Annotated in this window: 102 protein-coding genes, 1 tRNA gene and 2 pseudogenes; 49 read left to right on the top strand and 56 right to left on the bottom strand. The window is 61.0% G+C overall.

The window, feature by feature from the left end:
• Window positions 1–310 precede the first annotated feature (310 nt).
• Both DWB85_RS14130 and DWB85_RS14125 read right to left on the bottom strand, forming a co-directional pair.
• A complete protein-coding gene (locus tag DWB85_RS14130) occupies window positions 311–736 on the bottom strand; it encodes a type II toxin-antitoxin system VapC family toxin (protein ID WP_117955852.1) in 426 nt (141 codons plus the stop codon).
• Window positions 733–972, bottom strand: coding sequence for a type II toxin-antitoxin system Phd/YefM family antitoxin (locus DWB85_RS14125; RefSeq protein ID WP_117955850.1), 240 nt, complete (start codon window positions 970–972; stop codon window positions 733–735). Before DWB85_RS14125 ends, DWB85_RS14130 begins: the two co-directional genes overlap by 4 nt.
• A 266-nt stretch (window positions 973–1,238) precedes the next feature.
• Here DWB85_RS14125 and DWB85_RS14120 point away from each other — a divergent pair, with 266 nt between their 5' ends.
• Window positions 1,239–1,904, top strand: coding sequence for a cold shock and DUF1294 domain-containing protein (locus DWB85_RS14120; RefSeq protein ID WP_117955848.1), 666 nt, complete (start codon window positions 1,239–1,241; stop codon window positions 1,902–1,904).
• A gap of 296 nt (window positions 1,905–2,200) precedes the next feature.
• The gene (locus tag DWB85_RS19985; RefSeq protein ID WP_205422747.1) at window positions 2,201–2,584 is read left to right on the top strand and encodes a DNA cytosine methyltransferase; all 384 of its coding nucleotides are present in this window, start codon (window positions 2,201–2,203) and stop codon (window positions 2,582–2,584) included.
• Window positions 2,585–2,904: 320 nt separating this feature from the next.
• On the opposite strand, the gene DWB85_RS14110 is transcribed toward DWB85_RS19985, so the two are convergent.
• The 3 genes from DWB85_RS14110 to DWB85_RS14100 form a co-directional block, all read right to left on the bottom strand.
• Window positions 2,905–3,447: a hypothetical protein gene (locus tag DWB85_RS14110; protein ID WP_117955843.1), complete on the bottom strand. Its 543-nt coding sequence runs from the start codon at window positions 3,445–3,447 to the stop codon at window positions 2,905–2,907.
• Between the two features lie 124 nt (window positions 3,448–3,571).
• Window positions 3,572–3,648: transfer RNA gene (locus tag DWB85_RS14105), tRNA-Ile, on the bottom strand.
• A gap of 102 nt (window positions 3,649–3,750) precedes the next feature.
• Complete coding sequence (locus DWB85_RS14100; protein ID WP_117955841.1) at window positions 3,751–4,923, bottom strand: glycerol dehydrogenase; 1,173 nt, start codon at window positions 4,921–4,923, stop codon at window positions 3,751–3,753.
• A gap of 203 nt (window positions 4,924–5,126) precedes the next feature.
• Here DWB85_RS14100 and DWB85_RS14095 point away from each other — a divergent pair, with 203 nt between their 5' ends.
• Complete coding sequence (locus DWB85_RS14095) at window positions 5,127–10,538, top strand: hypothetical protein (protein ID WP_117955838.1); 5,412 nt, start codon at window positions 5,127–5,129, stop codon at window positions 10,536–10,538.
• Between the two features lie 12 nt (window positions 10,539–10,550).
• On the opposite strand, the gene DWB85_RS14090 is transcribed toward DWB85_RS14095, so the two are convergent.
• Together DWB85_RS14090 and DWB85_RS14085 are read right to left on the bottom strand one after the other, a co-directional pair.
• Complete coding sequence (locus tag DWB85_RS14090) at window positions 10,551–13,247, bottom strand: serine/threonine-protein kinase (RefSeq protein ID WP_117955836.1); 2,697 nt, start codon at window positions 13,245–13,247, stop codon at window positions 10,551–10,553.
• Between the two features lie 15 nt (window positions 13,248–13,262).
• Window positions 13,263–13,820: an ECF-type sigma factor gene (locus DWB85_RS14085; RefSeq protein ID WP_117955834.1), complete on the bottom strand. Its 558-nt coding sequence runs from the start codon at window positions 13,818–13,820 to the stop codon at window positions 13,263–13,265.
• A 213-nt stretch (window positions 13,821–14,033) separates the two neighbouring features.
• Here DWB85_RS14085 and DWB85_RS14080 point away from each other — a divergent pair, with 213 nt between their 5' ends.
• Entirely contained in the window at window positions 14,034–14,672 is a 639-nt protein-coding gene (locus DWB85_RS14080; RefSeq protein ID WP_117955832.1) for an alpha-ketoglutarate-dependent dioxygenase AlkB family protein, read from the top strand.
• On the opposite strand, the gene DWB85_RS14075 is transcribed toward DWB85_RS14080, so the two are convergent.
• The 3 genes from DWB85_RS14075 to DWB85_RS14065 form a co-directional block, all read right to left on the bottom strand.
• The gene (locus DWB85_RS14075) at window positions 14,659–15,258 is read right to left on the bottom strand and encodes a hypothetical protein (RefSeq protein ID WP_117955830.1); all 600 of its coding nucleotides are present in this window, start codon (window positions 15,256–15,258) and stop codon (window positions 14,659–14,661) included. The two genes, DWB85_RS14080 and DWB85_RS14075, sit on opposite strands and share 14 nt — an antisense overlap.
• Window positions 15,259–15,261: 3 nt before the next feature.
• Window positions 15,262–16,338 (bottom strand): NAD(P)H-dependent amine dehydrogenase family protein, encoded by a 1,077-nt coding sequence (locus DWB85_RS14070; protein ID WP_117955828.1) that lies wholly within the window; start codon window positions 16,336–16,338, stop codon window positions 15,262–15,264.
• 117 nt (window positions 16,339–16,455) lie between these two features.
• A complete protein-coding gene (locus DWB85_RS14065) occupies window positions 16,456–16,983 on the bottom strand; it encodes a fasciclin domain-containing protein (protein ID WP_133300626.1) in 528 nt (175 codons plus the stop codon).
• Window positions 16,984–17,141: 158 nt separating this feature from the next.
• On the opposite strand from DWB85_RS14065, the pseudogene DWB85_RS20055 reads away from it, so the two are divergent.
• Window positions 17,142–17,285 (top strand): annotated as a pseudogene (locus DWB85_RS20055) (hypothetical protein); the annotation flags it as partial.
• Window positions 17,286–17,357: 72 nt separating this feature from the next.
• Here DWB85_RS20055 and rpoD read toward each other — a convergent pair.
• From rpoD to DWB85_RS14030, 7 genes are all read right to left on the bottom strand, one after another.
• Entirely contained in the window at window positions 17,358–19,160 is a 1,803-nt protein-coding gene (gene rpoD / locus DWB85_RS14060; RefSeq protein WP_117955823.1) for an RNA polymerase sigma factor RpoD, read from the bottom strand.
• Between the two features lie 218 nt (window positions 19,161–19,378).
• Complete coding sequence (gene dnaG, locus DWB85_RS14055) at window positions 19,379–21,328, bottom strand: DNA primase (protein WP_117955820.1); 1,950 nt, start codon at window positions 21,326–21,328, stop codon at window positions 19,379–19,381.
• 333 nt (window positions 21,329–21,661) lie between these two features.
• Window positions 21,662–22,117, bottom strand: a complete 456-nt coding sequence (locus DWB85_RS14050; RefSeq protein WP_117955817.1) for a GatB/YqeY domain-containing protein — start codon at window positions 22,115–22,117, stop codon at window positions 21,662–21,664.
• A gap of 17 nt (window positions 22,118–22,134) precedes the next feature.
• Window positions 22,135–22,350: a 30S ribosomal protein S21 gene (rpsU, locus tag DWB85_RS14045; RefSeq protein ID WP_117955815.1), complete on the bottom strand. Its 216-nt coding sequence runs from the start codon at window positions 22,348–22,350 to the stop codon at window positions 22,135–22,137.
• A 275-nt stretch (window positions 22,351–22,625) separates the two neighbouring features.
• Window positions 22,626–22,829, bottom strand: a complete 204-nt coding sequence (locus DWB85_RS14040; RefSeq protein WP_117955812.1) for a hypothetical protein — start codon at window positions 22,827–22,829, stop codon at window positions 22,626–22,628.
• A gap of 127 nt (window positions 22,830–22,956) precedes the next feature.
• Window positions 22,957–23,352, bottom strand: a complete 396-nt coding sequence (locus DWB85_RS14035) for a type II toxin-antitoxin system VapC family toxin (RefSeq protein WP_117955809.1) — start codon at window positions 23,350–23,352, stop codon at window positions 22,957–22,959.
• Window positions 23,349–23,579: a type II toxin-antitoxin system Phd/YefM family antitoxin gene (locus DWB85_RS14030; protein WP_117955807.1), complete on the bottom strand. Its 231-nt coding sequence runs from the start codon at window positions 23,577–23,579 to the stop codon at window positions 23,349–23,351. The genes DWB85_RS14035 and DWB85_RS14030 overlap by 4 nt, the downstream gene beginning before the upstream one ends.
• Window positions 23,580–23,817: 238 nt before the next feature.
• Between DWB85_RS14030 and tsaD the strand changes: the two genes are divergently transcribed.
• The 4 genes from tsaD (at window position 23,818) to DWB85_RS14010 (ending at window position 26,135) form a co-directional block, all read left to right on the top strand.
• Entirely contained in the window at window positions 23,818–24,855 is a 1,038-nt protein-coding gene (tsaD, locus tag DWB85_RS14025; protein ID WP_117955882.1) for a tRNA (adenosine(37)-N6)-threonylcarbamoyltransferase complex transferase subunit TsaD, read from the top strand.
• Complete coding sequence (folB, locus tag DWB85_RS14020) at window positions 24,855–25,211, top strand: dihydroneopterin aldolase (protein WP_117955804.1); 357 nt, start codon at window positions 24,855–24,857, stop codon at window positions 25,209–25,211. Before tsaD ends, folB begins: the two co-directional genes overlap by 1 nt.
• A complete protein-coding gene (gene folK / locus DWB85_RS14015) occupies window positions 25,211–25,717 on the top strand; it encodes a 2-amino-4-hydroxy-6-hydroxymethyldihydropteridine diphosphokinase (RefSeq protein ID WP_117955801.1) in 507 nt (168 codons plus the stop codon). The genes folB and folK overlap by 1 nt, the downstream gene beginning before the upstream one ends.
• A gap of 115 nt (window positions 25,718–25,832) precedes the next feature.
• Window positions 25,833–26,135, top strand: coding sequence for a CCDC90 family protein (locus DWB85_RS14010; protein WP_117955798.1), 303 nt, complete (start codon window positions 25,833–25,835; stop codon window positions 26,133–26,135).
• A 9-nt stretch (window positions 26,136–26,144) separates the two neighbouring features.
• Here DWB85_RS14010 and DWB85_RS14005 read toward each other — a convergent pair whose 3' ends face one another.
• The 3 genes from DWB85_RS14005 to DWB85_RS13995 all read right to left on the bottom strand — a co-directional run bounded on the left by DWB85_RS14005 (window position 26,145) and on the right by DWB85_RS13995 (window position 30,015).
• Complete coding sequence (locus DWB85_RS14005) at window positions 26,145–27,365, bottom strand: multifunctional CCA addition/repair protein (protein ID WP_117955795.1); 1,221 nt, start codon at window positions 27,363–27,365, stop codon at window positions 26,145–26,147.
• Between the two features lie 121 nt (window positions 27,366–27,486).
• The gene (locus DWB85_RS14000; RefSeq protein ID WP_117955792.1) at window positions 27,487–28,860 is read right to left on the bottom strand and encodes a Wzz/FepE/Etk N-terminal domain-containing protein; all 1,374 of its coding nucleotides are present in this window, start codon (window positions 28,858–28,860) and stop codon (window positions 27,487–27,489) included.
• 33 nt (window positions 28,861–28,893) lie between these two features.
• Window positions 28,894–30,015, bottom strand: coding sequence for a hypothetical protein (locus tag DWB85_RS13995; protein WP_117955790.1), 1,122 nt, complete (start codon window positions 30,013–30,015; stop codon window positions 28,894–28,896).
• Window positions 30,016–30,143: 128 nt separating this feature from the next.
• Between DWB85_RS13995 and nusG the strand changes: the two genes are divergently transcribed.
• From nusG to DWB85_RS13935, 12 genes and pseudogenes are all read left to right on the top strand, one after another.
• Window positions 30,144–30,674 (top strand): transcription termination/antitermination protein NusG, encoded by a 531-nt coding sequence (gene nusG, locus DWB85_RS13990; RefSeq protein ID WP_117955788.1) that lies wholly within the window; start codon window positions 30,144–30,146, stop codon window positions 30,672–30,674.
• Window positions 30,675–30,860: 186 nt separating this feature from the next.
• Complete coding sequence (locus DWB85_RS13985) at window positions 30,861–31,181, top strand: MarR family EPS-associated transcriptional regulator (RefSeq protein ID WP_117955786.1); 321 nt, start codon at window positions 30,861–30,863, stop codon at window positions 31,179–31,181.
• Window positions 31,182–31,374: 193 nt separating this feature from the next.
• Window positions 31,375–32,673 (top strand): oligosaccharide flippase family protein, encoded by a 1,299-nt coding sequence (locus DWB85_RS13980; protein WP_117955784.1) that lies wholly within the window; start codon window positions 31,375–31,377, stop codon window positions 32,671–32,673.
• Window positions 32,673–33,536 (top strand): sulfotransferase family protein, encoded by an 864-nt coding sequence (locus DWB85_RS13975; protein ID WP_117955781.1) that lies wholly within the window; start codon window positions 32,673–32,675, stop codon window positions 33,534–33,536. The genes DWB85_RS13980 and DWB85_RS13975 overlap by 1 nt, the downstream gene beginning before the upstream one ends.
• A 5-nt stretch (window positions 33,537–33,541) precedes the next feature.
• A complete protein-coding gene (locus tag DWB85_RS13970; RefSeq protein WP_117955779.1) occupies window positions 33,542–34,918 on the top strand; it encodes a hypothetical protein in 1,377 nt (458 codons plus the stop codon).
• 15 nt (window positions 34,919–34,933) lie between these two features.
• Window positions 34,934–35,602 carry a PIG-L deacetylase family protein gene (locus tag DWB85_RS13965; RefSeq protein ID WP_117955777.1) on the top strand — a complete coding sequence of 223 codons (669 nt, stop codon included), beginning with the start codon at window positions 34,934–34,936 and terminating at the stop codon, window positions 35,600–35,602.
• Window positions 35,599–36,837 (top strand): glycosyltransferase family 4 protein, encoded by a 1,239-nt coding sequence (locus DWB85_RS13960; RefSeq protein ID WP_117955774.1) that lies wholly within the window; start codon window positions 35,599–35,601, stop codon window positions 36,835–36,837. The genes DWB85_RS13965 and DWB85_RS13960 overlap by 4 nt, the downstream gene beginning before the upstream one ends.
• A pseudogene (locus tag DWB85_RS19980) lies at window positions 36,824–37,090 on the top strand (sulfotransferase); the annotation flags it as partial. The gene DWB85_RS13960 and the pseudogene DWB85_RS19980, both read left to right, overlap by 14 nt.
• A complete protein-coding gene (locus tag DWB85_RS13950; RefSeq protein ID WP_117955880.1) occupies window positions 37,041–37,847 on the top strand; it encodes a sulfotransferase family protein in 807 nt (268 codons plus the stop codon). The pseudogene DWB85_RS19980 and the gene DWB85_RS13950, both read left to right, overlap by 50 nt.
• Before the next feature lie 169 nt (window positions 37,848–38,016).
• Window positions 38,017–38,865: a sulfotransferase family protein gene (locus tag DWB85_RS13945; RefSeq protein WP_205422746.1), complete on the top strand. Its 849-nt coding sequence runs from the start codon at window positions 38,017–38,019 to the stop codon at window positions 38,863–38,865.
• Window positions 38,862–39,962: a DUF1972 domain-containing protein gene (locus DWB85_RS13940; RefSeq protein WP_205422745.1), complete on the top strand. Its 1,101-nt coding sequence runs from the start codon at window positions 38,862–38,864 to the stop codon at window positions 39,960–39,962. Before DWB85_RS13945 ends, DWB85_RS13940 begins: the two co-directional genes overlap by 4 nt.
• A gap of 70 nt (window positions 39,963–40,032) precedes the next feature.
• Window positions 40,033–41,769, top strand: a complete 1,737-nt coding sequence (locus DWB85_RS13935; RefSeq protein ID WP_133300624.1) for a hypothetical protein — start codon at window positions 40,033–40,035, stop codon at window positions 41,767–41,769.
• A 222-nt stretch (window positions 41,770–41,991) separates the two neighbouring features.
• Here the strand turns inward: DWB85_RS13935 and DWB85_RS13930 are convergent, their stop codons facing one another.
• The 4 genes from DWB85_RS13930 to rsmA all read right to left on the bottom strand — a co-directional run bounded on the left by DWB85_RS13930 (window position 41,992) and on the right by rsmA (window position 45,300).
• Complete coding sequence (locus tag DWB85_RS13930; RefSeq protein ID WP_117955764.1) at window positions 41,992–42,990, bottom strand: hypothetical protein; 999 nt, start codon at window positions 42,988–42,990, stop codon at window positions 41,992–41,994.
• Window positions 42,991–43,270: 280 nt separating this feature from the next.
• A complete protein-coding gene (locus DWB85_RS13925) occupies window positions 43,271–44,095 on the bottom strand; it encodes a symmetrical bis(5'-nucleosyl)-tetraphosphatase (protein ID WP_117955761.1) in 825 nt (274 codons plus the stop codon).
• A 4-nt stretch (window positions 44,096–44,099) separates the two neighbouring features.
• Window positions 44,100–44,513, bottom strand: coding sequence for a Co2+/Mg2+ efflux protein ApaG (gene apaG, locus DWB85_RS13920; protein ID WP_162846132.1), 414 nt, complete (start codon window positions 44,511–44,513; stop codon window positions 44,100–44,102).
• Window positions 44,506–45,300 carry a 16S rRNA (adenine(1518)-N(6)/adenine(1519)-N(6))-dimethyltransferase RsmA gene (rsmA, locus tag DWB85_RS13915; protein ID WP_117955758.1) on the bottom strand — a complete coding sequence of 265 codons (795 nt, stop codon included), beginning with the start codon at window positions 45,298–45,300 and terminating at the stop codon, window positions 44,506–44,508. The genes apaG and rsmA overlap by 8 nt, the downstream gene beginning before the upstream one ends.
• A 24-nt stretch (window positions 45,301–45,324) precedes the next feature.
• On the opposite strand from rsmA, the gene DWB85_RS13910 reads away from it, so the two are divergent.
• Both DWB85_RS13910 and DWB85_RS13905 read left to right on the top strand, forming a co-directional pair.
• Window positions 45,325–46,200 carry an ABC transporter permease gene (locus DWB85_RS13910; RefSeq protein WP_239017336.1) on the top strand — a complete coding sequence of 292 codons (876 nt, stop codon included), beginning with the start codon at window positions 45,325–45,327 and terminating at the stop codon, window positions 46,198–46,200.
• Window positions 46,200–46,928, top strand: coding sequence for an ABC transporter ATP-binding protein (locus DWB85_RS13905; RefSeq protein WP_239017335.1), 729 nt, complete (start codon window positions 46,200–46,202; stop codon window positions 46,926–46,928). The genes DWB85_RS13910 and DWB85_RS13905 overlap by 1 nt, the downstream gene beginning before the upstream one ends.
• Before the next feature lie 68 nt (window positions 46,929–46,996).
• On the opposite strand, the gene DWB85_RS13900 is transcribed toward DWB85_RS13905, so the two are convergent.
• The 4 genes from DWB85_RS13900 to DWB85_RS13885 all read right to left on the bottom strand — a co-directional run bounded on the left by DWB85_RS13900 (window position 46,997) and on the right by DWB85_RS13885 (window position 53,737).
• The gene (locus DWB85_RS13900; RefSeq protein WP_117955756.1) at window positions 46,997–48,832 is read right to left on the bottom strand and encodes a hypothetical protein; all 1,836 of its coding nucleotides are present in this window, start codon (window positions 48,830–48,832) and stop codon (window positions 46,997–46,999) included.
• Window positions 48,833–48,924: 92 nt separating this feature from the next.
• Complete coding sequence (pdxA, locus tag DWB85_RS13895; protein ID WP_117955754.1) at window positions 48,925–49,932, bottom strand: 4-hydroxythreonine-4-phosphate dehydrogenase PdxA; 1,008 nt, start codon at window positions 49,930–49,932, stop codon at window positions 48,925–48,927.
• A gap of 144 nt (window positions 49,933–50,076) precedes the next feature.
• The gene (locus tag DWB85_RS13890) at window positions 50,077–51,354 is read right to left on the bottom strand and encodes a peptidylprolyl isomerase (RefSeq protein WP_117955748.1); all 1,278 of its coding nucleotides are present in this window, start codon (window positions 51,352–51,354) and stop codon (window positions 50,077–50,079) included.
• Window positions 51,344–53,737: an LPS-assembly protein LptD gene (locus DWB85_RS13885; protein WP_239017334.1), complete on the bottom strand. Its 2,394-nt coding sequence runs from the start codon at window positions 53,735–53,737 to the stop codon at window positions 51,344–51,346. The genes DWB85_RS13890 and DWB85_RS13885 overlap by 11 nt, the downstream gene beginning before the upstream one ends.
• Before the next feature lie 118 nt (window positions 53,738–53,855).
• Between DWB85_RS13885 and DWB85_RS13880 the strand changes: the two genes are divergently transcribed.
• The 7 genes from DWB85_RS13880 to trpC all read left to right on the top strand — a co-directional run bounded on the left by DWB85_RS13880 (window position 53,856) and on the right by trpC (window position 60,489).
• The gene (locus DWB85_RS13880) at window positions 53,856–54,881 is read left to right on the top strand and encodes an aminoglycoside phosphotransferase family protein (RefSeq protein ID WP_205422744.1); all 1,026 of its coding nucleotides are present in this window, start codon (window positions 53,856–53,858) and stop codon (window positions 54,879–54,881) included.
• Window positions 54,878–55,567: an N-acetylmuramate alpha-1-phosphate uridylyltransferase MurU gene (murU, locus tag DWB85_RS13875; protein ID WP_117955740.1), complete on the top strand. Its 690-nt coding sequence runs from the start codon at window positions 54,878–54,880 to the stop codon at window positions 55,565–55,567. The genes DWB85_RS13880 and murU overlap by 4 nt, the downstream gene beginning before the upstream one ends.
• A gap of 128 nt (window positions 55,568–55,695) precedes the next feature.
• On the top strand, window positions 55,696–56,364 hold the full coding sequence (gene rpe / locus DWB85_RS13870) for a ribulose-phosphate 3-epimerase (protein WP_117955869.1): 669 nt from the start codon (window positions 55,696–55,698) through the stop codon (window positions 56,362–56,364).
• Between the two features lie 200 nt (window positions 56,365–56,564).
• Window positions 56,565–58,067 (top strand): anthranilate synthase component I, encoded by a 1,503-nt coding sequence (gene trpE, locus DWB85_RS13865; RefSeq protein ID WP_117955737.1) that lies wholly within the window; start codon window positions 56,565–56,567, stop codon window positions 58,065–58,067.
• Window positions 58,058–58,636: an anthranilate synthase component II gene (locus DWB85_RS13860; protein ID WP_117955735.1), complete on the top strand. Its 579-nt coding sequence runs from the start codon at window positions 58,058–58,060 to the stop codon at window positions 58,634–58,636. Before trpE ends, DWB85_RS13860 begins: the two co-directional genes overlap by 10 nt.
• Before the next feature lies 1 nt (window position 58,637).
• Complete coding sequence (gene trpD, locus DWB85_RS13855) at window positions 58,638–59,684, top strand: anthranilate phosphoribosyltransferase (protein ID WP_117955733.1); 1,047 nt, start codon at window positions 58,638–58,640, stop codon at window positions 59,682–59,684.
• A 4-nt stretch (window positions 59,685–59,688) separates the two neighbouring features.
• Window positions 59,689–60,489 carry an indole-3-glycerol phosphate synthase TrpC gene (gene trpC / locus DWB85_RS13850; RefSeq protein WP_205422743.1) on the top strand — a complete coding sequence of 267 codons (801 nt, stop codon included), beginning with the start codon at window positions 59,689–59,691 and terminating at the stop codon, window positions 60,487–60,489.
• Here the strand turns inward: trpC and crp are convergent.
• The gene (gene crp, locus DWB85_RS13845) at window positions 60,486–61,130 is read right to left on the bottom strand and encodes a cAMP-activated global transcriptional regulator CRP (RefSeq protein WP_117955731.1); all 645 of its coding nucleotides are present in this window, start codon (window positions 61,128–61,130) and stop codon (window positions 60,486–60,488) included. The two genes, trpC and crp, sit on opposite strands and share 4 nt — an antisense overlap.
• Before the next feature lie 116 nt (window positions 61,131–61,246).
• Between crp and DWB85_RS13840 the strand changes: the two genes are divergently transcribed.
• Entirely contained in the window at window positions 61,247–61,681 is a 435-nt protein-coding gene (locus DWB85_RS13840) for an OsmC family protein (RefSeq protein ID WP_117955729.1), read from the top strand.
• Here DWB85_RS13840 and DWB85_RS13835 read toward each other — a convergent pair.
• The 4 genes from DWB85_RS13835 to DWB85_RS13820 form a co-directional block, all read right to left on the bottom strand.
• Window positions 61,645–62,652, bottom strand: coding sequence for a sulfotransferase (locus tag DWB85_RS13835; protein WP_133300623.1), 1,008 nt, complete (start codon window positions 62,650–62,652; stop codon window positions 61,645–61,647). The genes DWB85_RS13840 and DWB85_RS13835 overlap by 37 nt on opposite strands.
• 8 nt (window positions 62,653–62,660) lie before the next feature.
• Window positions 62,661–63,656, bottom strand: a complete 996-nt coding sequence (locus tag DWB85_RS13830) for a glycosyltransferase family 2 protein (RefSeq protein WP_117955725.1) — start codon at window positions 63,654–63,656, stop codon at window positions 62,661–62,663.
• Window positions 63,653–64,429, bottom strand: coding sequence for a class I SAM-dependent methyltransferase (locus DWB85_RS13825; RefSeq protein ID WP_117955722.1), 777 nt, complete (start codon window positions 64,427–64,429; stop codon window positions 63,653–63,655). Before DWB85_RS13825 ends, DWB85_RS13830 begins: the two co-directional genes overlap by 4 nt.
• A gap of 117 nt (window positions 64,430–64,546) precedes the next feature.
• The gene (locus DWB85_RS13820) at window positions 64,547–64,891 is read right to left on the bottom strand and encodes an SEL1-like repeat protein (protein WP_117955720.1); all 345 of its coding nucleotides are present in this window, start codon (window positions 64,889–64,891) and stop codon (window positions 64,547–64,549) included.
• A gap of 135 nt (window positions 64,892–65,026) precedes the next feature.
• Here DWB85_RS13820 and DWB85_RS13815 point away from each other — a divergent pair, with 135 nt between their 5' ends.
• Window positions 65,027–66,049, top strand: coding sequence for a radical SAM/SPASM domain-containing protein (locus DWB85_RS13815; RefSeq protein WP_117955718.1), 1,023 nt, complete (start codon window positions 65,027–65,029; stop codon window positions 66,047–66,049).
• Complete coding sequence (locus DWB85_RS13810; protein WP_117955716.1) at window positions 66,049–67,824, top strand: sulfatase-like hydrolase/transferase; 1,776 nt, start codon at window positions 66,049–66,051, stop codon at window positions 67,822–67,824. Before DWB85_RS13815 ends, DWB85_RS13810 begins: the two co-directional genes overlap by 1 nt.
• On the opposite strand, the gene DWB85_RS13805 is transcribed toward DWB85_RS13810, so the two are convergent.
• The 11 genes from DWB85_RS13805 to DWB85_RS13755 form a co-directional block, all read right to left on the bottom strand.
• Window positions 67,776–68,645 (bottom strand): sulfotransferase, encoded by an 870-nt coding sequence (locus DWB85_RS13805; RefSeq protein ID WP_117955714.1) that lies wholly within the window; start codon window positions 68,643–68,645, stop codon window positions 67,776–67,778. The two genes, DWB85_RS13810 and DWB85_RS13805, sit on opposite strands and share 49 nt — an antisense overlap.
• A 94-nt stretch (window positions 68,646–68,739) precedes the next feature.
• The gene (coq7, locus tag DWB85_RS13800) at window positions 68,740–69,384 is read right to left on the bottom strand and encodes a 2-polyprenyl-3-methyl-6-methoxy-1,4-benzoquinone monooxygenase (RefSeq protein ID WP_117955711.1); all 645 of its coding nucleotides are present in this window, start codon (window positions 69,382–69,384) and stop codon (window positions 68,740–68,742) included.
• Between the two features lie 19 nt (window positions 69,385–69,403).
• Complete coding sequence (gene purD / locus DWB85_RS13795) at window positions 69,404–70,693, bottom strand: phosphoribosylamine--glycine ligase (protein ID WP_117955708.1); 1,290 nt, start codon at window positions 70,691–70,693, stop codon at window positions 69,404–69,406.
• A gap of 172 nt (window positions 70,694–70,865) precedes the next feature.
• Window positions 70,866–72,446: a bifunctional phosphoribosylaminoimidazolecarboxamide formyltransferase/IMP cyclohydrolase gene (gene purH, locus DWB85_RS13790; protein WP_117955706.1), complete on the bottom strand. Its 1,581-nt coding sequence runs from the start codon at window positions 72,444–72,446 to the stop codon at window positions 70,866–70,868.
• A 4-nt stretch (window positions 72,447–72,450) separates the two neighbouring features.
• Window positions 72,451–72,768: a DNA-binding transcriptional regulator Fis gene (gene fis / locus DWB85_RS13785; protein ID WP_117955703.1), complete on the bottom strand. Its 318-nt coding sequence runs from the start codon at window positions 72,766–72,768 to the stop codon at window positions 72,451–72,453.
• Entirely contained in the window at window positions 72,765–73,748 is a 984-nt protein-coding gene (dusB, locus tag DWB85_RS13780) for a tRNA dihydrouridine synthase DusB (protein ID WP_117955701.1), read from the bottom strand. The genes fis and dusB overlap by 4 nt, the downstream gene beginning before the upstream one ends.
• Window positions 73,749–73,855: 107 nt before the next feature.
• Window positions 73,856–74,749 (bottom strand): 50S ribosomal protein L11 methyltransferase, encoded by an 894-nt coding sequence (prmA, locus tag DWB85_RS13775; RefSeq protein WP_117955699.1) that lies wholly within the window; start codon window positions 74,747–74,749, stop codon window positions 73,856–73,858.
• A gap of 73 nt (window positions 74,750–74,822) precedes the next feature.
• A complete protein-coding gene (gene accC / locus DWB85_RS13770) occupies window positions 74,823–76,163 on the bottom strand; it encodes an acetyl-CoA carboxylase biotin carboxylase subunit (protein WP_117955863.1) in 1,341 nt (446 codons plus the stop codon).
• A gap of 27 nt (window positions 76,164–76,190) precedes the next feature.
• Window positions 76,191–76,658, bottom strand: a complete 468-nt coding sequence (gene accB, locus DWB85_RS13765; RefSeq protein ID WP_117955696.1) for an acetyl-CoA carboxylase biotin carboxyl carrier protein — start codon at window positions 76,656–76,658, stop codon at window positions 76,191–76,193.
• Between the two features lie 24 nt (window positions 76,659–76,682).
• A complete protein-coding gene (aroQ, locus tag DWB85_RS13760) occupies window positions 76,683–77,126 on the bottom strand; it encodes a type II 3-dehydroquinate dehydratase (RefSeq protein WP_117955694.1) in 444 nt (147 codons plus the stop codon).
• Between the two features lie 186 nt (window positions 77,127–77,312).
• Window positions 77,313–79,094: a protein-disulfide reductase DsbD family protein gene (locus tag DWB85_RS13755; protein ID WP_117955861.1), complete on the bottom strand. Its 1,782-nt coding sequence runs from the start codon at window positions 79,092–79,094 to the stop codon at window positions 77,313–77,315.
• A 150-nt stretch (window positions 79,095–79,244) separates the two neighbouring features.
• On the opposite strand from DWB85_RS13755, the gene DWB85_RS13750 reads away from it, so the two are divergent.
• Window positions 79,245–79,700 (top strand): copper chaperone PCu(A)C, encoded by a 456-nt coding sequence (locus tag DWB85_RS13750; RefSeq protein WP_162846131.1) that lies wholly within the window; start codon window positions 79,245–79,247, stop codon window positions 79,698–79,700.
• Between the two features lie 15 nt (window positions 79,701–79,715).
• Window positions 79,716–80,762, top strand: a complete 1,047-nt coding sequence (locus tag DWB85_RS13745) for a DUF2333 family protein (RefSeq protein ID WP_117955688.1) — start codon at window positions 79,716–79,718, stop codon at window positions 80,760–80,762.
• Here DWB85_RS13745 and DWB85_RS13740 read toward each other — a convergent pair.
• A complete protein-coding gene (locus DWB85_RS13740) occupies window positions 80,759–81,103 on the bottom strand; it encodes a pentapeptide repeat-containing protein (protein ID WP_117955685.1) in 345 nt (114 codons plus the stop codon). The genes DWB85_RS13745 and DWB85_RS13740 overlap by 4 nt on opposite strands.
• A gap of 78 nt (window positions 81,104–81,181) precedes the next feature.
• Between DWB85_RS13740 and DWB85_RS13735 the strand changes: the two genes are divergently transcribed.
• The gene (locus DWB85_RS13735; RefSeq protein WP_117955683.1) at window positions 81,182–83,536 is read left to right on the top strand and encodes a DNA polymerase II; all 2,355 of its coding nucleotides are present in this window, start codon (window positions 81,182–81,184) and stop codon (window positions 83,534–83,536) included.
• 1 nt (window position 83,537) lies between these two features.
• On the opposite strand, the gene DWB85_RS13730 is transcribed toward DWB85_RS13735, so the two are convergent.
• The gene (locus DWB85_RS13730; RefSeq protein ID WP_117955680.1) at window positions 83,538–84,539 is read right to left on the bottom strand and encodes an adenosine kinase; all 1,002 of its coding nucleotides are present in this window, start codon (window positions 84,537–84,539) and stop codon (window positions 83,538–83,540) included.
• Window positions 84,540–84,635: 96 nt separating this feature from the next.
• Here DWB85_RS13730 and mrcB point away from each other — a divergent pair, with 96 nt between their 5' ends.
• From mrcB to DWB85_RS13700, 6 genes are all read left to right on the top strand, one after another.
• The gene (mrcB, locus tag DWB85_RS13725) at window positions 84,636–86,885 is read left to right on the top strand and encodes a penicillin-binding protein 1B (protein WP_117955678.1); all 2,250 of its coding nucleotides are present in this window, start codon (window positions 84,636–84,638) and stop codon (window positions 86,883–86,885) included.
• A gap of 57 nt (window positions 86,886–86,942) precedes the next feature.
• Window positions 86,943–87,920, top strand: coding sequence for a limonene-1,2-epoxide hydrolase family protein (locus tag DWB85_RS13720; RefSeq protein ID WP_162846130.1), 978 nt, complete (start codon window positions 86,943–86,945; stop codon window positions 87,918–87,920).
• Window positions 87,921–88,449: 529 nt separating this feature from the next.
• Entirely contained in the window at window positions 88,450–90,621 is a 2,172-nt protein-coding gene (locus DWB85_RS13715; RefSeq protein ID WP_162846129.1) for a TonB-dependent receptor, read from the top strand.
• 94 nt (window positions 90,622–90,715) lie between these two features.
• Window positions 90,716–91,717, top strand: coding sequence for an SDR family NAD(P)-dependent oxidoreductase (locus DWB85_RS13710; RefSeq protein ID WP_162846128.1), 1,002 nt, complete (start codon window positions 90,716–90,718; stop codon window positions 91,715–91,717).
• Between the two features lie 131 nt (window positions 91,718–91,848).
• Window positions 91,849–92,244, top strand: coding sequence for a YybH family protein (locus tag DWB85_RS13705; RefSeq protein WP_117955670.1), 396 nt, complete (start codon window positions 91,849–91,851; stop codon window positions 92,242–92,244).
• A 54-nt stretch (window positions 92,245–92,298) separates the two neighbouring features.
• Window positions 92,299–93,714, top strand: a complete 1,416-nt coding sequence (locus tag DWB85_RS13700; RefSeq protein WP_117955668.1) for a spinster family MFS transporter — start codon at window positions 92,299–92,301, stop codon at window positions 93,712–93,714.
• A 79-nt stretch (window positions 93,715–93,793) separates the two neighbouring features.
• Here the strand turns inward: DWB85_RS13700 and DWB85_RS13695 are convergent, their stop codons facing one another.
• Window positions 93,794–94,765: a winged helix-turn-helix transcriptional regulator gene (locus tag DWB85_RS13695; protein WP_117955666.1), complete on the bottom strand. Its 972-nt coding sequence runs from the start codon at window positions 94,763–94,765 to the stop codon at window positions 93,794–93,796.
• Between the two features lie 426 nt (window positions 94,766–95,191).
• Here DWB85_RS13695 and DWB85_RS13690 point away from each other — a divergent pair, with 426 nt between their 5' ends.
• Window positions 95,192–95,644 (top strand): tetratricopeptide repeat protein, encoded by a 453-nt coding sequence (locus DWB85_RS13690; RefSeq protein ID WP_162846127.1) that lies wholly within the window; start codon window positions 95,192–95,194, stop codon window positions 95,642–95,644.
• Here the strand turns inward: DWB85_RS13690 and DWB85_RS13685 are convergent.
• The gene (locus DWB85_RS13685; RefSeq protein ID WP_117955661.1) at window positions 95,641–97,119 is read right to left on the bottom strand and encodes an ATP-binding cassette domain-containing protein; all 1,479 of its coding nucleotides are present in this window, start codon (window positions 97,117–97,119) and stop codon (window positions 95,641–95,643) included. The two genes, DWB85_RS13690 and DWB85_RS13685, sit on opposite strands and share 4 nt — an antisense overlap.
• Window positions 97,120–97,204: 85 nt before the next feature.
• Between DWB85_RS13685 and DWB85_RS13680 the strand changes: the two genes are divergently transcribed.
• The gene (locus DWB85_RS13680) at window positions 97,205–97,825 is read left to right on the top strand and encodes an NUDIX hydrolase (protein WP_239017333.1); all 621 of its coding nucleotides are present in this window, start codon (window positions 97,205–97,207) and stop codon (window positions 97,823–97,825) included.
• Between the two features lie 8 nt (window positions 97,826–97,833).
• Here DWB85_RS13680 and DWB85_RS13675 read toward each other — a convergent pair whose 3' ends face one another.
• From DWB85_RS13675 to DWB85_RS13650, 6 genes are all read right to left on the bottom strand, one after another.
• Window positions 97,834–98,985, bottom strand: a complete 1,152-nt coding sequence (locus tag DWB85_RS13675; RefSeq protein ID WP_117955657.1) for a GGDEF domain-containing protein — start codon at window positions 98,983–98,985, stop codon at window positions 97,834–97,836.
• Between the two features lie 96 nt (window positions 98,986–99,081).
• On the bottom strand, window positions 99,082–99,690 hold the full coding sequence (locus tag DWB85_RS13670) for a delta-aminolevulinic acid dehydratase (RefSeq protein WP_117955655.1): 609 nt from the start codon (window positions 99,688–99,690) through the stop codon (window positions 99,082–99,084).
• A 4-nt stretch (window positions 99,691–99,694) separates the two neighbouring features.
• Window positions 99,695–100,702 carry a porphobilinogen synthase gene (gene hemB / locus DWB85_RS13665; protein WP_117955653.1) on the bottom strand — a complete coding sequence of 336 codons (1,008 nt, stop codon included), beginning with the start codon at window positions 100,700–100,702 and terminating at the stop codon, window positions 99,695–99,697.
• A gap of 14 nt (window positions 100,703–100,716) precedes the next feature.
• A complete protein-coding gene (gene hemL, locus DWB85_RS13660) occupies window positions 100,717–101,997 on the bottom strand; it encodes a glutamate-1-semialdehyde 2,1-aminomutase (RefSeq protein WP_117955650.1) in 1,281 nt (426 codons plus the stop codon).
• A 76-nt stretch (window positions 101,998–102,073) separates the two neighbouring features.
• Complete coding sequence (locus tag DWB85_RS13655; RefSeq protein WP_117955648.1) at window positions 102,074–102,493, bottom strand: CopD family protein; 420 nt, start codon at window positions 102,491–102,493, stop codon at window positions 102,074–102,076.
• Between the two features lie 17 nt (window positions 102,494–102,510).
• A complete protein-coding gene (locus DWB85_RS13650) occupies window positions 102,511–104,235 on the bottom strand; it encodes a chloride channel protein (RefSeq protein WP_117955646.1) in 1,725 nt (574 codons plus the stop codon).
• 123 nt (window positions 104,236–104,358) lie between these two features.
• Between DWB85_RS13650 and argC the strand changes: the two genes are divergently transcribed.
• The 4 genes from argC to erpA all read left to right on the top strand — a co-directional run bounded on the left by argC (window position 104,359) and on the right by erpA (window position 107,027).
• The gene (gene argC, locus DWB85_RS13645; protein ID WP_117955644.1) at window positions 104,359–105,390 is read left to right on the top strand and encodes an N-acetyl-gamma-glutamyl-phosphate reductase; all 1,032 of its coding nucleotides are present in this window, start codon (window positions 104,359–104,361) and stop codon (window positions 105,388–105,390) included.
• A gap of 8 nt (window positions 105,391–105,398) precedes the next feature.
• Window positions 105,399–106,145 (top strand): DUF6776 family protein, encoded by a 747-nt coding sequence (locus tag DWB85_RS13640; RefSeq protein ID WP_117955642.1) that lies wholly within the window; start codon window positions 105,399–105,401, stop codon window positions 106,143–106,145.
• Window positions 106,132–106,599, top strand: a complete 468-nt coding sequence (locus DWB85_RS13635) for a bactofilin family protein (protein ID WP_117955641.1) — start codon at window positions 106,132–106,134, stop codon at window positions 106,597–106,599. The genes DWB85_RS13640 and DWB85_RS13635 overlap by 14 nt, the downstream gene beginning before the upstream one ends.
• Before the next feature lie 74 nt (window positions 106,600–106,673).
• Complete coding sequence (gene erpA / locus DWB85_RS13630; protein ID WP_117955639.1) at window positions 106,674–107,027, top strand: iron-sulfur cluster insertion protein ErpA; 354 nt, start codon at window positions 106,674–106,676, stop codon at window positions 107,025–107,027.
• A gap of 30 nt (window positions 107,028–107,057) precedes the next feature.
• Here erpA and DWB85_RS13625 read toward each other — a convergent pair whose 3' ends face one another.
• Window positions 107,058–108,185, bottom strand: coding sequence for an anhydro-N-acetylmuramic acid kinase (locus DWB85_RS13625; protein WP_275400503.1), 1,128 nt, complete (start codon window positions 108,183–108,185; stop codon window positions 107,058–107,060).
• Between the two features lie 2 nt (window positions 108,186–108,187).
• On the bottom strand, window positions 108,188–109,597 hold the full coding sequence (locus DWB85_RS13620; protein ID WP_239017332.1) for a peptidoglycan DD-metalloendopeptidase family protein: 1,410 nt from the start codon (window positions 109,595–109,597) through the stop codon (window positions 108,188–108,190).
• A 154-nt stretch (window positions 109,598–109,751) separates the two neighbouring features.
• Between DWB85_RS13620 and tyrS the strand changes: the two genes are divergently transcribed.
• Complete coding sequence (tyrS, locus tag DWB85_RS13615; RefSeq protein WP_117955637.1) at window positions 109,752–111,047, top strand: tyrosine--tRNA ligase; 1,296 nt, start codon at window positions 109,752–109,754, stop codon at window positions 111,045–111,047.
• Window positions 111,048–111,633 lie beyond the last annotated feature (586 nt).

The following is a 111,633-nucleotide window of genomic DNA, read 5'->3' as shown; positions in this document are numbered from 1 at the left end:
GCAAGCGACACATTGACCGAAGTGACCTTCCAGGGCTTCTGGATACCGAGAATCTGACTGTAAAGCTGTGTATCTTTCATGAGGACAAGGCTAATCTACCCACTCGATTTGGTGAAGACCCCACTTTCATTACAAAAGTGACCACAAGCGCTCGCTGACCTTGAAAATGATCTGGAGGTTGAATCAGGAACTGGGTATACCCGCTGAGTCATTGATCAAGCCGCCACAAGGTCAGGTATGAACCTGGCCTTTGGCCTGTCGAATAGGACTCTCAAGTTCGATGAATTGCGGATATTAGACAATAGGCCGATTACATCAAGTAGATATCCACGTTCGACTGCTTTGCGGCCTTGCGCATGGCCTTATCGAGCGTCGCTAGTGGCAATCCTTTGCGGACAGCCAACTCAAGGTATGCCGCGTCGTAGCTACTTAACCGATACGCCTTTGCAAGCGACATTGTATGGCCAAACGCCTGCCTTGCCGTCGAGGTGTCGGTCGTGATCGGCAGGCTCTCAAGCTGTGTGGTAAAACGATCTACATCTGCGACTTCAAGTGTTTTACGACTCAGAGCGCCCAGCAGTACATTGGCTGCCTCCAGGTGCCAAAGATTGGGTACGACGGCCCCTGCCTCTGCCAGCGATTTCAAGACCCGTTCAGCGTAGCGCTGGTCCAGGCTTTTCTCGCTGGCTAACAGCCATCGCATAGACACTGAGTTATCCAGTACAAAGGCCGTCATTTGCGACCCTGGCTTTTTAGCTCAGACAACTCCTCACTGGAAACAACTTGTTTTCTGGCGTTCAGGATGTTGGTGATTGCAGCCTCTGTCTCCCGGCGCTGGCTCGATCGAGTCGGAATGATCTCGGCCACAGGCTTGCCGCGGTTGGTGATCGTGAAGCTTTCGCCTGCCTCTACCCGACGAAGTATCTCGGCGAGCTTCGTTTTCGCATCGTAAGAACCAATTTCTTCATTCATGGTGCGTCCTCTACAACTGTGAAGACTAGTCTACTGGTCTGATTGGTTAGAGGCAAGAATCATAGCAACGTGTAATCTATAGGATTGGGTCCGAGGAGCTGGGTATACCCGCTGAGGCATTGATCAAGCCGCCACAAAGTCAGATCTGAAACTGATCTGCGGCAGGGGTTGGACTGAACTTCCTGGGGGTTTAGTATCTGCCGCTGAAACAGAGGAAAATCCTAAGCTACTGTCCGGGATTAGTTGACTACTACATTATTTGAATTATGCAGCGTAAAGGAAAAATCCGGTCATGGAATGACCAGAAAGGGTTCGGCTTTATCCAGCCAGAGGGAGGGGGGAAGGATGTGTTTTTACATATCTCCGCTTTCAGAAATCGGGACCATCGACCAGAGGATGGCCAGTTGGTTGCTTTTACATTGACCACTGATGAGCGTGGTCGTCCAAGGGCTGACCAGGCGATGCTTCAAGGGAAGGGCATCAACTCGTCCAGGCGGCGTAGTGGGGAGACGGGAGCTTTAGTTTTAGCTGGCCTATTTCTGGCATTGGTTGTATTCCTCGTCGTTATGAATTGGGTGCCGGCATTCATCCTCTGGCTGTATCTGGGTGCTAGTCTGGTGACCTTTATGGCATATGCGCTTGACAAGAATGCGGCGCAACATGGTCATTGGCGCACCAAGGAGGGGACATTACACTGGCTTTCCCTGATTGGAGGCTGGCCTGGGGCCTTGGTAGCGCAGCAGACCCTGCGCCACAAATCCAGGAAGCGATCATTCAGATCGGCCTTCTGGGTCACGGTAGTTCTGAATGTGGCGGTTCTGGGATGGTTACTGTCTGGCCCGGGAATCGACTTTCTGGAAACCTGGGCTGGTGACTATAGCAGCTTCGGCCCTGGGGGCCAGAAAGCAGTGATCGAATGGGCAGAACCGTAGTATAGATCGCGGAGTTGTTTGGGTTTAGCGCTCAACGTATAGCCTGGCGTCGAAATCAGACCGGTTTTGGCGTGAATGCTTGACCAGTCTCCGGTCAAAAATTACTTTTGCTTCAATGGATTAGTTGGTCGATTGGGTGGAACTACTGGCGCCATTAGTGAGCAACTTTCAGTGACTATGACACTTCGATATACAGCAAATCCGTCAAAAGAAACCGTGGATTTGGAAAGGGTAAGTTAGCTCTCCATAACCATCATACAAAGGAAATTGGCGCTCGCCGTAAGCACCTCATCAGTTTGCTGAAGCCGGGAGCAAAAGGTGACAGCCTGCCAAATAATGTATGGAATGGAAAGAGACCTGAAAAGTGGCGTAGATTACATCCCGATAAGCCCGCATATACAATTCTGGCACAGATGCATCGAGACCTTAGCGAATGGGTTCACCCATCTCTCGAGCGCTGGATAACGGTTCGTGAAGCCGCTCGACTTCAATCATTCCACGATGGATTCATTTTCAAATCGAGCGAATGGCAGCAGCTAAAGCAAATAGGAAATGCAGTCCCTCCACTTATGGCCCATGTTCTTGGTGATATGGCGGCCCATCTTCTCCAAGAGCTACGGCCAGCCACCACCAAGAGGGCTAAGCGGCGGGCCTTCCAGTTGGAGTTGGAGCCTGCCTGATGTGGTTGGTGATCAATGCGAGGTGGAACCTGTCTGCTTCCAGTCGACTCTTCATCATAAACGGGGTACACCGGCATTCATTAAACTGATTTTGCGAAGATCGTTTAATGGAGAGAACACCGATGTCCGACGCAGGCATGATTATAGGCATACCTGGCCTGGGAGTCGTAGAGGAGCGGATCATCAAGCGGCTATAAATGCCGGCCTCGGCGGAGCGAGCCGTGCCGGGCAAACCTAGAATTTCCGCGGAGTTGACTAATTGCGCAATAGCAACGCTCCTCCCTCACCCTCAAGTAGCCAGCGTGTCGGCCTGAGACAACCTACGCCGCTTTCTCCTCCGGCTGCAAATCCGCCTTCAGTCCCTCAAGCTCCTGCTCCAGCTCCTGCACCTTCCGCTCGGCTTTCAGCTTCTCGCCCTTAGCTTCCTTCAGTGATTTCTGCAGCAGCTCATTGGCCCGGGTCTTCTCCGCCAGTTTCTTCTTGTTCGCATCCAGGTTCTTCTTCATGCGATTGGGATCGTACCGGCTCAGTTCCTTGAGTTGTTCGCGCTCACTGGCCAGGTCCTTCTGCAGGGCCTTTACCCGCTGCTTCAGGGTAGCAATCTGCTCCTGCTGATTTTCGCTGCGATTGGTCAGCTCACGGTTCTGGTGCTCCACCTTCTGGTTGTCGGTGGCCTTGGCAGTGAGGTCCTGGATGGTCTCCAGTTGCTGGTCGATGGTCGCTTGCAGTTGTGCCTGCTGCTCCGCCTGTGCCTGCTTGACCTGCTCCAGCTCGGCCTGGGCAGCTTCGAGCTTGCCCTCGTATTCGGCGCGGAGGGTGTCTTCCAGTTCAATGACTTTTTCGAGTTTGTTGATGCTCAGCATTCAGTGTGTCCTGTGTTGGTGCTTGCTGCGGTCAGCCTCCGACTTATGGCTGTCCGCTGTTACCTGTCCCTGGGGCATAGTCGGGTGGTGTAAGGGTCTATAACTCGTTGAAAATTAAAGAAAATGGTGGGCCCAGAAGGACTTGAACCTTCGACCTGCCGATTATGAGTCGGATGCTCTGACCAACTGAGCTATGGGCCCCGGGCAGATGGCTGTGGCCATCTGGGGTGAGCGCGGGATTATAAGGGAAAAGCCCGTGGTAGTGAACTTGCATCACGGTGTCTCGGGCAGGCTTTCGCCGGCTTATCCGGGGGCAATTTCAAGTCCCAGCCGGTCTGCGGTGAGGATCGCCTGTTTCAGCTTGGTACTGGTGACTTCCAGGGGCATATTGCCGATGAAGGGAAAGGCCATGGCGGCGTCTACGACGGCATCCAGTTGCTCGTCGTTGCCGGAGTCCATGTCGAGCTGGCCCAGGTGCACGGGTAAACCTGTGGCGGCAAAAAACCGTGCCGCTTTCTCCGCTTCTTCGCTCGAATTTTCCAATGCCAGTTGCGCCAGCACGCCCATGGCGACCATCTCGCCGTGCAGGTAATTTCGGTGCACATGATCGATAACGGTATAGCCCTGGGCAACGGCGTGACAAACGGCCAGGCCGCCGCTCTCGTAGCCGAGGCCGCTGAGCAGGGTGTTTGCCTCCACCACGTTTTCCAGCGCGTCGGTGACCTCGGATTTCTTCACCGCTGCCAGGGCCTGCTCGCCGTAGCGGTAGATGGTCTCTGCGCAGAGCTGGGCCAGTGAGGTGCCCGCCAGCGTTGGGCGGCCGCCGAATACGGTGACGCCGCCGGGGTTGCAGGCGCAGGCGCGGGCTTCGTACCAGGTGGCCAGCGCGTCGCCCATCCCGGCCACCAGGAACCGGGGTTCTGCCTCGGCGATAATGCCGGTATCCACCAGTACCAGTGCCGGGTTTTCGTCGTAGATCTCGGCGTCGGCGGTCACCCCTTCCGGGGTGTAGATAACCGAGACCGCGGCACAGGGGGCATCATTGGAGGCCAGGCTCGGGATCACCGCCACCGGTACGTCCAGTCTTCGCGACAGGGCGCGGCCGGCGTCGACGACCTTGCCCCCACCCACGGCAATAACGCTGTCGACGGGGCTGTCCAGTGCCCGCAGGGTCGCCGCATGGCGGTCGATTTCCTCGAACGAGCATTCACCTGCAAAGATGCATTTCTCGAGGCTGAGGCCGGCGTTTTCAGCGCTGCTGATCAGGTCGTTTCCCTCCGCCTCCAGGCAGCGCCGGGAAAGCAGAACGGCACTGTGGCCAAAGCCCAGCCGGGAGAGATAGTGGCCGGCCTGGGCGATGACCCCGGCTCCCTGCACATAGCGGCCCGGGGAACCGAACACCCGGGGCAGGGTATGGCCCGGAAGTGGGGCTGCAAATGCCTGGCTTGCGGAATATTCGATGCTGTCGGTACTCATGGGAACTCCTGCGGTGGCACCAGTGGAACTCAGTATAGGGTAGCTATTTATGCGCCGGATGCGCCAGTTTCTGCCTCTTTGGGCCTCGGTTTGAAAAATAATTCAAAAACTGTGGGCAAATTTCTGCCCGTTCCTCGCTCCTTATCCTGACATTGCCATAAATACGCGCCGTGCATCCGGAACACGGGGCCAGAGGATAGAACATGCGAACTTGCAATCGACAGTCAGTCAAGGTTCTTGGGGCCTCCCTGCTCATCGCCGTGCTTTCCGCCTGTGGTGGAGGCGGCGGTGGCGGTGGTGGGTCATCCTCGCCCGATCCGGCCCCGCCTGCGCCAGCGCCCGAGCCGCAGTCGGCGCAGATCACCGATGCCCGTGGCCTCAGCCCCCATTACATCGAGGTCAGCTTTGCCGATGACGTGGCGGTGGACGAGCTTGATCCGGCGGAATTCAGCATTGTGGCGGCCAATGGCGACGAACTGGAGGTCATGGAGCTGCTGCCGGCGGATGATACGCGAACCGGCCGCCTGGTGGTTTCCCCGGGCTTGCTGCAGCCCCTGGAGGAGTACGACCTCAAGCACAAGTCACTGACCGGCGAGCCGCTGCGCATCATCGGTGAGCCCGCCGTGGAGCCGCGGCTGGAGTCGGTGGTCACCCTGAGCCAGACCGAGCTCTTGCTGACCTTTGATAACGAGATGTCCCAGCAGTCGGTGCAAAACCAGAGCGCCTACCTGGTGATTCCCTACCTGGATGGCGAGCCCGAGCCCGGTGCGCAGCCACTGCCGGTGCAGTCGGTGGAGTTGCTCGCCGACCAGCGCCGGCTGATCCTCACCACGGCGCCCCAGGACAACCGCGAGTACCGGGTGGAAATCCGCAATATCTCCAACGTCAACAACACCTATATCAACCCGGAATACGCCCAGGGCGGTTTTGTCGGCATCGGCGAGGACGACACCAGCCCGCCGGGGATCATTGATGCAACGATCGAGGACAGTAACCAGCTGTCCATCAGCTTTTCCGAGCCGGTCTGCCGTACCGGCGGCAACCCGGGTAACTATGCGGTGGAGTACTGTCTTCCGGCCATGGGCACAGCAAGCTGCGCGCCCGGTGCCGACAGTTTCCAGGCCTTTGTCAACCAGGTGGAACTCGATGAGTTCTGTACCGCCGCCACCCTGACCACCTCGTTTATCCCCCCGGGCGCGGTAATCAGCGTGGACGTGAACAACGTGATCGACAACACCGGGAACGTGCTCGACGGCGGCACGGTCATCCGTCCCGAAACCCCGGAGGAGGTCGCTTCCGCCCGGCCCCGGCTGTCCAGCGTTATCTCGCTGAGCAGTAGCGAGGTGCTGGCGACCTTCGATACCCGGCTCGACGCCACCAGCGCGGAGGACCGCCGCTTTTACCGCATTATTGCCGCCGACAATGGCCGTCCGCGCATCGAGGAGGGTGAGCTGACGGTCAGCTCCGCCAGCCTGCAGTCAGACGCCAAAACGGTCCTGCTGCGGACCTCGGGGCAGGAGGTGCGGGAGTACCTGTTGCTGGCCTCGAATATCGCCAACGAGCCGGGCCAGGCCGTTATCGACCCGGAGTACAGCAGCGCTGTGTTCTATGGTCGCGGCAGTGTCGAGAGCGACACCACCCGGCCCTCGATTACCGGCGTGAGCCGGGGCGGCGCCGGCCTGGTGTACGCGGAGTTTTCCGAACCACTGTGCACTACCGCGGGCGATGAAACGCTGTATCGCCTGAGTTACTGCCTGCCGGAAGAGGGGGCCGCAACGTGCAACGACTATGCATCCGTCGCCCTGGCGGAGGCGCAGTTAAACGAATATTGCACGCGCGTGGCCCTGAGCAATGAGGATATTCCCTCGAATGCCCTGCTGCGGCTGCAGGTGACCGGCCTCACCGATGCCGCTGGCAACCTGATCCTCAATAATGGCAGCAGTTTCAGCATTCCGGCCTTCAGCAGCCCTGGCGACAACACCGGCACCATGCCCCCGCCGCCGGTCGTGGTCGGTGCCATTTCAACCAGCAATACCAGTATCAAGGTGGTCTTCAGCCAGGCCATGGATGACGCCGCCGAGGTGGCGGCAAACTATGTGGTGGCGCAGAGTAACGTCAATGGCGAGGCGGGCAGCCTGGCCATCACCGGCGCCGCGTTCAGCGGACCGGAGCGCAGTGAGATCGTGCTGACCACCCTGTCGCAGAACGATGTCACCTACCAGCTCACGGTTATCGGCGTGCGCGACAGCTTCGGCCAGCCCTTCCAGGTGCAGGCTACCAATGTCGGTTTTGTCACCGCCAACACGGCGCAGTTCGCCGGTACCCCGCCCAATGGCGGTACCGTTATCGACACCGATGGCGACGGCCTGGCGGATAACGAGGAGCAGCGCGGCTGGGTTACCCGGGTCCAGGACAGCAATGGCCAGTTCCAGGAGCGGGAGGTGACCAGTGACCCCTTCACCGCCGACACCGATGGCGATGGCCTGAGCGACGGGGTCGAACGCCAGCTGGGCACCGATCCACGCAATCGCGACACCGACAGCGACGGTATTGGCGATGCCCATGAATACAACGGCATCTTCAGCCAGCCCACCCGGCAGGATTCCGACGGCGATGGCCTCAGCGACGGCGAGGAGTTGAATTTCTACAAGACCTCGCCGCTGCTGAAGGACACCGACGGCGACCAGATCAGCGACGAGGACGAGGTGATACTGGCCAACCGCAACGCGCGCATCGCGGACCTGCCCCAGCCCACCTTCGAGATCGAGAGCATCGGGCTGGAACTGGACGTGCGCTTTGACGAAACCAGCTCCAGCGGCACCACCACCGGGGAAACCGAGACCGTGGCCGCCACCCTCACCCAGAGCGAGTCGCAAACCCGCTCGCGCACCTCGGAGGTGAACGACCAGATATCCGCCAGCGTCACCGCCAAGGCGCAGTACGAACTGGGCGGCGATGCCACGGTAGGCAAGCTCACCGCGGGCATCGAAGTGAGTGCCGGCTACGAGCACAGCTGGTCGTCTTCCTGGTCGGAGGAATCGGCCCGGGCCAGCCAGGAGGAGTACAACAAGTCCCTGGAGAGCGCCCGTGAGGTCAGCGAGGAAACCAGCATCAACCGGGTGGTCGAGGACGCGCGCATCAGCACGCTGCTGTACCTCTCCGCCGCCGGCGACGTGGCCTTTACCGTGCGCAACCTGCAGATTACCGCGCTGGTGGACGATATTCGCAACCCCGGGCGCTACCTGCCGGTGGCCACGCTCAAGCCCGCTGAAAACACCCCCAACGAATTCAACCTGGGCCCCCTGGTGGGCGACATCGGGCCGCTGATTTTCTCCGCCAGTGGCCAGGATGTATTTCCCGGGCAGGTGGAGCGGCTGATGCAGGACCCGAGCGGGGTGATCTTCCGCCTGTCCAACTACGACATCGAGGATGAGAACGGGCGCAACTTCGCCTTCACCTCGCAGAACATCACCGACCGCACCACCTCCTTCAGCCTCGACTTCGGCGGGCTGCCGGCCACCGAGTACTACCGGGTGGCGACCAGCTTCGGGCGCAGGATAGGCACCGTCGCCGACAGTATCGCGGCCAGCGAGGGCCTGACCACGGACGAAGTGCGCCTGGCCTACGGCCTGGCGCTTGACGACGACGACAGCTTTGTCGCCTTCGACCTGGCGGGCAAAAATCTCGGCGTGGTGTTCCACGATGTGATGCAGGACGTGCTCGGCCTGACCCGCTACGACACCAACACCGATACCACCAGTCCCGCGGCGCAGGCCAGCAGCTACGCCACCAGTTTCGGTGCCGACGGCATCGAGCGCGTCACCCGCATCCGCCAGAAGGTGAATAGCCCCAACGCCAACTGGTCGCTGCTCAGCCCGAGCGGCCTCATTCTGTCCGGCCAGCTGTCCTTCGGTGATGGCGAGGTGGCGCCCGATGACCAGGTGCTGTTCCCGGGCACCGGCATCAGCCTGGCCTTTGTCGAGGACCAGGACCGGGACAGCATCCCGGCCCGGCTGGAGGCCCTGCACGGTTGCGACGATAGCGACCTCGACGGCGACACCGACAATGACGGCCTCGATGACTATTTCGAGGTCTTCGGCGCGCCGCGGGTACCCGGCAATCCGGAGGCGCGGATCAATCCCGGCAGCGAGTGGCTGATCGGGCTGGCGGAAGCGGCGGACTACGAAGGCTTTGCCAGCTGCTCCAGCGCCGACACCGACGCCGACGGCATCGATGATTTTGACGAGTACAGCACCGCCAATGGCTACCGCACCGATGCCAAGAAGCCCGACACCGACGAGGACGGGCTGACCGACGCCGAGGAAATCAACGGCTTCGTGGCCTACCTGGCGGATGCCGACGCGGACATCGGCAGCTGCAGCGATCATGTATTCGGCGCCGGCGAGAGCTCGGCCTATCCGGAGTTCAGGGCGGTGTTCTGCACCACCGACCCGCTGGACCGCGACAGCGATAACGACGGCGTCTGGGATGGCGCAGAGCTGCCCTATTTTGCCAACCCCACGGTGGATGATTTCGACGACATTGGTGACCTCGACGGCGACGGCCTGCGTGGCTTCGAGGAGACCAGCGGCTGGGAGGTCACGGTACTGCAGCTGGGCGACCCGCGAACCTGTTCCGGTGCCGGCGGCCAGGACTGCGCCGCGCCGCCCTTCAATGGGGTATTGCCGGTCTCAGACCCGTCCAACCCGGATACTGACGACGACCAGGTGGGCGATTACCAGGAGTTTCTCGCCGCTACCCACCCGCAGCTGGCGGACACCGATGCCGACGGCCTCAGCGACGACGAGGAACTGTTCGGCGAGGTGCCGGACCCGCTGGCGGGCAACGGCAGTAACGCCACCATTGCGATTTTTACCAGCGCGCTGGATAACGACACCGATGGCGATGGCCTGCTGGACGGCCTGGAGCTTACCCCCTGGACGGTGCGGGTGGGTCCCACCGAGGATCACTACGAGGTCTACTCCGACCCGTCGGATCCGAACTCGGACACCGACGGCCTGGATGACCTGGCGGAGAATATCGCCGGCACCGATCCCAACAAGGCCAATACCGACGAGGACAGCTGGCAGTGGGATGACGGCGAGGAAGTCGGGCTCAACATCGACCCCCTGGATGACAGTGACATGTGTGTGCGCTCACGGGTGACCGACCTGTACTGGGAGGGCCCCTGCACGGCCTGTGACGATGTCCGCGCGGATGTTCGCTTTGGCTACAAGACGGGGGCCGCGAGCACGGTCTATACCAAGGCCTATTTCGATGACGTGATCAAGCGCAGTGTGGGCCGCAACGCGGACGGATACTGGGGTGAATCGGTGTACATGCGTATCAGCGATATCACCGACCTGGTGCTGACGGTCGACGACCCGGAGATCTGGGACAATGGCTGGGTGATCAGCAATACCAGCCGGACAACGTCCATTGGCGTGTCGACATTCGATAGTGCGACCAATACCACGTCGACCTACTACACCTTCAAAATCAGTGGCGGTAACCTGCCCAATACCGCCCTGATATCGTTTACCGTTGAGGTGATGACGCCGCAGGATCTGCAGGCCGACCCCAGCGCCTGCCAGGACAGCGCGCCGGCCCCCTGAGCGGCGCCTGGCTCAGCCGGGGCGCGGCGGATTATCGAGCAGGGCAAGCCGCTGCCGGTAGGCCTGCGCCGCGCTCGCGTCGTTGAGGCCTTCACTGCTCTCGACCAGCAGAGCCAGTATCTGCCGGCGCGTCCGGTGCTGGTAATCCGGGCGGGACTCCCCGAGCTGCAGGGCGCGCTGCAGCCGCTGCTGGGCCACTGCCGGCTCGCCGATGTTGAGATCGGTCCGCGCCAGGCCGACCAGGGTTTTCTGCAGTTCCGGGTGTTCGGTTTCCTGCCTGGCCGTGCGGGCCGCAAGAATACGCAGTAACAGCTCGCGAGCAGCAGTCAGCTGGCCTGAATCCAGTAGCAGGTCGGCCTTTTCCTGGGCGGCGATCAGGGTGGCGGGGTGCTCGAAGCCCTGCTGGCGCACTTCCTCCTCGACCGCGTGGTTGATGAGCGATTCGGCATCGTCGTAGCGGCGGGTCAGGCGGTACACGCGGGCCAGCTTCATTTCCGTTTGCAGGGTTTCTATGTGATCTTGACCCAGCGCGCTCCGGCGCCGGTCCAGCACTTCCAGGAACAGTGCCTCCGCCCGGTCGTACTGGGCGAGGCCGCGGTAGCTGTCGGCCAGGCTGTGCAGCGAGCGCAGGGTGTCGGGGTGGTTCTCGCCCATGACCTTCGCTGAGCGCTGCGCATGTTCCTCCAGCACCGGCGCCGCCCTGGGGTAATCGCCCATGGTCTCCAGTACCAGGCCCCGGTAGCCGAGGCAGCGCAGGGTCTCGCTGTGCAGTGGACCCTGCGCCGCTTCTCCCAGTTCCTGGCAGCGCGTGTAGGCGCTGAGCGCCGCAGCATAGTTGCCCAGCCAGTGCTCGACCACGCCCAGGTTTTTCAGCGCGTTGAGGGTGGATGGGTGCTGCTCTCCCCGCGACTCGCTCCTGCGCTGGTAAATCTCGGCGAACAGCGCCTGGGCCTGTTCCAGCCGGCCGAGCATATGATTGGCGCTGGCAACCGCCTCCAGGGCCTCGAGTGTTCTCTCGTCCCCGGCGCCATAGCGCTGATCACTCAGGGCCAGTGCCTGGGTCGATACGGCAAGCCGGGCGTCCAGTTCGAAGGCCAGGTGATAGGTATTGCTGATGGCCAGCATCGCCCGGATCTTCTCGTCCTCATCCGCAACCAGGCCGGACTGGTGCAGGTCCATGGCCCTGTCCAGGTAGCGCAGGGCCTGGTCGGCCAGCCCCAGCTCGTTATAGGTGTTGCCAATGATGCGATAAATCACGGCCCGTACCGGCGCCGCCTGTTGGTCCTCGACCTCGCTGCGCAGCATGCGCGCACCGGCCTCATCGAGCATGTAGCGCACGGTGATGTCCTCGCCCTGGCTGACGTCAGGGTCCAGCCCGGTAAACATGTCCTCCACCAGCGCCAGTACCGCCGTGGTGCGCGCCAGCTGGTCCCGGGCGATATCCCGCTCCCTGGCGGCGAGATCGGCCTGGAACCAGAGGGCGACACCCAGCCCGGTCACGGTCAGCGTGGAAACCAGCACAAGCGCGCTGGCCAGGCGGTTGCGCTGGATGAAGCGCTGCGCGAGGTAGGGCAGGGACGGCGGCCTGGCACTCACCGGTTTGTGCTGGAGGAAATTGTCGATGTCAGCCGCCAGCGCGGCAACGGAGGAATAGCGCCGGCCGGGGTCGCGCTGCAGGGCCTTGAGTACGATGTTGTCCAGGTCGCGGGAAATTTTCCGCCCCGGTGTCCTGCCGGCTTGCACCGTTGCGGCCGCGTTCCAGGCCCGCTTGCGGTTCTGGCTGAGGGACGGCGGGTCGGTCTCGATAACCTGCTGGGCGTAGGCATAGGCGCCGCCATCTGCCGCGCCAAAGGGGCGTTGACCCGCCAGCAGTTCGTACAGAATGACGCCCAGTGAATACAGGTCCGACAGCGTGCTGACCGCTTCGCCGCTCAGCTGTTCCGGGCTTGCGTACAGCGGGGTCAGGGCCCGTTCCTCCAGCACTGTCTGCGGGTCCGCGCCGTCTGCTTCGGTCCGCATCAGCTTGGCGACGCCGAAGTCCATCAGTTTCGGTTCGCCGTGGCTGTCGATGGCGATGTTGGAGGGCTTGAGGTCGCGATGGATCACCAGATTCTGGTGGGCATTCTGGACGGCATCACAGACCTTGAGGAACAGGGCCAGGATGGCGTCCACACTGAGCCCATGACTGGCGCAGTAGTGGTCGATGCGGTCGCCATCGACGAACTCCATGACCAGGAAGGGCGATCCGTTGTCCAGGGTGCCGCCGTCCAGCAGCCGGGTGATATTCGGGTGTTGCAGGTTGGCCAGTATCTGGCGCTCGGCGTGGAAACGCTGGACGATGGCGTCGTTGCGCCCCGGCTGGTGGTTGATGACCTTGATCGCCACCTGCTGGTGGTACTCGTCGTCGGCGCGTTCGGCCAGGTACACCGTGCCCATGCCGCCCTGGCCGATTTTGCGCAGGATGCGGTAGGGGCCTACCCGGTCGTTACCGCCGAGGTTGATGTGTTCCAGTAAATCGTCGGCGGTGGCGTTAATGACGGCAGCAAAATCGGTGGCGCTGGCGCTGTTTGCCAGTAACTCATTGACCGCCGCCTGCAGTTCCGGGCGACCCTCGCATTCGCGGGCGAGAAAAGCTGCCCGGTCGGCCGGATCGAGATCAATGGCCGCGTTGAACAGGCGCTCGAGTTCGTTCCAGTTCTGGGTCGTCACGGGCTCACGGCCTGTTCAGACTGCGCTCAGCTGGGTTTTCAGCCACGAGCGCGCAAAGCGCAGGTCGCGGTCCAGGGTGCTGCTGGACAGGCCGGTCACTTCCTCCAGCTCGCGAAAGGTGAGTCCGCCGAATATCTGCAGGTCCAGCAGTTCCGCCTTGCGTTCATCCAGCGAGGACAGTTTCTCCAGCGCCCGGTCGAGGCTGAGCAGGTCCTCGTGATTGGCGCTGTCAGCGCTGGGCTCCGTGTCCAGGGAAACGTGGTGGCTGTTGCCGCCGCGCTTGGCGGCATTGCGGGCCTTGGCGTGGTCCACCAGGATCCGCCGCATCATGCGGGAACACAGGGCATAAAAGTGACTGCGATCCTGCCAGTTGACGTTCGCCGGGGCGAGCCGGCCATACAGTTCGTGCACCAGTGCGGTGGGCTGCAGGGTATGGTCTTTACTCTCGGCGCGGAAGGCCGCCCGCGCCCGCAGGCGCAACTCCTCGTACACCAGCGGCGTTAACTGATCCAGGGCCTCAACATGGCCCGAACGCCATTGCTGCAGTAAGCGGGTTATGGGTTCATCACTCATTCAGGGTCTGGCTCATCCTTCACATGCTGCCCAGCGGCTGGTCCTCAGCGTAATCAGTATGCCACCGTCTTCCACAGAAGTCGGCAAGTTGTTGGCCGGTTGTGGGCTTTGTGGCCCGCCCGCGTGCCCGCCGTCACTCTGGCGCGGCAGGCCTGGCCGCTGGTGCGGGTATTGCTGCTGTTCGCGGGAGCCCGGCGAGGGTAGCATGGGGCCATGCCTGACCAGAGTGAACTGTTTGCCCAAGCCACGCTGGAGCCGCTGCCGCTGGCGGAGGCGGAACTGCTGTTCTGTCCCCGCATCGCCCTGGGGCTGGCGGCCGCCGATGCCCTCGGGCAATTGCGCGAACAGACGCCCTGGTCCCAGGAGTCCATTCGCCTGTATGGCAAGCGCTACCTGCAACCGCGCTTGACCGCCTGGTATGGCGAGCCGGGCGCCCGCTACCGCTATTCTGGCAAGACCTACGAGCCACTGCCGTTCACGCCGCTGCTGTTACGGTTGAAGCAGGTGGTGGAGCAGGCCAGCGCTGCGGTTTACAACAGTGTGCTGCTCAACTACTACCGCGACGGGGCAGATGCCATGGGCCTGCATGCGGATGACGAGCCGGAACTGGGCCCGGAGCCCTGTATCGCCTCGCTGAGTCTGGGTGAAACCCGGGAGATTTACTTCCGGCACAAACGTCGCCGCGACCTGGGCACCTTCAAGCTGGCCTTGCCTTCCTCGAGCCTGCTGGTGATGCGCGGCGCTACCCAGGCCAACTGGAAGCACGGCATTCGCAAGCTGTCGCACGCCTGTGGCCCGCGGCTCAACCTGACCTTCAGGCGGGTCTATGCGGAGGGGCTCAGGCCAGCATAATCCAGGTCAGCAGGCCGGCGATGGCGCTGCCGGCCCCGGCGCGGGCGAGGGCCCGGGGGTTCAGGCGCGACAGTTCAGCCAGCGGGTCATGACTGCGCCTGGTGCGCAGCAGTACCGGCCACTCCACCAGGGAGCCGAAGGCGAAGCTGGCCACGGCGCCCGCGCCCAGTGCCGCCCGCCCGGCGCTGTCGGCGTCGACGGCGCTGAATACCAGCAGCAGGGCAAGCAGGCCGCCCAGTGAACCGGCGGCACTCATAATGTAGAACTGGCGCAGGCTGTTGTCCTCGAAGGTCCAGTCGAACACAAACATGCCCGGCCTGGGATTGACGGTGTAACTGGCCGACACGGCCCGGGCGCCCAGGTAGTGGCACCACTCGTGTACCAGGTTGACGGTGACAAAGCCGGCGCTGATCCCGGTGAGCACATTGAGCACGGCGGCCAGTCGCCAGCCGGTCAGCTGGACCCAGCTGTCACTGGCGGCGAACAGGCAAAAGGCGAGGATCCAGAGCGCCAGGTGCAGGGCGGCCTGCCGGAGCAGCAACAGGCCGCTTGACTGCGGCGCGGGGGTGACTTCCTGCTGCTCCATGGTCTATTCCACCTGTAACTGGGCGGCGCCGGTGATGTCGGGCAGGTCCAGCATGGTGACAACACCGGGTGCTGCGGTGCAGACGGCGGGAATGGCGTTAACCAGCCAGGCGGCAGCGGAGGCGTTGCCGCCGCCGGCAACACCGGGCTCCACCGGGTCGTGTCCGTGCACGGTCACTTCCAGCCGCGGGCTGCCGCTGATCAGCACCTGGTGGCAGCCCTGGCCTTCCGGCGGGTACGGCCAGTCTGGGGCGCAGCGGTCATCGATGCGGGTAACATGCTCCAGCACGTAGAGCGGGGCGCCACCGTGGTAGCCGGTGACGGTAAAGCGGAAGGCGCCCTGGGTGCCCTGCTCGAACAGGCCCATGCCCGGCACATCGATGGTGGCCTCCAGGGGGCGGCGCTCTACCGCTATTTCGATGTTGTCCACCGGCTTGCCCAGGGCCCTGGCCAGCAGGCGCAGCATGGGCGACCACACCCTATCGATGGCGACCTCGTGCAGCATCATCGGCAGCTCGTCCATGGGCTGGCCAAAGCCGATAACCTCCCGCACCACCCGGGGTTGGTCGTACAGGGCGTAATTGAAAATTTCCCGGCTGCGGATTTCACGGATATCGGCGCTGGCGCCGCTGAGTACCACCGGCAGTCGGTCCATGGCCCAGCCCGGGTCGATGCCCGAGGTGAACAGGGAGGCGCCGCTACGGGCGCAGGCCGCTTCAATGGGGGCGAGCGCTTGCGCCGGGGTGGAGGCCGGGTCGAGGAAAAAATAGAGGCCGGGGGCGACCACGTTGATACCGGCGTCCAGGCAGGCGAGCACCTCGGCGATGGCCGCTGCGGGGCGGGTGTCGGCGGTAGCGCTGTAGACCACGGCATCGGCGCCCTGGTCGATGATCGCCTGCCAGTCCCGGGTGGCGGTGACGCCGCAGGGTTCGACCCCGGCCAGTTCGCCGGCGTCGCGGCCGGCTTTTTCTTCACTGGACACGATCACCGCTTGCAGGGTCAGCTGGCAGTGCGACAGCACGGCGCGAATGGCGGGCCGGCCGACGTTGCCGGTGCCCCAGACGATCACTTTCAGAGCCATGATCCAGCCTCAGGTGGTTATCGCTGCAGTATACGGGCGAAAGCGGCGGCAAGATCAGTGCCGGCGCGGGCACAAAAAAGCCGCCCCGGAGGGCGGCCAGAGCGGGGACCTTGTTGTTTACAGAGCGGGCAGCAGTACGCTGTCGATGATCCACACGGTGCCGTTGTCGGTCTGCACGCCCTGGCAGGCGACGCCGGCATTGTTGACGCGGGGCTCACCATTGCTGCGGCTGAAGTACACCGACTGTCCCTGCAGGGTTTCCTTGCGCTGGGCGACGGCGCCGGACAGCTTGCGGGGATCGGGATGGCCCATGGTCACGTGGTAGGTGAGGATGCCGGTCAGCAGGTCAGTGTTGCCGGCCACGACTTCTACCAGCTCGGGCGGCAGGGCGCCGAAGGCGTCGTTGGTGGGGGCAAACACGGTGATTTCCTCGGTGGTGGCCAGGGCGTCATCGAGCCCGGCGGCAACGACCAGGTCGACCAGGGTGCTCAGTTCCGGGGTGGCGATGGCGGCGTCGACGATGGTGCCGTCAAACTGGGCCTTGTTGGTCGACACGCAGTCGCCAAAGCTCTGGGCGCTGGCGCCCGATGCGAGGGTAAAAGAAAAGACGGCAGATGCCAGCAGTGCAGTCAGTTTGGTTTTCATAGTCAGCTCCAATGAGTTCAAGGTTGTTCACGTCATCGTAAGCTGCTGTCGCGCCGTGCGAGTTCAGGTGTGTGCACTCCCGCCAGCAGTTACATGCCTGAACGTACGGGGTGAATTTTTTGCTGGATTTGCCGAAATCAGCTGAACGGGGCTTTGTCATGCTTTTGTCCGCAGAGTCGGAAGGTTTCGCGGACATCGAGTGGGCGCTGCACGGCAACGACAGCGGCGAGCAGCGTTATTCGCCCCTGGACCAGATCAACCGCGACAACATCGAGCCGCTGGGCCTGGCCTGGTATTTCACGGGGGCAAGCAGCAGCTGCCCACCCACAAAAAAGCCACCCGCAGGTGGCTTTGCTGGAGCAGGGCCCCCGGCTTTACTCGTCGAGGAAACTGCGCAGGTAATCCGAGCGGGTCGGGTGACGCAGCTTGCGCAGGGCCTTGGCTTCTATCTGGCGAATGCGCTCGCGGGTCACGTCGAACTGCTTGCCCACTTCCTCCAGGGTGTGATCGGTATTCATGTCGATACCGAAACGCATGCGCAGCACCTTGGCCTCGCGGGCGGTGAGCCCGGCCAGCACTTCCTTGGTGGCTTCCTGCAGGCCCTGGCCGGTGGCGGAATCCACCGGTGAGGCAATGGTGTTGTCCTCGATGAAGTCACCCAGGTGCGAGTCTTCGTCGTCACCAATGGGGGTTTCCATGGAGATCGGCTCCTTGGCGATTTTCAGCACCTTGCGAACCTTGTCCTCCGGCATGTCCATGCGCTCGCCCAACTCCTCGGGGGTGGGCTCGCGGCCCATCTCCTGCAGCATCTGGCGGGAGATGCGGTTGAGCTTGTTGATGGTCTCGATCATGTGCACCGGGATACGGATAGTCCGGGCCTGGTCGGCAATGGAGCGCGTGATGGCCTGGCGAATCCACCAGGTGGCATAGGTCGAGAACTTGTAGCCGCGACGGTACTCGAACTTGTCCACCGCCTTCATCAGGCCGATGTTGCCTTCCTGGATCAGGTCCAGGAACTGCAGGCCGCGGTTGGTGTATTTCTTGGCGATCGAAATAACCAGGCGCAGGTTGGCCTCCACCATCTCCTTCTTGGCGCGGCGGGCACGGGCCTCGCCCATGGACATGCGGCGGTTGATCTCCTTGATCTCGCTCACCGTGAGGCCGGTCTGCTCCTCGATCTGCTGGATGCGCCGCTGCAGGCGGTGGATGGTTTCCTTCTCCGCATTCAGGCGCGGGCCGTAGTCCTTCTTGCGGGCGTGGCGCGACACCCACTTCAGGTCCGCTTCCGAGCCCTGGAAGGTGGTGATGAATTCCTTGCGCGGCATGCCGCAATCCTTGATCGCGATGCGCATGATTTCCCGTTCCTGGTCGCGCACACCGGCGAGGATATTGCGGGGCGTATCAGAAATGGGATCGAAGACCCGCGGGGTGAGCTTGAAGAACTTGAACAGCTCGCCCAGTTTCTCCATCTCCTTGATGGTCGTGGGGTCCTGGCGGCCCTTGGCGGCAATGGCCTTCTCGGTCTTGTTGTACTGGCGCTTGAGTGCGGTGAAGCGCTTCTTGGCTTCTACCGGGTCGGGGCCGGTGTCGCTGTCTTCGTCATCGTCGGCCTTGTTGGCGGCGGCCTCGGCCAGTTCGGCGGCGGAAGGCACGTGCTCGGCCGGGTCCAGGTAACCGACCATGATGTCCGCCAGGCGGCGCTCTTCCTTGGCCACCAGGTCGTACTCGTCGAGAATGTGCTTCACGGCACCCGGGTACAGGGCCAGGGCAGAGAGCAGTTCGCGGATGCCTTCCTCGATGCGCTTGGCGATAACGATTTCGCCTTCCCGGGTCAGCAGTTCCACGGTGCCCATTTCGCGCATGTACATGCGCACCGGGTCGGTGGTGCGGCCGGCTTCTGTTTCAACCGCGGCCAGCGCCGCGGCGGCCTCGGCGGCGGCGATATCGTCGGCGGAAGGATCACCTTCGGTCATCAGCAACTCGTCGGCATCCGGCGCCTGCTCGAACACCTGGATCCCCATGTCGTTGATCATCTGGATGATGTCTTCAACCTGGTCCGGATCGGAGATGTCCTCGGGGAGGTGGTCGTTCACCTCGGCGTAGGTCAGGTAACCCTGTTCCTTGCCCTTGGCGATGAGCGCCTTCAAGCGGGACTGTTGCTGTACAACGTCAGACATTAAGTTGACACCTTTTGAATAAGCAAAAAAAGATCAGCCGGCAATTATACCGGTCTAGCAACGGCTTAACCACTAAAAAGCCTGCTAATTGGGCGAAATTTGGCGCAAATAAGCCCTCGTTCGCCCCTGCATCGTGGTTTATTGCTATATGGGGGCGAATCGGCCAAATACAACGGGGTGCGTGCCCGCAATTTGGGCATGGCTCGACCGCGCCAGTGTCAGCGGTCGCGTCGGTTTCGCAGGGCATCGCGCTGCAGTTTTTCCTGCAGCAGCTCCCTCAGGCGTTGCTTTTCCAACTCGCTGGTCTCAGCGTAGTTGGTGAGTTTGAGTTTGTCGACTTGCTCGGCAAGTTTTGATTGCTGGGGCAGATGATGGACCAGGCGGTACATGGTGTCGGCAAATTGCTGGTCGATACCCGCGGTGGGAATCAGCCGTTCCTGGCCGGCCAGGCGATTGAGCAGTTCACCTTCCCGGGTGCCGTACCAGTGGCCGAGCAGCATGCCGGTGTTGGATTCCGGGCGCCGTTGCACCAGCTCGACCAGCTCCCGGAGCAGCTTGCTGTCGTCCCCCTGTAATTGCTCCAGGCCCTGGGTGTTCACCGTGCGGGCGACCTCCGGCTGGTGCAGGATCAGGGCGATGGCGCCCTGGGCCAGGTTGGAATAGCCCGCCAGGCCTTGCGGCCTGGCCTGGCGTTGCCGGGGCTGGCTGTCTTCCGGGCCAAAATCGGGGTAGCTGTCCAGGTCCGGCGGTGGCGCGTCCTTATCCCAGTCCGGTGGGCCGTCAGTAGGGCCTGCCGGCGAGGCGTCCGGGCGGTAGCGATCCGTGGATTGGCCCCGCTCCGTTGGTGGCGGGGGCTCCGGGGCGGCGACCTCCAGCCGCATCAGGCTCTCCAGTTCCAGTCCGGTGCGCTCGGCCAGCGCCTGGAACATCAACTGTTTGAACACGCCTTCGGGCATCTGCCGGATATGGGGCAGCGCCAGCTTGCTGAGCCGGGCGCGGCCGTCCAGATTGCTGGTGTCCAGCCCCTCGGCCAGGGCGTCGAACAGGAAGGTGTCGAGCGGGGTGGCGCCGGCCAGCAGTTCCTCGAATTTCTCCGCGCCGCCACTGCGCACGACCGTGTCTGGGTCCTCGCCCTCGGGCAGGAACAGGAAGCGCGCCTGGCGGCCGTCCTCCATGCAGGGCAGGGCCGCTTCCAGCGCCCGGAAGGCCGCCTTGCGCCCGGCCTCGTCGCCGTCAAAGCAGAAAATGACCTCCGGGCAGCGGCGGTAAATGCGCTCCAGGTGGGTTTTGCTGGTGGCGGTGCCCAGGGTGGCGGTGGCGATACTGATGCCGTGCTGGGCCAGGGCGATGACATCCATATAGCCCTCCACCACCAGCAGCCGTTCCAGTCGCCGGTTGGCCTGCAGAGCCTCGTAAAAACCGTAGAGTTCGCGGCCCTTGTGGAAAATCTCGGTTTCCGGGGAGTTCAGGTACTTGGGCTTGTCGTCCCCCAGCACCCGGCCGCCGAAGGCGATCACCCGGCCGCGCTGGTCGCGGATCGGGAATACCACCCGGTCGCGAAAACGGTCGTAGACGCGGCCCTTGTCGTTTTCCACCAGCATGCCGGCCTTCATCAGCAGGGCTTTTTTCTCTTCGCTGTCGCCCAGGGCCCTGAGCAGGTTGTCCCAGCCCGGGGGGGCAAAGCCCAGGTGAAACTGCTTGGCGATCTGGCCGGTGAGGCCGCGCTGTTTCAGGTAGTCCACAGCCTTGTCGCGTTGCGGATGCTGGCGCAGCTGCAGCTTGTAGTAGCTGGCGACCTGCTCCATGAGGGTGTACAGGGGCCGGTTGGACTCTTCCCGCTTTTCCCGGGGTGCGCCGCCCCGGGAGGGCTCCCGCTGTACCTCCAGTCCCGCCGCGCTCGCCAGGGTTTCCACCGCCTGCGGGAACTCCACGTTCTCGTAGTCCATGACGAAACCGAGGGCATTGCCCCCGGCACCGCAGCCAAAACAGTAGTAAAACTGCTTGTCCGGGCTGACCGAGAATGAGGGGGTTTTTTCCTCGTGGAAGGGGCAGCGGGCGCTGTAATTCTTGCCGGTCTTTTTCAGCTTCACGCGCCGGTCGATCACGTCGACAATGTCAACGCGGTCCAGCAGGTCGTCGATGAAGCTCTGGGAAATTCGTCCGGCCATAAGCCGAGTAGTGTACCGCTATTGGTGGGGTGGGGCGTACAGGAATTCGCTCGTGGTTACGTCATTCCGGCGGAAGCCGCGGTCCGGCGTTCCGGAATCCAGTGACTTTGGGGTGTTGAGCCTTGGTGGACCCCGGCGTGCGCCGGGGCGACGGATTATGCATGGGATCGGCTGCCGTAAATTTGTCATTCCGGCGCACGCCGGAATCCAGGGGCTATTCTCTTAGGCTGAAGTGCACCATCTATGAATCCCGGACCGCGGCGTTCGCCGGGATGACGGTTGGATTTGCGAAGAACTGGGTGGCGTGTTGGAGCTGGTTGCGAGAATGGAAATCTAACCAGCCAATCGTCCCTTCACCAGCCCACTCACCTTGCCCATGTCAGCCCGGCCTGCCAGCTTCGGCTTGAGCTGCCCCATAACCGCGCCCATGGCCTGCATGCCCTCGGCGCCCGAGGCGGCGATGGCCTCGTCGATCATGGCGATGATTTCGTCTTCGGTGAGCTGTGCGGGAAGGAATTCCTGCAGAACGGCGATTTCCGCGTTCTCTTTGTCGGCCAGTTCGCTGCGGCCGGCGTCGGTGTACTGCTGGGCGGAATCCCGGCGCTGCTTGACCATTTTGTCGAGCACCGCCAGAGCGCGAGCGTCGTCTATCTCGACCCGCTCGTCCACTTCGATTCGCTTGAATTCGGCCTGGATCAGCCGGATGGTACCCAGTCGCTCCTTGTCTTTGGCCTTCATGGCCGCTTTCATGGCGGCCCTGATGTCGGCGGTCAGCGACTGGTCACTCATGGGAGGGAGTTCCGTGCTCAGTACAGGCGTACGCGCTTGCGGTTTTCCCGGGAGAGCTTCTTCAGGTGACGCTTTACAGCGGCAGCGCCAGCGCGCTTGCGAACTGTAGTGGGCTTCTCGTAGTGCTCACGCTTGCGCACTTCAGCCAGAACACCGGCTTTTTCGCAGGAACGCTTGAAGCGACGCAGTGCTACGTCAAAAGGCTCGTTTTCCTTGACCTTGATGTGGGGCATTAACTCTGTACCTGTCTCGTTTGTTTGTTGCAGACACCGGCAAGCGGCCAGTGAACGCCTGAAAGGGCGCGCATTCTATACCGTTGTGCCGGGGTTTGCAAAGGGTAATGGGCGCGGTAATGGGCGCCGTTTTCAGGCGGTATCGAAGAGCCTGCCGAGCGCCAGTTTCGCCGTTGCCCTGTCGCGCTTGCCAGGCCTGCCGCAGGAGCGCACCACCCGGCGCTGGCCCAGCGTAAACAGCTTCATTTTCCTCGATGCTGGCGCTCCGCAAGGCCTCAGGGTGACTTGAGGAAAGGGTTCTCTCGTTCATCCGGCGCCGGCGCCTCGAAGCCGGACAGCTCCAGCCCGGAAATGCGGGCCTGATTCCCCTTGACCTGGAATACCACCGTATCGCCTGCTTCGATTTCCAGCAGGGCCACCAGCTCGTCCGGCAGTTGCACGCTGTGGTTGTCCGTTAGCGTTTCCGTGTAGATTTGCATGATTCCATTCCTTTGCAGCGACCAATTGGACAGCCTGATTATGGCGTGCGGTGCCGGCCCACGCCATTGCCTGGGCTGATTTGATGGAACGTGGCAGGGAGTTCCGTGGCGGGTTGGCTCGAAGCACTCACCATACGGTGTCGATCATCGGGTGTCTCAGTAGATTCTGGTCGGCGGTTACCAGCCGCGCATTGTGGACAATTGCTGTGGCGGCAATAATCCGGTCCGCAGGATCCTTGTTCATGGTTTCATCGAAGCTGACGGACATTTCCGCGATCTCCGGCGAGAGAGCTTTGACTGCCACTGCCCGGGACTGCAGAAAGAGATTGAGCAGGTAGCTGCTGGGTTCGGCGGTGTGCAGGCGACCCTTGTTTATCAGCATTGCGATCTCCCAAAACGAGATATCCGCGATTGCCAGTTGTTCGTGCATATCGGCCTGGTCGATAGCACTTTTTGCCGCGGGTGACAGTTGATCCGGAGCAAGCGCATCCCAGATGATTGCGCAGGTATCCAGCAGAATCACTGCTGGGCCTCCCAGTCCTCATCCGTCGGGCTGACGATGTCACCGATCTCAGCATCGGCGGCCAGCGCCCGGAGCTTTTCCCGGGCCGCCTCTTTTTTCCCTGCCGGCGGAGTGATGGTGGCCATCTGCTGGCCATTGGAGGTCACAGTAATCTCCTCCCCGGAATGGGCTAATTTCAGGTATTTCAATAAATTAGCCCGGAATTCGCTGATATTGACCGACCGCATCGCCGTCACCCATTGGTTTGTACAAAAAATATGTACAAGTGTAGGCCGGGCGCTTCGAAAAGGGAACAAGATAACGTCCCAGATGGAGAGGGGGCGCTCATCTCCCAATTTCTCGCCGTTGGCATTTGTGCGGTGCTGTATCGCTGGTATGGAAGTTGTCGCTCAATTATTATTCGCCGTTTACTGGGCGGCCAGAGATTGGCTGTTTTTGATCGAATCTGCGGAAGACTGGGAAGCTATGCTGATATTGGGCCTGGAAACCTCCTGCGACGAGACCGGCGTGGCGCTTTACCACACCGAGCGCGGCCTGTTGGCGCATGCCCTGTTCAGCCAGATCGACATTCACGTGGAGTATGGCGGGGTGGTGCCCGAGCTGGCCTCCCGCGACCATGTGCGCAAAACCCTGCCGCTGATAGAAGAGGTGATGGCCGAGGCGGGGGTGTCCGCCGCTGATATCAACGGCGTGGCCTACACCGCTGGTCCCGGACTGGTGGGCGCGCTGATGGTGGGCGCCACCCTGGCGAAATCCCTGGCCTGGGGCTGGGGAGTGCCGGCGCTGGGGGTGCATCACATGGAGGGCCACCTGCTGGCGCCCATGCTGGAGGAAGTGCATCCCGAATTCCCCTTTGTGGCGCTGCTGGTCTCCGGCGGTCACACCCAGCTGGTGCGGGTGGACGGTATCGGCCAGTACAAGCTGCTGGGGGAATCCCTGGACGACGCCGCCGGCGAGGCCTTCGACAAGACTGCCAAGATGCTCGGCCTGCCCTATCCCGGTGGCCCCCATATCGCCCGGCTGGCGGAAACCGGCAATCCGGAGCGCTTCGACTTCCCGCGGCCCATGGTCAACCGTCCGGGGCTGGATTTCAGCTTCAGCGGCCTCAAGACCTTTACCCTCAATACCGTGGAAGACTGCCGCCAGTCCGGTGAGCTCAGCGACCAGGACAAGGCCGATATCGCCCGCGCCTTCGAGGACGCGGTGGTGGGTACGCTGGTGGTGAAGTGCCGCCGGGCCCTGAAACAGGAGGGCCTGAAAACCCTGGTGATGGCGGGCGGAGTAAGCGCTAACTTAAACCTCAGGGCAGAGCTGAAAAGGGCGCTGGCCAAAGAGAGGGCGCAGGTTTTTTACCCGGCGCCGGTATTCTGTACCGATAACGGCGCCATGATCGCCTATGCCGGGGCCCAGCGCTTAAAGGCAGGACAGGTGGACACCGAGGATACCCAGGTGCGCCCGCGCTGGCCCATGGAAGAGCTGCCGCCCATCGAGGGAGCTGCCTGATGGACCGGGTCTACATAAAAGGCTTGAAGACCGACGCGGTGATCGGGGTCTATGACTGGGAGCGGGATATCCGCCAGACCCTGGTGCTGGATTTGGAGCTGGCCGCGGATAACCGGGCCGCGGCGGCCACCGACGCCATTGAGGACGCGGTGGATTATGACGCGATCTCAGGTCGAATCCTGGCCTATGTTGCCGACAGCGAATTCCAGTTGATCGAGACCCTGGCGGAGCGGGTGGCCGAGATCGTGCTGTCAGAGTTCGGGGTGCCGTGGCTCAGGTTGCGGCTGGCCAAGCCCGGCGCGGTGGCCGAGGCCGGGGACGTGGGCGTGATTATCGAGCGAGGCGAAGAGCCCTGATGGCGCGAGTGTACCTGGGTGTGGGCAGCAACATCGAGCGGGAGCGCTACATTAGCGCCGGCCTGGACGCGCTGGCGGCCATGTTCGGCGAACTGGACATTTCCCCGGTGTACGACTCCGCCGCTGTCGGTTTCGAGGGTCAGCCCTTTCTCAACCTGGTGGTGGGGGTGAGCACGGACCTGGCCGTGGGTGAACTGGCCAAACGCCTCAGGCACATCGAATACGAGCATGGCCGCCCGCCGAACGCGACTCGCTTCAGTGCCCGCCAGCTGGATATCGATATCCTCACCTACGACGACCTGGTGGGGGTCATTGGCGGGGTCGAGTTGCCACGGGGGGAGATCCTGGAGAATGCCTTTGTTTTGCGGCCGCTGGCGGATCTGGCGCCGCGAGAGCCGCATCCATCCGATGGTCGCAGCTATGAAACCCTGTGGAGGGAGTTGCGCCTGGACAGCCAGCCAGTCTCAAGGGTGGCTTTTTCCTGGCGGGGCAGGGCGGTTTCCTGACGGGGTCCTGGCTTCGGCAGCGACAGAAAAGTCTGTCCTTGGTCGCTTTTGATGTTCCACCGCGCCGACAAACTGGTGAAAATGCGATCAACTCGCCTCTTCCGGAGCCACTACCATGGCTGCCATTGCCTTTGATACACTGAAGTTCGCCCGCAGGCTGATAGAAGCCGGCGTGCCCGACCGTCAGGCAGAGGTACAGGCAGAGCTCATGGCAGAAGCATTCCTTTTCAACGTGGATAGTGTGGTCACCAAAGATTACCTTGATGCGCGTTTGGGCGAGCAGGAAGCCAGATTGGAGGCAAAATTCAACGCCCGTTTTGCCAAATTGGAGAATCGGCTCAATGTTCACGGTTGGATGCTGGCTGCCATCGCTGCCAGCACCGTGATCCCGGCTATCTCGAAACTGTTGGGGTACTAGGCCAGCAACTCAGCCGGCGCTATCCCTCAACCCCTCCAGCCGTCGAATCCGCTCCGCCGCAATAGCCTCCCCCAGTTCCTTGCCCTCCGTCCCGGGAAAAATCTCCGCGGAAACGCCCAGGGCAATAATCCTGGCCCGCCGCAGGTAATCCCCCTGCGGATAGGGCGCATCCTCACTGCCCAGCCGGCCGCGCGCATCCGCCTCGCAGGCCAGCAGGAATGCCTCGAAGCGCTCGGGTCGGCGTAGCGCATCGGTATTGTGCAGCAGCCTCAACAGCGTCCTGCCGCGCAACTCCCTCGCGGTGTGGCACAAGAGGTGGAACTCGCACACCTTCAGGGCCAGGTCGCGGTACTGGTTGGGCGCCTTCAGCCGTTTGCACACCTGCTTCACCAGCTTGATACCGCGCTTTTCATGGGCAATGTGCCTGGGAAGCTGGTCCTTCGGGGTAATGCCCTTGCCCAGGTCGTGCAGCAGGGCGGCAAAGCGAACATCTTTCTGCTCGCTGAGCCGCACCGCCTGTTGCACCACCATGAGGGTATGAATGCCGGCATCAATTTCCGGGTGATGCTTTGCAGTCTGAGGTACACCGAACAAGGCTTCCAGCTCGGGTAGCAGTTGGGCCAGCGCACCGCAGTTGCGCAGTACCTCAACGAATACCTCTGGATGGCGCTCGCCGAGCGCCTTGTCCAGCTCCACCCAGATGCGCTCGGCGGGGAGGTGGGCCAGTTCGTCCTGGGCCACGATTTTCGTCATCAGGTCCATGGTTTCTGGCGCAACGCTGAAGCCCAGGTGGTGGTAACGAGCGGCAAAACGGGCCGTGCGCAGCACCCGCAGGGGGTCCTCGACAAAGGCCTCGGAGACATGGCGCAGCAGCCTGTCTTCAATATCCTGCCGGCCGCCATAGGGGTCGATATAATCGCCATCTTCCGTTTGCGCAATGGCATTGATGGTCAGGTCCCGCCGCCGCAGGTCCTCTTCCAGGGTCACGTCCGGGTCACAGTGCACCTCAAAGCCGGTGTAGCCGTGACCGGACTTGCGCTCGGTGCGGGCCAGGGCGTATTCGTCCTTGGTTTTGGGGTGGAGGAACACCGGGAAGTCCTTGCCGACCTGCTGGTAGCCCAGGCTGAGCATCTCCTGGGGGCTGGCGCCCACTACCACCCAGTCCCGCTCGTGGAAAGGATAGTTGAGCAAGGTGTCGCGGACGGCGCCGCCTACGAGGTAGGTTTGCATGGGGGCAGTCTAACGGCTCTATTTAGTGCTGGCACTTACCATCTTGATGGCCGGCCGATTTCGAAGCAAGAGCAGGCTGGCACTACACGCCGGGGTCCAAGATTCGGTAAAATTTGCCGAATCAATCCGGCACAGCCAGCCGTTCTCGCCGGGCAATTGCAGCATTGCGAATTAAGGCCACGAACACGCCGAGCATGCCTCCTGCGACCAGTGCGGCTGACAGTATGAGAGATTTACGCGGTTTGATTGGACTGGTGGGCACAACCGCGGGTTGGTCAACACGCATCAGTGACAAGCCGTCAAAATTCTGAAAAAGCAGGCCTTCGAGTTCACTGATTTCTTCTCGCAGTTCCCAGGCACCGTCGATGAAGGGGGCAAAATCTTCTCTGGCTTTGAGGACTTCGATTTTGCGGTTGGAGTCAAGCAGCGCCAGTTCCATCTCGAGCTGCCTCAGTTCGGGGATATGCTGATCATCTGACTCGCGCGCCCTCAGGGCGGCTAGTTCAGCGCTCAGTACGCGAGTGCCTTTGAGGTAGATTGGCTCGCTGACCTGAGATAAATCGGCAGTAACTGCCACGGAACCACCGCTGCCAGCCCGACGCTGCGCCATAACGGCCAGGGTGGTGGGCTCAGTGATCTGCAGATCCCTGGCAACAGCCAGTGCTTCCTCAAGCCGTATAATTTGATCCTGCCGTTCCTTTGCCGCCATCGCTTTCATCGCGGCAATTTCATCTTCAAGCTGTAATTTCCTCAGTCGGTCCTGCTCCATGAGTTGCGCTATCTGGTCACCGTCCTGTAGCGCCTGGTTGTCAGTCTTCTGTTGCAGCTGCTTTGTCAGTTGGGCAATGCGCGAAGATACCAGCGATTTGAATTCAACGATCAGGTTGGCTTTGGCCGAGGCGCTGGCGGTTTCTATCAGCTCGTTGACAATGGCAGCGGCCAGCTTTGGATCCGAGTGTTCAAACGCTACCGTGCGCCGGCCCTCGTCCTTGATATTTCCAGCCCTGCTGGGCGTGGTCAGCGTCAATGCAGGGTTGAAGCCGTTTAAAAACGCTGTGTTGAGCGCGTCATCATCAGCAATAGTGCCCGAGAGAAGTTCGTCAATATTATTATCGAAGACCCTCCGCCGGATATTCAACGAGAGGATTTCTTCCTCTACCCGTTGCAAGGCCAGTGTGGGGTTAAGCTCGATCAAGCTTGGCTCTTCGGATTTGCTTTCCTTGCTGTTCAGCGGTAGCTGGTCAGACGTCTCTGACCGGTAGTCTGCGATTTCACTTATCTGGCTCTTTAGCGGTACACGGATAAAGGCCTCTGCCCGATAGCTGGGCGACATGGCAAACACGGCAACCACTGCAGCCAAGGCACTGGCGCAGATAAACGCGGCGATAAGCCATTTTTGCCGCCAGAGGCCCTCCATCAACTCGAAGAGGTCGATTTCGTCATCACGACAGTATTGATACGGGCCAACGCCATTATCTTGCTGAGTGCTGGGCATTAATGCGCCTCAATCCTTTGAATAGGTGCCGATTCAGGCAGATTTGCGCCGCGTCTCCACGGCCAGTTTTAACGGTTTGGCTTTCATTTCCAGTGTTTTAACGCTTTCGGCCACTCTCCAGGCCTGGCTCATTAACACACAATAAAGGACAAAACAGGCGAGGAAAATGAAAAACTGGTAGGACACGCTGGCCCCTGAACGGCTGAGCAAGAAGCCCAGGAGTGGGGACGACAGGCCCATAGTGCCAAGCACCATGAGTGAGCGCCGGTTGCTCATGCCCAGTTGCTGCATCAGGTGGTGGACGTGGGTGCGGTCTGAGCTGAAGGGGGAGCGGCGAGCAGAGACTCGACGCAGTGAGCAGAAGACCATGTCGAACAGCGGCAGGCCGATCAGGTATAGCGCCGTGACCGGATCGATGAACTTGCGACCGCCTATCTGGGCTGAAGCCGCCGCCAGAATCAGCGACACAACGATAAACCCGAGTAACTTGCTGCCGGCGTCTCCGAGGAATGTCTTCGGAATATAAGGCGACAGCTTCAGGTTGGACACCAGGAACGCCAGCAGTGAAGCGGCGATAAAGATGCTGACGAAACCGGGCGACACGCCGCTGAATAGATGAAAGCCCATCAGGGTGATGAGAACCATGAGGCCGAGCAGTCCATCCATGCCATCCAGCATATTAAACGCATTGATGACTCCAAAAATACAGACAACAGTGAATGGGTAAGCCAGCTCAGGTGGGAGCTGGATATGTCCGGTGCCCAGCAAGTCTCCGAGGTTGCTAACCTTCAGATCGAGCCCCTCGATAAGAATCAAGGCAACGACGATCTCGACGATAACTCGGGTAAAGACGCTGACGTGCTGTCGATCATCCACAGCTCCCAGCAACACCAATACACCGCCCGCAACCAGAAAAACAGCGAGATCCCCGCCCGATGTCACCATTGAAGCGTTACTGTCCCCCCACAGCAGTGCACCCAGCGCGAGGGACAAGTAGATGGCCATACCCCCCACCAGCGGTACGCTCCCTCGGTGGGTTTTGCGATGGTCGGGCTCGTCCACCAAGCCTATTTTGGGTGCCAGCCTGGCCAGCAAATAAATGAGCACCAGAGTTGATGCGAAAGCAACCAGCGCCTGTTGCAGTAGTGGAGACATCCGGCGGCAAGCGTCCCTGTTTGCAAAACGGTAGATGATATAGAATGGGCGTCAGCTAAGGAAGCCCGACCTGTTCGCCCGATAGCCTTCCCTGTCTATTCAGAATTTGATATTAGTTGTTGACTTTGATGGATCACTTCAAGACGAACCCTGCTGCTTTGATCTGGCTGGCGGTTCATACCAAGCCTCGTCAAGAAGCGATGGCCGCTGCCAACCTGCAGCGCCAGGGCTTCGAGGTGTTTCTACCTGAGTTGCGACAGCGCAAGCGGCGGCAGAATAGATGGCAGTGGTTCAATGGGCCGTTGTTCCCGCGGTACCTGTTTCTGGCGGTCACTTTGGGTGAGCAGGACATTGCCAGGGTTCGTTCGACGCTGGGCGTCGTCAATCTGGTGCAATTTGGCGCCAAACTGGCTGAGGTGGACCCCGGCATTATCGATTTCCTGCAAGCGCAACAACAAGGCGACCATGCGACTGCGGAGCTAGATGGTGCCGCTTATCGGCCCGGTGACCGGGTGCCGGTTCTTGAGGGGCCCTTTGCCGGGTTGGACGGAATCTACCAGATGAAAAAGGACTCAGACCGTGTGGAGTTGCTGCTGAGCCTGATGGGGCGCAAATTGCCCGTTGTGCTGCAGTTGGACCAACTGGGCAGCGCACATTAAATCTTGCCTTCTGGCCAGGGAGAATGTAGGGTGTTCATTGGCTGAACGCCGTGAGTGTTCATGCCATATACACGACCCTGAGGATAGCCCGGCTTTTGCGAAAAGCAGTGTATGTCCTGCGGTAGCCTGCCCGAAACTAAAACAACCATTTTCCCCATCAAACGCCAATTACCCGTGTAGTTACCCTTGACCTCTTCTGAATCGCACCTGCGAGTCCTTCGGGAACTCGAGGAGACACCGGATATTACCCAGCGCGAGTTGGCGCGCAGGCTCGGCGTCAGTTTGGGGGCGATCAACTATTGCCTCAAGGCCTTGGTGGAAAAGGGTTGGGTTAAGATGGAGGGTTTCGGTCGCAACGAGAATAAATTGCGCTACGCCTATCTGCTCACCCCCAGGGGTATAACGGCAAAAACCCGGTTGACTTCCCTATTCCTGAAAAGGAAGTTGCGGGAATACGAGGCATTGAAAGTGGAAATCGAAGCCCTGCAGCGAGAGGTTGGTCCTTAGGGAATGATAATTCTTGGTATCGAACACGTTATGTCACAGCAAGCACACCTTTTGCATCCATGCTTCGCGTCGAAGTGATTCTAGTCGTCTTGCGTTCCCACCCAAAAACGATAGACGCTGCTGGCATGAGTAACGGTAAGTAGATTAGTGGCGATGGCCACTTTCGGCAGTGACTAGCGTAAAGTAGGGATGAATGCCTAATACGCATTTCTTTGAGGTATTTAGGGGCGCGTCACTCGCATTTGTATTGCGCGGCATAGGCGCGGGCTTGGCTTTTGCGCTGAATGTCGTGATCGGTCGCCTGCTCGGGGCCGAGGGTGCAGGCCTCTATTTCCTTGCCCTGTCAGTGGTCACCATAGGCGCCGTCGTCTCCAAACTCGGCCTTGACAACACGCTTTTGCGTTTCGTCGCCTTGGGGGCGAACAGCGGGGACTGGAACAAGGTATTAGGCGTATTCCGTATGGGTATGTGGCTGGCAGCGGCCACCAGCCTAGCGGCGGCGAGCGCGGTATTTGCCCTTGCCCCCTGGATTGCTGACCATGTCTTCGGGGAGCCTTTGCTCACCTCCACGCTTTGGGCTATGAGCGCAGGTATCTTCACCCTCGTTACGATGACCTTGCTAGCAGAGAGCCTCAAGGGCCTCAAGCGCATCGGTAACTCGATGCTGGTCTCGGGCATGCTGTATCCCGCTATCTCGCTAACGTTGATTTGGCCATTGGTGAACCACTTTGGTGCGCCAGGTGCGGCGATGGCCTATGTGCTTGGCACTGGTGCCGCCGCGGCGATCGGCTGGGCGATGTGGCGCGGCAACGTGGCCAACGTCGAGGCTAACTCGCCATGGTTCGAGCGCGCTACGCTGTGGCAAAGCTGTCTACCGCTCTGGGCCATATCGATCATAAACCGCGGTATACTTCCATGGACACCGCTGTTACTGCTGGGCATATGGGGAACGGCGGATGAGGTCGGGATCTTTGGCGCGGCCACGCGAGTGGCCATGCTGGTGACTTTCTTTCTGACAGCCGTTAACACGGTAATCGCGCCGAAATTCGCGGAGTTGCACGCGCATGGAGAGCTCGAGATGCTGGGCAACCTGGCCCGTCACTTTGTCCTTCTGACAACGCTGGCCGCAAGTCCGCTATTTGTATTGCTGATTTTTACGGGGGATTGGGTGATGGGGCTTTTTGGTCCGGAGTTCAGCAAGGGCGGCACGGCGCTGGCAATCTTGGCAGCGGGACAGGCGGTGAACGTGATGACAGGATCGGTAGTGTATCTGCTGATCATGACGGGTCATGAGCAAGACGTCCGTAACGCAGCGATCTTATCGATGTTGCTGATGATAGCTTGTGCAGTATTGCTGATACCTCAGAATGGCGTAATAGGCGCCTCGATCTCTAGTGCAGTTGCCGTTGCTGCTACGAACATCTACGCAAGCTTTATGGTGTATGTAAGGCTTGGCGTGCTTATTATTGCGCCGGGTCAAGGGAAACCCTGATGTCATTGGTAAACAAAACTTTGATCATCGGTGGTCAGCCGAAAGCAGGAACATCTTCTCTGTTCCACTGGTTGTCGCAACACCCCGGAATAGAACCATCTCGAGTCAAAGAGGTTCGATTCTTTCTTGACGAAAAGTATCCGCTTCCGAGTGGGGCTCGGTACAACGGGCAGAATGGGCGCGAATATCTGAGTTTTTTCAGAAACCCCACCTCAGATAAGACGCTACTCGATGCCACTCCCGACTACCTATATTGCAAGAACGCATCGAACATCTCTGCTGTTTTGCCCAATTCAAGAATTGTTTTTATCGTTAGAGATCCTGTAGAGAGAACCGTTTCCTGGTACAAGTTTGCAGCGCAGATTGGGCGACTCGAAAAAGGTATGACGTTCGAGGACTATGTGGAATATCAGCTATCGAATGCGGTCACCGAACGAACACCAATACACCTTCGAGCATTAGAGCAAAACCGGGTTGGAGAATATTTGCCTATCTTTAAGAGGTGTTTCGCAGGACGATACTTGGTAAAGGATTTTTCCGATATTAGAAACGATCCAAGGGGGACTATCCAGGAAATCTGTGCCTTTTCAGGTCTTGATCCAAAATTTTACGATGCTTTCGACTTTGCTCCCCGAAATGTTTCTACTGGGGAGCGGGCGGGCAGAAGCTCTCGTGTTTATTACCGTGCTCGTGCCGCGTTCAATTATCTTGTCAAGCCTTCACCGCGGCTAATTTCTATTGTGCGGCCCATTGGGGTTGCAACGAAACGCGCGCTGGTACGCAGTGAGCGCATTGAGAGTTTCGAAGTTCCACCCGCGCTGGCTCAACGTATCATGTCGCACGCTCATTCCAATAGCAGCTAGAAGTCGTGAGAATAGCAATCGAGCGGGGCCTTTTATTAATCGCACTTCTAGTTGCGACGGGCTCAGCATCCCTCTCCATATTTTCACTAGTGCCTGATCACGCTGTCCTAGATATGCTCTTCTTCGCAGTGCTGTTAGTTGTCTTTATTTTTCTTTTTTTAAAGTTAGAGGCTCCTTTTTATAGCCCCTTGTTTCTGTTCCCGTACGTCTACGTATTTATTTTCTTGGTAGGCTTGTTTGCATTCGAGATTATCTATGGTCGCGCGCCAGCGTCAGAAGTCGCAATACATGTTGTCACCGGATTCTTAGGCCTTTCGATTGGCATCCTCGTAGGTCAATATGGATGTGCTCCGATGATAAAGAGGCGTTTTCAGTCACTCAAAAGCTCCCCGAATGTAAAACTGTTATATGGATTGGCGTTTGTTGGATTTATGGCGTTCTTTATGATGATCGGAATCAAGGGCGTTCCAATCCTCGCTCACGACATTGATCAAGCTAAAGTGGGTTTCTATTCCGGGTTGGGCCATCTAAATGTGGTGTATGGCCTCGTGCCGATTACAGCAATTGCGATCTTAGCCGACGGGATAATTAGGGGTGATAAACGTCGCGTTCAAATTGCCCATATAATTTTTCTGCTCTCACTTTTGACTATGGCAGTGATCGGCTTCCGTAGTTTACTCATTAAAAACTTAATTTCTTACGTCGTGTTTCTGGGTCTTTTTCAGAGGCTGAAACTCTCCAACTATACTGTCGGCTTCTACGGTATTCTATTAATTGCGGTTGCGTCTTGGTTCGGCGCTTATCGAAGAGGGAATGAAGGGTTTCATGGGGTTTTGAATGAACTAGGGATAACGATTGGCGCGAGAACCAAAGCAGCTGAGCTGATTTCCATAAACTTGGATGGCGCTAGAAGCATCGACTTTAGCTACTTTGGCGACTTCCAGAAGTTATTGCCCGGCAAGCAGATAGGTCAAAATGTAGATTTGAAGAATTCGATTTACCACAACGCTGATGCGATGCCAGAACTCGCGGGCATCAATCCATCAATCGTCGGGGAGGCATTGTTGGCGGGCGGTCCGTCGATGGTGTTATTCGCACCGCTAATTATCGGTCTAAGTGTGGCTGTTCTGTACAGCTTTGCGATCAAGCGTTTGTCCAATTTGTTTTGGCCTATTTTATATGCGGTTGTGGTGAGTGATTTGCTTGGCGCTCTTGCATCGGGTATTGCAACCCGGCTGCCAGGGTTGGCTATTAAATTCTGCTCTGTTCTGATAGTTGTTTTCATTTATCGATTACGCTTTACGTTTTCCGGGCGAGGTGCTGGAAATTATGCATGCAACATCACCATTGAAAGCCACTCAATGGAGCGGCGTAAACAGTGATGGCTGGTAGAAGCTATGGACTTTCTTTTTGGATCAAAAATATTAGTAATAGCTCCGCACAACGACGACGAATTAATTGGCTGCTGGTTTCTTATGCAACGGCTTGTGGGCAATGCTCATATTCGTATTGTCGTTGTAACTATTCATGACGACGACCAAACACTGACTGCAAAACGGCAGGAGGAGACAAGAACCGCACTGGCTCGGATCGGTATTTCGGAGATTGAGTATTGGGGATTTTCAGACGGGCGTGTTAATGGGAATACTCCGCAGCTGAGAGATCATATGAGTAAGGAAGTCGCAAACCATGACTTCGTGTTTGCTCCCGCACCAAACGACCTAACTCCAGACCATAAAGCAATTGCACAAGTCGCGGTTGAATTAGTAGGAGCGGAGAGGTTAGTTTGGTATCGCAGCACATGGTGGACGTTCACCGCGAGAGGCGCGGATTTCGTCGTCAAAGGCAAATTTTCAGAGAAAAGGGCTGCACTTAGCTGTTTCAAGACCCAGAGTCATATCGGGCTTCTGCGTGGCTTGATAATGTCGGTGTTTGAAGAGCTCTTAGCTTCAGGTAGATTTTGCGCTGTCGAGAGATTTAAGTTCGCATGTAAGAATGATCTCGCAACCGCTCCTCTAAATTCAATTTCTATTCGTCACATGCCAAGACTGATTTTCTGGCGATGAAGATATTGCACATTAACAATTATCATTATCCTCGCGGCGGGAGTGACCGTTATTTTCTGGACGTATCGCGTGGCCTCTCAGAAAGAGGCCATGATGTACGCACGCTAGCCCCAGTAGATCCACGCGACACAGATACAGATATGAGGGTTGAGGTAGCGCTTAGACCTTTGTCCACTTCCGCACGCCCGACTGCCCCGGACATTGCTCGCTTCCTCTACAACACTGAGGCAAGGGATGTGGTGCGTCTAGTCATTTCAACGTACCAACCCGACATTGTGCATCTGCATATTTACTACGGACAGCTAACAACGTCTATCTTAAGCCCCGTCATAGAATCCGGCATTCCGATCGTTCAGACTCTTCATGAGTACAAGCTGGTCTGCCCGGCGCAAACCATGCTCCGTGATCAGATTATTTGTACTGACTGCAAAAATGGTCATTATTGGAATGCTGTTAAGCACAAGTGTAATCGCGGGAGTCTTCTGCGCTCGGCTTTGTCCACGACCGAACAGTTTCTTTCTGAGTATTACGGCGCAAGAAGGCATATTGACCGGTTTCTGACGGTAAGCGATTTCCAGACACACCAGCTTCTTTCCATGGGTGTTGATCGGGCGAAGGTGATTCGGCTCTATAATTTCACGCACGAGGTTGAGGGGCCCTCAAACAGCGCCGGGGATTACTTTCTTTACGTGGGGCGTATAGCAAGCGGTAAGGGCATTGGGACTCTAATTCAAGCGTACCGGCTTTATCGTTCCAGCCAGGGTACTTCAGCTATCAATTTGCTGATTGCAGGCGAAGGAGATGCTGAAGGTGAGATGAGAATGATCGCAGATAAGGCTGGAGTCTCAGACAGTGTGACATGGTTGGGGCGGCAGAGTGGGGATGCGCTTGGGCACCTGTACCTCAATTGTAGAGCTTTGATCAATCCTTCCGAGTTAAATGAAACTTTCGGTTTGAACAATCTTGAGGCGATGGCGCATGGTCGCCCGGTTATTTGCACGGATCGAGGGGCGTTTCCCGAAGTAGTCAGAGATGGTATAGACGGCTTCACTTACAAAGTGGGTGACGTTGATGAGCTTGCTGCCAGGATGTATGAGCTCACTCCCGAACGCTCGCTTGAGATGGGTGCCGCGGGATATGGGCGTGTAAGGAACGATTTCTCTAAGAACTTGCATCTTTCCAAATTGGAGGAAATATACGCTGACGTCTGCGGTAGGATTCGTGCCGAACACTGATCCCATTGTCTTCATTGTGGGTAATAGTCGTAGTGGTACGACTATGTTGGGCCGAATACTGGGACTAAATAGCAAAGTATACACGTTCGGCGAGCTCCACTTTTTCGAGGAATTAGTAGGCCTTGAGGAGTTTTCAAACAACCGAAATTGGCCCCATTCCCAAGCATTGTACATATTGGAGCAACTTCTCACGCGCTCGAGGCATGGCCTTTTTGCAGAGTATTCACAAGGCTGTTATGAGCGAGATGCTCAAAAGATCATTGAGAGCGCGGCCAGCCTCAAACCAGCGAAACTTTACCGTGCCTTCTTGTCACAGGAAATACTACGAAAAAAATCGGCTGATAGCTTGCGAGCAGACGCCGCGATATTTGTTCGCCACCAGGGAAATACTTCGAGCGTATCCCGATGCGAGAATCATAAATATGACACGTGATCCGCGAGACGTGTTGCTTTCACAGCGTTCGAAGTGGAAGCGACGGTTTCTTGGCGGTAGCAGTATCCCGGTAGGTGAAGCGATAAGGGCCTGGTGCAATTATCATCCTTGGCTTGTCAGCCGCTTATGGAAAAGTTGCGTCGAATACGCTGATGCTATTGACGATAGGCGTTTTATGTCACTTCGCTTTGAGGACCTGCTTGCGAAGCCAGAACGGGAGATAAAAAAAATCTGCAGATTTATCGGCATTGAATTCGAAAGTAATATGCTGAAAGTGCCTCAGATGGGCTCGTCGTCGGGGGACGATTCTCCGAACAAAAAGGGTATCGATACGGGGCGCGCCGAGGTATGGAGAATTCGTAGGATACGGCGAAGCGAGCGCTTGCTCTGCGAATGGATATGTAAGGACCAAATGGCGAATCTTAATTATGTCGACTATTTGAATGATGGCCGCTTTTCGCCCTCGCTAATTCTTCCATTGATGATATTACCTGTGAAGGTTGTGCTCGCACTTCCACTGAACGTAAGACGTTTTCCAAAACTTGCACATTCGCTCAAGCGTCGTTTTTACGACTAGATAAGGCAAACCCGTGGTCGCCCAAGTTGACAGATCATACATCAGGGCACGTCCCTCACGGCTTTGGAGTCGCCTACTTGCCTATTTATTCTTCGAGGGTAGGCCCCTCACTACTCGTGGGCAATGGCTAAATCCGCTTATCTTTTTTCTGTTCGAGCTACAAAAGCGCATGCCGATTCTGCGTACGCCCAGTTCGCCAGTTTTCATACTTGGTACCGGACGCTCTGGGACGACGATTCTAGGTATAGTATTGTCGATGAATAAAGACGTCGGTTTTTTAAACGAGCCTAAGGCGATATGGGCCGCATTACGAGATGACGAGGACCTCATCGGTAGTTACCATCGGGATGCGGCGCGCTATCGCCTAGGCGCGGTCGATGTTTCTCCAGAGCTAAAGAGCGCAGCTCATCGCATTTATGGTTCCTATCTGCGATTTTCCATGACCAGGCGGATTGTGGATAAATATCCGGAGCTAATTTTTCGCGTGCCGTTCGTCCGCAAGATTTTTCCCGACGCTAAATTCATTTTTCTCTCCCGCAATGGATGGGACACCTGCTGCTCGATCGATGACTGGTCTACAAGGTTGGGAACGCAGGTTGATGACCAGAACCATGACTGGTGGGGCGTTAACCGACGTAAATGGAACTTGCTTGTGAATCAGATCATTCCGGAGCATGCTGATCTCTCTCCGCATGTCGGAATGTTGCGCGACCTCAAGGATCAAAAGTTGATGGCTGCGACTGAGTGGATTGTAACAATGCGCGAGGGCATGCGCCTTCTCGAAAGCTACCCTGACGATGTAATGCATGTCCATTACGAGTCTTTGTGTGACCGCCCGGCCACAGTGTGCAAACAGATTGCCGAGTTTGCCGGGCTTACTAATGATGCAGTATTCCTCGAATATGCGGAGAAGGTCCTGATAAAGCCTGAGCGCAAGGCAGAATTTGACCTCCCCCCAGCATTGCAGACCCCGTTTCGCGCTACGATCGGCGCACTTGCAGAGCTCGGGGACGAATGACCTCCATGCCGAAATGGAGCATCCTTGGTACTGTCGGCGTGCCAGGAAGTTACGGTGGATTTGAGACGCTTGCTGAAAACCTAGTGCACTTTCACGCCAGCCATGACCTAAAAGCAGCGCTGAGTGTCTATTGTTCTTCCAAGGTGCTTAGTAAGCGATACACAAAGTTCAGGCATGCCAACCTAAGATATGTCAGTCTCGACGCAAATGGGCCCCAGTCCGTTCCCTACGACATCCTGTCTTTGCTCGATGCGGTGCTGCGTCGTACTGATGTGATCCTTTTGCTTGGAGTCTCTGGTGCACTAGCTCTTCCTCTGGTTCGAGCAATTTCGAGATGTCGGATCGTGACGAACATTGACGGGATAGAATGGAAGCGCGGTAAATGGCCAAGAACTGTCCGCGTAATACTGCGACTGTCAGAGCGCGCAGCGGTCCGGTGGTCTCACACGGTGGTGGCCGATAACACAGCGATTGCCGACTATGTGCGGCAATCCTATGGACGAGAGTGCACAGTCATCCCATATGGTGGGGATCACGCTTTAATTGCGTCACCGGCAGCGATACCCGGATTGAAGCTGCCTGAAAGCTATGCGCTGGCGCTTTGTCGGATAGAACCTGAGAACAACATCGCTATGATTCTGGACGCATTCGCCAGAACGCCAAACAAGCCGCTCGTTTTCGTCGGAAATTGGGATAAGAGTGATTATGGGCGCGCTCTGCGCAGGCAATATTCGGCCGCGCCTAATCTGCATCTACTAGATCCAGTTTATAGTCCCCAGCATCTCCGTTGGCTTCGAGATAGAGCTAGCGCCTATATTCACGGGCATTCTGCAGGGGGAACAAATCCTTCGCTCGTGGAAATGATGCATTTCGGAGTTCCAGTATTTGCACATGGGTGTAGTTTTAACCGTATTACAACCGAGAATAAAGCTAGATATTTTATGACAGCCAGCGAATTGAAGGTCGCAGTTGAGGCAATGAATTGCGAGCTCAGTAAGGATATAGGGGCTTCAATGCGGGAAATTGCCATTCGGCGTTATCGATGGGAGCTGATAGGAAGTGAATATTTTCGGCTGTTCGAAAATGTGTTGGAGTAATAAGTAGTTGATATCTCCATATTTGGTTGGGGGAAAGTGGTGAGTTTGGGAGGTTTCTAAGTTGATCTATGTGGCTCTAATTTCCAATCTCGCGCTACCTTGGATTCTCTCGTATCTGTTGGTGATCTCTCCAGAAGCCAGGAAGATACATGGTGTTACTACTGTGGCATTCGGGGCATTGCTTGTTATCTTCCATATCCTACTTGGTTATGTCATAGCAACGGCAGCACTGATTTCTTCAGAAACTTTGAAAATAGTCATTTACTATATAAATACATCGCTTTGTGTCATCGCTCTTCTGGCACTGGGTGCATTTTTTGTATGGGGAAGAAGTACAAGACCATATCTTTCGCCAAACTTTGTATTGGTCTCGATTCTATTTGCCTCGTTGCTGTTTCTATTTTTATATGAATGGAGCGGACTTCCCGCGCAAGGCTGGGATTCGCTAGATAGTTGGCTCGTTCATGCCTTCAACATTGCGGCTCAACTGGAAGATACACACAGTAATGCATATTTCTATGAACAGCGGCACCCGTTAACAATTTCGGCCCTCATGGCGCTCTCGGGGTTGTGGACTGCATACACTGGCGATGGTGCTGCATCAAATTGGCTCGGAGTGATTCCGTATGTATCACTGGCAGTAATCTGCCTTGGTTATGCCAGGTTTCACAGAGTGGACTACAAGCTTCAAGGGATAACGATCCTTATGTTGTTGTCGACTCCACTGGCTATAAACCACTGGCTCTTATTCGGGTACGCAGATCTCTGGCTGGCGGCAGCGATAGTTGCATCGGTGGCTCTCTCGTCACTTTATCTGAAATCAGGTAGCTGGAAGGTGCTTGTTCTGACCTTGGTTAGCCTGCTTGCTCTGATGTTAGTCAAGAACATTGGGGTGATTTTTTCTGCCACGATATTTGCGGTTGCTGGAATTGCCTATTTCCGCAAAAACATACCGTTCATAAAAGTTTTCTTTGCTGCTTTAGTTGGCATAGTAGCACTAGTATTCTCCATTGATTCAGGATCACCTAAAGTTGACTCGGTGTTCTCTGTCCGCTTCAACGAAGAGTCACTAAATTTTACCAAGAGGGGCTGTACAAAAGCCGCGTTCAATGAAAAATTTCTAATTGATATTCACCCAGTTGACAGTTCAAACCTAAAGACTTCTAGGTGGGTTCAAGCCAGATACCCAGGCAGAGACTTCCGAACGTTGAAACTGTCTCCTGACGATGTGCACATAGAAAGCGTGAGTTGCAGTTTTGCTGTAGCAATAGAGGGATATAAGCCTAAAACCATTAGGGTAGGGCAACTATCTAATTCGAACCACCCGAGTTGGATGGCAATTCTCTTGCCGGGCGCCGCCTACTACGAGGTCCCGATGTTGGGCATAAGTTTCCAGATCGGAGAAAACGTAGTAGTAGGCGCGATAGGTAGATATATGATCCTGGATATCAACTCACCGCTCGATGTATTTGCTAATGCCAAAACAGCATTCCTAGATAATGCGAGCTACTCGATCTTCTTCTCGGTGTTAGTGCTGGTAACAATATTATCTATAAGCAGGGGTGTACAATTTTTTTCCGTCGAGGGTTTTGTTCTGACTGTGGTCTGGTCGTTGATCCTTCTGTTGCTCACTGTGCAAGTGTTTGTTGCAGATTTCTATAGTACATCTCTTCCTCAAAACGATACCCGATATAGCCGTTTTATGTTGTGGTTTCCGGCTCTGGTATGTTTGGCACTCTATGAGCCGAAGCTGTTCGGCAGTCATGGAGAGTTACCAATAGTTCCTAAAAATTCGATAGATAACTAGTTCACGATGTTCTTCCCTGATGTACCTTTTGTGGTTTGAATGTTGTGGTTAGCAGTTGGCGGTGCTAAACAGAATCCTTGGCCACCTGCACAACGACGGGTGTGTTACTTCTCCGGTTAACAGGATTGCTTATTGCAGCCAGGAAGAGGCAACGGTATTTTGAGCGCACAAGTCACTTTGTGCGAAAAATAAATGTGGTAATCCCCCGATTTATAGCCGGACTCAAAAGTAGGGAAGCAAATCCGCCCTACAGTCATCCGGAAACCGAGCGCAGCGTATAGGGTTATTTCTTATACGTTCTTCCAGCGGTAAACCACTATAGCGCTGGTGGGTGTCTCTAAGTTGCTCGATGCGCCACTGCCAGCGCAGAAAGTCGCCCATCGCCCAGCACAGTGCGATGATGACCAAAACGGTTCTGGCTGTCGAAATATTCCCCAGCCATTTTCTGGCAGGGCTGAACCTCAATAACACCAGTGCCACCGCCGATGTTATAACAAGCAGATTAAGCACCAGATTGGGGAATACCATCCCGTTTGCGTGAATGCCCCTCACTATATTGTTGGAGTAACCCTGCCACAATGGAGGGTTGGTCCAGTCTTCAAAAATCTGTCGTGTTACCGCGCCAGCAGACATAGGCAATAGCTCCAGGCTTTCGAGTTTGATGGGAACGTCATTGTTGTTCGAAAATCCGAGCGCCGGTCCATCGAAAAAAGCCACCACAAGCTCCACTACCTTCCCCTTGTAGTTCTCTCCGCCATAGACCATGGCAACCTGGGTAACGCCATCGCCAGTTCTATTCAGGGGCAGTGAGTACAGCTCCTCTGGATCACTCGCCAGGCGCCAGAAGATGTAGGCATTGGTGAACCGTGTCAGCCCCTCCAGGTTTATCTGAATAAAGGGGTAATCCTCGGCGTCAAACCGTCTTTTAACGCCAATTGCCGCCCGATCGCCTTTAAGCTCCTGGATGATAGCCGAGTCACCAGATACCCCACCCTTGCCGGGAAAAACAGGGCGAAATTGCCTGCCAGGGATGATTACCGTTTTGGCGTCAGTGGCACGGAATCGTTCAAATTCCGGGTGGAAGTCGAAAAACCAGAGGCTGTAAACGACGGTTAGCAAGGTGGTGGCAATGCCAAGGGCGATTAATGCCTGCTTGAGGGCAAGCAACCACAATGCTTTGTTGTCGATCTCGGTTTCCGGGCGTCGGCTAGTTGCAGTCATTGGTCGGTTTCAGGGTGCCTTGGTACCGAGAAGCATTATTGGAAGGCGCAGTGGCCTATTCAAAATCCCGGTGGGTAAGCTGAAGTATAAGGGCTATTAACCGCCTGTCGAGAGAGGCGTTTGCTTTTACGACGGCGGTCTTACTTAGAGGCTGCCAGGATGTCCGTACTGAGCACCCTCTCTCTACCAATGGGCTGCCCAGGCGGCTTTGGCAGGCCGAGATCAAAGGGAATCGTCCGGGGAACGAGTTTGCGCCCGGAAAGCAGGCCAGTGGCGGATCTTATTTCAGACATTTACCGTTGCTGCATTGGCAGCGGTTCCACTGCTGTGTCTCCAGGCAGTACAGCGACATGGCGCCCCCCCAGACGCAGCCGGTATCGAGGCCGATGGCGTTGGGGCTGTCGGTGCGCCCCTCCAGCGAGGCCCAGTGGCCGAAGATGATTTTGTCGTCCCGGGTCTTGCGGTTGGGGTGACTGAACCAGGCAGACACCTTCTTGCCGTTGCAGGGCGGTTCGGGGCCCTTGCTAACGAGGTCCAGCCAGCCCTCGCTGGTGCAGTAACGCATGCGGGTGAGGTAGTTGGTGATGACGCGCAGACGTTCCATGCCCTTCAGGTCAGCGGACCAGACCGCGGGCTCGTTGCCGTACATCTGGCGGAAAAACTCGGTGCACTGTTCACTCTGCAGCACCGCCTCCACCTCCCCGGCCAGCTTGATTGCTTTCTTGACCGACCACTGGGGTGGAATGCCGGCGTGGACCAGGGTGTGGTCGTGCTCGTGGTGGATCAGGGGCTGGTGTAACAACCAGTTCAGCAGTTCCTCGCGGTCCGGGGCCGCCAGGATTTTGTCCAGGGTGTCGCTGCTGGTGGGCTGGCGCACGCCGGCGGCTACCGCCAGCAAATGCAGGTCGTGATTGCCCAGCACCATCACCAGGCTGTCCCGCATATTGTAAAGAAAACGCAGGGTTTTCAGGCACTTGGGGCCGCGGTTTACAATATCGCCGGTGGACCAAAGTACATCCCTGGCGGGGTCGAAGTCGACCTGCCTGAGCAGGCACTTCAGGGGTTGCAGGCAGCCCTGGATGTCGCCGACAGCGTAGGTGGCCATGAGATCAGTTCAGGGCCGTGGGGGTGTGCAGGGTGAAAGCGGGAATAGGTACCTCGAACTGCGGCAGTTCTGCCGGGTCCACAGCCATCGGCTCCCTGACCACCATGAAGTAGCTGCCCCCCATATAACCCACCGGCGTTGCCAGGGTAGCGCCGCTGGTATAGCGGAAAGAGGAATCGGGCTGGATGATGGGCTGTTCGCCCACCACGCCCTCGCCCCTGACCTCCTGGACTTCATTGTTGGCGTCAGTAATCAGCCAGTGCCGTGACAGCAACTGCACCGGCAGGTCGCCGGCGTTGCTCACGGTGATGGTGTAGGCAAAGGTGTAGTGCCGGTCCTCGGGGTTGGAGTGGCTGGGCAGGTAAGTGGTGACCACACTGACCCCAACCAGGGCGGGATTGAATTCGGGCTTATTCATTGATGGCGTTGGCGATCTCGATGAACTGACTCAGTTGCAGGGTTTCCGCGCGGCAGCCCGGGTCGATACCCAGCGACTCCAGCGCCTCCCCCTCTATAAATCCTTTGAGGTTGTTGCGCAAGGTTTTGCGGCGCTGGGCAAAGGCCGCCTGGACGACCCGGCGCAATTGTCCCTCCTGGCACTGTGCCCAGGGCAACTCCTTCCTGGGGGTGAGCCGGACAATGGCAGACTGCACTTTGGGCGGCGGATTGAAGGCCGACGGCGCAACGTCAAACAGGTGTTCCACCGCGCAGTGGTACTGGGCCATGATGCCCAGCCGGCCCCAGGCTTTGCTGCCGGGCTCTGCCGCCAGCCGCTCCACTACTTCCAGTTGCAGCATGAAGTGCATGTCCTCGATGAGGGCGGCGTTCTCCAGCAGCTTGAAAATGAGCGGGGTTGATATGTTGTAGGGCAGGTTGCCGACCACGCGCAGGGGCTTGCCATCCGTCGCCAGGGCGGCGAAATCGAATTTGAGGGCGTCCGCGCTGTGCAGCTTGAACCCGGGGTAGATGCTGAACGCCGCCAGCAGCCCCGCCACCAGGTCCCGGTCCAGTTCGATGACATCCAGCCGGCAGCCGGTGGGGGCGAGTATCTCGGTGAGGGCACCCTGGCCGGGGCCGATTTCCACCAGGTGGTCCTGCTCCTCTGCCCCAATGGCATCGGCAATACGGCCGATAACGCTATGATCGGTCAGGAAGTTCTGGCCGAAGCGTTTGCGGGGGATGTGGGTGCCGGGTCTTTTTGCCATAGGCGCATTGTACCCGGGGTTCGTATGATTACTACCGGCCTCGCCATCAGCCATGAGAAATCTGCTAAACTGCCGCCCGTCCAGACCAACCCGATCTCAGCCAGGCAGCAAGACAAACGCATGACTCTCCGCCAGTATTTCAGCCTGATCGACGTGCAGGCCCGCATGTTGCTCAAGGCCGATGCCTCGAAATTCAAGCTGGGATTTCTGTGGTGGTTTCTCGAGCCGCTGATGTGGGTAGCCGTTTTTTTTGTCGTGTTTAACCTGATTCTGGATTCCGGAAAGAAATCAGGCGATTTCATTCTCTTTCTCACCTGTGGCAAGTTTGCTTTTATCTGGTTCTCCAAAACCGTCCTGCACGCGTCCGGCAGTATCGTTGCCAGCCAGGGTTTGGTCGGCAAGATCAATATGCCCAAGTCGCTGTGGCCTATGTCGGCCATTCAGGAAAGTTTGTATCGGCAGTCTACCGTTTATCTCCTGCTGTTCCTGATCCTGACGCTGTTTGGGCACTACCCTGACTTTGCCTGGCTGTGGATGATTCCAGTGTGCCTTGTGATGTACCTGATGATTGTTGCCTGTGGTTTGGTGGGGGCCTGCCTGGTGTGTATTGTCCGGGATTTCCAGAAGTTTATTCCCCTGGGCATGACCTTCCTGCTGTTCACATCCGGTATCTTCTGGGATGTGCGTGAGATTGGCAGCCCGGAGAAGACCGAGTTGCTGCTTACCCTGAACCCGCTGGCATTTATGATCGATGCTCATCGGCAGGTCCTGATGCACCATAATGGTCCCGATATTGCCCATCTTTTCGCCATTTTCCTGGCCTCCGCTGTAATGATATTTCTGGCCATTCAGTTTATGCGTCGCCACGGGCAGTATCTTGCCTTGAAGGTGTTGACCTGATGACGGATATGGATGGGCAGGTAATGCTGGAACTGAGGGATGTGTCTCTTGGTTTCCAATCCAGCAAGGGCACGTTTGACGATGGTGTTCATCACGTGCTCGACCGGGTCTCGTTCAAGTTGTATGAAAATGAGACTCTTGGAATTATTGGCCGTAACGGCGTCGGCAAAACCACCATGTTGCGGATCATGGCGGAAATTTTTTCGCCTACCAGCGGAGAAATTTTCAGGACTCCGGGTAAAACGGCGTCGCTGCTTACCCTCGGGTTGGGGCATAAGGTCGATCTCAGTGGTCGAGATAATGCGATGCTTTCTGCCATGCTACAAGGCGCGAGCCGGCAGGAAGCACTGGGCTATCTGGAAGAGATCAAGGCATTTTCGGAGCTGGGCGACTCGTTTGAAGAGCCCGTTAAAACCTATTCCGCGGGGATGAGATCCCGCCTGGGTTTTACCACCGCGTTACTGACGCATGTCGATATTCTGCTGGTGGATGAGATACTGAGCGTTGGCGATGCGGAGTTTCGAGCAAAAGCGGAGCGGGCTATGCGAGAGCGTATTTGCGGTGAGCAAACCGTGGTGTTCGTTTCGCACTCGCTTGCTCAGGTCAAGGCGCTTTGCGATCGTGTCATCTGGATAGATAAGGGACAGATTTGTGCGGAAGGCGAGCCGGGAACGGTTATTGCGCAGTATCGGGAATCGTTAACGCTCGCGAACGCAGCAAAGAAATAACTGTCCCAGAACCTGCGGAAGCAATAAGGCATCGCTCTTTGCCGCAGCATGATTGACTGCCGCCTTGCTCATCTGCTCCCCTTAATCGCCTGGCCCAGGGCCTGCCGGGAGCACTCGCCGGCTGCGGCGCGAATCTCCTGCCAGCTGGACAGGCTGGCGGCATAGCCTGCGCAGAGCTCACGCAGTGCGTTAAGCGCCTGCCCCTCACTCATGCCATCGGGCAGACTGGACATATCGGCCACCCTGGCCGGCACCTGGGTGGCGGCGGCGATGGTGTCCAGGCTTTCCTGCAACCACTGCTGCCAGAGGGGCGCCCGGATGCTGCCGTCATTGAGGAAGCGGGCCAGCCGGCTGAGATCTGCCGCCTGCCAGTAGGCCACCTCCCGGCGGAACAGGGATATAAGGTCGCGATCGCTCATCTCCGACAGCTTGGCGGCCAGCGCTGCCAGGGCCTGCAGGCGCGTCTCCGCGGAAACGCCGGCCTGGTATGCGGTGTGGTCGGTAACGTACTTGTTGATATTGATTTTGCCCCTGCCGCTCTGCGGCGGGGGATTGGGGTTGCCGTGCCGCGGTTCCAGCGGCAGGTGCGGCACATTCCAGTCGTATTCGAGCACGGCGGCGTGGGGGTGGAGGAATTCGGTCATGGCGCCGAACAGGTAGTCCTCGCCTCGAAATACCGGGAAGTAGGGCGGTAGCAGATGGGTGTTGTCCAGTCCGCTGACCTGGGAAATCACCGACATCTTGGTAAAGGTGGGCCGGGGCTGTCCGAGCCAGTAGGTGCGGCTGGCCAGCGCGCCCTCAATGCCGCCGGAGAATTCGGTGAGGCGTTTGCTGGAGGCCGGGTCCAGGGTCAGTATCCACTCGGTGCCCGGGGTGCCGGGGTCGCCCATGGCGCCACTCTGGGTGACCATTACCGGCGAATCCGCTGACCACAGGCTGAGGTAGGCCGAGTTGGCGCCGGCCAGGTCGGTGGGCTTGACTGGCTGGCCGTCCGCCAGTTTGGCGATGGCCTGGCCCATGGAGAGGCCCAGGCAGCTGGCGTGTTGAGTCAGCGGGTCAAATTCGGCCCGGGTGGTGCGAGCGAGCATGTCCTGCTGGTCCAGGTAGAAGTCTGCCTCTCGCTCGAGCTGGCCAAACTGCAGGCCGGGCTTTTTGTGGGGAGACTCCACCGCGGCGCAGATCACGTCGTCATCCATGACGATGGCACGACAGCCCACCGAGAGCAGCAGGGTGAGATTACGCGCCCGGCCGTAGGTTTTTTCTCCGGCCCATCTATCCTGGTCGATCAGAAAGCGGATAGCCTCCTCCTCGGCGGGCTGCTGCGCGATGAGCTCGGCCATGAATTGTGCTGATTCCGTAGCGCCGAAATAGAGCATATTGCGCGGGCAGGTGAGGTTGAACTCCTCCACCGCCTCGCGGTTCTGTTCCGCATTGGCCGGGTCGCGGGAGTCGTCGATCAGGAACAGCGCCTCGTGGCGGCTCAGGTTGCCGGCCCGGAGCATGGATTCCAGCAAGCGCTTGACCGCCGCGGGGCGATCACAGGTGATGGCGAATACCCGGGTCGGCGGCAGGTCCAGGGGCGGCGGTACCTCGGCATTGAGCCGGTCGCAGACGGATTCGGCAGTGGTCATCAAGCCCGCGTCCTTGAGCATGTTGAGCACTTTCATCACGTCCGCCTGCTGGCCCGCCAGCTCGGGGATAGACGCGGTGAGCACCTGGGCATGCTGCTCCAGGGTGCGGAACACCCGGCACAGGGGCATGCTGGCGGCCACCGGGCCACCCACCATGAGCTGGGCGTCGCTGAATTTGTCGATCAGCAGGACGCCGCCGTTTTGCATGTCTACGGCTTCGCATTCGGCGAATGCGTACAGGCCGCTGGGGGAGGTATTGGGGTCGTTGGACATGGGGTTCTGCTTGGGGGAATCAGGGGGCGATTTTACGGGGCGGGGTGGGGGGTGTAAACCGTGGGTGCTGTCCGGGCGTTATGGATTCCGGCCTACGCCGGAATGACGCTGGGACTGCCCGTGGTGTGGGCCATTGAAATCGCCATGTCCAGGGCAGTCCTCAGGCTGGAGGGGTCGGCCTTGCCGGTGCCTGCCAGGTCCAGGGCTGTGCCGTGGTCGACCGAGGTGCGAATGATCGGCAGGCCCAGGGTCACATTGACCGCCTCGCCGAAGCCGGCGTATTTCAGCACCGGCAGGCCCTGGTCGTGGTACATGGCGAATACCGCGTCGCAGTTGTCCAGTACTTTGGGGTTGAAGGCGGTGTCGGCGGGGAGTGGTCCCTGGAGGCTCATGCCCCGGGCCCTGAGCCTTTCCAGGGTGGGGATGATGGTGTCCAGTTCTTCTCTGCCCATGTGACCGGCCTCGCCGGCATGGGGGTTGAGGCCCAGTACCGCAATCCGCGGCTGGGCCAGGCCGAATTTTTGCTGCAGGTCGCGGTGGAGAATTTCCAGGGTCGATTCCAGCAGGTCGGTGGTGATTGCTGCCGGTACCTCCTTCAGCGGCAGGTGGGTGGTGGCCAGGGCCACGCGCAGGTTCCTGGTGGCCAGCATCATCACCACCCGCTCGCTGTCGGTATCCTCGGCCAGCAGTTCGGTGTGGCCGGAAAAGGGGATGCCGGCGTCGTTGATCACCGATTTCTGCACCGGGGCGGTGACCATGGCCTGGCAGCGCCCCGCCAGGCAGGCGTCTACCGCTGCGTGGAGGGTATAGAGCACATAGCTGGCATTGGCCGGGTTCAGCTCGCCGGGGGTGCAGGTGGCGTTCAGGGCGACCGGGTAGACCTTGAGTTTGCCCGGTGTGTGGGTTTCTGGCTGGCCCTGGGGACTGACGATCTCTTCGACTTCGACTGCCAGGTCCAACATGGCGGCCCGTTCCCGCAGCAGGTCCGGGTCGCAGATGGCGACGAGTTCGGCGGGCCATGGCTGCCGGGCGATGGCCAGGGTGATGTCCGGGCCGATACCGGCGGGCTCGCCGGGAGTGATGGCGATGCGGGGGATCAACGCGCTTGGTCATTCCGGCGCAGGCCGGAATCCAGGGGGTGGTTGGTTTCTGGTAGCAGGGTCACTGGATTCCGGAATGCCGGACCACGGCTTTCGCCGGAATGACGATGAGGGCGGCTTGCGTCGTAATGACGGCTTTCGCCGTCACTTGATATCCACAAAGGCTTCATCGCGGATCTGTCTCAGCCAGGCATCCAGCTCTTCCTGGTATTTGCGGTTGTGCAGGTAGTTCATGGCCTTGTTGCGGGTGGCGCGGTCGGTCATGTCTTCTTCCCGGCGGTCCATGACTTCCAGGATGTGCCAGCCGAACTGGCTTTTCACCGGGTCGGATATCTCGCCGATGGCGGTAATCTGCATGGTCTGCTCGAATTCAGGCACCATCTGGCCGGGGCTGGTCCAGCCCAGGTCGCCGCCTTCCTGGGCGGAGCCGATGTCTTCCGAGTATTCCCGGGCCAGTTCGGCGAAGTCTTCACCGCCCTCGGCGCGGGCCTTGAGGTCGGTCACCAGTTCCCTGGCCTGCTGGTCGGTCATGATCTCGGAGGGTTTCACCAGGATATGGCGCACCCGGGTCTGGTTGACCACCATGCTCTCGTCGCCGCGGCGGTCGGCCATGTAAATCAGGTGGAAGCCGCTGTCGGAGCGTACTTTTTGAGTTTCGCCCTTGGCCAGCGCCGGCGCCACGTCGGAGAACAGGGAGGGCAGGTCGTCCAGCTTGCGCCAGCCGAGGTTGCCGCCGCTGAAGGTATAGGGGCCCGGGGCGCTGACCGCCGCTTCAAATGTCGAGCCGGCCTGGATCTCCGCCAGCACCTTGTCGACATAGGCCTCGGCGCGCTCCGCCTCGGCGGCGGGGGCGCTGGGCGACACCGCCAGCAGGGCGTGAAGGATCTGGTATTCCGGCTGGGTCATTTTCTGGCCCTCCGCCGTGGCCAGGAAGTTGTCCACTTCCTGGTCGCTGATCTCGATGCGCTGGTTGACGTTGCCCTGCTGCACCCGCTGGATGATCATTTCGGTGCGGATTTGCTCGCGCATGCCCTGGTAGGACTGGCCCTGTTCCTCCAGCGCCAGGCGGAACTGGTCCAGGGTCATGCCATTCTGTGCGGCAACCCGCTGCAGGGCGGCATTGAGCTGGGCGTCGGTGATGCGGACCCCAACCCGCTGCCCTTTCTGCAGCTGGATGCTCTCCAGGATCAGGCGGTCCAGGGTCTCGCGGATGATGACATCTTCCGGAGGCATCTCCACGCCCCGCGCCTCTATACTCTGGGTGATTGAGTCAACGCGTTCGCGCAGTTCGCTGGCCATGATGATGTCGTCATCGACCACGGCTACCACCTGGTCCAGCATCTCGGTTTCCGCCCGGGCCAGGCCGGAGGCGAGAATGGCAGTCGCCAGGATGGCGCCCAGGAGCCTCGTTTTAATATTCACTGTTGGTAAAACCTCGGATCATGTCTTCCATTATGCTGCTGGCGCGGCTGCCGAAGCCGCCCATGCCCTTGAGCACAACTTGAATCTGGGTGGAATCTTCCCGCTCCAGCAGCGGGTCATCAAAGTCGGGGTTCTCCCCGGAGGCGGTATCGTAGTAGCGCAGGTGCAGCAAACGCAATTTCCAGCAGCAGGTATCATATTCCACCCCGAACATATCTTCCACGCTTTCGCCGGCCTCTACCGAGTAGTTGACAGCGGCGAACAGGCGCCAGTTCAATCCGGCGGGCATGTAGAAGGAAAAGTGGGCTTCCTCGGTGGGTGGCTGGGTGGTGTCCACGGTGGTCAGCGGGCGCCGGTAGCTGTAACCGAAATTGTAGATACTGCCGTCATCGCGGGTGTAGCTGGTAAAGAAATTGCCGGAGTTCATGCGGTCGCTGTAGGGATCCCACACCAGGCTGGTGCGCAGGCTCAGGCGCTCGTTGGGATAAAAGCTCAGCTCACCGGCCACTTCCGAGCCGCCGGTTGTCAGTGGCGGGTTGTCGGCATCCAGGCGTACTTCCCGGTCCTTGAAATAGAAAATCTGGCCGATGCTGGCGTTGAACTCCTCCCGGCCATCGGTTTCATCGATGAAACGGGTGGTAATGCCCACCGAGAGCTGGTCGGCATCATCGATGCGGTCGCGTCCGGAAAAGCGGGTTTCCCGGAACAGCTGGTTGTAGGTAAAGGTCAGTTCCGAGCTGTCAAAGTCCGGTTGCCCGTCCTGGTCCTGGTACTCGCTATACAGGTAATACAGTCGCGGCTCCAGCGTCTGCAGCATCTGGCGGCCGAACAAGCGGGTGCCGCGGTCAAAGTAGAGACCGCCATCGAGGCTGAGCAGGGGAGCGCCAGCATCGGGACTCTGGTCCCCGTAGTTCCTGTGCTCATCCAGGTCGTAAGCCAGGTGCCGGTACTTGCCGGTGGGTGTAAAGAAACCGTAGGTCCACAGCATCGGGTAGCTGGCGCCGGCCTCGCTGTAGAGGCGCTGGCCGGTGACTTTGTTGGTGTCGGTGTCGAAATTGGAGTACTGGGCGAGCAGGATCGGATTGACGGTAAAGGGCGTGCCGTCGGGCCGATAGCGACCGGTGATTTGCGGCAGCTTTTTGTAGTCGTTGCTGATATCGTCCGCCAGTGTCTGGAACTGCTGGACTTCCAGGTTGGCCATCCAGCGGTCGCCGAGGTAGTCCAGGGCGCCGTATTGCAGCAGGGCGGTACGCCGCTTGGAGTCCAGGCTGGAGGTTTGCAGGTCCTTCATGTAGTTGACGTCGCTGGCCTTGCTGTAATCGATCTGTGAGCGCCAGCGCTTGTTGAACAGGCCGTTCTGCTTGACCACACCCAGCCAGCGGTCGTGATTGCGTTCGCTGGGATACTCGTTTTTGTAGCGCTTGTCCTCGTTCATGAAGGCGCCGCCAACCTCCCAGCGCCCGAGGTAGGGATTGAGATAGCGCGCTTTTGCCTCGTGATTGAGTCCGCGCTCCTCGATGTAGCGCGGTGTATACAGGAGGTCGTAATCCGGGGCCAGGTTCAGGTAAACGGGTACGGCAATATCCACCCCGCCGCGGGAATCCGAACCGATATCCGGCCACAACACGCCAGTCCGGCGGCGGTCATCCAGCGGGAACTGCATCCACGGGAAGTAGAACACCGGCACTCCGGCTACTCGCACCTTGGCATCCCGCGCTATCCCCAGGCCTTCCTCAAGGTCCAGCTCCAGTTCGCCGGCCTCCAGCAGCCACTCGTCATCCCCGGGGGCGCAGTAGCTGAGCTGGCCGTCGTGAATGTGAAGAATGCCGTCGCTGTCCCGTTCCAGCAGGTCAGCGCTACCGCGCATATGCAGTTCATGGAGAACAAACTGGCTGTTCTCGACGTTGGCGCGTTCTGTTCTGGAGAAGATCTGTGCTTTTTCGCCGCGCAACAACAGCCCCGGTTCCCGCAGGGTAATGCTGCCACTGAGGGTGGCTGTCTCCTCGCTGCGGTCGAGACTGATTTCTTCGGCGCTCACCTGCCGATAGCCCTGTTTGAGGAATACCCCGCCGCGGAAAATCGCGCTGTCCTCACGCAGTTCCGCATTGCTGGCGTCGGCATCGATGGGGGAATCCTCGGGGGAGGTCGACTGGTCGGCGCCGGCCAGCGGGTCGATATAGCGGCCCTCGCAGTTCACGCACTGGTCGTCGCGGAGCTCCCGCGGTACCTCGTCCACATGGACCCAGTCCAGGGGGTGTGCCGCGCCCCGCGCGCTGTTATCCTGTGCCACCCCGGACATGCTCAACAGCGCGCACGCCAGCGCGAGGCGCAGTCGCCCCCGGGTCGGGTGTCGCCGCGGTTTTGGGGCAGTTCTGGGTGTCATTCTGATCGAGGGTTCTTCGCGTAAAGGGCGAATTCTAAAGCATAGGCTTGCCCTTGTCCGGGAAAATTTGGCTGGCCGCGCCGCCAGATCAACCAGCTCAGTAACACGAGGAACGAGTTTGGCCAGTAGATTACCACCAGCGGATTTACTGCCCTGGTCACTGTCGGTTCTGGGTGCCGAAGGCCAGGCAGAACTGGAGCCCGTGGCGGGTGACGCCAGCGCCCGGCGCTACTTTCGCCTGCGCCTGAACGGGCGCAGCTATATAGCGGTGGATGCGCCACCCGAGAGCCAGAAGAATGCCGAATTCCTGAAGGTCAGGGGCTTGCTGGCGGCCGCCGGGATCAGCGTCCCGGCGCTGTGCGGCGCCGACCTGTCCCGCGGTTACCTGCTGTTGGGTGATCTCGGTGACCGGCTGTTATTGCAGCAACTGGATGCATCGACGGCGAACCAGCCCTACGGGCGCGCATTTGAAATCCTGCTCGCCATGGGAAGCATAGATCCGGGGGACCCCCAATGGCCGCGCTACGATGACGCCCTGCTGAGCGAGGAACTCAGCCGCTTCCCGCAGTGGTTTGTGGAACGGTTGCTGGGTATTCCTTCACCGGATGACTCGATCTGGCGTCCTTTGGCCGATGTGCTCAAGGCCAACGCCCTGGAGCAGCCCACGGTACTGGTTCACCGCGATTTTCACAGCCGTAACCTGATGCCGCAGCCGGACGGCGCGCTGGCGCTCATTGATTTCCAGGACGCGGTAGTCGGCCCGGTCACCTACGATCTGGTGTCGCTGCTGCGTGATTGCTACATTCGCTGGCAACCGGCGCAGGTGGAGGCCTGGGCCCTGTCCTACCTGGAATTGCTGCAGCAGCGGGGTACGCTGGTTGACATCGACAAGTCACGGTTCCTGCGCTGGTTTGACCTGATGGGCCTGCAGCGGCACCTCAAGGTATTGGGTACATTCGCTCGACTGAATATCCGCGATGACAAGCCTGCTTACCTGGACGATTTACCACTGGTGATCAGTTACGTTGTGGAAATGCTGCAGAAGTATCGTGATGACATGGTCGTGATAGCGGCCTTCGATAACTGGTTTGCAGGCGAGGTAATGACGGTGATCCGCCAGCAGCCATGGAACAGTGCTCCATGAAGGCAATGATCCTCTGCGCCGGTGTCGGCGAGCGGATGCGGCCGCTCACCGAGCACACCCCCAAGCCCCTGTTACAGGTGGCCGATATGCCGCTGTTGGAGTACCACATTCGGGCGCTGGGCAAGGCGGGTTTTCGCGACCTGGTGGTGAATGTCTCCCACCTTGCGCAGCAGGTCATCGACTATTGCGGTGATGGCTCCCGTTGGGAGTTGAGTATCGCCTGGTCCCGGGAGGCACAGCCACTGGAAACCGCAGGCGGAATCCAGCAGGCATTGCCCCTGCTCGGCAGCGACCCTTTCCTGGTCATCAATGGCGACGTGTGGATCGACTATCCGCTTGACCAGCTGCGCCGCTACAGCCTGAGGCCCTGGGAGCAGGCCCACCTGGTGATGGTGGACAACCCGCCCCAGCACCCGCTGGGCGACTTCTGCCTCGGCGGGGATGGCCGCGTGGCTTATCGGCCGGCTGACCAGGCGGGCTATACCTATGCCGGTTTGGGGCTGTACACGCCCGCTTTCTTCAAGGATGTGACAGCGGGCAAGCTGGCGCTGCGGCCACTGCTGGATGCTGCCATAGCCGCGGGCACCCTGGGCGGGGAATACTACGGCGGCGACTGGGAAGATGTGGGGACCCCGCAGCGGCTGCAGGCGCTGGATACCCGGATCCGCTCAGCCGCTGAGCAGTGAAACACGCCGGGCGGGCTGCAGAGAGCCATGGCGGCATCAGGCGCCCGGTTTAACATCATCGCCATGCGCCTCGTTCCGCGACCGTGTACGGGGTAGAATAGCCGCTTTTAATGCAGCCGGAGTCCATCATGGCCGACTACCAGATCGCCCCTTCCATTCTATCCGCCGATTTTGCCCGCCTCGGGGAAGAAGTGGACAAGGTGCTCGCCGCCGGCGCCGATATAGTGCATTTCGACGTGATGGACAATCACTACGTGCCCAACCTGACCATCGGCCCCATGGTCTGCAAGGCCCTGCGCAAGCATGGAGTGACCGCGCCCATCGACGTGCACCTGATGGTCAGCCCGGTAGACCGCCTGATCGGCGACTTCGCCGAGGCCGGCGCCACCTACATTACCTTCCATCCGGATGCCTCCACCCACGTGGACCGCTCCCTGCAGATGATCCGCGCCGCCGGCTGCAAGTCCGGCCTGGTATTCAACCCGGCAATGGGCCTGGATGCGTTGAAGTACGTGATGGACAAGGTGGACATGGTGCTGCTGATGTCGGTAAACCCGGGCTTTGGCGGGCAGTCGTTTATTCCGGCAACGCTGGACAAGCTGCGCGAGGCGCGGGCCATGATCGACGCCACCGGGCTCGATATCCGCCTGGAGATCGACGGCGGCGTGTCGGCGAGCAACATTGCCGAGATCGCCGCGGCTGGCGCCGATACCTTCGTGGCAGGCTCGGCGATCTTCAACCAGCCGGATTACGCGGCGGTGATAGCCGCCATGCGGGAACAGCTGGCGGGCGTGTAGAGCCTGCCGGCGGGTAGACCCTGTTTGCCATCCCGATCCCCCTATGTACAATAGGTCCAGTCTGTATCCGGAGATTGCTGTGCAAACAGCCGTACGTAACAGCATCGACCTGCTTTCGATGCGCGAGGTCACTTGCTGGCGATGGTAGCCAGGGCCCCGCTTCGACCTGAATACGTACAATCAATCTCCGAGGAACACCCATGAATTCGCAGGACTTTGCCGCCCTGGTGGCACAAGACTTCAACCGTATACCTGTCAGTCTGGAAGTGCTGGCGGACCTGGAAACCCCCATCAGTGCCTACCGCAAACTGGCGGAAGGGCCCTACTCCTTCTTTTTTGAATCTGTCCAGGGCGGCGAGAAGTGGGGCCGCTACTCGATAATCGGCCTGCCCTGCAGGACCGTGCTCAAGGTTTACGACCACCGGGCCGATATTTTTGTTGATGGCGAACTCACCGAAAGCGAGGAGGTCGCCGATCCACTGGCCTTTGCCGAGGATTTCCAGCGGCGTTACCGCGCGGCCCCCCGGGAGGATCTGCCGGTATTCCACGGTGGCCTGGTGGGTTACTTCGGCTACGATACGGTGCGTTATGTCGAGCCGCGGCTGGCGCCGGGCATGCCGGCAGACGAACTGGGCAACCCCGATATCCTGCTGATGGTGGCGGAAGAAGTGCTGGTGTTCGACAACCTGGCGGGCACTATCCGCCTGGTAGTGAACGCCGACCCGGTGGATGACGATGCCCTGGAGCGCGCCAATCAGCGCCTGCAGCAGCTGGTCGCGCAACTGCGGGAACCGATGGCGCCGCTACCCGAGGTGTCGCTGGATGCCGCCGACAGTTCCGAGCTGGAGCAGCAGGCCGAGTCCCACTTCACCCAGGAGGCCTACCACGAGGCCGTGGACAAGGTGAAAGAGTACGTCCTTGCCGGTGATGTGATGCAGGTGGTGCCCTCCCAGCGAATGAGCGTACCGTTTAGCGCACCGCCCTTGAACCTGTACCGGGCCCTGCGCAATCTCAATCCCTCACCCTACATGTACTACCTGGACCTGGAAGATTTCCACATTGTGGGTTCGTCGCCGGAAATCCTCGCCAGGCTGGAGCATGGCCTGGTCACCGTGCGGCCGATTGCCGGCACCCGCCGGCGGGGTTACAGCGAGGAAGAGGACGAGGCGCTGGAGGCGGAACTGCTGGCAGATCCCAAGGAAATTGCCGAGCACCTGATGCTCATCGACCTGGGCCGCAACGACGTGGGGCGTATTGCCAGAACCGGATCGGTCGAGCTCACCGACAAAATGGTGGTGGAGCGCTACTCCCACGTGATGCACATTGTGTCCAACGTGACCGGTGAGCTGAAGGATGACAAGTCCGCTATCGATGTGCTGCGGGCAACGCTGCCAGCCGGAACCCTGAGCGGCGCCCCGAAGATCCGCGCCATGGAAATCATCGACGAACTGGAGCCGGTCAAGCGCGGCGTTTACGGCGGCGCGGTGGGTTATATTTCCTGGGCCGGCGACATGGATACCGCCATCGCCATCCGCACCGCGGTGATCAAGGACGGCAGGCTGTACGTCCAGGCCGGGGGCGGCGTGGTGGCTGATTCGGTGCCGCGGCTGGAGTGGAAGGAAACCCACAACAAGGCCCGGGCCATGTTCCGGGCCGCCTCCATGGTGCTGGCGGGCGAACAGGGGGACAAGTCATGCTCCTGATGATCGATAATTACGATTCCTTTACCTACAACGTGGTGCAGTACCTGGGCGAGTTGGGCGCCGATGTCCATGTGGTGCGCAACGATGAGATCGCGGTGTCTGATATTGCGGCACTGAAGCCGGCAAAAATCGTCATCTCCCCCGGGCCCTGTACGCCCAACGAGGCGGGGATCTCCATGGCGGTGATCGAGGAATATGCCGGCCAGCTGCCTATCCTGGGGATTTGCCTGGGCCACCAGAGCATCGGCCAGGTCTTTGGTGGCAGGATAGTGCGGGCGCGCCGGGTCATGCACGGCAAAACCTCGCCCGTACATCACCGGGGGCAGGGCGTATTCCGTGGCCTGAGTGAACCCTTCGAAGCCACCCGCTACCACAGCCTGGTGGTGGAGAAGGAGAGCCTCCCGGCGTGCCTGGAAGTCACTGCATGGACCCAGACGGAATCCGGCGAGCTGGATGAAATCATGGGCCTGCGGCACCGGGAACTGGCCATCGAGGGGGTGCAGTTTCACCCGGAGTCCATTCTCACCGCGCACGGGCACGACCTGTTGCGCAATTTCCTGGAGCAATAGCATGGATATGCAGCAAGCGCTGGCGGCCCTGGTAGACGGGCACAGCCTCAGCCAGCAAGACATGGCAGGGGTCATGCGCCAGGTCATGTCCGGCGACGCCACCGATGCGCAGATCGGTGCCCTGCTGGTGGCCCTGCGCATCAAGGGCGAGACCACCGATGAAATCGCCGGGGCAGCCCAGGTGATGCGCGAACTGGCAACACCGGTTGAGGTCAGCGCACCCCACCTGGTGGACCTGGTCGGTACCGGTGGCGATGGCGCCAACCTGTTCAATGTGTCGACTGCCGCGACCTTTGTGGTGGCGGCGGCCGGTGCCCACGTGGCCAAGCACGGCAACCGGGGGGTGTCTTCCAGCAGCGGCAGTTCCGACGTGCTGGAAACCCTGGGCATGCCCCTGGACCTGGATCCCGTCCAGGTTGCCCGGGCCATCGAGGAGGTCGGCGTGGGCTTTATGTTTGCGCCCGCCCATCACAGCGCCATGCGTTACGCCATTGGCCCCCGCCGTGAGCTGGGCATGCGTACGCTGTTCAATGTGCTGGGCCCGCTCACCAATCCCGCTGGCGTGACCCGCCAGGTGATCGGTGTATTTTCCGCGGACCTGTGCCAGCCGCTGGCGGAGGTGCTCAGGTCCCTGGGCTCAGAACACGTGATGATTGTGCACTCTGACGACGGCCTGGATGAGATATCGATCGCCGCTCCCACCCGGGTCGCCGAGTTGCGCGACGGCAAAATTGAAAGCTATAGCATCAGTCCGGAAGATTTCGGTCTTGAGCGCCAGTCGCTGGAGGGGCTGGCGGTGGCGGATTCCGCTGCTTCGGCGGCGCTGATCCGCAGTGCGCTGGCCGGCGCCGATGACGAGGCCTCGCGCAAGGCGGCGGCGATTATCGCGCTCAACGCCGGGGCGACGATTTATGTTGCCGATGTGACCAGCACCCTGGCCGCCGGTGTGGCCATGGCGGAAGACCTGCTGGCAAGTGGCCAGGCGGCAGAAAAGCTCAAGTCCTTTGTGGACTTTACCCAATTGATGCGCGGCGGCGAGGCGGGATAAGGCAATGGCAATAAACCCTCCCACCATTCTACGCAAAATCCTGGCTCGCAAGGCGGAGGAAGTCGCCTCGCGGCGGGCGCATACATCGCTGGCCAGCCTGGAGTCCCGTATCAGCGAGCAGTCGCCGGCCCGGGGCTTTGCCGCGGCGCTGGCCTCCCGGGTTGCAGCGGCGGAGCCGGCGGTCATCGCCGAGGCCAAGAAAGCTTCCCCGAGCAAGGGGGTAATTCGCGCCGACTTCGACCCCGCGGCAATTGCCGCCAGTTACCAGCGCGGCGGCGCGACCTGTCTCTCCGTGCTCACCGATATCGATTTCTTCCAGGGCGCCGATGAGTACCTGCAGCAGGCCCGCGCCGCCTGCGACCTGCCGGTCATCCGCAAGGACTTCACCGTCGACCCCTACCAGGTGGTCGAGTCACGGGCGATTGGCGCCGATGCGATCCTGCTGATTGTCGCCGCCCTGGCGGACGACCAGATGCGTGAACTGGCCGCCACCGCCGGGGAGTTTGGCCTGGATGTGCTGGTGGAGGTTCACGACCGGGCCGAACTGGACCGGGCCCTGGAGCTGGAGACCCGGCTGGTGGGTATCAACAACCGCGACCTGCACAGTTTCGAGATGCGCCTGGAAACGACCTTCGAGCTGTTGCCCCATATTCCTGCCGACCGGGTGGTGGTCACCGAAAGCGGTATTCACACCCCCGACGACGTGGCGCGGATGCGCGAGCGGGAGGTGCACGCCTTCCTGGTGGGCGAGGCGTTTATGCGCGCCGGGGAGCCGGGGGAGAAGCTGCGGGAACTGTTTTTCTAACGGGCCCCGAAAACCACCATGGTCTTGCCCGAAACCGACACCAGCCCGTCCTGCTCCAGGGACTTCAGCACGCGGCCGGCCATTTCCCGGGAGCAGCCGACAATCTTGCCCAGTTCCTGGCGGGTAATCTTGATCTGCATGCCGTCGGGGTGGGTCATGGCATCCGGTTCCCGGCAAAGGTCCAGCAGGGTGTGGGCGATGCGGCCGGATACGTCAACAAAGGCCAGGTCGGTGAGCTTGCGAGTGGTCTGGCGCAGGCGCTTGCCCAGCTGGCGGGCAATGGCGGCGAGCACCTCCGGGTACTGGGCGCTTATCTGGTGGAATTTTTCGTAGCTGATTTCCGCCACTTCACACTCGGTCTTGGCGGTGACCATCGCGCTGCGGGGGGTAATCTCGTCCTCGAACAGGCCCATTTCACCGACAAAATCGCCGGGGTTGAGGTAGCTCACCACCATCATGTGATCGGCTTCGGCTTCGTCTTCCACCATGACTGACACGGATCCATCGAGAATAAGGTACAGGCGGTCACCGGCCTCCCCCTGCTTCATCACCACGGCCTTGGCCTTGTACTGCTTTCTCTCGCAGTGGCGGAGGAAGTTCTCCACATTGGGAATGTTATTTGTGATCTGCGGCTTCAGCACCCCGCTTTACCCCTGCGTTGTATGTTGTTTTACCGATTCTACCCCGGTCCTCGCCCAAGTAAAACGTGATTTCTTGTGCTAAGCTGCGGCGCCAGTTTTTTCCAGGTGAGGAAGCAATGAAAGCAACGGTGAAATGGACCGACGGCGCCATGTTCGTGGGCGAGTCCGGCAGTGGTCACGCGGTGGTAATGGATGGCTCTGCCGACCTGGGCGGGCGCAACCTGGGGCCGCGCCCCATGGAATTGCTGCTGCTCGGCACCGGTGGCTGTTCTACCTACGACGTGATGAGCATGCTGAAGAAGTCCCGCCAGAAGGTGGTGGACTGCAAAGTGGAAGTCGAGGCAGAGCGCGCCGACGCGGTACCGGCGGTATTCACCCGGATCAACCTGCACTTTATCGTCACCGGCGTCGGCCTCAAGGAGAATCACGTGAAGCGGGCGGTGGAACTGTCTGCCGAGAAGTACTGCAGCGCCTCCATCATGCTCGGTGCGGCGGGGGTGACGATGAGCCACAGTTACGAAATCGTCGAGTTTTCTCCCGACTCAGACTGAGCTAACCCCGGTGTTCTGGCAGGCTCCAGCTGGTAGTCAAAGGCGTCAAGCTGCAGGCCTGTCAGCGCCATCGTCCGGCGATTACTGCTGGCGTACATGCCGCGAGTTGCATCATGTAAGCGGGCGGTAAACCGCCGTTCCAGGGTCGGTGACAGCAGCCGGTCGAACAGGCCTTCCTGGCGGCGGCGAAAATCGGCCATGCGCCGGAACTGGCGTTCCTCTGTTTCCCGGATCAGTCCGTTGGCGTTATACAGGTTGCGGTACAGGCGATTTGCCAGCCGATGCTTCTCAATACCGTAAAGTGAAGTCCCGGGGTTGATGCGCCGCTTGACCGGCAGTGAGGCGAGCCGCTTGTCCATTGCAGTCAACTGGCCGTGACTGGCGATGGCCTCAATGAAGGCTTTGGGGTTTCCAGCGAAGGTCTCGTAGCACAGCACTTTTACCTGCCCGCTGCCAAACAGCTGCTGGTAGTAGGCGATAAGCCGGTGGTACTCCAGCACCGTGGGCGCAAACGCGGGCGCCATGTGCTGCCAGTGGGGTTCTGGCCGCAGCAGCTGTTCCAGGGGGTAGGGCATGCCCCAGGCGACCAGGGTGCGGTAAAGCGAGCGCAGGGCGGCGCGCTGTTCGCGTATGATGATCAACACCCTCGCATCAGGGAAACAGGCGTACAGCTTGTCGGCATTGTATTTCGCGTTGTAGCCGTTGTGACTGATGGCCCCCGCCAGGTTTTCCGAACTCAGCACCGGCAACAGGCCCGTCCCGGTCGATTGTTCGCTGTAGCGGCGCCAGAAATCGGCGGTAAATGCATGGGGCTGGAATTCCAGCGGATCGACACTGACCAACCCCAGCTGGATCTCGAACGGGTTCATCACATTGACCATGCCCTGCCCCGGCTGGAACAGGCATTGCTGCATCCAGGTAGACAGGCATTTTGGATAGCCAATATGCAGCAGGGGGGCGGGTCGGTTCACCGGGCTGTTCACTCCCCGAAAATGGGGAGGTCCTCCAGGGCGCTGGCGGCCTGTTCCGGCCAGAGTGCCTTGCCCATATCACCCAGGCGTTTTGCCCGCCGTTCACCAAAACGTGACGCCACGGTTACCAGGGCCTGCGCCTGGGGGCTGATGCTGCCGTAAAACAGCGGTTCACGGGTCAGCGCCCGGTACTGGCCGCGCCAGTGATCGCTCAATTGCTGGAAGAACTTGTCCACCACCTGCTCGCGGGTTTCGTTGGAGGTCACCCCGCCGTGGAACTGGTGGAAACTTGCCTCGCCGTGCAGCAGGACATAGCTGCTGCCAGGAAACAGGCCCAGAGCGCGGAACATGTGCAGGTTGATGGCGCCGCCGCCCTCGTAGTCGAAGCTGGTGTCGGCGTAACCGATGGCGGCCAGGTTTTGCCGCGGCACGAAATAACAGTTGGACTCGGAAATAGGCTGCATGAAGCCGCGGGAATGGGCGCTGCACCAGACGCTGATGCGGAATAGTTCATAGCCATCTTGACGCCAGTCCACGCTGGCCAGCAGCCTGTCCTGCTCATCGCTGTTGTAACCTTCGCGCGTGCTGATGTGCTGCTCCTGGGGCCCCAGGTGGTGTACCGGAATGGCCACCAGGCAGTTGGGGTGGGCGCGAAAACAGGCCAGGGCGTGCTCGATTACCCGCGGAGTGACCATGTGAGCGCCATCGATCATGATCCCCAGGTACTCGCCGCGGGCCTGCTCGAAACCGAAGTTGAGGGCGTGCACCGGCGTGGGGCTGGACTCATCGCGGAGGAAGTAGCGAAAGTTAGCCGGCAGCTGTTCTAGCGTGTGTTCATCGAGGTTCTGGTCGGAGCTGTTCTCCACCACGATGACCTCGTAGTCCTCCTGGCTCACGTTGCGTTGGTAGGCGGTGGACAGCGTATGCAGGGTGCGTTGCAGTTGCGTCGGCATGCGGTAGGCCACTACCACCACGGAGAGCCGGGGCCGGGACAGGGTAGTCATGCCTGTTGAGTCATCTTGCGCTTGATCGCCTGCTCCCGGCTCTCGCGGAACTTGCGCGCCTGGCGGCGGCTTTTCAGGAACTGCCCGGCGATGCTGTACATCTCCGCCAGGACCTGCCGGTCCTCTGCCGAGTCGCCGAACAGCAATTGAATCAGCCGGGCTTGTTCCTGCAGTGCCGCACCTCCCGGTTTGCGCAGTACGCCCAGGCCGTGACCATGAGTGAAGGTGAAGCAGGGATACTGCTGTTGCAGTTCCTCCCAGAGCTTCCAGACGCCAAAATCACCCTGCCGCTCGGCAATGTCGTGGAACAGGATAATGCCGCCGGTGGCAACTTTGGGATACCAGGTGTGGAAATCGTGGGCGACCGCCTCGTAGGTGTGCAGGCCGTCAATGTGCAGCAGGTCGATACTGCCATCGCTGAACTGGGCCACAGCCTCGTCGAATGTCATCCGCAGCAGGTAGGCGTAATGGCGGTAGAACTCGCGAATGTGGCTGGCGAGCCTGTCGTAAATCTCTTCCCCGTAGCTGCCGGTATGTTCATCACCCGCCCAGGTGTCTACCGCGTAGCAGGTACAGTCCAGGGAGTGCTCCCGGGCGGACTGGCAGAACACAGCAAAGGAAAACCCTCGCTGGCTGCCCAACTCCACCAGCAGCCGGGGCGCTGTGGCGGCCACCAGGTCATAGCCAAAAGCCGCGTGGTCCTGCCAGGTGCTCTGGCCTCCCAGCCGGGGCTCGAAATCAACGCGGAGGCTGGGGGGAAAATATAGCGACATCGGGTATACCTGGAGCGGGTGGGCACGGTGCTTTGCGCCTACGAATTTTTGGATAATTATCAGTCGTTTGCCGGCATTTTAAGCGGCCCGGGGAGCGCCGCGCAACAGCGCTGTCGCTCAGGCTTCCTGTTGCCGTGCCGCTTTCAACCGCGCCTTGGCACTGCGGTCGCCCTGGGCGGCGGCTCGTTCCAGCCAGTACAGGTAGCGCTCGCGGTCCCGGGGGACACCGTGGCCGGAGTAGTACATCTTGGCCAGCAACTGCTGGGCCTTGAGTTCGCCGGCCTCTGCATGGTGACGTAAGACCGGCTCGGCCCGGGCGTAGTCCTCGCGCATGTAAGCCTTGATGCCCAGGTGCAGCGGCTCTGGTTCCGCCTCCAGCGCTGCCGGTTCCTGGCGCCGGGCCTTTAGCCAGAGGGCCGTTGCGACGATCAGCGCAGTGGTAATCGCAATCAGGTAGAGCATGTTACAGCCGTGTATGGTTGGTGGTGAGTAAGCCGTCGTTAACGGCAATTGAACGGGGTCAGGCAGTGCTATATTCTTGTTCGCCTATTCACGTCGGGCGCCGGGCGCCGGGCCGCAGCAGCAAGCAGGGTCATTATGAAGTTTTCTCACGTGCTAGTCGATATCGAGTTGACCAATCGTTGCAATGCCCTGTGCTCGTTCTGCCCCCGCGACAAGACCCCGCAGCAGGGCATGCTCAGCCGGGAGAATTTCTTCAGCGCCATCGACCGGGTGCTGGAATTGCCCCAGCCCCTGCCCAAGGTCACCTTCACTGGCCAGGGCGAGCCGACGCTGCATGCTGATATCGTCGAATTCATGCACTACGCCACCAGCAAGGGTTTGCGTGTGGGCATGACCAGTAACGCCTCCAGGCTGCATGAAAACCTGGCCCGGGACCTGGTCGATGCCGGGCTCAAGGAAATCAGCCTCAGTATCAGCGACTTCGGTGACGACTACGAAGAGGTGTATAACCTCGACTTCGACAACTCCATCAGCAATGCGCTGCAATTTGTCGAGATCGCCCGCGACAAGGTGGCGATCACCATCAATATAGTCGAGCACGATATCAACAAGGGCAAAATCGACGAGATGAAAGCGTTCTGGCGCGAGCACGGGGTCAAGAGTTTCCTGGTGTTCAGCCAGAATAACCGCGGTGGCGCCTGCGATAACGGCAAACTGTTCCTGGAGAGTCGTTCCGCCAGCGGCGAAGCCCGGGACCTGATGCGCCAGCACGGCATCTCCAGCCTGTGCGATGCCGCCTTCAAGTTTTTGTTCGTGGGCTGGAGCGGGCACTATTACGTGTGCTGTAACGACTATGAAAAGACCACGCCCCTGGGGCATGTAAGCGAGGTAGGTTTCAGCGAACTCAACGGCACCAAGCTCGATTTGCTGGCCCGGGGCGGCATCTCCGCGTGTAACAACTGCGACCTGGATCCCACCAACAAGGTACAGGAGATTTTGCTGGAACGGGATGCCGGTTTCGCCACCCCAGAGGATGTGAGCGGACTGCTGCAGACCCTGCGGGCTGACCAGCAACACTTCCCCGGCATGCACGAGGACCTGGACTGGCGCGAGCGGGTACTGGCCAGGGACCAGACCCTGCTCGCGCGCTCCGGTTGATGGCGCGGGCCTGCTGGCTGCTGTGCCTGGTACTGCTGGCTGGCTGCGCAGCGGACGATGCACCCGCCAGCGCAGAGCAGCGCCCCAATATCCTGCTGATCCTCGCCGACGACCTGGGCAATAACGACCTGGGCGCCTTTGGTGACGGCGCAGCCGCCACCCCCCATATCGATACCCTGGCGGCCCAGGGTGTTCGCTTTCGCCGGCACTACGCCCAGCCCAGCTGCCGCCCGGCCCGGGTAGAGTTGCTGACCGGCAAGGCGGCCAGCCGCGTTGGCCTGCCGCCGCACTTCCGTGGAATAGGGCCGGAGCATGTCACCCTCGCCGAGGCCCTGGGCGACGGCGGCTATGCCACCGCCCACATCGGCAAGTGGCACCTGGGGCACAGCCTCGCCTCGGCGCGGCCTGAAGCCCAGGGTTTTGACGACTGGTACGGCTTTCTCCACGCGCTGACCACACGCAACGGATCGCTGGACAATCCCGCCGCCTCATACATCGACCCCTGGTTGCAGGGCCGGGACCAGGCCCCCGCCCGGCAACAGGGTCACCTGACGGACTTGCTCACCGATGCCGCGATTGAGCGGATCGACGGGTTCAGTAAAGCCGGGCGACCCTGGTTCCTCAACCTCTGGTACTTTGCCCCCCACAATCCGGCGCAGGCCGCGCCGCGCTTTGCCGCCCGCTTTGCCGACTCCCCCGAGGGGGAATACCTGGCATTGCTGGCGCAGCTGGACGCCTCGGTGGGTCGCCTGTTACAGGCGCTCACTGACAGCGGGCAGTTGCAGAACACGCTGGTGGTATTTGTCAGCGACAACGGCGGCGTGAACCGGGTGCGTGACAGTAACCAGCCGTTCTACGGCAACAAAACCAGTTTCTACGAGGGCGGGATCCGGACCCCGCTGATTATCTCCCGGCCGGGCCAGCTGGCACCGATGGACATAGCGCAGCCGGTCTTTATTCGCGACCTGATGCCGACATTGCTGGCCCAGGCCGGGCTGCCGCCGGTGCCGGGCCTGGACGGGCTGGACCTCGCCCCCCTGCTGCAGGGCGCAACACTGCCCCGGCCAGCGCGCACCTACTGGGATATCGGTATCCCGGGCTGGGGGGCCTACAGTGTGCTCGACCTGGAGCGGCAGCAATGGGGACTGGGGGTGCAAGTGCAGGACTTCGAGCCGGTGCAGAACCACTTTGCGCCTCCCCGCCCCGCCACGGCAGCGGAGCAGGAGCGGATGCAGGGGGACTACCAGCGCTGGCAGCGACAGGTCAGGCAGGTGCGGATGACGGCAGTAAGCAAGCCAGGGAACACCCGCGAATACGCGGGTGACGCCTACCGGCGCACCCCGGGCTACGGCGGCTGGACCCTGCAGCTGCCGGTCAATAACGACCGTCCCCTCAGCCGGCTGGTGGCCCAGGAGCAGCAACTGGAAATGACCCTGGGGCAAGGTCAATTGGGACTGTCCATGCCGGGCCTGGAACTGCAGGCTCCGCTCCCCGGCGCTGGCTGCCAGCTGCTGACGGTGTCGGCCTACTACCAGTGGCCGGCCCGGCGCCCGGGTGATGCCGAGCTGCACTTCCAGGTTTACCTGGACGACGAACGGCTCGCAGGAGGGCGGGAGGAGCTTCGCCCGGAGATGCTGGTAGACAGCTACGGGGCCACCCGGGTGGCGGCGGACAGCGGCGAGCTGGTGATCAGCAATACCTACCTTAACGGCAATCCCTCAGGCCACTATCGTGCCCTCACCGGCTCAGCGCCGAGCTGCCCCGGTGAGTCATAGCCCAGTTTTTCCAGCCTGGCCAGCTGTTCCGCGGTGAAGTCGTTTCGCCAGGGCCTGCTGCGATAGCGGCCGATCGAGGCGGGTGGCGTGACCAGTGCGGCCAGTTCATCCAGCAGGTAGTCCGGGCAGGGCAGTTGCAGGAAGGCCAGCAGGGCGGCGATTTCTTCCCGGGGTCGGGCGCAGAGCCGCTCAAAGCGCAACAGGTAGCCGCGCCGGGGAAGTAGCCGGGTCATGGTTGCGGCGGCCAGTTCGTTGGCGCTCAGCCAGTATTCCAGCATGGTGGCGGGCGACAAGCGGCCGTGTTCGTCGCGCTGCGACGCCAGCCCGAGAATGTCCACCCAGTTCTTTGCCTGGCGCTGGTTGTCCGAGTAGGCCATGTCCAGGCCGTGGCGAATCAGGTGCACATACTGCAGTTGTGGAAAGTGGCTGCCGAGCCACTCGAGGCGGAAGAAGGTCTCCGGTACTTTCCAGCCCACCCGCCCATCTAGCCCCAGCGCCGCCCGGCGCGCCGCCAGCAGCTGCTCGAAGGCGCGGTGGGTGTTGTCCAGAATCAACGCGCTGGATTGTTGTTGCAACGCGGGGGCGGCAAAGATAGCCCGGTAGGGCGGCCACTCCAGGGCGTCACCGGCGCGGTTGATGGGGGAAGCCATGGCAACGCCCGCCGCGGCGAGAATCTGCGCCACGACCCGGGTGCCGCTGCCGCCCACGGCGCCTACAGCGATCGGGTCCGGTATCTGCGCCTCCGCATCACCTGCATCCAGCTGCCCCGTCATTATCTGCTGGTAGGGAGCCAGGTAGCGCTTTTGCCCGCTGGCGCTCATCGACCGGGCTCACCAGGGCGCCGCTGCCTGTCACCGCGGCAGCAACGCGCCCTGTTCCGCGATTCGCTTATCATGGGTCAGTTACGGCCGGGGTTCAGATCCGGTAGCTGCTACCGGTCATAACCCGTGACACCCTGGTCATGGCGTCTTTCACCGGATCCGGGAAATCCTTGCCGCCCGCTTCCAGGGCGCTGCTGCCGTGGCGTTCCTCGTCTTCGAGCATTTGCTGCAGGATCAGGCGCGACTTGCGGTCATCCTCGGGCAGTTGCTTGAGGTGATCCTTGAGGTGATTGCAGACCCGCTCCTCGGTGGCGGCGACAAAGCCCAGGCTGATATCGTCGCCAATGGCGCCGGCTATGGCGCCGAGGGCGAAGGAGGTGCCATACCACAGGGGGTTCAGCACGCTGGCAGTGCTGTCCAGTTCGCGCAGGCGCTGTTCACACCACACCAGGTGGTCGATCTCCTCGTCGGCAGCCTGGCGCATTTCCTCGCGTACCCGGGGCAGGCGCGCGGTCAGGGCCTGGCCCTGGTACAGCGCCTGGGCGCACACCTCGCCGGTGTGGTTGACCCGCATCAGGCCGGCCACATGCTTGCGCTCCGGCTCAGACAGTTCGGACTCGCTGTGCCCCTGGGCCGGGGAGGGGCGCCCGGCCGAGTGGCCGCGGTTGGTGATGGTGCGCATCACCGAATCCGCCTCGGAGATAAATCGATCCAGTAGTGACAGTCTGCGCTGGCGCATGGAACCCGGCCCTGTGAAGTCAGTCCTGACTATAGCGCGCGATGGCGCGCCAGCCAATGTCCCGGCGCAGGGTCAGGCCGTCCCAGCAGATCTTGTCGGCGGCGCGGTAGCAATCCTGCTGCGCGGCGGCGATAGTGTCGCCGAGCGCGGTGACGCACAGTACCCGGCCGCCACTGGTAACGATATTGTCGCCATCCTGCGCCGTTCCGGCGTGAAATACCTTGATATTGTCGTCTTGTTGCGCATCCAGCCCGCGGATGACGGCGCCCTTGCCGTAGCTGCCGGGGTAACCGCCGGCCGCCAGTACCACGCCGATGGCGCAGCGGGCGTCCCAGTCGGCGCTGGCCGTGTCCAGGGTTTTGTCCAGGGCCGCCTGGCACAGGGCCACCAGGTCGGACTGGAGCCGCACCATGATGGGCTGGGTCTCGGGGTCGCCGAAGCGGCAATTGTACTCGATCACCTTCGGTTCGCCGGCGGGGGAAATCATCAGGCCGGCGTACAGGAAGCCGGTGTAATCGTTGCCCTCGGCGGCCATGCCGCGCACGGTGGGCATGATGACCTCATCCATGATGCGCTGGTATACCGCCTCGTCCACCACCGGTGCCGGCGAGTAGGCGCCCATGCCGCCGGTGTTGGGGCCGGTATCGCCCTCACCGATGCGTTTGTGGTCCTGGCTGGTGGCCATCGGCAGCACGTTGGTGCCGTCGACCATGACAATAAAGCTGGCTTCTTCGCCTTCCAGGAACTCCTCGATCACGACCCGGCAGCCGGCATCGCCGAAGGCATTGCCGGACAGCATGTCGGTTACGGCCGCCTCGGCCTGTGCCAGGGTCTCGGCGACGATGACGCCCTTGCCGGCGGCGAGTCCGTCTGCCTTGACCACAATGGGAGCGCCCTGCTCGCGCAGGTAGGCCAGCGCCGGTTCCAGTTCGGTGAAGTTGGCGTAAGCGGCGGTGGGGATGTTGTGGCGGGCCAGGAAATCCTTGGTGAAGGCCTTGGAGCCTTCCAGCTGCGCCGCGCCCTTGCTGGGGCCGAAGCAGCGCAGGCCGCGCCCGGCGAAGTAGTCGACCACGCCGTCTACCAGCGGCTGCTCGGGACCGACGATGCTCAGGCCCACATTGTTGTTGTCGGCAAAATCGGCCAATGCGGCAAAGTCGCCCACGGCGATAGCCACGTTTTCAATGCCGGGCTCGCCGGCGGTGCCCGCATTACCGGGGGCCACGTACACGGTCTCCACCTGCGGGGACTGGGCGGCTTTCCAGGCCAGGGCGTGTTCGCGTCCGCCGCTGCCGATGATTAGTACGTTCATTGAACCAAATACTCCATATTCGGGGTTATTTTAACAGTGCGCTGGGCAGTTTCAGGCGAGTACGAGGCGAGGCGAGCAGGCCAAAACGAGCGCAGTGTACACAGCCGCACATGAGCATCGTTTTGGCCTGTTCAACGAAGGATCGTGCCGCATGAGGCTGTCCAGCGTGCTGTTAGTGGCGGAAATGCCGCATGCCGGTAAACACCATCGCCATGCCGTGCTCGTCGGCGGCGGCAATGACCTCCTCGTCGCGGATCGAGCCGCCGGGCTGGATGACCGCGGCGATGCCCCGCTCACCGGCGCTGTCGATGCCGTCGCGGAAGGGGAAGAAGGCGTCAGAGGCCATCACCGAACCCTTGACCTCAAGCCCTGCATGCTCGGCCTTGATGGCGGCAATACGGGCTGAATTGACCCGGCTCATCTGGCCGGCGCCAACCCCCACGGTCTGGCCGTTGCGGGCGTAAACAATGGCGTTGGACTTGACGAACTTGGCCACTTTCCAGGCAAACAGCAGGTCCTGCAGCTGCTGCTCGGTTGGCTGTACCTTGCTGACTACCTGCAGGTCGGCGGCAGTGACCATGCCCAGGTCGCGGTCCTGCACCAGCAGGCCGCCGTTGACCCGCTTGTAATCACGGTCCGCGCCCGTGGCGGCGCCGGGGGTGGACCACTGGCCACAGGCCAGCAGGCGTACGTTTTTCTTTTCCGCCACTGCAGCGGCCGCGTCGGCGCTGACGCCGGGGGCGATAATCACCTCCACAAACTGGCGCTCGCAAATAGCCGCCGCTGTGGCCGCATCCAGTTCCCGGTTGAAGGCGATAATGCCGCCGAAGGCGGATTCGGTGTCGGTGGCAAAGGCCAGGTCGTAGGCCTTGCCGATGTCGCTGGCCACTGCCACGCCGCAGGGGTTGGCGTGCTTGACGATGACGCAGGCCGGCTGATCGAAGTTCTTGACGCACTCCAGGGCGGCGTCAGTGTCGGCCACGTTGTTATAGGACAGCTCCTTGCCCTGGATCTGTTTGGCCGTGGCGATACCCGCCTCCGCCGGCTCCTTCTCCACGTAGAAAGCGGCCTTCTGGTGGGGGTTCTCGCCGTAGCGCATCTCCTGCACCTTGTGGAACTGGGTGTTGAAAGTGCGGGCAAAGGACTCCGAACCGCCGGGCACCAGGCGGCCGAAGTGGTTGGCGATGGCGCCGTCGTAGGCGGCGGTATGCTCATAGGCCCTGATCGCCAGGTCGAAGCGGGTTTGCAGGCTGGTCGCCCCGTCGTTGGCCTGCATTTCCTCGATGATGCCGGCGTAATCACCGGCGTTGACCACGATGTTGACGAAGCGGTGGTTCTTGGCCGCGGCCCGCACCATGGTCGGCCCGCCGATATCGATATTCTCTATGGCGTCCTCCAGGCTGCAGTCGGGGCGGGCGACGGTGGCCTCGAAGGGATACAGGTTGACCACCACCATGTCGATGGCATCGATGCCGTGCTCGGCCATGACCGCGTCATCCTGGCCGCGGCGGGCAAGAATGCCGCCGTGGACCTTCGGGTGCAGGGTCTTCACCCGGCCGTCCATCATTTCCGGGAAACCGGTGTACTCGGACACCTCGGTCACGTCCAGGCCGTTGTCCTGCAGCAGGCGGTAGGTGCCGCCGGTGGAAAGCAGTTCCACACCCTGCTCGCGCAGGGCGCTGGCAAATTCAACAATGCCGGATTTGTCGGACACACTGATCAGCGCCCGGGAAACCTTTACCAGTTCACTCATGGGTTCAGTCCTTGCTGCCAATCAGGTTGTATTGCTTGAGCTTCTTGCGCAGGGTGCCGCGGTTCAGGCCGAGCATAATGGAGGCCCTGGTCTGGTTGTTGCGGGTATAGGCCATGATCTCTTCCAGCAGCGGCGCTTCCATTTCGGCCAGTACCATCTGGTAAACGTCGGTCGATAGCTGGCCGTCGAGTTCGGCGAGATACTTGCGCACGCTGGCGGTAACCGCGTCGCGCAGGCTTGCTGCTTCGGTGGTGTGAAGCTGTTCGTCGTTGGCGGCGGTGTCGCCGTCCACAGTCGCGGGTAGGGGGTCAGCCCGGGTCATGCTGCGAGTTCCTTGTTGAAGTCAGGGTGGAAGAGTTGGTCGATCTGCTGCAGTTGCTCCGCCGGGGTCTGCAGGCTGTTGAAGGCCGAGCGGCGGGCGCGGTAGTCGGGCCGGTCCTGCAGGTACCAGGCCACGTGTTTGCGGGCGATGCGCACGCCCATGAATTCACCGTAAAAGTCGTGCAGCGCCAGCAGGTGCTGGCGCAGTATGGCCAGTTGCTGGTCGGCGGGTACTGCCAGCACCGGTTTTCCGGCCAGGTAGTCGGCAATCTGGCCGCAAAGCCAGGGCCGGCCCTGGGCGGCGCGGCCCACCATGACACCGGCGGCCCCGGTGTGGGCGAGTATGCCCGCGGCCTTCTCTGGTGAATCGATGTCGCCATTGGCAAACACCGGGAAGTCGGTCGCTGCGACGATGGCGGCAATGGTGTCGTATTCGGCAACACCCTCGAACTTGCAGGCCCGGGTGCGGCCGTGAACCGCCAGCGCGGCGATGCCGGCATCCTCGGCAATTCTGGCGATACTGACGCCGTTGCGGGCTGCGGGGCTGGCGCCGGTGCGGATTTTCAGGGTGACCGGGACGTCAACCGCGGCGCTTACGGCTTGCAGGATATCCCGCACCAGGGCCTCATCCGCCAGCAGGGCCGACCCCGCAGCCTTGCGGCAGACCTTCTTCGCCGGGCAGCCCATATTGATGTCGATGATCTGGGCGCCCTGGTCGACGTTGTAGCGTGCGGCGGCGGCGAGTTCGGCGGGTTCGCTGCCGGCGATCTGTACCGAGCGCGGTTCAACTTCCGCATCGTGGACGCTGCGCCAGGCGGTTTTGCGCGAGTTGCGCAGTCGGGGGTTGCTGCTGATCATTTCCGACACCACCAGACCGGCTCCCATGCGCGCGCACAGGCGGCGGAAAGGCAGGTCGGTAACGCCCGCCATAGGGGCAAGGGCTACCTGATTGGCCAGCTTGTAGGGTCCGATTTGCGGCATCGAAAATGTCTGGTCGAGAGTGGTGCCAAAAAGAGGCGGTATGATACTCCCCTGACGTTACGCGGGGAAGCTTGTCTGCACAAAATATCGCCAGTTTGCGGACTGGTTCAAGTTATGGGAGTTGCGCCTCGCAGGCACACCCAGCCCTCGTGCTCTGCTGCCACCTGCAGGGATATCCAGGGCTTGTAGTGGTCGATCATGGCGGGCGCCTGGGTAGCCAGCAGGCCGGACAACAGCAGCGTGCCGCCGGGTTTCAGGCAGTGCAGCAGGGTGTCTGACAGTTCCATCAGCGGGCCGGCGAGGATATTGGCAATCACCGTGTCCGCCCGCTGCCGCCAGTGGTCGCTGTCGTACTGGCCCGGCAGCACGACCGGAAACAGCGCCGGGTCGACACCATTGCGGCTGGCATTGTCCCTGCTGGCCAACAGCGCCTGCGGGTCGTTGTCTACCCCCAGGGCCCGGGCGGCGCCCAGCTTGAGCGCGGCGACCGCGAGAATACCGGAGCCACAGCCATAGTCGACTACGGTCTTGCCCGCCAGGGGCATACTGTCCAGTTCAGCCAGGCACAGGGCGGTGGTGGGGTGGGTGCCGGTGCCAAAGGCGAGGCCCGGGTCCAGCAGCAGGTTAACCGCGCCCGGTTCGGGTGGCTCCAGCCAGCTGGGGCAGACCCACAGGCGTCTGCCGAACTGCATGGGCTGGTAGTGCTGCATCCACTCCCGTTCCCAGTCCTTGTCCTCGAGAATCTCGATGCGCTGGTTGCACTGGCTGAGTAGGGTCTGCGGAAAGTGCTCCAGCACGGCGGCCATATCGGCGTCCGCCGGGTAGAGGCCGGTCAGCCGGGTCTGGCCCCAGAGCGGGGTCTCACCCACGGCGGGTTCCAGTACCGGCTGGTCGGCGTTATCTTCCAGGGTGACCGCCACCGAACCACTGGCGAGCATCAGCGCTTCCAGCTCTTCCACTTGCCCGGGGTGGGTATCCAGCCGCAGTTGGATCCAGCTCACCGGGCCTGTCCCCGGGGGGCTTTGCCGGAGTGCGGCAACGCCCCCCGGCCAGCGCTGGTGGACGAGGGCACCGCTAGTCTTCCAGCTTGCTTTCCAGGTAGTGAATGCTCACACCGCCGGCCTGGAAGGCGCGGTCCCGGGTGAGGTCACGGTGCAGCGGGGTGTTGGTGCGAATGCCCTCGATCACCAGCTCATCCAGGGCCTGGCGCATCCGCGCCAGGGCGACCTCGCGGCTCTCGCCGAAGGTGATGATCTTGGCGATCAGCGAATCGTAGAAAGGCGGCACCGTGTAGCCATCGTAGAGGTGCGAGTCCACCCGCACGCCCAGCCCACCGGGGGCGTGGAAGGTGGTGACCTTGCCGGGGGAGGGCAGGAAGTTCTGCGGATCCTCGGCGTTGATCCGGCACTCGAAGGAGTGGCCGTGGAACTCGATATCCTCCTGGCTGACAGACAGCGGCATGCCGGCGGCGATGCGCAGCTGCTCCTTGACGATATCGAAGCGGGTGATCATCTCGGTAACCGGGTGCTCAACCTGGACCCGGGTGTTCATCTCGATGAAATAGAAGCCGCCGTCCTCGTACAGGAACTCGAAGGTGCCGGCGCCACGGTAGCCGATCTCGATGCAGGCGTTGACACAGGCTTCGGCCACCTGCTCCCGCAGGTGCTCGGGAATACCGGGCGCCGGGGCTTCCTCCAGCACTTTCTGGTGGCGACGCTGCAGGGAGCAGTCCCGGTCGCCCAGGTGGATGGCATTGCCCTGGCCATCGGCGATTACCTGGATTTCAACGTGGCGGGGCTTTTGCAGGAATTTCTCCAGGTAAACCACGTCCGAGCCGAAGGCTGCGGCGGCCTCGCTCCTGGTCACCTCGATAGAGCTGATCAGGACTTCCTCGTTGTGCACCACGCGCATGCCGCGGCCGCCACCGCCGGCGGCGGCCTTGACGATCACCGGATAACCCACCCGCCGGGCGATCTCCCGGGTGCGATCGTGATCGTCGGTGAGCGGGCCGTCGGAACCCGGCACGGTAGGCACGCCGGCGCGCTTCATGGCTTCAATGGCGGAGACCTTGTCACCCATCAGGCGAATGGTGTCAGCAGTGGGGCCGATAAAGGTAAAGCCGCTTTTTTCCACCTGGTCGGCGAAGTCGGCGTTTTCCGCCAGAAAGCCGTAACCCGGGTGAATGGCGGTGGCGTCGGTCACCTCCGCGGCGGAGATGATCGCGGGCACGTTGAGGTAGCTCTCGGTGGAGGAGGGGGGGCCGATGCAGACTGATTCATCAGCCAGTCGCACATGCATCAGCTCAGAGTCGGCGGTGGAATGCACGGCCACGGTTTTGATATCCAGCTCCTTGCAGGCGCGCAGGATTCGCAGGGCTATCTCGCCCCGGTTGGCGATAAGTACCTTGTCCAGAATGGGCATGTCTAGTTCCTCAGCCGGGCCTTATACGATGGAGAACAGGGGCTGGTCGAACTCCACGGGCTCGCCGTTCTCCACCAGGATGGCCTCGATAGTGCCGGACTTGTCCGCCTCGATCTGGTTCATCATTTTCATCGCTTCCACGATGCAGATGACATCGCCGACCTTCACCGTCTGGCCGACCTCGGCGAAAGCCGGTGAGGTTGGCGCGGGGGCGCGGTAGAAGGTGCCCACCATGGGCGACTTGACCACGTGGCCGGCAGTGGCCGGTGCGGTGTCCGCGGGTGCCTCGCTGGCTGCGGCGGGTGCCGGTGCCGCGGGCGCCGGGGCAGCCGCCGGCGCGTGGGCATAGACCGGTGCATGCGAGGCCATCATGGTCTGGGCGCCGTTGCGACTGATACGCACGGACTCCTCGCCCTCCTTGATTTCTATCTCATCGATGTTTGACTCTTCCAGCAGTTCGATCAGTTTTTTAACCTTGCGAATATCCATAGTGTTTTATCTCTCGGTCAGTTATCAGGATTGTTCCAGGTAGCGCAGGGCTGCCTGCAGGCCCAGTTCATAGCCCTGGGGGCCCAGTCCGCAAATCACCCCCTGGGCAATATCGGAGAAGTAGGAGTGGCGCCGAAATTCTTCCCTGGCGTGCACATTGGACAGGTGAATCTCGATAAAGGGTATGGCCACCGCCGCCAGGGCATCGCGCAGGGCGATACTGGTATGGGTGAACGCGGCGGGGTTGATCAGGATGAAGTTAACCCCCTCGTGGCGCGCATCCTGGACCCGTTCAACCAGCTCGTATTCGGCGTTGGACTGCACAGACAGCAGGTGATGGCCGCGGTCGCGGGCCTGTTGCTGTAACTGCTGGTCGATGTCGTTGAGGGTGGCATTGCCGTAAATCCCCGGCTCCCGCTCACCAAGCAGGTTCAGGTTGGGTCCGTGAAGAACGAGAATTGTGGCCACGTGGCGCTGCTCCTGGAGCCGGGCTTATTTGGTAGCAGTTTGGCGCAATATTGGGACACTGTCCATGCTTGTGGTATTTTTTTTGAATTTTGCCGGCATTTAGCTGCGATATTGCAGAAGATAGCTATTTTTGTGGAGTTGCGGGCATCTCCGTGCAGGATCGTGGATGGTCGCTGCCAATCCCGCCTAGTTACTTGAACTGGGGTCAAGTTCGGCAAAGTTGCCGGCAATTTGCGGTTTTTTGCCGCTAACGGCTTCCAGCGCCTGGACTACAGTGTCCCGGGTCAGGATTTGCGGTAACAGCAGTGGCGCTGCCGCCGGGTCAGCGGGGTACATCAGGTACAGGGGGATGCCGGTCCTGCCGTGGCTGCTGATGAAGCGGGCGATATCCGGATCGTAATTGGTCCAGTCGGCCACCATGTAGGTCACCCCGTGGGCTGCGAAGGCGGCCGTCATCTCGTCGGTAAACAGTACCGCGTTCTCGTTGGCCAGGCAGGTAATGCACCAGTCCGCAGTCACGTCAACAAAGACCGGGGTGCCCTCACGACGCAATTGCGCCAGGGACTGTTCCGAGAAAGGCACCAGGCCGGCGGCTAACTGGGTCGCACTCTTGCCATTCTCATCCAGCCCGCGCCAGCTCGCCAGCGACACTGCCAGCAGGGCGCAGGCCACGGCCGCGCCCCGCTTCCAGCCACCGAGCCGCCACAGCCACAGGGCCAGGGTCAGCGCCAGCGCACCCGCCAGCACCGCCGCCATGGTGTTGACCCCGGTCTGCCGGCCGGCCACCCACAGCAGCCAGATTGCGGCAGCGTAGAGAGGGAAGGCCAGGAATTGTTTCAGGGTTTCCATCCACGGGCCTGGTCTGGGCATCAGCTTGCGGGCAGCGCCACTGTAACTGAACAGCAGCAGCGGGGCTGCCATGCCCAGCCCCAGGGCCGCAAACACCGCCAGGCCTATTGCCGGCGGCTGGGTGACGGCGAAACCCAGCGCGGTGCCCATAAAGGGTGCGGTGCAGGGGCTGGCGACAACCACCGCCAGCACGCCGGTGAAAAAACTGCCGGACAGACCGCCGCGACCGGCCAGGCTGCTGCCCGCATTCATCAGGCTGCCGCCCAGCTGCAGCATACCTGACAGGGACAGGCCCATGACCAGGAACAGGTAGGCGAGGGCGATGACGAAGCCGGGCGACTGCAGCTGGAAGCCCCAGCCCACCGCGCTGCCGGCCCGCTGCAGGGCAATCAGCAGCGCTGCCACGGCGACAAAACTGAGTACCACGCCGGCGGTATAAACCCAGCTGTGCAAATGCCGGTCGTGGTCACTGCTGCGGGCGAAGCTGAGCACCTTGAGTGACAGGATAGGAAAGACACAGGGCATCAGGTTGAGAATGGCGCCGCCGAGAAAGGCCAGCAGCAGCATGTAGGGGAGGCTCCCGAGATCCACGGTGCCCTGTTCGACTGAGGTCGGACCGGACTGTTGCCGTCCCGGCGGTGGTATTGCGGCGACGCCGCTGGCGGGCCCGAGGGCGAAATATTGGGTTTTTGGCGGGTAGCAAAGCCCGGCATCGGCGCAGCCCTGGAAGGTTACCGCCAGGGTCGCGCCAGCTGGCACCGGCGCCGCGGCGTTAAGCATGATGTCGGCATTGTTGTAGTAGACCCGGACATCGCCGAAGTACTCGTCAGTGCGCTCAAGCGCGGGGGGAAATTCCGGAGTTGCCGTCAGCGGCTGGCCATCGGCCTCCAGCCGCAACTTGAAGGCGTGCTGGTAGAGGTAGTAGGCCTCGGTAATCTGCCAGTACAGCCGCACCGCGCGCTCCCCGTCAAACTCTACCTCCAGCTGATACGCTTCCTCTACCGGCAGGAATTCAGGCGTGGCCGCGGCGCCAAACAGGGCATTGGGGTTGCCGGTAAGCGTCTGGCCCAGTACCAGGCTGGGGCAGAGCAGTAGCAGGCCGATGAGCAGTGAGCGCATGAACATCCTATGATTAGGCTGGCGGAGACCGGATTCAGGGGGTGCAGTTTACCAGTGTTGCCGCCTGCGCCCAATCCGCTGCCCCGGTCATGCCAGCGGTGTTATAGTGTAGGACGTCAGAAAGGGGTGTTAGTTTCCAGGGAGTTAATGGTGTTGTTATTTCGAGGTGGGTTGTTCCTGTTGTTGCTGCTCCGCAGTGTGCTGGCGCAGGCGGAGCCGACAGTCAGTGAGGCCTGGATTCGGGCGCTGCCGCCGACCCAGCCGGTCACGGCCGCTTATGCAGCGGTCACCAACAGCGGCGCTGAGCTTGTCAAGCTGGTGGGGGCGAGGATAGAGGGCGTCGGTCGGGTGGAGATTCACACCACCCGCGAGGTAGACGGGTTGATGCGTATGCAGCAGTTGCAGGAACTTGCCATCGCACCGGGGCAGACGGTGGCGTTGGCGCCCGGTGGCGCGCACTTCATGCTGTTTGAGCTTGAGGCCATGCCCCGGCCTGGCGAGAGCCGCTCACTGTGCCTGTTGTTTGAAGGCGCGGGAGAACAATGCGTGACCGCCACGGTGCGCAAGAGCGCAGAAGCGGACCACAGCCACCACCAACATCACTGACAAGGCGATAAGCAGATGAACGCAATGAAAGAAACCCTACTTGACTGGCGCGACGGGCTGGTGGACCTGCTGCCGGACACCAGGCCGGTCCGCTGGGTCCTGCTGCTCCTGGCACTGTACCTGCTGATAGCCATGGTATTGGGCATAGTCTGGAGCCTGACCCCCGAGCACGTCGACCCGCGGGAGAAAGCGGCCCAGTACGCCGCCGAGGACGGAGGCGAAATCGTCACCGGGTCGGCAACCACGGCGGCATTGATGGGAGTGATGGAGGTTCTGCTGGAAAAGCCTGGTGGCTATTTACACAACGACCGCTTCCCGCCCGGCATCTGGCTGGACAACATGCCCAACTGGGAATACGGGGCGCTGGTTCAGGTGCGCGACCTGTCCCGGGCCATGCGCGAGGTATTCAGCCGCTCCCAGTCGCAGTCAACCGAAGACAAGGATCTCTCCGGCGCCGAACCGCGCTATCACTTTGATTCCGACAGCTGGGTACTGCCCTCTTCCGAGTCCGAGTACCGCCAGGCCCAGGCGTTTACCCGCAGTTACTTCCAGCGGCTGTCGGACACCGGCCAGGCCGAGGCGCAGTTTTTCGCCCGTGCCGACAACCTGCGCTACTGGTTGTCCACGGTTAATACCCGTCTCGGCTCCCTGTCCCAGCGGCTCTCCGCCAGCGTTGGCCAGCGCCGCCTGAATACCGACCTGGCCGGCGATGTGGGGGCCAGCCAGTCCACCGCCGCGCCATCGGAGATGATCGTCAAGACCCCCTGGCTGGAGATAGATGACGTATTTTACGAGGCCCGGGGCACCACCTGGGCGCTGATCCACTTCCTGCGGGCGGTGGAGGTGGATTTTGCCGAGGTGCTGGAGCAGAAGAATGCCAGGGTCAGCCTGCAGCAGATTATCCGCGAGCTGGAGGCCTCACAGGAAACCGTGTGGAGCCCGATGATCCTCAATGGCACCGGTTTCGGCCTGGTGGCGAACCACTCGCTGGTGATGGCGTCCTATATCAGCCGGGCCAACGCGGCGATTATCGACCTGCGGGACCTGTTGCTGCAGGGTTAATCGCGGTCGTAGCGCAGGCGGGTGCCGGTGTCCAGGGACAGGCGGATCTCGGTGGCGGACAGCTCTTTCGGAAAGTAGGTGCCGGAGAGTTTGGCGTCCAGCAGGCTGGCGCCTTCCAGGTTGGTGTTGCGAAAGTCGATACCGCTCAGGTCGGCGTTGCGGAAGTAGGAGTTGCTGAAGTCCAGCCCGTCGGCGTTCATATTGCGCAGGTCGCGCCCGCGGTAATCACCGCTCTTGAGTTCGCTGCTGTCCAGTGTGTCCCGCTGTTCGTTGAAGCTTTTGATGTCCTCGTTGCGTAACAGCTGGTAAAGAGGATCGGTTTTGATTACAGGCTTGTTCATGCGCTTACCTTTCGAGAGTTGCCCCCACGGGGGGAGCATAGCTTAAGCTGCCCCGGTGACAGAGACAAGAGAGCCGGCTTGAACGATGTAACAATCAGCGGATTCCTGCTGACCCGCAACTGGCGGGACGGCCCCAATGGCATTGAGCTGGAGTACTGGTTCGCCACCGACCGGGGGCCGCTCTGTGCCCTGGTGCGAGACGAGCAGAGTGTCTTTTTCCTCGCCGCCGATGCCGTCGACCGGGCCCGGGCACTGGCGGGCAATGAGGCGGGTATCGACTTCCAGCCCCTGCAGTTAATGACCTTCGCCATGACTCCCGTGGTCGGGGTTTACTGCCGCAGCTATCGCCGCAGCCGGCAACTGGCGGAGCAGCTGCGGGCCGCCGGTCTCGAGCCCCTGGAGGCGGACATCAATCCCGCCGACCGCTACCTGATGGAGCGCTTCATCGCCGGCGGCGCGGAAATCCACGGTGCGGTCCGCTCCCGGGGCGGCTGCTGGCGGGTGGAAAATCCGCGGATGCGCGGCGCCGACTGCCGGCCGCCGCTGAAAGTCCTGTCCTTGGACATAGAAACCGCCATGAGCGGGCTACAGCTGTATTCAATCGGGGTGCACGGCGTGGCGGGCGATGAGCAGGTTCGCCGGGTTTTCATGGTGGGCGAGGGTGCGGACCAGGACTATGTGCAGAGCTGCGCCAACCAGCAGCAGCTGCTGGAGCGCTTCCTCGACTGGCTGGCGGACTACGACCCGGACGTGCTGATTGGCTGGAATGTGATCAATTTCGACTGCTGGTACCTGCAGCGGGTGGCTGATCGCCTCGGCCGCCGGCTGCTGCTGGGCCGCGACCGGCGCCCGGCGCATTGGCGCCAGCTGGACGACGATGGCGAACGCCGGGCGCTGCAGTGTCCGGGCAGGGTAGTGCTCGATGGTATCGATATGCTGCGCGCTGCCTTTTACAGTTTCGAGAGTTTTGCCCTGGAAAATGTTGCCCGGGAATTGCTGGGCGAGGGCAAGCTGCTGCAGGGCGCCGGTCGCGGTGAGGAAATCGGCATTCTGTTCGCGCAGGACAAGTCGGCGCTGGCGGCCTACAACCTCAAGGACTGTGAGCTGGCCTCGGACATATTTGCGGCCACCTCCCTGCTCGAGTTTGCGATCGCCCGCAGCGCCATGACCGGACTCAATATGGATCGCATGGGCGGCTCGGTGGCCTCTTTCGATAACCTCTACCTGCCCCGATTGCATCGCGCCGGCTATGTAGCACCCAATGCCAGCAGTGACCATACTGCCAGTCCCGGCGGCTGGGTGCTTGATTCGATCCCGGGTATCTATGACCACGTGCTGGTGCTGGACTTCAAGAGCCTGTACCCGAGCATCATCCGCACCTTTGGCATCGACCCCCTCGGCCTTGCCCTGGGCCTGTCGGGCAGCCTGGCGGAGGATGCGACGGTGCCCGGTTTTCTCGATGCCCGCTTTGCCCGGGAGGGGCACATCCTGCCCGGGCTGATCCAGCAGCTCTGGCAGCAGCGGGATGAGGCCAGGCGGGCGGGCGATGAGCCGCTGTCGCAGGCGATCAAGATCATCATGAACAGCTTCTACGGGGTGCTGGGCAGCCCGGGCTGTCGCTTTTTCGATGCCCGGCTGGCGAGTTCGATCACCCGTCGGGGCCACCAGATCCTGCAGCGCACCCGCGACCGTATCGAGCAGGCGGGCCACCGGGTGATCTACGGCGATACCGATTCGGTATTCGTCTGGATCCACGAGGCTGGCAGCGATGCGCAAGCCATCAGTGCCGGCAGGGCCCTGGAGCATGATCTCAACCGGTGGTGGCGGCGGGAGATCGCGGCCCAGTTCCGCCTCGGCAGTGTGCTGGAACTGCAGTTCGAGACCCACTACAAACGCTTCCTGATGCCCACGGTCCGGGGGTCGGACAGGGGCAGCAAAAAGCGCTATGCGGGGGTGGTTGCCGGCAACAGCGGCGACGAACTGGTGTTCAAGGGGCTGGAGAATGTGCGCACCGACTGGACCCGGCTGGCCCGCGACTTCCAGCGCGAGCTGTACCGGCGGATATTTTTCGACGAGCCTTTCGAGAGCTATGTGCGCCAGGTAACCGCCCAGCTGCGGGCCGGTGAGCGCGATGGCGACCTGGTATATCGCAAGCGCCTGCGGCGCAAGCTGGCCGAGTATGAGCGCAACGTCCCGCCCCACGTCCAGGCCGCCCGCCTGTGCGAATCCCGTGGCCTGCAGCCGCCGTCACGGGGCAGCTGGGTCGAGTACGTGATCACCACCGCCGGTGCAGAGCCCGCCGCAGCGCTGCAGGCCCCGCTGGATTACGAGCACTATGTGGAGCGCCAGCTGCAGCCGGTGGCCGATGGCATCCTGGGCTTTGTCGGCACCAGCTACCGCGGACTGGTGGACCGGCAGATTGACCTGTTCTGAGTCAGTCGCCGAAGAATTCCCGGCGCAGCTCTGTATAGCTCGCCGCCGGCAGCCGCGGCCCGTAGTTGGCGACGATCCTGCCCGCCGCAAGACTGGCAAAGCGGCCGGCGCTGGGGAAGTCCTCGCCGCGGCTCAGGGCATAGAGGAAGGCGCCGGCGAACATATCGCCGGCGCCGTTGCTGTCCACCGCCTGCACCCGGTGCGGGGGGATCTCGGCCAGCGCCGCGCCATCATAAGTCAGCGCGCCCTCGCTGCCGCGGGTGATGACAAAGGTGTCCGCGACCTGCTTGAGTGTTTCGATCGCCACCTCGAGCTGGTCAGTCTGGCCCCAGCCCAGGGCCTCTGCCTCATTGCAGAACACCAGGTTGACCCGTTCACCCACCATTTCTTCCATGCCCTCACGGAAAAACTCCACCATGCCCGGGTCGGAAAAACTGATCGCGGTCTTAACACCCGCTTGCTCGGCGATCTCCCGCGCCCGGACAGCGGCAGCCCGCCCGGTGGGCGAAGTTACCTGGTAGCCCTCGATGTAGAGGTACTCCGAGCGGGCGATGGCCTCCGGGACCAGCTGCTCTACCGACAGGGTTTCACTGATCGCCAGATGCGAGTTCATGCTGCGTTCGGCGTCCGGTGAGATCAGTACCAGGCACTTGCCGGTGACTCCCTCCTCGCGGGCGCCGGTCAGGCAGTGATCTACGCCCGCCGCCTCCAGGTCGGCAATATAAAGGTCGCCATCGGCATCGTTGGCCACCTTGCAGCTCATAAAAGTCGGGCCGCCAAACTGGGCGGTGGCAATCATCGAGTTGCCGGCGCTGCCGCCGCTGGCATGACTGGCTTTCACCAGGTGTCCCTCGAGTTGGTTTAACAGTTCCGCCTGTCGTTGGGCATCCACCAGGGTCATCATGCCCTTGTCGACATTCATTTGTTCCAGCTCGCGGTCTTCCACCTTGATTTCAGTATCCACCAGCGCAGCGCCGATACCATAGGCGACGTATTTTTTCATGTTTCGGTCCCGGTCAGGTCAGCGGCGTATTATCCGGTAAAACCCACGCAATTCCACTGTGAATTCAGGCGAGAAACTAAGTTACACTCGCCCGCTATGAAAAAAACCCGTCACCTGCTGTTCAAACTCGCCGTCGTGCTGGCCGTTGTCGCCGCCGGCTACCTCGTCTACCTCGATGCCCGTATTACCACCACGTTCACAGACAAGATGTGGGAGCTGCCCGCCAAGGTGTATGCCCGCCCGCTGGACCTATACGCGGGGGCGGAGCTGACGCCGGACGAGCTGGCCTATGAGCTGGAAGTCCTCGGTTATCGCAAGGTCGGCCATACCCGCAACCCGGGGCAGGTAGCCCGCAATCGCGGCCGATTCGAGATTTACACCCGCGGTTTTGACTTCCCCAGCGAGCGGGAGCCGGCGCGGCGGATTATTGTCGAGCTCGGCCCGACCCGGGTGCAGTCCATCACCGAATCCGGGCGCGGCGTGGACCTGATGCGCCTGGACCCGGTGCAAATAGGCGGCATTTATCCGACCCACGGCGAAGACCGGGTCCTGGTCAGGCTCGAGGACGTGCCGGAAACCCTCTGGCGGGGCCTGCTTGCGGTGGAGGACCAGCGCTTCTACCAGCACTGGGGCTTCTCGCTGACCGGCATTGCCCGGGCAGCCTACAGCAACCTGGTGTCGGGTCGGGTGGTCGCCGGCGGCAGCACCATTACCCAGCAGCTGGTGAAAAACTACTACCTGACACCGGAGCGGACCATTGTCCGCAAGCTCAACGAGGTGTTGATGGCTATTCTGCTGGAGCTGCACTACCAGAAGGACCAGATCCTCGAGAGCTACATCAACGAGGTCTACCTGGGCCAGGAGGGCCCCCGCGCCATTCATGGCTTCGCGCTCGCCGCGCGCCACTACTTCGACACCCCGCTGGAACAACTGGGGCTGCACCAGCAGGCGCTGCTGGTGGGTATGATCAAGGGGCCCTCGCTGTACAATCCGCAGCGCAACCCCGAGCGGGCCCGGGAGCGCCGCAATGTGGTGCTCAACCTGATGGTGGAGCAGGAGGTGATTTCGGCAGAGCACGCGGCCGTGGCGAGGGCCATGCCGCTGGGCCTGAACAGCGCGCCGCGAATCCGCGACACCTTCCCCGCCTACCTGGACCTGGTGCGGCGGCAGCTGCGCCGGCAGTACCGGGAAGAGGACCTCACCTCCGAGGGCCTGAGCATCCTGACGGCCTTTGATCCGCTGCTGCAGCGGCAGCTCGAACGCAGCACCGGCACAGTGTTGAACCAGCTCGACGCCGGTGGCTCACTGGAAACCGCGTCCATCGTGACCCGCATCGACAGCGGTGAGGTGGCCGCCCTGGTGGGCGGGCGCAAGGTCAGTTACGCCGGCTTCAACCGCGCCGTGGATGCGCGCCGGCCAGCCGGTTCGCTGCTCAAGCCGGCGGTGTACCTGGCGGCCCTGGAGCAGCCCCGGCGCTACTCCCTGGCGAGCGTACTGAGCGATACCGAGTTGGCGGTGGACCAGCCCTCCGGTGAACCCTGGCAGCCACGCAATTTCGATCGTATGGCCCACGGCGATGTACTGCTGTTCAAGGCCCTGTCCCGGTCCTACAACCTGGCCACGGCCCGGCTGGGGCTGGACCTGGGGCTGGACGTGGTCGCCGACATGTTGCGGCGGCTGGGGATCGAAGGCCATGTACCGGAGGTGCCGGCCCTGACCCTGGGCGCCGGGGAGTATTCGCCCTTCGATATGGCGACTCTTTACCAGACCATTGCCTCCGGCGGGTATCGCACGCCCTTGAAGACCATTCGCACAGTGCTGGACGCCCACGGTGAGATCGATACCCGCTATGAGCTCACCTACGATCGGGAGGTTAGTCTGCAGGCAGTCTACCTGCTGCAGTATGCCCTGATCGATGTGATGAAAAACGGCACCGGCAAGGGCGCCTATCGCTACCTGCCGTCCTCCCTGACGGTGGCGGGCAAATCCGGGACCACCAACGATGGCCGCGATTCCTGGTTTGCGGGCTTTTCCGGCGACCTGCTCACCGTCAGCTGGATGGGCCGCGATGACAATGGCGGTACCGGTCTCACCGGCAGCAGCGGCGCGCTCAGGGTCTGGTCTCACTTCATGGCGGCCGCCAGCAAGCGGCCGCTGGCCTACAATATGCCCGAGGGCCTGGTGCTCGAAACCATAGACAGCAGCAATGGCCGGATTACCGGCGAGGGCTGCCCCAATGCCCAGCTCATGCCGTTTGTCGAGGGTTCACAGCCGCGGCGCAGCACCAACTGTTCGCCGCGCAAGACCGGCATTCGCGACTGGTTCCAGTCCTTGTTTGGTGACTAGCCTCTGGGTAAATTCCGGGTACGCGTGGCCTTGCAGGGTGGATAGAGGATGGTCCTCATGAAACAGGCAAGAATTCTCTCGCTCATGCTTGTTGTCCTGCTCGGTGGAGCCGGATGCGCGCAAGCGAATCCAGATTCCACCGCGGTTTCAGCGCAACCATCTGCCGGCAGCGCAGAACCGAAATCGGCTTCAGCCGGTGCAACAGGAGACAATTCGATGACCGATTCCGAAAAGCTGGCGGTAGCTCAAAGCATGCTGGACGCCTGGTCCGGCCTTGACTGGGAGCGCGTTTACCAGCTCTTTGGTGAGCACGGCGCCCTGCACAACGTGATGCTTGATCCGATCGTGGGCGAGGACAAGCTTCGCCAACGACTGCAGGGCTTTGAGACCGGCCTGAGCAGAATGGATTTCATTGTATTACGGATGGGCCTGCTTGACGGGAATGTGGTTATTGAGCGGCTGGAAAGTTTTGACTTTAACGGAAAGTCGGGAATTGTGCCTGTCGTTGGCGTGATGACCATTGAGGATGGCCAGGTCAGGCTGTGGCGGGAATACTACGATCGCAACTGGCTGCTTTCCGAGCTGGGCCTTGTCGAAGGAGAGCCGGCGCATCCTGTTGCTCCCGATGAGCCTGCGGCGGGCCTGGGTGAGATGAGTGACGCCGATAAGCTGGCGGTTGCGCAAGCCATGCTCGACGCCTATGAAGCACTGGACTGGGACAAGGTGGCCTCGTTAATTGCCCGCGACGGAGTGGTTCACTATGTTGAAAAGGAACCCATGCACGGACCAGAAGCCATGCGCGCTCATATTGAGCGCGTCGGGCCCGCGTTAACCCGGGTAGCATTCAAGGATCTCCGCATGGGGGTCATTGATGGCGTGGTAATGATAGAGCGCGTGGATGATTTCGATTACAACGGCCATCATGTTTCTGTTCCGGTATTCGGCTCGATGGAAATTGCCGACGGCAAGATCAAGGTCTGGCGCGAGTACTACGACCACGAGCAAATGCGGCGCGGCATGGGATTGATTGAGTAAGTCCTGATTTGGGCCTGCACCGCGCTAGCGGGTACCCGGGCCGCCCGTTTCTCGATCGGCGATTGATCGCCCCCCGCCTGGCGACGCCTGACTCCCTCCTGTAGCCCATCCCAGCCCCTCCTGAATACCCTGATGACGGCTGTCTCGGGGCGCGGCAGACTCCATTGGTTTTATAAATAGTCTTTATTTGAAACCAATATCGAAAACCGAGAAAAACACAAAAACAAGGCAAAAGCTATATAAATCAGTAGTTTATAAAATTTAATAAAAACTAATATATAGGCATTGTTGGTGCCTTTGCTCTTTAAATCCTTTAATGCAAGTATTGACAGGGCCCGCGGTTGGTCGTAATCTCGAGTCACTTGCGTAGTAGAACCTACTGCAATAACTAAAATTCCACAGCAGAAAAAAAGGACCGCTCATGTTCACCTTGCCCCCATCAAAGTTCGACAGACTGTTGCTCGCAGCTGCCATGGCTTCAGTGTGTCTCCATACCAACGCCCAGGGATCTCCAGCACTGGAGGAAGTTGTGGTCACCGCGCAGAAGCGCGCCGTCGGCCTCCAGGACTCGTCGCTTTCCATTGCGGCGGTAACCGGCGACAAGCTGGAAGCCAACGGCATCTACAACGCCGAGGACCTGGCAAAGAGTGTCACTGGCTTCTCCATGACGGGTGGCGCGTTCGACCTCGAGTTGAACATGCGCGGGATCACCAATACACGCCTCGATTCGCCGACCGCCGACCCCTCCGTCGGGATGTTCGTGGACGATGTCTACGTCGGTCGTATGGGGCTGATGAGCCCGGACTTCTTTGACCTGGAGCGGGTGGAAGTGATTCGGGGCCCACAGGGGGTGTTGCTGGGGAAAAATGTTGTCGGTGGCGCCCTCAGCATCTTTTCCGCCAAACCGCAGTTCGAGCGAGAAGCAAAGTTCACGGTGCTGGGCAGCAATTATGATGGGCTTGGCACCCGCGGTTATTTTACCGGCGCGCTGACTGACAAGTTGGCCGGTCGCGTTTCCTTCCAGACCCGCGACCGCGCGGGTTATGCCGAAGATGTTGTCAACGGCCGCGAGCTGGAGGACCTGAATTCGGTCCAGGCCCGCGCCCAGCTTCTGTATGAGGACGATGAGAGGATGCTCACGGCCCGCCTGATCGCAGAGTACAGCGAAGATTCCGGCAACGGCATCAACAGGCACCCGGTAAAGCAGCCCGGCACCGAGCCGTTTGCCCTTGGCCAGTGGAGTAATGTGCACGAGGGGCTGGGCCTGGACGAGCGTCAAAGTGCCGTTGGCAGCCTGCCCTATGTCGACGGTGAGGAACGCTCGACCGTGGAGCGCGAGTCCTACAGCGTGATTCTCAACGTGGAAAAAGAGTTTGCTTCAGAGCTGACCCTGACCTCCATCACCGGGTATCGCGCGGGCAACGGGGAGAGTCGTTACAGCCAGACTGGCGTCAGCTACGATGCCGTGGCCGCGATCAGCCCGGGGCTGGAAGACCTGATCCCCTTCATCGAGCCGGTGTGGGAGCAGGAGGATATCGAGCAGTTCTCGCAGGAATTGCGGGTGACCTCCAATTACAGCCAGAGTAACTGGGACTGGCTCGTCGGGGCCTACTACCAGCGCGACGAAAACGAGAAGTTCGACAGGTTTACGGCCCAGAACAAGCTGCTGGGGGTGCCCGGACTGAGCGGCGAGAGCCACTGGCTTGGGGAAGCGGAAAATACCACCCAGGCGGTGTTTGCCCAGCTCGGCTACCGCTTTAACGAGCAGTGGAAGCTGACTGCAGGCGCACGCTACACCAGGGACGAGAAAAGCGGCCAGACCATCGCCATCGCCCGCACCACCGGCGACAAGTTCAACCCACCGGATGGCGTTCCGGCGGTACCGCTGGTGACGTCTCCCGGATACGACGTGTCCTACAGCGAGGAATGGTCAGAACTGACGCCACAGCTGACCCTCGAATATACCCCCTTCGACGACCTGCTGACCTATGTCAGTGCGACCAGGGGCTTTAAGGGTGGCGGTTTCGAGGATACCCCCCCCAACGCAGTCGCGGCGGCGCTGGCTTTTGACCCCGAACTGGTCACCAGCATTGAAATCGGCGCCAAGTATGACTTCTGGGACGGTCGCATGCGCATCAACGGCGCGGTATTTGATATGGACTATACCGATCTCCAGGTATCCCAGACCAATGGTGAGTGTCTGTGCAACGTCACTGAAAACGCCGCTGACGCCAGTATCCGGGGCGTCGAACTGGAGATGCTGATTGCGGCTTCGGAGTCACTGGTCATTTCGCTGTCAGGCTCCTACCTCGATACAGAATATGTCGATTTCATCGAATCCAACGGCACCGATAACTCCGGCAACCGCCTGCAGAGAACGCCTCAGTCGCAGTTCAACGTGGGTATCGACTACAGCGCCGATCTCGGCTCGTGGTCTGACGCGCTGCGCTTCAACATGAACTACACCTGGCAGGACAAGATGTACTGGGGGCCGCAAAACACCAATAGCGAAGACAGCTATGGCCTGCTGGACGCGCGGGTCACCCTGGCCCCGTATTCCAAGCCGTGGACTATCTCCGCCTGGGGCAAGAACCTGTCCGACGAGGTCTACAGAAGCAACATCACGGCAATCTTCAACGACGAGATCAGCGTGTATACACCACCGCGAACCTACGGCGTGGAATTTAGCTGGTCGTTCTAGCGCGGGAACAACAAGTGTTCGCTATTGGCCGAACGGTCGGCAGGCGTTGACCGGTGCGGCCATGGCGAACCCTGAATGAATAAGGAGTAGTACCTTGAATTTGCAACAGTTAAGGAAAATCGCGGTCTTTTACAGCCGCTTTACCCCGAGCTTCAGTGCCATTGGCTATTATGCGCGGCGACCCTTCTGGCAGAACGTGCCCCTGCAGGCTGAAGGTAAAACCTGGCTGGTAACGGGTGCCTCCGGCGGCATTGGCGGCGAGGTTGTCAGACAGGTCGCAGGAGCCGGCGGCAGGGTGCTGGCAGTAGCCCGCAACCAGGGCAAGCTCGATGCGCTGGTGCAATCGCTGGAAAAAGACGCGGCCGCGCTGGTCGTGCCAATGGTATGTGATCTCTCCCTGATGCGCGACACCGCGCGCCTGGTGCGGCAACTGGCTGCTGTTGGTGAAAAGATCGATGTACTGGTGAATAATGTGGGGATCCTGCAGGCCCAACTCAGCGTGACCGAGGAGAATCTTGAGCTCTCCTTCGCGACCAATTTGCTGAACCACTTTCTGCTGACTGAAGGTGTGATCAGTAATGACACGCTCGCCAGTGATGCGGTGGTCGTCAATGTGTCCTCCGGCGGCATGTACAACCAACCCTTGCGTCTTGATATGATGAATAACCAGTCCGCGACCTACAGCGGTGTGGTTGCATACGGCCAGCACAAGCGGGCCCAGGTTGCACTGACCGACTACTGGCGCCGTTCAGCGCATACCGGCCAGCGCACGTTTTATGTCATGCATCCCGGTTGGTCAGATACCGGTGGCGTGCGCACCGGCATGCCGCGATTCCGCAAAATTCTGAAAAGCGTGTTGCGCGATGAACTGCAGGGAGCGGACACCATCCTCTGGCTGGCGAGCAAGCGGCCTGCGCAACCACACAACGACCTCATCTGGTTTGACAGGAAAATTCGCCCCGCGCACATCTACGCCCATACGAGCGTAAACCAGGACAGCCCGGAAGCGCTGGCGGACTATCTTGCCGGCTTCTGTAGCGAGTTTACGGGCGTCGAAGCCCCATCAACATCGGCGGCCTTGCGTGCAGTGCAGTAATTCACTGCCCGGGTTGGCTGCACTGCGAGTACAGCCGGCCAATCGCCATGTTTCACGTCCATAGCCGGTGGCCCTGGTCGCCGGCTGTAACAGACGACTCCAATCAGCCCAAAAATAAGGATCCAAGCAAAATGACTCTCGACACCAAAGATAAGGCAAGCATCGTCAATGTTCTCGAGGAATTGAAAAAAACCTGGAACAGCGGCGACATGGATGGCTTCCTGGCACAGTTCTGCCATGGCCCCGAAACCTCCGTGGCTGCAGGGGGCGATGCCAAGGCAGGTTGGCCGATCATCGAAGAGATGTTCAGAAACGCCTACCCCGTGGACCAGATGGGAACCTTTGGCGCCGATATAGAACATGTGCAGCCGCTGGCAGCAGACACCGTGCTGGCGGTCGGTAGCTGGGATCACTGGTTTCCGAACGAGGAGGTCGTTGGCGGCAAGTTCACCCACATCTACAAACGAGATGAGGGTGGGAAGTGGAAGGTTCTTCACGAGCATACTTCAAGGAGAAGCGGCGCGTGACAACGGCCTGTAAATCGATAAGAGTCACAAGACTTGCCACGTGAATGCGCAATTATGAAAGATTCAGCAGAAAATAATAACGTCGAAGCAGAACCGATGTGGCCAAGCCCCAGGCGAGCCTGGTTTATGGTCGCGGTGCTGCTGGTCGCCTATATTTCATCCTTCATCGACCGGCAGCTGATCACCCTGCTGGTCGATCCCATCTCACAGGATCTGCAGCTGAGCGATACCCAGTTCAGTCTTCTGGCCGGCGCAGCGTTTTCAATCTTCTACATGAGCATGGGCATTCCCCTGGGGTGGCTGGCGGATCGCTTCAGCAGGCGACTCCTTATCATGTGGGGAATCCTGATTTGGAGTTTGATGACAGTACTGACCGGTGTGGCAAATACCTACGGCAAGATTTTTGCGGCGCGAATGGGGGTCGCCGTGGGTGAGGCCGCCCTGTCGCCGGCGGCGTTCTCGCTCATCGCCGACTCGTTCCCTGCGGAGAAGCGCGGTGGCGCGATTGCCGTTTACACCATGGGGGCCTACATTGGCGCCGGCCTGGCGTTGATTATTGGCGGCGCCGCGGTGGCCTACATCGCGCAGCTACCCCCCATCGAGCTGCCCTTGGTCGGCGCGTTGGCCTCATGGCAAACCACTTTTATCTTCGTTGGCCTGCCGGGCCTGTTGATCGCGGCCACCGTGCTGTTGATACGCGAACCGCCGCGGCGGGGGGTGCTTCAGGCATCGCCCCTCTCGAATGGACCCGATGCAAGGGCTTCGAAGGCAAAGGAGGCCTCACTGCTGCATTTCCTGAAGCAGCGCTGGAAGCCTTTCACCCTGGTCACTCTCGCGTATTCGTTTTACGGGATGGCGCCCATTGGCTACATGACCTGGACGCCAACGATCATGATCCGGCGGTTCGAGTGGACCGCAATGCAGACCGGACTGCTCTACGGCAGTATTCTGTTGCTGTGTTCGACCGCCGGCGTCTATGCCGGTGGACGCTGTGCCGACTGGTTAACCCGCAAGGGCAAGTCTGATGCATCGGTGCGTACCGCGCTGTTCTCCTTCCTGCTGGCGACGCCTTTCGCGATTGCCGCCCCGGTGATGCCCGAAAGTATCAGTTTTACCGTGATGCTGGCGCTGGCGAGTTTTTTCTTCGGTGCGGTCCAGAGCCTGCCGGGGCTGTCGCTGCAGCTTATTACACCCAACCAGTTCCGCGCCCAGGTCATTGCGATCTATTTCATGATCGGGAATCTGATGGCAATGGGTATAGGGCCGACGCTGATCGCCCTGATCAGTGACTATGTATTGCAGGATAAAGGCAACATCGCGCTGGCGCTGTCTCTGGTGTGCGCCGTGATTATGCCCCTGAGTGCGCTGCTGATGACCTCCACGCTGCGCTATTACCGCAACAGCATCGACGAGGCCCGCGCGTGGGCGGAGCCCGTGGTAACGCCACCGGCGGCCGCTGCCAGGGCATAATGCCAAGGCTGCGGTGATAGCTGCCGGGGGCTGCTATCCGTCCACAACAGCTTGCCGGGCGTTGCTGCCGGCAGCGGGATCACTCCGCAATGGCTGATCCGCTGCCTGCGGGACCCTGAACAAAGCTGACATCGCGCGCATCCAGCGCGTCGCCGCACTCCGAACAACTCATCTGGGGCCTCAGCCGGTGGCCGCAGCTGAGATGGAAGGCGTTGCCTGGGGGGCTGGAGGGCTTGCGCAGCCAGTGGTCCGCCCACTCGTGCAACATCATGAAAATCGGGTACATGTCCTCACCTTTTTCGGAAAGTCGATACTGCAGGCGCGCGGCGCCCTGCTGATAGGGCTCTGAGTGCAGAATGCCGAACTCCGTCAGCATGTCCAGCCGGTCGGTCAGGATGTTGGTCGCTATACCCAGTTGTCGGCAATAGTCGTCGAAGCGTTGCTCTTCGGCGAATGTAGTCATGACGATCAGGCCGCTCCAGCGATCCGCCAGCACCGTGGCGAAGACGCGCGCCCAGTGGCCAGAGTCCTGCGCCCGTGGCCGAACCAGCTTGCGGCGGCGGTAGTCCTGCTCGGCGATCGCTCCCTCGTCGTTGGCCCCGCCATCGCCGGATGGCTCTGGCGGGCGTATGTCGATATCGGCAAACTGGATGGCCTCGCCGCAAAAGGCGCAGCTCAGGATGGGCTGGGTGGGCTGGTTGCAGGTCTGGTGATGCAGCTGGGCGACGGTGGAGCCCCGCGGATCCGCCCAGCGACGTTCCCAGCGCCAGGCCGCGATAAGCCAGGGGTACAGATCCAGGCCTTTACGCGACAGGTGATAGGTATGTCGGCGACCACTGGGTCCATAGGGTCGCTTGTACATCAGTTCGTTATCCACCAGCCACTGCAGGCGCTTGCTGAGTATGCTGCGGGAAATACCGAGCAGGCGCTGCCAGTCCTCGAATCGCTGACAGCGCTGGAACGCCCCGCCGAGGACGAGGCAGGTCCACTTGTCGCCGATCACATTGAGCGCGCTGCCGACGGTCAGTTCCCACCACTGGGCTTGCCCCATGAAGCCTCCTTTCCCCAAAAATGGGTGTTCAACCTATCTGCATCCAGCGGATATTGGTTGCTGATCTTCTACCCGTGAGCCTGCTAATAGTTCTGTAATGCAAGCTATATGGTGCACCATATCCGTGCATTAGTCATCCATTTTGCAGGAAATAGACAAGTGCCGGTGGCATTGTCCCGTCAGGGCGCCAGGGGCATCCGCCGGGGAGCTGCTGGTCCGCGGGACAGGCGATGGCGATTTGCAAGACATCAAGACCGCCTGCGGCATAGCTGTCGAGCTCTGTTGCCTGACCGGTCATTGTGCTGGCACCGCTTGCGGCCACTGCGTGCAGCAAAGGGGCAACAAGTGGTCTGGCGAAGCTGATTTATTCTCTGCTTGCGGGTCCGTTAATGGTCGTGGCTGGGGTACACTCTGGCCGTTATGAAAATGTTGGAGTTACTTGTGTTCCTGAACCGCGCGAAATTGCCCCTGCTGACCACTGGCCTGGTGCTGGTACTGACCGCCTGTGGCAGCAACCCCTATTCCCTGCCCCGGATCGAAACCGGTGAGCCGGAAGTCAGCGCGCCGCAACCCGAGGCGCCGGCACCAGCGCCCAGCCAGCCCCCCGTGGAGCCTGAAGCGACAGCCGCCAGCGGCGCCCACAGCGGGCTGCTGGCCAAGGCGGAGGGTGCCCGGGCCCAGGGTAATTACAGTGAATCGCTGGCGTACCTGCAGCGCGCCCAGCGAATAGACCCGGATAACGCCGAGATCTACCTCGGCATGGCCCAGACCCATGCCGCGGCGGGTAATGCGGCCCAGGCCAGGGCCACAGCGGAGCGGGGGCTGCTGTACTGCAGTGGCAGTCGCCAGTGTGAGGCGCTGCGCGCCTACACGCGCTAACAGTTTTCGCAGACCAGGTCGAAACCCGACTCACTCGCGATGAATCGCAGGTGCTGGTTTATGCAGGCGGGCACATCCCCCGCCGAGTGACTGACAAAGATCACCTGGGTGTCGCTGTGGCTGGCGATATGGTCGATGGCGCGCAGCAGCAACTGCCGGTGGTGGCCGTCCAGGCCCAGTGTGGGCTCGTCCAGCAGCAGAATCACCGGCGACTTGACCATGGCCCTGGCCAGCAACACCATGCGCTGCAGGCCGAAGGACAGTCCGTCAAAGCTGTCGCGGGCGATGCCTGCCAGGCCCAGGGCCGCCAGCCACTGTTCGGCAATGGCGCGCTGGCTATCGCCCCAGTCGTCGTACAGGCCTATGCTGTCGAAAAACCCGGACAGCACCACCTCCAGCGCCTTCATCCCGCGGGCGAAGTTGAGGTGCAGCTGGTTGTCCAGCTGGCCGTACTTCCGCTTGATGTCCCAGATACTCTCGCCAGAGCCGCGGCGGATGCCGAACAGGGTGATAGCCTGGCCGTAGGCCTTGTGATTGTCGCCGGTAATGAGGCTCAGCAGGGTGCTCTTGCCACAGCCGTTGGGCCCGGAGATATAACAGTGCTGGCCGCGGTCGAAGCGCCAGTCGACCCCCTTCAGGACCTGCAGCTCGCCGTAGCGCACAGCGACCTGTTCGAGTAACAGCAGCGGGCCCGCGGCTGGCAGCTGGTCGTCGCGCCGGGCGGGTGGCGGCAGCGGCCCCAGCGGCGTGATGGGAGGGTTCATCAGCTCGCCGGTGGTCTCCAGCGCCAGCACTTCATCGCGCAACCCGCTGGCCACAATCTCCCCCCGATCCAGGAGCAGCAGGTGGCTGATTCTCGCCGGGATATCCTGTGCCTGGCGGCACAGTAGCAGTAGCGTCTGCTGTGAACCGGTCAGTTCATCGATGATAGTGGCGAGTTCCTGTTGGGAGGCCGCATCGAGACCGTCGAGGGGAGAGTCGAGGATGAGCAGGGCAGGATTGCTCAGCAGGGCCCTGGCCAACAGGGTTTTGCGCATTTCCCCGGTGGAAATGTAGCGCAGGCCCCGGTCCAGGATGTGGCCGATAGTGAGCCGCTGTACCCAGCTGTCGAATGCCGCGTCCGCCTGCCGGCCGTCCAGCAGCAGTTGCCGGACCAGGGTACCAGGGTCGCTGGCATCTGCCCGGGTCTCGGAGTCGTCCAGCTTGCGGTCGCGTTCACACAGTGCCCGCGCCTGCTCAAAGCAGACGTAGGCTACCCCGCGTTCGCGCAGCAGCGCCGAGCGCCAGTAGTCGCCCCCATAGTGATTGGCCTGGCCACTGAGAATGCTGGCCAGGCTGGTCTTGCCGGCGCCGTTTGGTCCCAGGCATGCCCACTGTTCACCGCGGTGCACCTCCCAGTTGATGTGGGCGAGGGCGGGCAGGGCCCGGTACACCAGGTGTGCGTCATGCAGGGTAAACAGGCGGGTGTCGTTCATGGTCAGTTGCTCCCGGGGCGGGTCCGGCTTGTAACTCGCTGCGCTGACTGGCTTAATCCCAGCTCATGTTGGTGGATGAATACTGTTGTCTATTTCCCTGTTACAGCTCATTGAGACGCGCCTGCCGGAGCACAGTCCGAAGAAGCCCCTGTTGCGACGGCTGATGAAACGCTCCGCGGTCGCCATGATCCTGCAGGTCAGGGCGGGTGAGTTGCACATTCTAATGATCAAACGGGCAGAAAGGGAGGGCGACCCCTGGTCCGGGCACATGGCTTTCCCGGGCGGGCGCATGGACAAGGCCGATGCCAATGGTTACGCCGTTGCAGTGCGGGAAACCGAGGAGGAAGTAGGTCTCACCCTGGGTCCCGGGGACCGCTGCCTGGGGCGACTGAGCGACATCAACGCCCGGCCCCGCAAGGGCGCGTTGGGCATGGCGGTCAGCCCTTTTGTGTTCCACCTGCAGCGTGAGGTCCGCTTCACCCCCAACTACGAGGTGGCCGAGGTGGTCTGGGTGCCGCTGGAGTTCCTGCTGGACACCGACAACCGGGTGCAGATGAACTGGAAGTACAGGGGCATTGAACTGCCCATGCCCTGTTATCACTTCGGCGGCCGGGTGATCTGGGGCCTGTCGCTGATGATGCTGGACGAACTGATGGACCTGGTGGAGGGCAGCAATCCGCGGCGACCCCGCTGGCGCCGGCGCTGATCCTGCGCTCAGTGCAGGACCGTTTGTAGCGCTGTTGCGCCCCTGTGTTTGGCGCGGTACATGGCTTTATCGGCTTTTTCCTCCAGCTCGGTCTGGCTGCTGCCATCCTGGGGATAAACCGCCACCCCGCAGCTGGCGCTCAGCACCATGAGCTGGTCGCGCAATTTTACCGGTTGCTCCACGGCGGCGACCAGTTTGGCGGCAATCAGCGGCAGATCCTCGGGGCTGCGTAAATCTTCCATTAACACCACGAACTCGTCGCCCCCAAGCCGGGCAATGAGGTCGGTTTCCCGGACCTGGCTCTGCAGGCGTTCCCCGAGCTTTTTCAGCAGGGCATCGCCCATGCCATGGCCGTGGGTGTCGTTGATCTGCTTGAAGTCGTCCAGGTCAAATATCAGCAGTCCAACGGCCCTGCCCTGGCTGCGGGCTCGCTGCAGGCTTTTCGCCATGCGCTGTTCATAGAAGCGACGGTTGTAAAGCCCGGTCAGGTCGTCGTGGGTGGAGAGGTAGTCCAGTTCGCTGTTCGCGCTCTGCAGTGCCTGGCGCAGGCGCCTGTTCATTTCCGCGTACACCATGATGATACTGACCACTGCCAGGCCCATCGCCCCGTAGGCAAGGGTGATGGCAAAGTTGTAATTCTGCGGCACGATGATTTGCTGGAACTGCATGCCCAGTCGTTCCAGGCCCAGTATCACCGCCCAGATCAGCAGCACCAGGCCGGTCCAGAATATGCCGGCGGCGGTGCCGCCGACGATCGAGGCCATCACTGGCGCCATGATCAGCAGGGCGTAGGTGGGGGAACGGGTGCCGCCGAAGTAGGCGCAGGCCACGGCGAAAACGCCGGTGTAAACCAGCAACAGCATATGCAGGGCGGCAATCCTGCTGTTGAGGTAGCGCAGGATCAGGATGCTTGCCAGCACACTGAGCCCGGAAATAACAAACAGCGATGTGGCCGCCAGCCTGCCCTCGGGAGACAGTTCGATGGCCAGCGGGGTGATCACGGTGACGATAACCACCGTCAGCAGCCAGAAAAAACTGCCGATGGCCAGAATGCGCTGGCGGTAGTGTTCCTCATCCAGCGGATGCAGCGAGTCGCGGCCGGTACAGAGCGCAATCCACCCCTCCTGGAGGCGGGCCATCAAATGCAGCACGTTGTTCATGGTATCGTTGTTTCAGCTGTGCAGTTCAGGTTTTATACCGCAACAGCGGGCCCAGAACCTGCTTTATCGGCAGATTTCTCCAGATTTTCGCCGCCTTCAGTCCCCGTCACCGCGCAGGAAGGCCCGGGTGTCCAGGCGCAGCTCGCGCAGTGCAGGATCTTCCCGGCTGGCTTCCAGCAACGCCGATGCCGTTACCTCGCCGTTAACGAAGGACGTGACCAGGTCAAGCAGAACCGGGGTCATCTTCGGTTCGCGTACCCAGCGCGGGGAGTCAACCAGGGCCCCGGTGACTAAATTGCCCTGCAGTTGCAACCAGTAGCCGCCGCAGCTGGACAGCTGGTAGTCGCCAATGCGGCCATAGCTGATGTTGGGGGTGCCGGGGTTGAAGCCCCCTGGGACGCTTTCATCGATGCGCTGCAGCGCCATGACCCAGCTTGATTCGGGCGGGAACAGCCCGGCCTCGGGGCGGCAGTAGTCTGCTGTTTTGAGCCAGATCCGGATTCGCTCACCGGGGCTGGAACCCCTGAGGGTGTGACTGATGTCGAGGTCAACCGAGTTGCCCTTGCCGCTGACAATGCGGCCGGCGACCACCAGGTCGGTTTCATGCTGGACATCGCTGAAAGAACCCTGCCAGAGACACTCGCACTCGGCCCAGGCCGGGGCGGCGGTAAACAGTGACAGGGCCAGGCAGCAACGCTTGAACATCGGCTTATTGCAGCGCTTTCGCCGCCTCCAGGGCGAAGTAGGTGAGGATGCCGTCGCAGCCGGCACGCTTGAACGCCAGCAGCGATTCCAGCATCACTGCCTCCGGCTGTAGCCAGCCGTGCTCGAAGGCCGCCTGGTGCATGGCGTATTCACCGCTGACCTGGTAGGCGAAGGTGGGCGCCTTGAGCTCCTCTTTCACCCGGCGAACAATATCCAGGTACGGCATGCCCGGCTTGACCATGATCATGTCGGCACCCTCGGCCAGGTCCAGGGCGCATTCGTGCAGGGCCTCGTCGCTGTTGGCCGGGTCCATCTGGTAGCTGTATTTGTTGCCGCCCCTGATATTGCCGGCGCTGCCCACCGCGTCGCGGAACGGACCGTAGTAGCTGGATGCGTACTTGGCGGCGTAGGACATGATCAGGGTATTGGGGCAGCCGGCGGCCTCCAGTGCCTGGCGAATGGCGCCGACGCGGCCGTCCATCATATCCGAGGGGGCCACCACATCGGCGCCGGCCTCGGCGTGAGACAGTGCCTGCCTGACCAGCACCTCGGTGGTGACATCGTTGAGCACATAGCCGGCGTCATCGATGATCCCGTCCTGGCCGTGGGTGGTGAAGGGGTCCAGGGCGACATCGGTGATCACACCCAGCTCCGGGATTCCGTCCTTGAGCGCCTTTACTGCCCGCTGTACCAATCCGTCGGCACTGTGGGCCTCCTCTGCCAAAAGGCTTTTGCGCTCGGTGCCCACCACCGGGAACAGGGCGACGGCCGGCACTCCCAGGCGGTGCAGCTCCCGGGCCTGGGTCACCAGCAGGTCAATGCTCAGGCGCTCGATGCCGGGCATGGAGGGAACGGTTTCCCGCTGGTCCCTGCCCTCGAGTACGAACACCGGAAAGATCAGGTCGGCGGGGCTCAGCAGGTTCTCGCTGACCAGTCGGCGGGAGAATTCCCGGGCCCGCAGTCGGCGCATCCGGGTGGAGGGGTATGGGCCTCGGGTGGAGTTGAATGTCATCTGAAAGTCCCCGGTTACAAGGCGGCGAAAGCGGCGGCGGCAGCGTCGATGGTGGCCTCGATATCGGCATCGCTATGGGCGCTGGAGGTGAAGCCCGCCTCGTAGGAGGCCGGTGCCAGGTAGACGCCTGCCGCCAGCATCAGGTGGAAGAAGCGGTTGAAGCGCTCGGTGTCGCAGGCCATGACCTGGGCGTAATTACTGATGCTGTCAGCTGCGGTGAAGAAACCGCCGAACATGGTGCCCGCGGTATTGGTGGTAAAGGGGATGCCGGCCTTGTCCGCCGCCGCCTGCAGGCCGTCGCACAGCGCCCGGGTGCGGGTAAACAGCGGCGGGTAAAAGTCCTCGGCGGAGATGATATCCAGGGTTGCCAGGCCGGCGGCCATGGCGATGGGGTTGCCGGACAGGGTGCCCGCCTGGTAGACCGGCCCCAGGGGCGCGATTTGTTCCATGATTTCGCGCTTGCCGCCAAAGGCGCCCACCGGCATACCGCCGCCGATGACCTTGCCCAGGGTCGTCAGGTCGGCCTCGACGCCGTAGTAGCCCTGGGCCCCCTGCAGGCCGAAACGGAAGCCGGTCATGACCTCGTCGAGGATCAGTACCGCACCGCTGGCGTCGCACACTTCCCGCAGTGCCTCCAGGAAACCGGGCGCCGGGGGGATGCAGTTCATATTGCCCGCCACCGGCTCGACGATGACGCAGGCGATACGGGCACCGTGCTCGGCGAAAGCCTGGCGCAGGCCGTCGCTATCGTTGTAGGTGAGGGTCATGGTGTGATCGGCCAGGGCCGCCGGCACCCCGGGAGAGCTGGGCACACCAAGGGTCAGGGCGCCGGAACCCGCCTTGACCAGCAGCGAGTCCGAGTGGCCGTGGTAACAGCCTTCAAATTTCACGATCGTGTCCCTGCCGGTATAGCCACGGGCGAGGCGGATGGCGCTCATGGTGGCCTCGGTGCCGGAATTGACCATGCGCACCAGGTCCATGCCGGGCATGATCTCGCAGATCCGGTCCGCCAGCTGGATCTCCAGCTCGGTGGGTGCGCCGAAGCTGAGCCCCTTCTCCGCCTGCTGCACCACTGCCTCGCGCACCCGGGGGTGATTGTGCCCCATCAGCATGGGGCCCCAGGACAGGACGTAGTCGATGTAGCGCTTGCCCTCGGTGTCGAAGACGTAGGCCCCCTCACTGCGCTCGATAAAAACCGGGGTTCCGCCGACAGCCTTGAAGGCCCGTACCGGCGAATTGACGCCACCGGGAATATGTTGGCGGGCGCGCTCGAAGAGTTCCTGTGAGGTGCTCATAACTGTCTGCTCTGGTGGTTTGTGCAATGGACCGGGGGCGAATTATCCTGTCTGTGCCGGAGAATATCCAGCGCTGTCAAAAGGGTTTCAGTATGGCGAGAATAACCATCGCGAACAGGAACAGCACGGGTACCTCGTTGAAAAAGCGGTAAAACACATGGCTGTGGTCGTCCCGGGCCTCCAGCATGGCTTTTACATAGCGACCGCATTGCAGGTGGTAAACCACCAGGCAGGCCATGCCGCCCAGCTTCAGCCAGAGCCACTTCGCCTGCAGGTAATACCCGGGGTTGAGCGCAATCAGCCAGACCCCCAGGACCGCCAGGATAATCATGAACGGGGTGATGAAGCGGTATAGGCGGTGCGCCATTTGCGCCAGGGTGGCCCGGGTGTCCGGGTTCTCGCTGGCGGCGTAGTTGACGAAAATTCGCGGCAGGTAGAACAGGCCGGCAAACCAGCAGACCACGAAGATGATGTGTAGCGCTTTAATCCACAGCATGGGTTTGTCCTTTGCAGCTAGAGCCTGCTGAGGGTGAATTTCTCAATGCTCTCGCGGGTGATTACCCCGTGGAGTATCGGCTGGCTGGAAGAGCGGCTGCGCTCGTACACGCAGACCGCCTCCACGGTGTGTTTGTTGATGTTGTCCATGGCCTGGCGCAGGCTGGCCTGGACAGGCACGTCGGTCAGGGTCCAGCGCCGGATGTCGGCCTCGGTAATCTCCACCGTCGTGTCGGGGTCCTGCTCTGCCAGCCAGGCCAGCAGGTCCTGGCCCTGAACCAGGTAGAGGTCCTCGCCATCCCGGCCGACCAGGCACCAGGTAGGGCTGAATTCGAGCAGGGGCTCACGGTCTGCCGGGGACAGGGACGCGGGCACCCTGACCACCCGGCTGTCCATGATCGCACCGACGTGGGTGCTGTGCAGCAACTGGTTGAGGGGGCCACTGGGCACCGCGCGCTCCAGCTGGCGCAGAATGGTCTGGTGCAGGGCGCGTTGGCGGAAGATGCCGCTGCTGGTCAGGGTCGCGGCGACAATCGCCAGCATCGCCGGCATGGCAATATTCATGGAGTGGGTCAGTTCAATGACCGCCAGTATCGCTGCCAGCGGGGCGTTCATGACCGCGCCCATGGCCGCCCCCATGCCGACGATGATGTACAGGGTCGGGTCTGACGCCAGCTCCGGCAGCGCCAGCTGGCCGATAAGGCCAACGGCGCCGCCAATACAGGCGCCGATCAGCAGGCTGGGACCGATCACCCCCACTGGCAGGCCCACACCGACGGTAATCGCCGTGGCCAGTACCTTGGCGGCGGCGATCACCAGCAGCGCCATCAGTGCCAGTTGTCCGTCCAGGGCAAGGGAAAGGGTGTCGTAGCCCATGCCCAGGACCTGGGGCACCAGCAGGGCCAGGAGGCCGGTGACGATGCCGGCGGCGGTGAAGCGGATGATGACGCTGCGGTGGGAGAGGCGGGCGGTGTGCTTGCTGATCTGGATGAAGATGACTACCGCCAGGCCACAGCAGAATCCGAGGAATGCGATGTAAGGTATTTCCCACAGGGAGGCAAGCTGTACCGGGGGAATGCTGAAGGCCACACCGCCGGCCGTGAGCGTGCGACTGACCGCCGAGGCCGACACTGCCGCCAGTACCACCGGGATGAAGCCAGCCACGGTGTACTCGGCGATGATCACCTCCATGGCAAAGATGACGCCCGCCAGGGGGGTATTGAAGGCGGCCGCGATACCCCCCGCCGTACCACAGGCGATCAGTACCCGCAGGCTGTTGTTGGGCAGTTGCAGGCGCTGTCCCAACAGGCTGTTGACCGCCCCGCCCAGGTGCACGCCGGGCCCTTCCCGCCCCCCGGACTGGCCGCTGGCGAGGGCAAATGCACCGGCAAAAAACTGCAGTACGGCATTGCGTGCGGGGAGAACACCGTAGTGGGAGTGCATCCGGCTGAGGACATGGACAATCCCCACCTCACGGTTTTCGCTGCTCAGGAAGTGGTAGCCGAGGCCCAGCAGCAGGGCGCCTGCGACCGGCAGCGCGAAGCGCCATTCCGGGGCCAGCGATTCAAAGCCGTCGCCGTTGTCGCCGACATCCCAGAGCGCGGCGAGCTGGATGATTGCCTGCTCGAAGGCCAGGACCAGCAAGCCCGACGCGAGGCCGCCGATAACGCCCAGCAGGGAGTAGGCCAGCACGGAGTCGTAGTTGCTGAGGTAGCGGCGATAGTTATTGATCAGCTGGCGCACGAAGTGGCTGGTTCCGAGTCAAAAACACAATATTACCAGTTATTTGCGCCGCTATTGCTTTTATACTAAGCGGTTTCCCGCGCCAATCGGTGCGGGGCCGAAAAATGAGTGACAGGTGAGGTTATGATCAGGATTGGTATTGTTGGGGGCACCGGCTACACCGGCGTCGAACTGCTGCGTTTGCTGGCGCTGCATGAAGAAGCCGAGGTGGTGGCAATCACCTCCCGTGCTGAAAGCGGCCGCCGGCTCGACGAACTTTACCCCAATCTTCGCCGTCACTACGAGCTGGCCTTCACTGAGCCGGATGTCGGGCAGCTGGCGGCCTGCGATGTAGTGTTTTTCGCCACGCCCCACAACGTGGCGATGAATATGGTGCCCGAGCTGCTCGCGGCGGGCGCCCGGATCATTGACCTGTCTGCAGACTACCGAATTCAGGACCCCGAGTTGTGGTCGCGCTGGTATGGCGAGCCCCATGCCAGCCCCGAGCTGTTGCCGCAGGCGGTCTACGGCTTGCCCGAGCTCAATCGGGAGCAGATCTCCAGCGCCAGGCTGGTCGCCTGTCCGGGCTGCTATCCCACCGCCGTGCAGCTGGCCATGATACCCCTGCTGGCGCGCGGGCTGGTGGATACCCAGCACCTGATCGCCAGTGCCGCCTCCGGCGCCAGCGGTGCCGGCAGGCAGGCCAAGGTTGACCTGCTCCTGTGTGAAGTGGCTGAGAGTTTCAAGGCCTATGGCGTGGCCGGCCACCGCCACCTGCCGGAGATCGAGGCCTGTATGTCCGCAGTGGCCGGCAGTCCGGTGCAGCTCACCTTTGTGCCCCACCTGCTGCCGATGGTCCGCGGTATCCACTCCACCCTGTTTGCCCGGCTGCTGGACATGAGTGTGGACCTGCAGGCGCTTTACGAGGAGTGGTACGCCGACGCCCCCTTTGTTGACGTGCTGCCGGCGGGCATGGTCCCCCAGACCCGTGCGGTCAAGGGCGCCAATCGCTGCCAGATAGGCCTGCAGGTTCCCCAGGGCCGCGATACTGCGGTGGTGATGTCGGCCATCGACAACCTGGTGAAAGGTGCCTCCGGGCAGGCGGTGCAGAACATGAACATCATGCTTGGCCTGCCCGAAGACCAGGGGCTCAGGCAGGTGGGCCTGCTGCCCTGAGGCCCCGGGTGCCTTTTACCCGCAAGCGCCACCTCGGCAGCCGTGAGCTGCAAGGTCTGCGACGCCAGCGACTGGCATTGGCAGGGCTGGTCATTGCAGCCCTGCTGGCGCTTGCGTTTTACCTGGGAGAGCGGGCGGCATACAGCGGTATGGGGCTTAGCCCCGAGCTGTACCGGGCCATGAAGACGCAGGTCCCGCGGCTGCAGTCAGAGGTCGCTGCACTCACCCATGAGCTGGAGGTTGTGCGCACGCGGAACCAGGTCAGCGAACAGGCCCTGGAACTGGTGCGGCGGGAAATCGCCGAGCAAAAAGAGGAGATATCGGGGCTCGAGGAAGGCCTGCAGTTCTACCGCAGCCTGATGGCCCCCGGAGAGATTGCCCAGGGCCTTAGCCTGCGCCCGCTGGAGCTGGTGGCCACGGACCAGCCGGACCGGTATTCCTTCCGTATAGTGGCCCAGCAGGAGGCGAGCAAGCATGCGCTGTTAAAAGGCGAGTTAAGTGCAGAGTTGCTTGGTGTGCGCGACGAACAGCAGTTAAGCTATTCGCTGGCGGAGCTTAGCGATGATCTGGAGGGGCCGGCGATAACCTTGCGGTTTCGTTATTTCCAGTCGATCGAGGGGACGCTGGTTCTGCCGCAGGGTTTTCAGCCCGGGAGCGTGCGACTGGTGGCAACGGCCAGCTCGCCACGCAGGATGGAGGTCAGGGAGGAGTTTCCCTGGCAGGTAAACGAGAGGTTCACCCATGTTGGGAAATAAGAAATCCAGGTTTGGCGCCGGTGCCAACACCACGCTGGTGGCCCGGGAAACGACGGTTGTCGGTGATATTCACTTCAGTGGCAGTCTGGACATCGAAGGGGTCGTGCAGGGCAATATCCTGGCCGAGGAAGGCAAGGACGCGCTGGTGCGGATAATCGACAAGGGGCGGGTGCAGGGGGAAATTCGTGCACCGTCGGTGGTGGTAAACGGAGTGGTCGAGGGCGATGTTTTCTCCAGTAAACACCTGGAGCTTGCGGCCAAGGGCTGTGTTCATGGCAACGTCCACTACACCCTGCTGGAGATGGCCGCCGGTTCCGAGGTCAATGGCAGTCTCACCCACATCAATAGCGGGGAGGGGAAGCGGGAGAAGTCCCAGGACCCGACTGTAGAGGTGACGGAAGCCAGCGCAGGCAAGCAGCCGGCCCCGGGTAAAGCCGCCTCGGTTAAAAGTTGACCAAATTAGTCGGATTTACGATAATAGTCCGGTCTGAAATACCTGACGGCCCGTGACCGGGCCGAGAGTCGATCATGTCTGTAGCTGAAGCTTTCAATCCAAGCAGTATCAACCTTACCGCCAATGCCGTGCGCAAGGTGCAGGAGCTGGTGTCCGAGGAAGAGAACAGTGAGCTGAAACTGCGGGTGTATATCACCGGCGGCGGCTGTTCGGGCTTCCAGTATGGTTTCAGTTTTGATGAGGAAACTGCCGAGGATGACACCGTCATCGAGCAGGGCGGTGTCGCCCTGCTGGTGGATCCGATGAGTTTTCAGTATCTGGTGGGGTCAGAGGTCGACTACACCGAGGGGCTCGAGGGCTCCCGCTTCGTCATCAATAATCCCAACGCCACGACCACCTGCGGTTGCGGCGCCTCGTTTTCGATCTAGAATCCCCGGCTCGCGCGCGGCAGCGGGTGATTAACTGCCGCCGGGATAAATTGCCCCCAGCACCCTGGCCTGCGCGGCCCCGGTGACCGCCGGGGCGTTACCGGGCAGGCCCGCCAGGGTACGCCAGGCAAGCCAGCCAAAGGTCGCCGCTTCCACCCAGTCCGGGTCTATGCCCAGCGCGGCAGTTGTTGCCAGCTTGCAGCCGGGCAGGGCCCGGTCGAGGCGCGCCATGAGATCCGTGTTGTGTGCGCCGCCGCCGCACACATAAGCTTCGCTCACGTCCAGCCCGGCGTGTTCGACCGCACTGGCGATGGTCTGGGCGGTGAACTGGGCCAGGGTGGCCTGGACATCCTCCGGACGATGGTCCGGGAGCCCGGATAGCAGGTCATACAGCCAGGGCAGGTTAAAGGCTTCCTTGCCGGTGCTGCGCGGGCCACGCAATTGCAGGTAGGGGTGCGACAGCAACCGTGCCAGCAGGTCGGGAATGAGTTCACCGCTGGCCGCCCAGTTGCCATCCCGGTCGTAGGGCAGTTGCTGCTGCCGCGCTATCCAGTGATCCAGCAGGGTATTCCCCGGCCCGGTGTCAAAGCCGGCCACGAGGGCGTTGCCCGCCAGCAGGCTGACGTTGGCGATGCCGCCGATGTTGATCACCGCCCGGTTTACGCCATCTGCACCAAAGGCCCCCAGGTGAAACGCCGGCGCCAGCGGTGCACCCTCACCGCCGGCGGCAATATCCCGCCGGCGGAAATCGGCCACCGTGGTTATGCCGGTGGTTTCGGCGATGGTATTGGGGTCGCCGATTTGCAGGCTGAAGCTCTCCAGGCCGCTGTGGCCGCCGGAGCGCGGGCGGTGGCGAATGGTCTGGCCGTGGCTGCCAATGGCGGAGATGTCCGCCGCTGATTTATCCGCAGCCTCCAGCAGGGCCAGCACGGCGGAACCGAACAGGTAGCCCAGTCTGCGGTCCAGGGGGCCCAGCTGTTCGATCTCGCCGGGGCCGCTGTGACTGAGGGTGGCGACCTGTTTGCGGACTTCCGCTGGAATGTCCTGCTGCAGGGTCTGCAGCAGCTGCACCTTGCCGTCGTCGATTGCAATCAGGGCGCAATCGAGCCCATCGACGCTGGTGCCTGACATCAGGCCGATAAACAGCTGTGCTGGCAAGGCTAGCCCCGGTCCTCGCCGGCATCGGCCAGAGCCAGCCGGGTGTCGGTTTCCTGCTGCAGGGCGGCCAGCTGCGCCGATACGCCGGCGATGGCCTGGCGGAAGCGCGGCAGTTCCGAGGCCGCCAGGGACTTTGCCTTGGGCAGTTGCTTGTGAATGGTGCGGGGATTGCGATGAACGCCGTTCATCAGGAATTCATAGTGCAGATGCGGCCCGGTGGCCGCCCCGGTGGAGCCGACGGTGCCAATCACCTGGCTCTGTGCTACCCGCTGCCCCTGCTTGACCCGCCGTTTGTGCAGGTGCAGGTACCTGGTAACGAACTGCTCGCCATGCTGGATAAACACATAGTTGCCGTTGGCCCTGCTGTAGCCCGCCTTGATGACCCGGCCGTCCCCGGCGGCGTAGACCGGGGTGCCGGTAGGTGCGGCATAGTCGGTACCGCGATGGGGGCGGGCGGTTTTGTAAATGGGGTGGATCCGGCGCGGGTTGAAATTGGAGCTGATGCGGGTGAAGTCCACCGGGGCAAGCAGGAAGGCTTTGCGCATGCTCACGCCGTCCTCATTGTAGTAGCCGGTTTCGCCATTGCTGTCGGTATAGCGATAGGCGGTAAAGGTCTTGCCCTGGTTGTTGTAGGAGGCGGCGATGATTTCACCATCGGCGAATTTCTCGCCGTCCAGGTACAGCTCCTCGAACATCAGGTGCATGGTGTCACCCTTGCGGGGATCGCCCACAAAATCGATGACGCCACCGAAGATGTTGGCCATGTCCATGATCGTGGTATGAGACAGGCCGGCCTCCTGGCCGGCCATGAACAGCGACGAGGTGATGACCCCGGTGGCGGAAGATTCCCGCAGTTCGGGTTCGCGGGTCAGCAGCTGGCTGCTGAAGCTGCCGTCGGCGAGCATGTAGTCCACGGTTTCCAGTTTGTCTTTGACGTGGCGAACGGCCACCAGCTCACCCTGGTCATCGCTCTGGAAAGCGATGGTCTGGCCCGGGTAGATGTGTGCCAGGCCATCGCCGTGCTCGGATTCGGTAACCACGCGGTGTACATGGCGGTCGTTGTAGCCGGCCCGTTTGAAGATCAGCGAGAGGTTGTCTCCGCTGCGCACTACCTGTTCGTTCCAGGGCAGCTCTGGCGGCGGTTCCGGGGCCGCGGCAATGGGGGCCACCGGCGGTTCCGGGGCGGGTGCAATGCTGTCGGCCAAAACTGCCGGTTTTACTGGTTGAGGCGCTTCGGGTTGCGTGTTGTCGCCGCTGCTCAAGCCAAAGGCGATAGCGAGGCAGCCAGCCACGGCGGCCGCAGCCATCAGTTGGCCGCGCCGCAGTCGCAACTGTGGCAGTTGCAGTGTGGCAAGCGATGATTGCTCGGTGCGGATCGCGGTAGCCCCCCGCGGTCGATTCCCTGCGCCCATATCCGGTATTCAGCTCCTGTAAACGTGGCGCCAGTATATAAAATAATCAGCAACATCCATAGGCAAGAAGTGGCGGAAGCTTGCATTTGGGAAGCGGTGTTGTATCGTTGGCGCCCCTTTTTTGACCAACTCGGTAGTGACGGTGGAACAAGCCATGAGTAGCGCCCTACTAGCAGACCTACGCGCCCGCGGGCTGATATTCCAGATTGCCGGTGAGGATGAACTTCCCGGATGGCTGGACCGCGGCTCCCGGGCGCTCTATTGCGGCTTTGACCCCACCGCAGACAGCCTGCACATCGGCCACCTGGTTCCGCTGCTGATGTTGCGTCGCTTCCAGCAGGCGGGGCACAAGCCGCTGGCCCTGGTTGGCGGCGCCACCGGGCTGATTGGTGATCCCAGTTTCAAGGCCCAGGAGCGCCAGCTCAATACGCCAGATGTGGTCGCCGGCTGGGTGGAAAAAATCAAGAGCCAGGTCTCTGCCTTCATTGACTTCGACTGCGGTGAGGCTTCCGCCGAGGTGGTGAATAACCTGGACTGGACCGCCGGCATGGATGTGCTGACGTTTCTCCGCGACGTGGGCAAGCACTTTTCCATTAACGCAATGATCCAGAAGGAGTCGGTAAAGCAGCGCATCGAGCGCGAGGGGAGCGGCATCTCGTTTACCGAGTTTACCTACTCCATCCTCCAGTCCCTGGATTTTGCCGAGCTTAATCGCCGCTACGACTGCAGTCTGCAGATAGGTGGTTCCGACCAGTTCGGCAATATCACCGCCGGTATCGATCTGACCCGGCGCATGAACAGCAAGCAGGTCTACGGACTGACGGTGCCGCTGATCACCAAGGCGGATGGCACCAAGTTCGGCAAGACCGAATCCGGCACCGTCTGGCTGGACGCCAGCAAGACCTCCCCTTACGCCTTCTACCAGTTCTGGCTGGGCTGTGCTGATGCTGATGTGTATCGCTTTCTCAAATACTTCACTTTTCTCGATGTGGCAGAGATCGACGAACTCGAGCGCGCCGATGGTGAGCGCCAGGGCCGTCCCGAGGCTCAGGGGGTACTGGCGAGGGAGGCTACCCGGCTGGTGCACGGTGAGGAAGGCCTGGCTGCAGCGGAGCGCATCACCGAGTCGCTATTCAGCGGCTCGATCGAGAGCCTGGCAGAGGGCGACCTGGCCCAGTTGCGCCAGGACGGGCTGCCGGCGAGCGGCCTGTCCCGCGACGCATTCCCGGAGACCCTGACCCAGTTGCTTACCGAGGCCGGTATGGCTGCATCCGGAAAGCAGGTCAAGGATGCTCTGGGTCGCAGTGCGGTAACGATCAACGCTCAGCCGGTGGGCTGGGATGCCAACGCCGACGTGCCGGGTTGTTTCGACCCGTCAGTCGCCCTTTACGGCCGCTACTACCTGGTCAAGCTGGGCAAAAAGAAGTACCACCTGTTCGAGATCCGTTAGCCTGCCGGTAAGGGTGGCGGAAGCCGGGCCTGGCGCCCGGTTATCTGAGCCCCTGGTGAGCAAAAAACGAGCGCCGAAACTGGCAAAATTTGGCATTTGGGATTATTTTTGAAAAAGGGCTTGCGCCGCTGATTGCCGCTGCGTATAGTTCGCGTCCCTTCGATGAGGGCAGTGTCCAAGACACTGCTGGGGCCAACCTGAAAACCCGAAAGCTTTCAACAGCTTAGGAGGCAAAGGTTGGAGAGCATCGAAGCCGGATCGGGGCAAATTTTTTGTAAAAGTTTGTTGCCAACAAGAGGCCCGGCTGTATAATACGCCTCCGCGCTTGAGGGAGACTTCAGCGCCTAACCCGAAACCCTGGCGGTTCGGGTGTTGCTTAACAAGAAGACGAAGACAGATGTGTGGGCACTTGTTGGGATAGTTGATCACGACTATTCAGACACAACAAGTGACCATTGATTCATGGTTTTATGGAACATTGATTTCGAATTGTGTCTGAGCCGAGATTTTGGATGTTGAAGCGGGGTTAACCGCGTAAACATCTCCTCTTGTCCCTGGTGGCAGAGGTAAAAGATTGAACTGAAGA

The organism is Seongchinamella sediminis (genome assembly GCF_003457605.1).
Taxonomy (GTDB): domain Bacteria; phylum Pseudomonadota; class Gammaproteobacteria; order Pseudomonadales; family Halieaceae; genus Halioglobus; species Halioglobus sediminis.
Note: the sequence above shows the minus strand (reverse complement) of the source record. Positions and strands in the feature narration are given on the sequence as shown.

Bases quoted from the DNA above. Each gene is read 5' to 3' on its own strand.
- DWB85_RS14040 (WP_117955812.1), bottom strand. From the start codon at position 22,829: ATGCAAATCTACACGGAAACGCTAACGGACAACCACAGCGTGCAACTG.
- DWB85_RS13910 (WP_239017336.1), top strand. From the start codon at position 45,325: ATGATTACTACCGGCCTCGCCATCAGCCATGAGAAATCTGCTAAACTG.
- DWB85_RS13705 (WP_117955670.1), top strand. From the start codon at position 91,849: ATGACTCTCGACACCAAAGATAAGGCAAGCATCGTCAATGTTCTCGAG.
- DWB85_RS13805 (WP_117955714.1), bottom strand. From the start codon at position 68,645: ATGAGCGCCAGCGGGCAAAAGCGCTACCTGGCTCCCTACCAGCAGATA.
- folK (WP_117955801.1), top strand. From the start codon at position 25,211: ATGGCGCGAGTGTACCTGGGTGTGGGCAGCAACATCGAGCGGGAGCGC.
- DWB85_RS13940 (WP_205422745.1), top strand. From the start codon at position 38,862: ATGACCTCCATGCCGAAATGGAGCATCCTTGGTACTGTCGGCGTGCCA.
- DWB85_RS14120 (WP_117955848.1), top strand. From the start codon at position 1,239: ATGCAGCGTAAAGGAAAAATCCGGTCATGGAATGACCAGAAAGGGTTC.
- mrcB (WP_117955678.1), top strand. From the start codon at position 84,636: ATGAAAAAAACCCGTCACCTGCTGTTCAAACTCGCCGTCGTGCTGGCC.
- DWB85_RS14125 (WP_117955850.1), bottom strand. From the start codon at position 972: ATGAATGAAGAAATTGGTTCTTACGATGCGAAAACGAAGCTCGCCGAG.
- DWB85_RS13925 (WP_117955761.1), bottom strand. From the start codon at position 44,095: ATGGCCACCTACGCTGTCGGCGACATCCAGGGCTGCCTGCAACCCCTG.
- DWB85_RS14050 (WP_117955817.1), bottom strand. From the start codon at position 22,117: ATGAGTGACCAGTCGCTGACCGCCGACATCAGGGCCGCCATGAAAGCG.
- apaG (WP_162846132.1), bottom strand. From the start codon at position 44,513: ATGAATAAGCCCGAATTCAATCCCGCCCTGGTTGGGGTCAGTGTGGTC.
- nusG (WP_117955788.1), top strand. From the start codon at position 30,144: ATGGATCACTTCAAGACGAACCCTGCTGCTTTGATCTGGCTGGCGGTT.
- DWB85_RS13720 (WP_162846130.1), top strand. From the start codon at position 86,943: ATGAAACAGGCAAGAATTCTCTCGCTCATGCTTGTTGTCCTGCTCGGT.
- DWB85_RS14000 (WP_117955792.1), bottom strand. From the start codon at position 28,860: ATGCCCAGCACTCAGCAAGATAATGGCGTTGGCCCGTATCAATACTGT.
- DWB85_RS13885 (WP_239017334.1), bottom strand. From the start codon at position 53,737: ATGACACCCAGAACTGCCCCAAAACCGCGGCGACACCCGACCCGGGGG.
- DWB85_RS14080 (WP_117955832.1), top strand. From the start codon at position 14,034: ATGCCTGACCAGAGTGAACTGTTTGCCCAAGCCACGCTGGAGCCGCTG.
- DWB85_RS13815 (WP_117955718.1), top strand. From the start codon at position 65,027: ATGAAGTTTTCTCACGTGCTAGTCGATATCGAGTTGACCAATCGTTGC.
- hemL (WP_117955650.1), bottom strand. From the start codon at position 101,997: ATGAGCACCTCACAGGAACTCTTCGAGCGCGCCCGCCAACATATTCCC.
- DWB85_RS14065 (WP_133300626.1), bottom strand. From the start codon at position 16,983: ATGAAAACCAAACTGACTGCACTGCTGGCATCTGCCGTCTTTTCTTTT.
- DWB85_RS13945 (WP_205422746.1), top strand. From the start codon at position 38,017: ATGCCGATTCTGCGTACGCCCAGTTCGCCAGTTTTCATACTTGGTACC.
- rpoD (WP_117955823.1), bottom strand. From the start codon at position 19,160: ATGTCTGACGTTGTACAGCAACAGTCCCGCTTGAAGGCGCTCATCGCC.
- tsaD (WP_117955882.1), top strand. From the start codon at position 23,818: ATGCTGATATTGGGCCTGGAAACCTCCTGCGACGAGACCGGCGTGGCG.
- DWB85_RS13695 (WP_117955666.1), bottom strand. From the start codon at position 94,765: ATGGGGCAAGCCCAGTGGTGGGAACTGACCGTCGGCAGCGCGCTCAAT.
- DWB85_RS13755 (WP_117955861.1), bottom strand. From the start codon at position 79,094: ATGCGCTCACTGCTCATCGGCCTGCTACTGCTCTGCCCCAGCCTGGTA.
- DWB85_RS13905 (WP_239017335.1), top strand. From the start codon at position 46,200: ATGACGGATATGGATGGGCAGGTAATGCTGGAACTGAGGGATGTGTCT.
- DWB85_RS14110 (WP_117955843.1), bottom strand. From the start codon at position 3,447: ATGCTGAGCATCAACAAACTCGAAAAAGTCATTGAACTGGAAGACACC.
- DWB85_RS13830 (WP_117955725.1), bottom strand. From the start codon at position 63,656: ATGACTACCCTGTCCCGGCCCCGGCTCTCCGTGGTGGTAGTGGCCTAC.
- hemB (WP_117955653.1), bottom strand. From the start codon at position 100,702: ATGACATTCAACTCCACCCGAGGCCCATACCCCTCCACCCGGATGCGC.
- DWB85_RS13960 (WP_117955774.1), top strand. From the start codon at position 35,599: ATGAAGATATTGCACATTAACAATTATCATTATCCTCGCGGCGGGAGT.
- DWB85_RS14010 (WP_117955798.1), top strand. From the start codon at position 25,833: ATGGCTGCCATTGCCTTTGATACACTGAAGTTCGCCCGCAGGCTGATA.
- fis (WP_117955703.1), bottom strand. From the start codon at position 72,768: ATGACCCGGGCTGACCCCCTACCCGCGACTGTGGACGGCGACACCGCC.
- rsmA (WP_117955758.1), bottom strand. From the start codon at position 45,300: ATGGCAAAAAGACCCGGCACCCACATCCCCCGCAAACGCTTCGGCCAG.
- purH (WP_117955706.1), bottom strand. From the start codon at position 72,446: ATGAGTGAACTGGTAAAGGTTTCCCGGGCGCTGATCAGTGTGTCCGAC.
- DWB85_RS14085 (WP_117955834.1), bottom strand. From the start codon at position 13,820: ATGAGTGATGAACCCATAACCCGCTTACTGCAGCAATGGCGTTCGGGC.
- DWB85_RS13675 (WP_117955657.1), bottom strand. From the start codon at position 98,985: ATGAACAACGTGCTGCATTTGATGGCCCGCCTCCAGGAGGGGTGGATT.
- dusB (WP_117955701.1), bottom strand. From the start codon at position 73,748: ATGCCGCAAATCGGACCCTACAAGCTGGCCAATCAGGTAGCCCTTGCC.
- DWB85_RS13995 (WP_117955790.1), bottom strand. From the start codon at position 30,015: ATGTCTCCACTACTGCAACAGGCGCTGGTTGCTTTCGCATCAACTCTG.
- DWB85_RS14075 (WP_117955830.1), bottom strand. From the start codon at position 15,258: ATGGAGCAGCAGGAAGTCACCCCCGCGCCGCAGTCAAGCGGCCTGTTG.
- DWB85_RS13950 (WP_117955880.1), top strand. From the start codon at position 37,041: ATGGCCTTTTTGCAGAGTATTCACAAGGCTGTTATGAGCGAGATGCTC.
- DWB85_RS13685 (WP_117955661.1), bottom strand. From the start codon at position 97,119: ATGAACGACACCCGCCTGTTTACCCTGCATGACGCACACCTGGTGTAC.
- DWB85_RS14100 (WP_117955841.1), bottom strand. From the start codon at position 4,923: ATGAGTACCGACAGCATCGAATATTCCGCAAGCCAGGCATTTGCAGCC.
- argC (WP_117955644.1), top strand. From the start codon at position 104,359: ATGATCAGGATTGGTATTGTTGGGGGCACCGGCTACACCGGCGTCGAA.
- erpA (WP_117955639.1), top strand. From the start codon at position 106,674: ATGTCTGTAGCTGAAGCTTTCAATCCAAGCAGTATCAACCTTACCGCC.
- DWB85_RS13900 (WP_117955756.1), bottom strand. From the start codon at position 48,832: ATGTCCAACGACCCCAATACCTCCCCCAGCGGCCTGTACGCATTCGCC.
- DWB85_RS13825 (WP_117955722.1), bottom strand. From the start codon at position 64,429: ATGTCGCTATATTTTCCCCCCAGCCTCCGCGTTGATTTCGAGCCCCGG.
- DWB85_RS13965 (WP_117955777.1), top strand. From the start codon at position 34,934: ATGGACTTTCTTTTTGGATCAAAAATATTAGTAATAGCTCCGCACAAC.
- DWB85_RS13975 (WP_117955781.1), top strand. From the start codon at position 32,673: ATGTCATTGGTAAACAAAACTTTGATCATCGGTGGTCAGCCGAAAGCA.
- murU (WP_117955740.1), top strand. From the start codon at position 54,878: ATGAAGGCAATGATCCTCTGCGCCGGTGTCGGCGAGCGGATGCGGCCG.
- DWB85_RS14095 (WP_117955838.1), top strand. From the start codon at position 5,127: ATGCGAACTTGCAATCGACAGTCAGTCAAGGTTCTTGGGGCCTCCCTG.
- DWB85_RS13860 (WP_117955735.1), top strand. From the start codon at position 58,058: ATGCTCCTGATGATCGATAATTACGATTCCTTTACCTACAACGTGGTG.
- DWB85_RS13745 (WP_117955688.1), top strand. From the start codon at position 79,716: ATGAACGCAATGAAAGAAACCCTACTTGACTGGCGCGACGGGCTGGTG.
- DWB85_RS13690 (WP_162846127.1), top strand. From the start codon at position 95,192: ATGTTGGAGTTACTTGTGTTCCTGAACCGCGCGAAATTGCCCCTGCTG.
- DWB85_RS13840 (WP_117955729.1), top strand. From the start codon at position 61,247: ATGAAAGCAACGGTGAAATGGACCGACGGCGCCATGTTCGTGGGCGAG.
- purD (WP_117955708.1), bottom strand. From the start codon at position 70,693: ATGAACGTACTAATCATCGGCAGCGGCGGACGCGAACACGCCCTGGCC.
- trpC (WP_205422743.1), top strand. From the start codon at position 59,689: ATGGCAATAAACCCTCCCACCATTCTACGCAAAATCCTGGCTCGCAAG.
- DWB85_RS13670 (WP_117955655.1), bottom strand. From the start codon at position 99,690: ATGTTCAAGCGTTGCTGCCTGGCCCTGTCACTGTTTACCGCCGCCCCG.
- dnaG (WP_117955820.1), bottom strand. From the start codon at position 21,328: ATGGCCGGACGAATTTCCCAGAGCTTCATCGACGACCTGCTGGACCGC.
- coq7 (WP_117955711.1), bottom strand. From the start codon at position 69,384: ATGCGCCAGCGCAGACTGTCACTACTGGATCGATTTATCTCCGAGGCG.
- trpE (WP_117955737.1), top strand. From the start codon at position 56,565: ATGAATTCGCAGGACTTTGCCGCCCTGGTGGCACAAGACTTCAACCGT.
- DWB85_RS13820 (WP_117955720.1), bottom strand. From the start codon at position 64,891: ATGCTCTACCTGATTGCGATTACCACTGCGCTGATCGTCGCAACGGCC.
- DWB85_RS13730 (WP_117955680.1), bottom strand. From the start codon at position 84,539: ATGAAAAAATACGTCGCCTATGGTATCGGCGCTGCGCTGGTGGATACT.
- DWB85_RS13700 (WP_117955668.1), top strand. From the start codon at position 92,299: ATGAAAGATTCAGCAGAAAATAATAACGTCGAAGCAGAACCGATGTGG.
- tyrS (WP_117955637.1), top strand. From the start codon at position 109,752: ATGAGTAGCGCCCTACTAGCAGACCTACGCGCCCGCGGGCTGATATTC.
- DWB85_RS13930 (WP_117955764.1), bottom strand. From the start codon at position 42,990: ATGACTGCAACTAGCCGACGCCCGGAAACCGAGATCGACAACAAAGCA.
- folB (WP_117955804.1), top strand. From the start codon at position 24,855: ATGGACCGGGTCTACATAAAAGGCTTGAAGACCGACGCGGTGATCGGG.
- DWB85_RS13980 (WP_117955784.1), top strand. From the start codon at position 31,375: ATGCCTAATACGCATTTCTTTGAGGTATTTAGGGGCGCGTCACTCGCA.
- DWB85_RS14070 (WP_117955828.1), bottom strand. From the start codon at position 16,338: ATGGCTCTGAAAGTGATCGTCTGGGGCACCGGCAACGTCGGCCGGCCC.
- trpD (WP_117955733.1), top strand. From the start codon at position 58,638: ATGGATATGCAGCAAGCGCTGGCGGCCCTGGTAGACGGGCACAGCCTC.
- rpe (WP_117955869.1), top strand. From the start codon at position 55,696: ATGGCCGACTACCAGATCGCCCCTTCCATTCTATCCGCCGATTTTGCC.
- DWB85_RS14005 (WP_117955795.1), bottom strand. From the start codon at position 27,365: ATGCAAACCTACCTCGTAGGCGGCGCCGTCCGCGACACCTTGCTCAAC.
- DWB85_RS13740 (WP_117955685.1), bottom strand. From the start codon at position 81,103: ATGAACAAGCCTGTAATCAAAACCGATCCTCTTTACCAGCTGTTACGC.
- DWB85_RS14130 (WP_117955852.1), bottom strand. From the start codon at position 736: ATGACGGCCTTTGTACTGGATAACTCAGTGTCTATGCGATGGCTGTTA.
- accB (WP_117955696.1), bottom strand. From the start codon at position 76,658: ATGGATATTCGCAAGGTTAAAAAACTGATCGAACTGCTGGAAGAGTCA.
- DWB85_RS13655 (WP_117955648.1), bottom strand. From the start codon at position 102,493: ATGCTGTGGATTAAAGCGCTACACATCATCTTCGTGGTCTGCTGGTTT.
- rpsU (WP_117955815.1), bottom strand. From the start codon at position 22,350: ATGCCCCACATCAAGGTCAAGGAAAACGAGCCTTTTGACGTAGCACTG.
- DWB85_RS13635 (WP_117955641.1), top strand. From the start codon at position 106,132: ATGTTGGGAAATAAGAAATCCAGGTTTGGCGCCGGTGCCAACACCACG.
- DWB85_RS13620 (WP_239017332.1), bottom strand. From the start codon at position 109,597: ATGGGCGCAGGGAATCGACCGCGGGGGGCTACCGCGATCCGCACCGAG.
- DWB85_RS13810 (WP_117955716.1), top strand. From the start codon at position 66,049: ATGGCGCGGGCCTGCTGGCTGCTGTGCCTGGTACTGCTGGCTGGCTGC.
- DWB85_RS14030 (WP_117955807.1), bottom strand. From the start codon at position 23,579: ATGCGGTCGGTCAATATCAGCGAATTCCGGGCTAATTTATTGAAATAC.